126 protein-coding genes and 1 tRNA gene (2 of these 127 running past the window's edge) are annotated in these 107637 nt (G+C 65.0%); 75 read left to right on the top strand and 52 right to left on the bottom strand.

From position 1 onward, the window contains the following. Positions 1-711 carry the 5' portion of a sensor histidine kinase N-terminal domain-containing protein gene (locus ACFWP0_RS09725; RefSeq protein ID WP_377841863.1) on the bottom strand. 666 nt of this gene lie to the left of the window's left edge, so the window shows 711 of its 1377 coding nt (coding positions 1-711); its start codon is at positions 709-711; its stop codon lies beyond the left edge, outside the window. 115 nt (positions 712-826) lie between these two features. After that, positions 827-1516, bottom strand: a complete 690-nt coding sequence (locus ACFWP0_RS09720) for a response regulator transcription factor (RefSeq protein ID WP_006218337.1) — start codon at positions 1514-1516, stop codon at positions 827-829. A gap of 362 nt (positions 1517-1878) precedes the next feature. On the opposite strand from ACFWP0_RS09720, the gene recA reads away from it, so the two are divergent. Continuing rightward, positions 1879-2940, top strand: coding sequence for a recombinase RecA (recA, locus tag ACFWP0_RS09715; RefSeq protein WP_377841555.1), 1062 nt, complete (start codon positions 1879-1881; stop codon positions 2938-2940). 126 nt (positions 2941-3066) lie between these two features. After that, positions 3067-3756, top strand: coding sequence for a recombination regulator RecX (gene recX, locus ACFWP0_RS09710; RefSeq protein ID WP_377841554.1), 690 nt, complete (start codon positions 3067-3069; stop codon positions 3754-3756). Positions 3757-4034: 278 nt separating this feature from the next. Here recX and ACFWP0_RS09705 read toward each other — a convergent pair whose 3' ends face one another. Beyond that, positions 4035-4952, bottom strand: coding sequence for a LysR family transcriptional regulator (locus ACFWP0_RS09705; protein WP_171663286.1), 918 nt, complete (start codon positions 4950-4952; stop codon positions 4035-4037). A gap of 189 nt (positions 4953-5141) precedes the next feature. Here ACFWP0_RS09705 and metE point away from each other — a divergent pair, with 189 nt between their 5' ends. From metE to ppa, 12 genes are all read left to right on the top strand, one after another. Then, positions 5142-7439, top strand: a complete 2298-nt coding sequence (gene metE / locus ACFWP0_RS09700) for a 5-methyltetrahydropteroyltriglutamate--homocysteine S-methyltransferase (protein WP_377841552.1) — start codon at positions 5142-5144, stop codon at positions 7437-7439. Positions 7440-7670: 231 nt separating this feature from the next. Beyond that, positions 7671-8273 (top strand): DUF2889 domain-containing protein, encoded by a 603-nt coding sequence (locus ACFWP0_RS09695; protein ID WP_377841550.1) that lies wholly within the window; start codon positions 7671-7673, stop codon positions 8271-8273. Positions 8274-8283: 10 nt separating this feature from the next. Next, positions 8284-9444 carry an ADP-forming succinate--CoA ligase subunit beta gene (gene sucC / locus ACFWP0_RS09690; protein ID WP_377841548.1) on the top strand — a complete coding sequence of 387 codons (1161 nt, stop codon included), beginning with the start codon at positions 8284-8286 and terminating at the stop codon, positions 9442-9444. A 103-nt stretch (positions 9445-9547) separates the two neighbouring features. Then, complete coding sequence (gene sucD, locus ACFWP0_RS09685; protein ID WP_006225012.1) at positions 9548-10429, top strand: succinate--CoA ligase subunit alpha; 882 nt, start codon at positions 9548-9550, stop codon at positions 10427-10429. A 259-nt stretch (positions 10430-10688) separates the two neighbouring features. Further along, positions 10689-11387 (top strand): TerC family protein, encoded by a 699-nt coding sequence (locus ACFWP0_RS09680; protein ID WP_377841546.1) that lies wholly within the window; start codon positions 10689-10691, stop codon positions 11385-11387. A 111-nt stretch (positions 11388-11498) separates the two neighbouring features. Beyond that, on the top strand, positions 11499-12218 hold the full coding sequence (locus ACFWP0_RS09675) for a TerC family protein (RefSeq protein ID WP_377841545.1): 720 nt from the start codon (positions 11499-11501) through the stop codon (positions 12216-12218). After that, complete coding sequence (locus ACFWP0_RS09670; RefSeq protein WP_006218348.1) at positions 12205-12327, top strand: hypothetical protein; 123 nt, start codon at positions 12205-12207, stop codon at positions 12325-12327. The genes ACFWP0_RS09675 and ACFWP0_RS09670 overlap by 14 nt, the downstream gene beginning before the upstream one ends. 9 nt (positions 12328-12336) lie before the next feature. Beyond that, complete coding sequence (gene hemC / locus ACFWP0_RS09665; protein WP_377841543.1) at positions 12337-13281, top strand: hydroxymethylbilane synthase; 945 nt, start codon at positions 12337-12339, stop codon at positions 13279-13281. Next, positions 13281-14099 (top strand): uroporphyrinogen-III synthase, encoded by an 819-nt coding sequence (locus ACFWP0_RS09660; protein WP_377841542.1) that lies wholly within the window; start codon positions 13281-13283, stop codon positions 14097-14099. The genes hemC and ACFWP0_RS09660 overlap by 1 nt, the downstream gene beginning before the upstream one ends. A 37-nt stretch (positions 14100-14136) precedes the next feature. Further along, entirely contained in the window at positions 14137-15327 is a 1191-nt protein-coding gene (locus ACFWP0_RS09655; RefSeq protein WP_377841540.1) for a uroporphyrinogen-III C-methyltransferase, read from the top strand. A 5-nt stretch (positions 15328-15332) separates the two neighbouring features. Then, positions 15333-16952 (top strand): heme biosynthesis HemY N-terminal domain-containing protein, encoded by a 1620-nt coding sequence (locus tag ACFWP0_RS09650; RefSeq protein WP_377841538.1) that lies wholly within the window; start codon positions 15333-15335, stop codon positions 16950-16952. A 32-nt stretch (positions 16953-16984) separates the two neighbouring features. Then, positions 16985-17515, top strand: a complete 531-nt coding sequence (gene ppa / locus ACFWP0_RS09645; RefSeq protein ID WP_377841536.1) for an inorganic diphosphatase — start codon at positions 16985-16987, stop codon at positions 17513-17515. Here the strand turns inward: ppa and ACFWP0_RS09640 are convergent, their stop codons facing one another. From ACFWP0_RS09640 to ACFWP0_RS09625, 4 genes are all read right to left on the bottom strand, one after another. Further along, positions 17516-18352: an IclR family transcriptional regulator gene (locus tag ACFWP0_RS09640; RefSeq protein WP_377841534.1), complete on the bottom strand. Its 837-nt coding sequence runs from the start codon at positions 18350-18352 to the stop codon at positions 17516-17518. 15 nt (positions 18353-18367) lie between these two features. Beyond that, positions 18368-19132, bottom strand: a complete 765-nt coding sequence (locus tag ACFWP0_RS09635) for an SDR family oxidoreductase (RefSeq protein WP_377841532.1) — start codon at positions 19130-19132, stop codon at positions 18368-18370. Further along, complete coding sequence (locus ACFWP0_RS09630; protein ID WP_377841530.1) at positions 19129-20340, bottom strand: ABC transporter substrate-binding protein; 1212 nt, start codon at positions 20338-20340, stop codon at positions 19129-19131. The genes ACFWP0_RS09635 and ACFWP0_RS09630 overlap by 4 nt, the downstream gene beginning before the upstream one ends. Before the next feature lie 78 nt (positions 20341-20418). After that, positions 20419-20817: a cupin domain-containing protein gene (locus tag ACFWP0_RS09625; RefSeq protein ID WP_171663272.1), complete on the bottom strand. Its 399-nt coding sequence runs from the start codon at positions 20815-20817 to the stop codon at positions 20419-20421. Positions 20818-20991: 174 nt separating this feature from the next. Between ACFWP0_RS09625 and ACFWP0_RS09620 the strand changes: the two genes are divergently transcribed. The 7 genes from ACFWP0_RS09620 to ACFWP0_RS09590 all read left to right on the top strand — a co-directional run bounded on the left by ACFWP0_RS09620 (position 20992) and on the right by ACFWP0_RS09590 (position 26390). Further along, a complete protein-coding gene (locus ACFWP0_RS09620; protein ID WP_377841528.1) occupies positions 20992-21771 on the top strand; it encodes an SDR family NAD(P)-dependent oxidoreductase in 780 nt (259 codons plus the stop codon). Positions 21772-21781: 10 nt separating this feature from the next. Further along, positions 21782-22543 (top strand): ABC transporter ATP-binding protein, encoded by a 762-nt coding sequence (locus tag ACFWP0_RS09615; RefSeq protein ID WP_377841527.1) that lies wholly within the window; start codon positions 21782-21784, stop codon positions 22541-22543. Position 22544: 1 nt separating this feature from the next. After that, a complete protein-coding gene (locus ACFWP0_RS09610; RefSeq protein WP_377841525.1) occupies positions 22545-23237 on the top strand; it encodes an ABC transporter ATP-binding protein in 693 nt (230 codons plus the stop codon). Positions 23238-23249: 12 nt separating this feature from the next. Further along, on the top strand, positions 23250-25127 hold the full coding sequence (locus ACFWP0_RS09605) for an ABC transporter permease (RefSeq protein WP_377841523.1): 1878 nt from the start codon (positions 23250-23252) through the stop codon (positions 25125-25127). Then, positions 25127-25429 (top strand): Dabb family protein, encoded by a 303-nt coding sequence (locus ACFWP0_RS09600; RefSeq protein ID WP_377841522.1) that lies wholly within the window; start codon positions 25127-25129, stop codon positions 25427-25429. Before ACFWP0_RS09605 ends, ACFWP0_RS09600 begins: the two co-directional genes overlap by 1 nt. Positions 25430-25522: 93 nt before the next feature. Continuing rightward, a complete protein-coding gene (locus ACFWP0_RS09595; RefSeq protein WP_377841520.1) occupies positions 25523-26218 on the top strand; it encodes a fumarylacetoacetate hydrolase family protein in 696 nt (231 codons plus the stop codon). 40 nt (positions 26219-26258) lie between these two features. Beyond that, positions 26259-26390, top strand: coding sequence for an entericidin A/B family lipoprotein (locus ACFWP0_RS09590; RefSeq protein ID WP_008164311.1), 132 nt, complete (start codon positions 26259-26261; stop codon positions 26388-26390). Positions 26391-26462: 72 nt separating this feature from the next. Here ACFWP0_RS09590 and ACFWP0_RS09585 read toward each other — a convergent pair whose 3' ends face one another. From ACFWP0_RS09585 to ACFWP0_RS09575, 3 genes are read right to left on the bottom strand one after another with little or no spacing between them, the layout of a single operon-like run. Further along, a complete protein-coding gene (locus tag ACFWP0_RS09585) occupies positions 26463-28172 on the bottom strand; it encodes a PhoH family protein (protein WP_377841518.1) in 1710 nt (569 codons plus the stop codon). Between the two features lie 56 nt (positions 28173-28228). After that, on the bottom strand, positions 28229-28693 hold the full coding sequence (locus ACFWP0_RS09580; protein ID WP_377841517.1) for a peroxiredoxin: 465 nt from the start codon (positions 28691-28693) through the stop codon (positions 28229-28231). Beyond that, complete coding sequence (locus ACFWP0_RS09575; RefSeq protein ID WP_377841516.1) at positions 28690-29151, bottom strand: Mth938-like domain-containing protein; 462 nt, start codon at positions 29149-29151, stop codon at positions 28690-28692. Before ACFWP0_RS09575 ends, ACFWP0_RS09580 begins: the two co-directional genes overlap by 4 nt. Before the next feature lie 282 nt (positions 29152-29433). Here ACFWP0_RS09575 and alaC point away from each other — a divergent pair, with 282 nt between their 5' ends. The 4 genes from alaC (at position 29434) to ACFWP0_RS09555 (ending at position 33820) form a co-directional block, all read left to right on the top strand. Continuing rightward, a complete protein-coding gene (alaC, locus tag ACFWP0_RS09570; RefSeq protein ID WP_056567313.1) occupies positions 29434-30621 on the top strand; it encodes an alanine transaminase in 1188 nt (395 codons plus the stop codon). 47 nt (positions 30622-30668) lie between these two features. Next, positions 30669-31973, top strand: coding sequence for a homoserine dehydrogenase (locus ACFWP0_RS09565; protein ID WP_377841861.1), 1305 nt, complete (start codon positions 30669-30671; stop codon positions 31971-31973). A gap of 37 nt (positions 31974-32010) precedes the next feature. Beyond that, positions 32011-33420, top strand: a complete 1410-nt coding sequence (thrC, locus tag ACFWP0_RS09560; protein WP_377841514.1) for a threonine synthase — start codon at positions 32011-32013, stop codon at positions 33418-33420. 178 nt (positions 33421-33598) lie between these two features. Next, entirely contained in the window at positions 33599-33820 is a 222-nt protein-coding gene (locus ACFWP0_RS09555; protein WP_377841513.1) for a YgdI/YgdR family lipoprotein, read from the top strand. A 70-nt stretch (positions 33821-33890) separates the two neighbouring features. Here the strand turns inward: ACFWP0_RS09555 and ACFWP0_RS09550 are convergent, their stop codons facing one another. After that, entirely contained in the window at positions 33891-34910 is a 1020-nt protein-coding gene (locus tag ACFWP0_RS09550; RefSeq protein WP_377841512.1) for a class 1 fructose-bisphosphatase, read from the bottom strand. A 10-nt stretch (positions 34911-34920) separates the two neighbouring features. Further along, positions 34921-37626, bottom strand: a complete 2706-nt coding sequence (gene pepN / locus ACFWP0_RS09545; protein WP_377841510.1) for an aminopeptidase N — start codon at positions 37624-37626, stop codon at positions 34921-34923. A gap of 149 nt (positions 37627-37775) precedes the next feature. On the opposite strand from pepN, the gene ACFWP0_RS09540 reads away from it, so the two are divergent. After that, complete coding sequence (locus ACFWP0_RS09540; RefSeq protein WP_377841509.1) at positions 37776-38411, top strand: DUF4136 domain-containing protein; 636 nt, start codon at positions 37776-37778, stop codon at positions 38409-38411. An 88-nt stretch (positions 38412-38499) separates the two neighbouring features. Here ACFWP0_RS09540 and ACFWP0_RS09535 read toward each other — a convergent pair whose 3' ends face one another. After that, on the bottom strand, positions 38500-38883 hold the full coding sequence (locus ACFWP0_RS09535; protein WP_377841508.1) for an H-NS family nucleoid-associated regulatory protein: 384 nt from the start codon (positions 38881-38883) through the stop codon (positions 38500-38502). A 750-nt stretch (positions 38884-39633) separates the two neighbouring features. Here ACFWP0_RS09535 and tldD point away from each other — a divergent pair. From tldD to glcF, 10 genes are all read left to right on the top strand, one after another. Continuing rightward, positions 39634-41094: a metalloprotease TldD gene (tldD, locus tag ACFWP0_RS09530; RefSeq protein WP_377841506.1), complete on the top strand. Its 1461-nt coding sequence runs from the start codon at positions 39634-39636 to the stop codon at positions 41092-41094. A 266-nt stretch (positions 41095-41360) separates the two neighbouring features. Further along, on the top strand, positions 41361-42434 hold the full coding sequence (gene aroG, locus ACFWP0_RS09525; RefSeq protein WP_377841505.1) for a 3-deoxy-7-phosphoheptulonate synthase AroG: 1074 nt from the start codon (positions 41361-41363) through the stop codon (positions 42432-42434). Between the two features lie 101 nt (positions 42435-42535). Beyond that, the gene (locus tag ACFWP0_RS09520) at positions 42536-43945 is read left to right on the top strand and encodes an FAD-binding oxidoreductase (protein ID WP_377841503.1); all 1410 of its coding nucleotides are present in this window, start codon (positions 42536-42538) and stop codon (positions 43943-43945) included. Between the two features lie 252 nt (positions 43946-44197). Further along, positions 44198-45169 (top strand): Bug family tripartite tricarboxylate transporter substrate binding protein, encoded by a 972-nt coding sequence (locus tag ACFWP0_RS09515; RefSeq protein ID WP_377841501.1) that lies wholly within the window; start codon positions 44198-44200, stop codon positions 45167-45169. Between the two features lie 42 nt (positions 45170-45211). Continuing rightward, entirely contained in the window at positions 45212-45730 is a 519-nt protein-coding gene (locus ACFWP0_RS09510) for a 2,4'-dihydroxyacetophenone dioxygenase family protein (RefSeq protein WP_377841500.1), read from the top strand. A gap of 27 nt (positions 45731-45757) precedes the next feature. Continuing rightward, positions 45758-46474, top strand: a complete 717-nt coding sequence (locus ACFWP0_RS09505) for an SDR family NAD(P)-dependent oxidoreductase (RefSeq protein ID WP_377841498.1) — start codon at positions 45758-45760, stop codon at positions 46472-46474. A gap of 45 nt (positions 46475-46519) precedes the next feature. Beyond that, positions 46520-47350, top strand: a complete 831-nt coding sequence (locus ACFWP0_RS09500) for an IclR family transcriptional regulator (protein WP_377841496.1) — start codon at positions 46520-46522, stop codon at positions 47348-47350. A gap of 151 nt (positions 47351-47501) precedes the next feature. Then, the gene (locus tag ACFWP0_RS09495; protein ID WP_377841494.1) at positions 47502-49001 is read left to right on the top strand and encodes an FAD-linked oxidase C-terminal domain-containing protein; all 1500 of its coding nucleotides are present in this window, start codon (positions 47502-47504) and stop codon (positions 48999-49001) included. Positions 49002-49013: 12 nt separating this feature from the next. Continuing rightward, the gene (gene glcE / locus ACFWP0_RS09490; protein WP_377841492.1) at positions 49014-50120 is read left to right on the top strand and encodes a glycolate oxidase subunit GlcE; all 1107 of its coding nucleotides are present in this window, start codon (positions 49014-49016) and stop codon (positions 50118-50120) included. A gap of 6 nt (positions 50121-50126) precedes the next feature. After that, complete coding sequence (glcF, locus tag ACFWP0_RS09485) at positions 50127-51362, top strand: glycolate oxidase subunit GlcF (RefSeq protein WP_377841490.1); 1236 nt, start codon at positions 50127-50129, stop codon at positions 51360-51362. Between the two features lie 93 nt (positions 51363-51455). Here glcF and ACFWP0_RS09480 read toward each other — a convergent pair whose 3' ends face one another. From ACFWP0_RS09480 to ACFWP0_RS09460, 5 genes are all read right to left on the bottom strand, one after another. Further along, complete coding sequence (locus tag ACFWP0_RS09480) at positions 51456-52895, bottom strand: NAD(P)(+) transhydrogenase (Re/Si-specific) subunit beta (protein WP_377841488.1); 1440 nt, start codon at positions 52893-52895, stop codon at positions 51456-51458. After that, positions 52892-53209, bottom strand: a complete 318-nt coding sequence (locus ACFWP0_RS09475; protein WP_006224972.1) for an NAD(P) transhydrogenase subunit alpha — start codon at positions 53207-53209, stop codon at positions 52892-52894. The genes ACFWP0_RS09480 and ACFWP0_RS09475 overlap by 4 nt, the downstream gene beginning before the upstream one ends. A 2-nt stretch (positions 53210-53211) precedes the next feature. After that, a complete protein-coding gene (locus ACFWP0_RS09470; protein ID WP_377841487.1) occupies positions 53212-54330 on the bottom strand; it encodes a Re/Si-specific NAD(P)(+) transhydrogenase subunit alpha in 1119 nt (372 codons plus the stop codon). Between the two features lie 205 nt (positions 54331-54535). After that, entirely contained in the window at positions 54536-55411 is an 876-nt protein-coding gene (locus tag ACFWP0_RS09465) for an N-formylglutamate amidohydrolase (protein ID WP_377841485.1), read from the bottom strand. A 67-nt stretch (positions 55412-55478) separates the two neighbouring features. After that, positions 55479-56468 (bottom strand): Bug family tripartite tricarboxylate transporter substrate binding protein, encoded by a 990-nt coding sequence (locus ACFWP0_RS09460; RefSeq protein ID WP_377841484.1) that lies wholly within the window; start codon positions 56466-56468, stop codon positions 55479-55481. A 237-nt stretch (positions 56469-56705) separates the two neighbouring features. Between ACFWP0_RS09460 and gcvA the strand changes: the two genes are divergently transcribed. From gcvA to ACFWP0_RS09445, 3 genes are all read left to right on the top strand, one after another. Then, complete coding sequence (gcvA, locus tag ACFWP0_RS09455) at positions 56706-57632, top strand: transcriptional regulator GcvA (RefSeq protein WP_377841482.1); 927 nt, start codon at positions 56706-56708, stop codon at positions 57630-57632. 7 nt (positions 57633-57639) lie between these two features. Then, complete coding sequence (gene mnmA, locus ACFWP0_RS09450; protein ID WP_377841481.1) at positions 57640-58758, top strand: tRNA 2-thiouridine(34) synthase MnmA; 1119 nt, start codon at positions 57640-57642, stop codon at positions 58756-58758. Between the two features lie 85 nt (positions 58759-58843). Continuing rightward, on the top strand, positions 58844-59662 hold the full coding sequence (locus ACFWP0_RS09445) for a sulfite exporter TauE/SafE family protein (RefSeq protein WP_377841479.1): 819 nt from the start codon (positions 58844-58846) through the stop codon (positions 59660-59662). A gap of 75 nt (positions 59663-59737) precedes the next feature. Here the strand turns inward: ACFWP0_RS09445 and ACFWP0_RS09440 are convergent, their stop codons facing one another. Further along, a complete protein-coding gene (locus ACFWP0_RS09440) occupies positions 59738-60349 on the bottom strand; it encodes a glutathione S-transferase (RefSeq protein ID WP_377841478.1) in 612 nt (203 codons plus the stop codon). A gap of 160 nt (positions 60350-60509) precedes the next feature. Here ACFWP0_RS09440 and purB point away from each other — a divergent pair, with 160 nt between their 5' ends. Both purB and ACFWP0_RS09430 read left to right on the top strand, forming a co-directional pair. Continuing rightward, positions 60510-61886, top strand: coding sequence for an adenylosuccinate lyase (gene purB / locus ACFWP0_RS09435; RefSeq protein WP_377841476.1), 1377 nt, complete (start codon positions 60510-60512; stop codon positions 61884-61886). A gap of 58 nt (positions 61887-61944) precedes the next feature. After that, on the top strand, positions 61945-62403 hold the full coding sequence (locus ACFWP0_RS09430) for a c-type cytochrome (protein ID WP_377841474.1): 459 nt from the start codon (positions 61945-61947) through the stop codon (positions 62401-62403). A gap of 151 nt (positions 62404-62554) precedes the next feature. Here the strand turns inward: ACFWP0_RS09430 and ACFWP0_RS09425 are convergent, their stop codons facing one another. The 3 genes from ACFWP0_RS09425 to ACFWP0_RS09415 form a co-directional block, all read right to left on the bottom strand. Then, positions 62555-63247 carry a cytochrome b/b6 domain-containing protein gene (locus ACFWP0_RS09425; RefSeq protein ID WP_377841472.1) on the bottom strand — a complete coding sequence of 231 codons (693 nt, stop codon included), beginning with the start codon at positions 63245-63247 and terminating at the stop codon, positions 62555-62557. Between the two features lie 87 nt (positions 63248-63334). Continuing rightward, positions 63335-63616 (bottom strand): hypothetical protein, encoded by a 282-nt coding sequence (locus ACFWP0_RS09420; RefSeq protein WP_377841470.1) that lies wholly within the window; start codon positions 63614-63616, stop codon positions 63335-63337. Between the two features lie 666 nt (positions 63617-64282). Next, positions 64283-64642: a hypothetical protein gene (locus ACFWP0_RS09415; protein ID WP_377841469.1), complete on the bottom strand. Its 360-nt coding sequence runs from the start codon at positions 64640-64642 to the stop codon at positions 64283-64285. 269 nt (positions 64643-64911) lie between these two features. Between ACFWP0_RS09415 and ACFWP0_RS09410 the strand changes: the two genes are divergently transcribed. From ACFWP0_RS09410 to ACFWP0_RS09400, 3 genes are all read left to right on the top strand, one after another. After that, positions 64912-65625, top strand: coding sequence for a DUF3053 family protein (locus tag ACFWP0_RS09410; RefSeq protein WP_377841467.1), 714 nt, complete (start codon positions 64912-64914; stop codon positions 65623-65625). A gap of 91 nt (positions 65626-65716) precedes the next feature. Further along, positions 65717-66808 carry an AI-2E family transporter gene (locus tag ACFWP0_RS09405; protein WP_377841465.1) on the top strand — a complete coding sequence of 364 codons (1092 nt, stop codon included), beginning with the start codon at positions 65717-65719 and terminating at the stop codon, positions 66806-66808. Positions 66809-66938: 130 nt separating this feature from the next. Then, on the top strand, positions 66939-67160 hold the full coding sequence (locus ACFWP0_RS09400) for a hypothetical protein (RefSeq protein ID WP_377841463.1): 222 nt from the start codon (positions 66939-66941) through the stop codon (positions 67158-67160). 46 nt (positions 67161-67206) lie between these two features. Here ACFWP0_RS09400 and ACFWP0_RS09395 read toward each other — a convergent pair whose 3' ends face one another. Then, positions 67207-69036: a DUF4153 domain-containing protein gene (locus ACFWP0_RS09395; protein WP_377841462.1), complete on the bottom strand. Its 1830-nt coding sequence runs from the start codon at positions 69034-69036 to the stop codon at positions 67207-67209. Positions 69037-69250: 214 nt separating this feature from the next. Here ACFWP0_RS09395 and ACFWP0_RS09390 point away from each other — a divergent pair, with 214 nt between their 5' ends. Next, on the top strand, positions 69251-70825 hold the full coding sequence (locus tag ACFWP0_RS09390; RefSeq protein WP_377841460.1) for a diguanylate cyclase: 1575 nt from the start codon (positions 69251-69253) through the stop codon (positions 70823-70825). A 28-nt stretch (positions 70826-70853) separates the two neighbouring features. Here the strand turns inward: ACFWP0_RS09390 and ACFWP0_RS09385 are convergent, their stop codons facing one another. Further along, positions 70854-71096, bottom strand: coding sequence for a 6-phosphofructokinase (locus ACFWP0_RS09385; protein ID WP_377841458.1), 243 nt, complete (start codon positions 71094-71096; stop codon positions 70854-70856). 167 nt (positions 71097-71263) lie between these two features. Between ACFWP0_RS09385 and yddG the strand changes: the two genes are divergently transcribed. Then, positions 71264-72172, top strand: a complete 909-nt coding sequence (yddG, locus tag ACFWP0_RS09380) for an aromatic amino acid DMT transporter YddG (RefSeq protein ID WP_377841457.1) — start codon at positions 71264-71266, stop codon at positions 72170-72172. A gap of 26 nt (positions 72173-72198) precedes the next feature. Here the strand turns inward: yddG and ACFWP0_RS09375 are convergent, their stop codons facing one another. Then, positions 72199-72390 (bottom strand): hypothetical protein, encoded by a 192-nt coding sequence (locus tag ACFWP0_RS09375; protein WP_377841455.1) that lies wholly within the window; start codon positions 72388-72390, stop codon positions 72199-72201. Between the two features lie 258 nt (positions 72391-72648). On the opposite strand from ACFWP0_RS09375, the gene ACFWP0_RS09370 reads away from it, so the two are divergent. From ACFWP0_RS09370 to ACFWP0_RS09360, 3 genes are all read left to right on the top strand, one after another. Then, positions 72649-72900 carry a hypothetical protein gene (locus tag ACFWP0_RS09370; RefSeq protein ID WP_377841454.1) on the top strand — a complete coding sequence of 84 codons (252 nt, stop codon included), beginning with the start codon at positions 72649-72651 and terminating at the stop codon, positions 72898-72900. A 122-nt stretch (positions 72901-73022) separates the two neighbouring features. Beyond that, positions 73023-73217 carry a hypothetical protein gene (locus ACFWP0_RS09365; protein ID WP_377841452.1) on the top strand — a complete coding sequence of 65 codons (195 nt, stop codon included), beginning with the start codon at positions 73023-73025 and terminating at the stop codon, positions 73215-73217. Positions 73218-73400: 183 nt separating this feature from the next. Then, entirely contained in the window at positions 73401-74312 is a 912-nt protein-coding gene (locus ACFWP0_RS09360) for a hypothetical protein (protein WP_377841449.1), read from the top strand. A gap of 113 nt (positions 74313-74425) precedes the next feature. Here ACFWP0_RS09360 and ACFWP0_RS09355 read toward each other — a convergent pair. From ACFWP0_RS09355 to ACFWP0_RS09245, 23 genes are all read right to left on the bottom strand, one after another. Further along, positions 74426-74502, bottom strand: a tRNA-Met gene (locus ACFWP0_RS09355). Positions 74503-74592: 90 nt separating this feature from the next. Next, the gene (locus ACFWP0_RS09350) at positions 74593-75675 is read right to left on the bottom strand and encodes a tyrosine-type recombinase/integrase (RefSeq protein ID WP_377841447.1); all 1083 of its coding nucleotides are present in this window, start codon (positions 75673-75675) and stop codon (positions 74593-74595) included. Further along, entirely contained in the window at positions 75650-75973 is a 324-nt protein-coding gene (locus ACFWP0_RS09345) for a hypothetical protein (RefSeq protein WP_377841445.1), read from the bottom strand. Before ACFWP0_RS09345 ends, ACFWP0_RS09350 begins: the two co-directional genes overlap by 26 nt. Beyond that, a complete protein-coding gene (locus ACFWP0_RS09340; RefSeq protein ID WP_377841444.1) occupies positions 75974-76291 on the bottom strand; it encodes a Lar family restriction alleviation protein in 318 nt (105 codons plus the stop codon). It lies immediately after the preceding gene. Further along, positions 76284-76709, bottom strand: a complete 426-nt coding sequence (locus tag ACFWP0_RS09335) for a hypothetical protein (protein ID WP_377841442.1) — start codon at positions 76707-76709, stop codon at positions 76284-76286. Before ACFWP0_RS09335 ends, ACFWP0_RS09340 begins: the two co-directional genes overlap by 8 nt. Continuing rightward, positions 76702-77508: a hypothetical protein gene (locus tag ACFWP0_RS09330; RefSeq protein WP_377841440.1), complete on the bottom strand. Its 807-nt coding sequence runs from the start codon at positions 77506-77508 to the stop codon at positions 76702-76704. The genes ACFWP0_RS09335 and ACFWP0_RS09330 overlap by 8 nt, the downstream gene beginning before the upstream one ends. A gap of 4 nt (positions 77509-77512) precedes the next feature. After that, positions 77513-77764 carry a hypothetical protein gene (locus ACFWP0_RS09325; protein WP_377841438.1) on the bottom strand — a complete coding sequence of 84 codons (252 nt, stop codon included), beginning with the start codon at positions 77762-77764 and terminating at the stop codon, positions 77513-77515. Continuing rightward, positions 77745-78392, bottom strand: a complete 648-nt coding sequence (locus ACFWP0_RS09320; protein ID WP_377841436.1) for an HNH endonuclease — start codon at positions 78390-78392, stop codon at positions 77745-77747. Before ACFWP0_RS09320 ends, ACFWP0_RS09325 begins: the two co-directional genes overlap by 20 nt. Continuing rightward, positions 78392-78919, bottom strand: coding sequence for a hypothetical protein (locus ACFWP0_RS09315; protein ID WP_377841434.1), 528 nt, complete (start codon positions 78917-78919; stop codon positions 78392-78394). The genes ACFWP0_RS09320 and ACFWP0_RS09315 overlap by 1 nt, the downstream gene beginning before the upstream one ends. 1 nt (position 78920) lies before the next feature. Further along, positions 78921-79067 carry a hypothetical protein gene (locus ACFWP0_RS09310; RefSeq protein ID WP_377841432.1) on the bottom strand — a complete coding sequence of 49 codons (147 nt, stop codon included), beginning with the start codon at positions 79065-79067 and terminating at the stop codon, positions 78921-78923. After that, entirely contained in the window at positions 79064-80176 is a 1113-nt protein-coding gene (locus tag ACFWP0_RS09305) for an RNA-directed DNA polymerase (RefSeq protein WP_377841431.1), read from the bottom strand. The genes ACFWP0_RS09310 and ACFWP0_RS09305 overlap by 4 nt, the downstream gene beginning before the upstream one ends. Positions 80177-80432: 256 nt before the next feature. Next, on the bottom strand, positions 80433-80822 hold the full coding sequence (locus tag ACFWP0_RS09300; protein WP_377841428.1) for a four helix bundle protein: 390 nt from the start codon (positions 80820-80822) through the stop codon (positions 80433-80435). A gap of 37 nt (positions 80823-80859) precedes the next feature. Next, complete coding sequence (locus tag ACFWP0_RS09295; RefSeq protein WP_377841426.1) at positions 80860-81264, bottom strand: DUF1566 domain-containing protein; 405 nt, start codon at positions 81262-81264, stop codon at positions 80860-80862. Between the two features lie 42 nt (positions 81265-81306). After that, positions 81307-81876, bottom strand: coding sequence for a DUF1566 domain-containing protein (locus tag ACFWP0_RS09290; protein ID WP_377841425.1), 570 nt, complete (start codon positions 81874-81876; stop codon positions 81307-81309). Positions 81877-81962: 86 nt separating this feature from the next. Next, on the bottom strand, positions 81963-82451 hold the full coding sequence (gene ssb / locus ACFWP0_RS09285; protein WP_377841423.1) for a single-stranded DNA-binding protein: 489 nt from the start codon (positions 82449-82451) through the stop codon (positions 81963-81965). Beyond that, positions 82451-83122: a hypothetical protein gene (locus ACFWP0_RS09280; RefSeq protein ID WP_377841421.1), complete on the bottom strand. Its 672-nt coding sequence runs from the start codon at positions 83120-83122 to the stop codon at positions 82451-82453. Before ACFWP0_RS09280 ends, ssb begins: the two co-directional genes overlap by 1 nt. Then, positions 83115-83864 carry an ERF family protein gene (locus tag ACFWP0_RS09275; protein WP_377841419.1) on the bottom strand — a complete coding sequence of 250 codons (750 nt, stop codon included), beginning with the start codon at positions 83862-83864 and terminating at the stop codon, positions 83115-83117. Before ACFWP0_RS09275 ends, ACFWP0_RS09280 begins: the two co-directional genes overlap by 8 nt. 7 nt (positions 83865-83871) lie before the next feature. Beyond that, positions 83872-84969: a hypothetical protein gene (locus ACFWP0_RS09270; RefSeq protein WP_377841418.1), complete on the bottom strand. Its 1098-nt coding sequence runs from the start codon at positions 84967-84969 to the stop codon at positions 83872-83874. Between the two features lies 1 nt (position 84970). Beyond that, positions 84971-85126, bottom strand: coding sequence for a hypothetical protein (locus ACFWP0_RS09265; protein WP_377841416.1), 156 nt, complete (start codon positions 85124-85126; stop codon positions 84971-84973). Continuing rightward, entirely contained in the window at positions 85123-85635 is a 513-nt protein-coding gene (locus tag ACFWP0_RS09260; RefSeq protein WP_377841414.1) for a hypothetical protein, read from the bottom strand. Before ACFWP0_RS09260 ends, ACFWP0_RS09265 begins: the two co-directional genes overlap by 4 nt. Before the next feature lie 159 nt (positions 85636-85794). Next, entirely contained in the window at positions 85795-86172 is a 378-nt protein-coding gene (locus tag ACFWP0_RS09255; protein ID WP_377841412.1) for a hypothetical protein, read from the bottom strand. A 1-nt stretch (position 86173) separates the two neighbouring features. Then, positions 86174-86566 (bottom strand): hypothetical protein, encoded by a 393-nt coding sequence (locus tag ACFWP0_RS09250; protein ID WP_377841411.1) that lies wholly within the window; start codon positions 86564-86566, stop codon positions 86174-86176. A gap of 111 nt (positions 86567-86677) precedes the next feature. Then, positions 86678-87130 carry a DUF1566 domain-containing protein gene (locus ACFWP0_RS09245; RefSeq protein WP_377841409.1) on the bottom strand — a complete coding sequence of 151 codons (453 nt, stop codon included), beginning with the start codon at positions 87128-87130 and terminating at the stop codon, positions 86678-86680. Positions 87131-87640: 510 nt separating this feature from the next. Here ACFWP0_RS09245 and ACFWP0_RS09240 point away from each other — a divergent pair. After that, positions 87641-88165 (top strand): zinc-ribbon domain-containing protein, encoded by a 525-nt coding sequence (locus ACFWP0_RS09240; RefSeq protein WP_377841408.1) that lies wholly within the window; start codon positions 87641-87643, stop codon positions 88163-88165. A gap of 70 nt (positions 88166-88235) precedes the next feature. Here the strand turns inward: ACFWP0_RS09240 and ACFWP0_RS09235 are convergent, their stop codons facing one another. From ACFWP0_RS09235 to ACFWP0_RS09225, 3 genes are read right to left on the bottom strand one after another with little or no spacing between them, the layout of a single operon-like run. Beyond that, a complete protein-coding gene (locus ACFWP0_RS09235; protein ID WP_377841406.1) occupies positions 88236-88562 on the bottom strand; it encodes a hypothetical protein in 327 nt (108 codons plus the stop codon). Next, on the bottom strand, positions 88559-88897 hold the full coding sequence (locus tag ACFWP0_RS09230; protein WP_377841405.1) for a hypothetical protein: 339 nt from the start codon (positions 88895-88897) through the stop codon (positions 88559-88561). Before ACFWP0_RS09230 ends, ACFWP0_RS09235 begins: the two co-directional genes overlap by 4 nt. A 44-nt stretch (positions 88898-88941) precedes the next feature. Continuing rightward, a complete protein-coding gene (locus tag ACFWP0_RS09225) occupies positions 88942-90042 on the bottom strand; it encodes a helix-turn-helix transcriptional regulator (RefSeq protein ID WP_377841403.1) in 1101 nt (366 codons plus the stop codon). Between the two features lie 82 nt (positions 90043-90124). Between ACFWP0_RS09225 and ACFWP0_RS09220 the strand changes: the two genes are divergently transcribed. Then, positions 90125-90379 carry a YdaS family helix-turn-helix protein gene (locus tag ACFWP0_RS09220; protein WP_377841402.1) on the top strand — a complete coding sequence of 85 codons (255 nt, stop codon included), beginning with the start codon at positions 90125-90127 and terminating at the stop codon, positions 90377-90379. 2 nt (positions 90380-90381) lie between these two features. On the opposite strand, the gene ACFWP0_RS09215 is transcribed toward ACFWP0_RS09220, so the two are convergent. Beyond that, positions 90382-90546 (bottom strand): hypothetical protein, encoded by a 165-nt coding sequence (locus ACFWP0_RS09215; protein ID WP_239212298.1) that lies wholly within the window; start codon positions 90544-90546, stop codon positions 90382-90384. Between the two features lie 38 nt (positions 90547-90584). On the opposite strand from ACFWP0_RS09215, the gene ACFWP0_RS09210 reads away from it, so the two are divergent. The 24 genes from ACFWP0_RS09210 to ACFWP0_RS09095 all read left to right on the top strand — a co-directional run. Further along, positions 90585-90902 carry a CII family transcriptional regulator gene (locus ACFWP0_RS09210; RefSeq protein ID WP_377841400.1) on the top strand — a complete coding sequence of 106 codons (318 nt, stop codon included), beginning with the start codon at positions 90585-90587 and terminating at the stop codon, positions 90900-90902. A 1-nt stretch (position 90903) separates the two neighbouring features. Then, a complete protein-coding gene (locus ACFWP0_RS09205; RefSeq protein WP_377841399.1) occupies positions 90904-91425 on the top strand; it encodes a DUF1367 family protein in 522 nt (173 codons plus the stop codon). Continuing rightward, the gene (locus ACFWP0_RS09200; protein ID WP_377841397.1) at positions 91422-91781 is read left to right on the top strand and encodes a Ref family recombination enhancement nuclease; all 360 of its coding nucleotides are present in this window, start codon (positions 91422-91424) and stop codon (positions 91779-91781) included. Before ACFWP0_RS09205 ends, ACFWP0_RS09200 begins: the two co-directional genes overlap by 4 nt. Continuing rightward, positions 91778-92611, top strand: a complete 834-nt coding sequence (locus ACFWP0_RS09195; protein WP_377841395.1) for a YdaU family protein — start codon at positions 91778-91780, stop codon at positions 92609-92611. Before ACFWP0_RS09200 ends, ACFWP0_RS09195 begins: the two co-directional genes overlap by 4 nt. A gap of 37 nt (positions 92612-92648) precedes the next feature. Beyond that, complete coding sequence (locus ACFWP0_RS09190; protein ID WP_377841394.1) at positions 92649-93281, top strand: hypothetical protein; 633 nt, start codon at positions 92649-92651, stop codon at positions 93279-93281. Then, positions 93278-93619 carry a DUF1064 domain-containing protein gene (locus tag ACFWP0_RS09185; protein WP_377841392.1) on the top strand — a complete coding sequence of 114 codons (342 nt, stop codon included), beginning with the start codon at positions 93278-93280 and terminating at the stop codon, positions 93617-93619. The genes ACFWP0_RS09190 and ACFWP0_RS09185 overlap by 4 nt, the downstream gene beginning before the upstream one ends. Next, complete coding sequence (locus ACFWP0_RS09180) at positions 93619-93819, top strand: hypothetical protein (RefSeq protein ID WP_377841391.1); 201 nt, start codon at positions 93619-93621, stop codon at positions 93817-93819. The genes ACFWP0_RS09185 and ACFWP0_RS09180 overlap by 1 nt, the downstream gene beginning before the upstream one ends. Beyond that, positions 93812-94168, top strand: coding sequence for a hypothetical protein (locus tag ACFWP0_RS09175; RefSeq protein ID WP_377841389.1), 357 nt, complete (start codon positions 93812-93814; stop codon positions 94166-94168). The genes ACFWP0_RS09180 and ACFWP0_RS09175 overlap by 8 nt, the downstream gene beginning before the upstream one ends. Positions 94169-94842: 674 nt before the next feature. After that, positions 94843-95502 carry a hypothetical protein gene (locus ACFWP0_RS09170; protein WP_377841388.1) on the top strand — a complete coding sequence of 220 codons (660 nt, stop codon included), beginning with the start codon at positions 94843-94845 and terminating at the stop codon, positions 95500-95502. Further along, entirely contained in the window at positions 95474-96811 is a 1338-nt protein-coding gene (locus ACFWP0_RS09165; RefSeq protein WP_377841386.1) for a PBSX family phage terminase large subunit, read from the top strand. The genes ACFWP0_RS09170 and ACFWP0_RS09165 overlap by 29 nt, the downstream gene beginning before the upstream one ends. Next, complete coding sequence (locus ACFWP0_RS09160; protein WP_377841385.1) at positions 96808-98322, top strand: DUF1073 domain-containing protein; 1515 nt, start codon at positions 96808-96810, stop codon at positions 98320-98322. The genes ACFWP0_RS09165 and ACFWP0_RS09160 overlap by 4 nt, the downstream gene beginning before the upstream one ends. Further along, positions 98222-99094 carry a minor capsid protein gene (locus ACFWP0_RS09155; protein ID WP_377841383.1) on the top strand — a complete coding sequence of 291 codons (873 nt, stop codon included), beginning with the start codon at positions 98222-98224 and terminating at the stop codon, positions 99092-99094. The genes ACFWP0_RS09160 and ACFWP0_RS09155 overlap by 101 nt, the downstream gene beginning before the upstream one ends. Then, the gene (locus ACFWP0_RS09150; RefSeq protein ID WP_377841380.1) at positions 99075-100328 is read left to right on the top strand and encodes a DUF2213 domain-containing protein; all 1254 of its coding nucleotides are present in this window, start codon (positions 99075-99077) and stop codon (positions 100326-100328) included. Before ACFWP0_RS09155 ends, ACFWP0_RS09150 begins: the two co-directional genes overlap by 20 nt. Continuing rightward, on the top strand, positions 100325-100804 hold the full coding sequence (locus tag ACFWP0_RS09145; RefSeq protein WP_377841379.1) for a hypothetical protein: 480 nt from the start codon (positions 100325-100327) through the stop codon (positions 100802-100804). The genes ACFWP0_RS09150 and ACFWP0_RS09145 overlap by 4 nt, the downstream gene beginning before the upstream one ends. Positions 100805-100824: 20 nt before the next feature. After that, positions 100825-101907 (top strand): major capsid family protein, encoded by a 1083-nt coding sequence (locus ACFWP0_RS09140; RefSeq protein WP_377841377.1) that lies wholly within the window; start codon positions 100825-100827, stop codon positions 101905-101907. Between the two features lie 59 nt (positions 101908-101966). Then, positions 101967-102317, top strand: coding sequence for a hypothetical protein (locus tag ACFWP0_RS09135; protein ID WP_377841376.1), 351 nt, complete (start codon positions 101967-101969; stop codon positions 102315-102317). A gap of 1 nt (position 102318) precedes the next feature. After that, positions 102319-102747: a DUF4054 domain-containing protein gene (locus tag ACFWP0_RS09130; protein WP_377841374.1), complete on the top strand. Its 429-nt coding sequence runs from the start codon at positions 102319-102321 to the stop codon at positions 102745-102747. Beyond that, positions 102744-103220: a hypothetical protein gene (locus tag ACFWP0_RS09125; RefSeq protein ID WP_377841372.1), complete on the top strand. Its 477-nt coding sequence runs from the start codon at positions 102744-102746 to the stop codon at positions 103218-103220. The genes ACFWP0_RS09130 and ACFWP0_RS09125 overlap by 4 nt, the downstream gene beginning before the upstream one ends. Then, on the top strand, positions 103217-103585 hold the full coding sequence (locus tag ACFWP0_RS09120) for a phage collar protein (protein ID WP_377841370.1): 369 nt from the start codon (positions 103217-103219) through the stop codon (positions 103583-103585). The genes ACFWP0_RS09125 and ACFWP0_RS09120 overlap by 4 nt, the downstream gene beginning before the upstream one ends. Next, complete coding sequence (locus ACFWP0_RS09115) at positions 103582-104109, top strand: phage gateway protein (protein ID WP_377841368.1); 528 nt, start codon at positions 103582-103584, stop codon at positions 104107-104109. The genes ACFWP0_RS09120 and ACFWP0_RS09115 overlap by 4 nt, the downstream gene beginning before the upstream one ends. Before the next feature lie 10 nt (positions 104110-104119). After that, complete coding sequence (locus ACFWP0_RS09110) at positions 104120-105628, top strand: DUF3383 domain-containing protein (RefSeq protein ID WP_377841367.1); 1509 nt, start codon at positions 104120-104122, stop codon at positions 105626-105628. Positions 105629-105685: 57 nt separating this feature from the next. Continuing rightward, positions 105686-106135 carry a phage tail fiber protein gene (locus ACFWP0_RS09105; protein ID WP_377841365.1) on the top strand — a complete coding sequence of 150 codons (450 nt, stop codon included), beginning with the start codon at positions 105686-105688 and terminating at the stop codon, positions 106133-106135. Positions 106136-106144: 9 nt separating this feature from the next. Then, complete coding sequence (locus ACFWP0_RS09100) at positions 106145-106597, top strand: hypothetical protein (RefSeq protein WP_377841363.1); 453 nt, start codon at positions 106145-106147, stop codon at positions 106595-106597. A gap of 93 nt (positions 106598-106690) precedes the next feature. Further along, positions 106691-107637, top strand: partial view of a phage tail tape measure protein gene (locus tag ACFWP0_RS09095; RefSeq protein WP_377841362.1) — the 5' portion only. 670 nt of this gene lie beyond the right edge of the window; only the first 947 of its 1617 coding nucleotides appear in the window; the start codon lies at positions 106691-106693; its stop codon lies beyond the right edge, outside the window.

The raw sequence follows: 107637 nt of genomic DNA, 5'->3' as shown, positions 1-107637 counted from the left end.
CTGATGCGCCGCGTCCGCCACGAAGCGGCGCTGCGCCTGGACGTTGGCGGACAGGCGGTCCAACAGGTCGTTCATGGCCGCCACCAGCGGGGCGATCTCGGAGGGGGCTGCGCGCTCGTCGATGGGGGAGAGGTCGTCGGGCCGGCGGGCCCGCAGCCGTTGCTGCAGCGCGTTCAGGGGCGCCACGCCGCGCGACAGGCCGAACCACACGAGCAGCACGGCGATGGGCAGCACCACGAACTGCGGAATGATCACGCCCTTGATGATGTCGTTGGCCAGCTGCGTGCGCTTTTCCACGGTCTCGGCCACGATCAGCAAGGCGGGCTGGGTGTCGGGCAGGTTCAGGTCGACCCAGGTGAACGCCAGCCGGATTCCGAAGCCGCGCAGGGTGTCGTCCTCGTATTGGACCTCGCCGGGCCTGGGCTGGCCCACGGTGGCGGGAAGGGGCAGGGCGCGGTCGCCGCCCAGGTATTCGCCGCGGCTGCCCAGGGCCAGCCAGAAGACGCTGTCGGTTTCATCGGCGCGCAGCACGTCGCGCGCGGCGTCGGTCATCTTCAGGACGGCGCGGCCGTCCTGGGCGTGGACCTGCCGCGTCAGCACATGGAGATTGTTGGCAAGCGCCCGGTCGTAGGGAACGTTGGCGATGTTCTGCGCGACCACGTAGGTGATGGCCACGCTCATCGGCCACAAGAGGAAGAGCGGCGCGAGCATCCAGTCCAGGATCTCGCCCAGCAGGGAACGCTGGGGCGGCGCGAAGCTCGGGCCCTTGGACCCGGCTTGCATGACATCCAGCGCTTCCTGGTTGAGCGGCTCTGGAGGCGCAGGCTCAGCTTGCGAGGTACGCCGCACCCTGGTCCCGCTCAAGACAGTAGCCCAGGCCGCGCACGGTCACGATCTTCACGCCGCTGGGTTCGAGCTTCTTGCGCAGGCGATGCACATAGACCTCGATGGCGTTGGTGCTGACTTCCTCGCCCCATTCGCAGAGGTGGTCGACGAGCTGCGTCTTGCTGACCATGCGCCCGCTGCGGGTCAGGAGGATTTCGAGCAGGCTGACTTCGCGGGCGGACAAATCCAGCGTCTGATCGTCCACGATGGCCACGCGGCCGGTCTGGTCGAACAGCAGCCGGCCATGCTTGAGCATCGTGGCGCCGCCGCCGGCGCCGCGCCGGGTCAGCGCCCGCACGCGGGCTTCGAGTTCGGACAGCGCGAAGGGCTTGGCCATATAGTCGTCGGCGCCCAGGTCCAGGCCCTTGACGCGCTGTTCGATGCTGTCGGCCGCGGTCAGGATGAGCACGGGCAGGGCGGAATTGCGGGCGCGCAGGCGGCGCAGCACTTCCAGCCCCGCCAGTTGGGGCAAACCGAGGTCGAGGATGAGCAGGTCGAATGCCTGGGCGGCCAGCGCGGAATCGGCCGCGAGCCCGTCGCGTACGGCATCCACGGCGTAGCCGTTGTGGCGCAACGACCGGGACAGGCCGTCGGCCAGGATGCTGTCGTCTTCGGCAATCAGAATACGCATGGGCTGCTGCAAATAGGGAACCCCACGCCGCGCGCGCTTGCCGCCTCTTGGGCGCTTTCCGCCTTGGAGCGGCCCGGCGGCGGAAAAGGGGCAAAATACCGGGATTGCTTTCGATTCTGTCATATGCCGCAATGCTTGCCCACTCAGGGTATACGTGCAAAAGACTGGCACACTGGGTTTTTGTACAGTACAATCCGATGCCATAATCTGATCCGTAGCTCAAAGCATCCGCCGGCCCTCTGACAGATCCGCGCCAAACCCGCGCCAAACCCGCGCCAAACCCGCGCCAGGTCCGTAGCCAGACCCATAGCCAGACCCGTAATCCCCTTCGACACCCAGATACGTTACAGACAGGACTCTACATGGACGACAAAACCACCAAGGCCGCCGCATCGGAAAAGGCCAAGGCGCTTGCCGCCGCGCTTTCGCAGATCGAAAAGCAGTTCGGCAAGGGCTCGATCATGCGCTACGGCGACAACGAGGTCTCGCATGACATCCAGGTGGTTTCCACGGGATCGCTGGGTCTGGACATCGCGCTGGGCGTCGGCGGCCTGCCGCGCGGCCGCGTGGTCGAAATCTACGGTCCGGAATCGTCGGGCAAGACCACGCTGACGCTGCAAGTCATCGCCGAAATGCAAAAAACCGGCGGCACCTGCGCCTTCGTCGACGCGGAACACGCGCTCGACGTGCAGTACGCCAACAAGCTGGGCGTCAACCTGACCGACCTGCTGATCTCGCAGCCGGACACGGGCGAGCAGGCGCTGGAAATCACCGATGCGCTGGTGCGTTCGGGCTCCGTCGACCTGATCGTCATCGACTCGGTGGCCGCGCTGGTGCCCAAGGCCGAAATCGAAGGCGAAATGGGCGATTCGCTGCCCGGCCTGCAAGCCCGCCTCATGAGCCAGGCGTTGCGCAAGCTGACCGCCACGATCAAGCGCACCAACTGCATGGTCATCTTCATCAACCAGATCCGCATGAAGATCGGCGTGATGTTCGGCAACCCCGAAACCACCACCGGCGGCAACGCGCTCAAGTTCTACGCCTCCGTGCGCCTGGATATCCGCCGCATCGGCTCCATCAAGAAGGGCGACGAGGTGGTCGGCAACGAAACCCGCGTCAAGGTCGTAAAGAACAAGGTCGCGCCGCCGTTCAAGCAGGCCGAGTTCGACATCATGTACGGCGCCGGCATCTCGCGCGAAGGCGAAATCATCGACCTGGGCGTGGCCGCCAACGTGGTGGACAAGTCCGGTGCGTGGTACAGCTACAACGGCAATCGCATCGGACAGGGCAAGGACAACGTCCGCGAGTACCTGAAAGAGCACAAGGCAATCGCCATCGAGATCGAGAACCGCGTCCGCGAGAACCAGGGCATCGTCAGCCGCGCCGCTGAATTCGTGCCGACGGCGGAAGACACCGCCGAATAATCGAAACGATCCACCGGTCGCAGGCGGTTCCTCGCCTGCGGCCCATGCATCGCACCGGGCTCCGCCCGGCAAATTGCGGCAGGCGCCTTGACGGGCCTGCCGTTGTGCATGGCAAGCAGGAAACGCATGAGCTGGAAACCGACTCCCGCGTCAGCCGACCGCCTTCGAGCCAAGTTGGATGACGAATTCGAAACCGTCGCCAAGCCGCAGGGCTTGCGCCGCACGTCGGACGCGCGCGCCGGGCAGGAAGCCGCCGCGCCTGCTGGGCAAGCCGATCAATGGCAGCGCAGCTCCGAACAGCGCGGCGCGGCGCGCGGCCGCCGCGCGGCCGCCGGCGGCGATGAATCCCCTTCCGATGACGGCAAGCAGGCTCGCAAAGGGCCGTCGCTGAAAATGCGCGCGGTGGGTTATCTGTCGCGGCGCGAACATGCGCGTGAAGAACTGGCGCGCAAGCTGGCCGCCTATGCCGAAGACGCCGCCGAAGTCGACGCGGTGCTGGATGCCCTGGAGAAAGAAGGGTGGCTGTCCACCAAGCGCTTTGCGCAAAGCCTGGTGCACCGGCGCGCATCGCGCCAGGGCGCGGCGCGCATCGTGCAGGAATTACGCCAGCATGGGGTCGACGACAACCAGGTCGCCGAACTGCGCGACCAGCTGCGGGCCACCGAATACGACCGCGCGCTGGAAGTCTGGAAGAAACGCTTCGACGCCAGGCCGGACGACCGCGCCGCCTACGCCAAGCAGGCGCGATTCCTGGCCAGCCGCGGTTTCGCGCACGACGTGATCCGCCGCATCCTGGGCGAGGGCGAAGAGGACTGAGGCCGCCGTGCGGCGTGGGGGCCTTTTTGCCGCCGGGCCGCCCCAAGGCAAAAACGCCCCCTCGGGGGGCAGCAAGCACGCGAAGCGCGCGCGGCGTGGGGGCCTTTTTGTCCGCCGGGCCGCCCCAAGGCAAAAACTCCCCCTCGGGGGGCAGCAAGCACGCGAAGCGCGCGCGGCGTGGGGGCCTTTTTTGTCCGCCGGGCCGCCCCAAGGCAAAAACGCCCCCTCGGGGGGCAGCAAGCACGCGAAGCGTGCGCAGCGTGGGGGCCTCTTTCCCCTTATTTCGCCGACTTGATCCCCGACAACGTCTTGAAGCAGACATCGCGGGTGATGGTCAGGAACTCGTCGATGTACGAGGCGTCCGTGTCCTCGCTGCGCACGGTGGCGTACAGCGTGCGCCATACGCCTTGGGGGCCAAGCCGGCAGAGCCGCAGCCATCCCTGGTTCATGTATTCCGTCAGCGCCCAGTTGGGCAGCGCCGCCACGCCCCGGTTGCTGGCGACGAGCTGCGCGATGATGGGCGTCAGTTCCGCCTTGCGGATGGCGGCGGGTTCCACGTCGGCGGGGTCGAGGAACGCCGTGAAGATGTCCAGGCGCTGCTTGTCCACCGGATAGGTGATGAGCGTCTGGTCGGCCAACTGGTCCGGCATGATGAATTTGCTGCCGGCCAGCGGATTCGATTCCGATACGGCCAGCACCAGTTCGTACTTGAACAGCGGCAGGTATTCCACGGCGTCCAGCGGCTGGGGGTCTGAGGTGATGACCAGATCCAGGTCGCCGCGCACCAGCGCGGGCAGGGGAGCGAACGAGAATGCCGCCGACAGGTCCAGCGCCACATCCGGCCATTGCACGCGGAAGGCGTCCAGAGCCGGCATCAGCCATTGAAAGCAGGAATGGCAATCGATCGCCAGGTGCAGCCGTCCGGTGCGTCCGGCCGCCAGGCGCTGCAGATCCCGTTCCGTCGCGCGGATGCGGGGCAGGACCTCGTCGGCCAGGGCCAGCACGCGCAGGCCGGCGGTGGTGAGGCGGGCCGGGCGGGTGCGGCGGTTCAGCAGGGGCGTGCCCAGACGGGTTTCCAGGTCGCGCAACTGGTGCGAGAGGGCGGATTGAGTCAGGTGCAGGCGCTCGGCGGCTTCCTGCAGGCTGCCGCCTTCCCGGATGGCGGTCAGCGTTTCAAGGTGGCGGATTTCTAGCATGTGCGTGGGAAAGGCATGGCGAACCCGCGCCGGCGCGGGATTCCGGCTCCGAACCCCCGAGGGCCGGAATGAGCTTATATTGTATGAGGGTTTCTCATTTTATGAATGTAGACATTGATTTTGATTCATTTTGGTTTGGCCTCAGAATAGCCTTCACTTGAACAAATTTTGTCTAACGGCGGTGTTGTCATGACTACTATTCATAATTTGGGATTCCCCCGCATTGGCGCCCAGCGCGAATTGAAGCGCGCTGTCGAGGCCTATTGGGCCGGCAAGCAGACTGCAGAAGCGCTGGAAGAAACCGGCCGCGAACTGCGCGCCAAACATTGGAAGCTGCAAGCCGAGGCCGGCCTGAAGTTCGTGCCGGTCGGCGACTTCGCCTGGTACGACCAGATCCTGGAATGGACCACGCTGCTGGGCGCGGTGCCCGCCCGCTTCGGCCAGAAGGACAATGAGCCGGTTGCGCTGGACACGCTGTTCCGCATGGGCCGCGGCCGCGCGCCGACCGGCAAGCCCGCCGCCGCTTGCGAAATGACCAAGTGGTTCGATACCAACTACCACTACATCGTGCCGGAACTGGTTCCGGGCCAGACTTTCCGCATCGCCCGCGAATCCCTGTTCGAGCAGATTCAGGAAGCGCAGGAACTGGGCCTGGCCGTCAAGCCGGTGATTCCCGGTCCGCTGACCTGGTTGTACCAGGGTAAGGGCGATGCCTTTGCCGACGGCGCCGCCGATGCGGGCAAGCTGCAGCTGCTGGCCTCGCTGCTGCCGGTGTACGAAGAAGTGCTGGCCCGCTTTGCGAAGCTGGGCGTGCAGTGGGTGCAGATCGATGAGCCCATCCTGGCGCTGGATCTGCCGCAAGCCTGGCGCGATGCTTTCCGGCAGGTCTACGCCACGCTGTCCGCAAGCTCGGTCAAGCTGCTGGTCGCGACCTATTTCGACGGCCTGAAGGACAACCTGCCCACCGCGCTGGCGCTGCCCGTGGCCGGCCTGCACGTGGATCTGGTCCGCGCGCCGGAGCAACTGGCCGAAGTGGTTGCCGGCCTGGGCGCCGAGCAGGTGCTATCCGCCGGCGTCATCAACGGCCGCAACATCTGGCGCACCGACCTGGACGCCGCCATTGCCACCCTGGCTCCGGTCAAGCAGCAGCTGGGCGACCGCCTGTGGCTGGCGCCGTCGTGCTCGCTCTTGCACGTGCCGGTGGACCTGGCCAACGAGACCGAACTGGACGCCGAGTTGAAGAGCTGGCTGTCGTTCGCCGCGCAGAAGCTGGAGGAACTGAGCCTGTTGGGCCGCGCGCTGGATAGCGCGACGGAGGCCTCGGTGCAAGACGGACTGGTCAAGCAACGCGCCGCGCTCGCCGCGCGCCGCGCCTCGCCCCGCATCCACAACCCTGTCGTCGGCCAGCGCATGGCGGCTGCCGCCAGCGTGTCGCGCGACCGCGCGCCGTTCGCCGGCCGCATCGCCCGCCAGCAAGAGGAGCTGGGCCTGCCCGCCTACCCGACCACGACGATCGGCTCCTTCCCGCAGACGGCCGAAATCCGCGCCCTGCGCCGCGACTGGAAGTCGGGCGCGCTGACGGACTCCGCCTACGAGACCGCCATCCGCAAGGAAATCGAGGAAGTCATCCGCTTCCAGGAAAAGGTGGGCCTGGACGTGCTGGTCCATGGCGAACCCGAGCGCAACGACATGGTGGAGTATTTTGGCGAGCTGCTGGCCGGCTTTGCCTTCACCAAGAACGGCTGGGTGCAGAGCTACGGTTCGCGTTGCGTCAAGCCGCCGATCATCTTCGGCGACGTGGCCCGTCCCGCGCCGATGACGGTGGGCTGGTCGTCCTACGCGCAGTCGCTGACCGACAAGCCGGTCAAGGGCATGCTGACCGGTCCAGTCACCATCCTGCAATGGTCGTTCGTGCGCGACGACCAGCCGCGCGAGCAAACCTGCCGGCAACTGGCGCTGGCCCTGCGCGACGAAGTGGTGGACCTGGAAACCGCCGGCATCAGCGTGATCCAGATCGACGAGCCGGCCATCCGCGAAGGCCTGCCGCTGCGCCGCGCCGACTGGCAGGCCTACCTGGACTGGGCCGTGGACTGCTTCCGCCTGTCGACCGCCGGCGTGCGCGACGAGACGCAGATCCACACGCACATGTGCTATTCGGAGTTCAACGACATCATCGAATCCATCGCGGCCATGGACGCGGACGTGATCACGATCGAAACCTCGCGCTCCAACATGGAACTGCTCAAGGCGTTCGAAGACTTCCGCTATCCGAACGACATCGGTCCGGGCGTGTATGACATCCACTCGCCCAACGTTCCCGAGGTGGACTGGATGGTGGACCTGATGAACAAGGCCGCCGCCCGCCTGCCGAAGGAGCGTCTCTGGGTAAACCCTGATTGCGGTCTGAAGACGCGTGCCTGGCCGGAAACGGAAGCCGCGCTGATCGGCATGGTCCAAGCCGCGCGCGCCCTGCGCGAGTCGGCCTAAGCAGGCCGCCCGGAGGCTGCCTCTCCGGGCATCGTCCAAAGGCTATGAAACCCGGTTTGCGCCGCAGACGCGCAAGCCGGGTTTTTTGCCGCCAGGCCGCCCCAGGCGAAAAATGCCCCCTCGGAGGCAGCGGCCAAGAATACGGTTGATCGCAGGCCGCCTGCGCTATACTTTGAAGGTTTTGTTGCCGCGCACCATGCGCAGGCCATCTTCGCCCCGCAGGCCCCCAGCATGCCCTTGCCACCGCCCGATTGTCCTCGCCAACCACTGCACACGCGTTCCATACGTGTGCAGTCGTATGCGCGCGATGACGGGAACTGGGATCTGGAAGCCGAGCTGATCGACGTCAAGGCGTACGATTTCCCCAAGCGCGACGGCGAGATGTTCAAGGCCGGGCAGCCTATCCACCATATGCATCTGCGCATCACCATCGACGAGAATTTCTCGATCGTGGGGGCTCAGGCCGTCTATGACGCAGCGCCTTACGGCGGGCATTGCATGGCCATCGAGCCGGCTTACACTGATCTGATCGGAATGAATCTCCTCAAGGGGTTCCGCCGCCAGGTCAAGGAGCGGTTCGGGCATGTGGAGGGCTGTACGCACATGACCGAGCTGTCGCAGGTGCTTCCCACTGCGGCGGTCCAGACCATGGCCAACCGCCGGCGGCAGGAAATCAACCCGGATCTGCGTCCATTCCAATTGGACGGCTGCCATGCGCTAAGCACTCGCGGCCCGGTGGTGGCTGAGCACTATCCCAAGTGGTACACCGGGGGCAGCGCTGAGGCATCGGCCGATTCGTCCTCCGATTCACCTTCTTTTTCTCATACGTCCTGACAGGTAACACATGAAAATCCACGAGTATCAAGGCAAGGAACTGCTGAAGCAATTTGGCGTCCCGGTGCCGCGCGGGATCCCCGCTCTTTCCGTCGACGAGGCCGTGGCTGCCGCTGAAAAGCTGGGTGGACCGGTTTGGGTCGTCAAGGCACAAATCCACGCGGGCGGCCGCGGCAAGGGCGGCGGCGTCAAGCTGGCGCGCTCGCTGGACGACGTTCGCAAGCTGGCCTCGGAAATCCTGGGCATGCAGCTGATCACGCACCAGACCGGCCCGGAAGGCCAGAAGGTCCGCCGCCTGTACATCGAAGACGGCGCCGACATCCAGAAGGAATACTACGTTTCGCTGGTCACTGACCGCGCAACGCAGAAGGTCGCCTTCATCGCCTCCAGCGAAGGCGGCATGGACATCGAGGAAGTGGCTCACTCCACTCCCGAGAAGATCATCACCGAATACATCGACCCGCTGACCGGCCTGTCCGTCGAGCAAGCCACCAAGATCGCCAACGCGATCGGCCTGCCCGCCGACTCGACCGCCCAAGCCGTGGACGTGTTCCAGAAGCTCTACAAGTGCTACATGGACACCGACGCTTCGCTGGTCGAAATCAACCCGCTGAACCGCGACAGCAAGGGCAACATCATCGCCCTGGACGCCAAGTTCAACTTCGATCCCAACGCCTTGTTCCGTCACCCGGAACTCGTCGCCTACCGCGACCTGGACGAAGAAGATCCCGCTGAAATCGAAGCCAGCAAGTTCGACCTCGCCTACATCCAGCTCGATGGCAACATCGGCTGCCTGGTGAACGGCGCCGGTCTGGCCATGGCCACCATGGACACCATTAAGCTGTTCGGCGGCGAGCCGGCCAACTTCCTGGACGTCGGCGGCGGCGCCACGGCCGAGAAGGTCACCGAAGCATTCAAGATCATGCTCAAGAACAAGAGCGTGAAGGCCATTCTGGTCAACATCTTCGGCGGCATCATGCGCTGCGACGTCATCGCCGAAGGCGTGATCGCCGCGTGCAAGGCCGTCAACCTGAGCGTGCCGCTGGTCGTCCGCATGAAGGGCACCAACGAAGAACTCGGCAAGAAGATGCTGGCCGACTCGGGTCTGCCGATCATCAGCGCCGACACGATGGCCGAAGCGGCCACCCGCGTCGTAGCCGCCGTCAAGTAAATATGCCCCCTCGCCGCGCCCCTTCGGGGCTTGCTGCCCCCCAAGGGGGCGCTTTCCACCTTGGGGCGGCCCGGCGGTAAAAGAAATTGCCAAGGATTCACAAATGTCGATTCTGATCAACAAGGACACCAAAGTCATCACCCAGGGCATCACGGGTAAGACGGGCCAGTTCCACACCCGTATGTGCCGTGAGTACGCCAATGGTAAAGCCGCCTTTGTGGCTGGCGTGAACCCCAAGAAGGCGGGTGAAGACTTCGAAGGCGTGCCGATTTTCGCTTCGGTGAAAGACGCCAAGGCCGACACCGGCGCCACCGTGTCCGTCATCTACGTGCCGCCCGCCGGCGCCGCCGCCGCCATCTGGGAAGCTGTCGAAGCCGAACTGGACCTGGTGATCTGCATTACCGAAGGCATCCCGGTCCGCGACATGCTGGAAGTCAAGAACCGCATGAAGGCCAAGGGCAGCAAGACGCTGCTGCTGGGCCCGAACTGCCCGGGTCTGATTACCCCCGACGAAATCAAGATCGGCATCATGCCGGGCCACATCCATCGCAAGGGCCGCATCGGCATCGTCAGCCGTTCGGGCACCCTGACGTACGAAGCCGTGGCGCAAGTCACCGAGCTGGGCCTGGGTCAGTCCAGCGCCGTCGGCATCGGCGGCGATCCCATCAACGGCCTGAAGCACGTCGACGTGCTCAAGCTGTTCAATGACGATCCCGACACCGACGCCGTCATCATGATCGGCGAAATCGGCGGTCCGGATGAAGTCAACGCCGCGGAATGGGCCAAGGACAACATGAAGAAGCCGGTCGTCGGCTTCATCGCTGGCGTCACGGCTCCCGCCGGCAAGCGCATGGGCCACGCCGGCGCCCTGATCTCCGGCGGCGCCGACACGGCCGACGCCAAGCTGGAAGTCATGGAAGCTTGCGGCATCCGCACGACGCGCAACCCCTCCGAAATGGGCAAGCTGCTCAAGTCGGTGCTGTAAGTCTCGGCATTGCGCTGCAAAAGCCCGCTTCGGCGGGCTTTTTTTCGTCCGCTTTCTGTCGTTTCCTAGGGTAATCCCGCGTCCATGATGCGGCCGGGCAAATCAAACGGAAAGCTGAACGAAACTATAATGAAAGAAATTTCGCGCGTACCCAGCAAGAATGCCGTCATGCTCGCACCAAGACGGTCAGTACGTTTTTGTCTTCACTCATCCATTAATTTGGTTTGTCCTAGGGGGATCACACCTAGGAAAGAGAGGTATGGAACTCAGTTCAGCGGCATTCTGGATAGCATTGCTCCAGATCATTTGGGTCAACATTCTGCTATCGGGCGACAACGCCGTGGTCATTGCGCTGGCGGCGCGTTCACTGCCTCCGGCCCAACAGAAGAAAGCGATCGTGGTCGGCTCCGCTGCCGCGATCATCATGCGTATCGTGCTGACGCTCGTGGCGGCCAAGTTGCTGCTGTTGCCGTGGCTCAAGCTCATCGGCGCGCTGCTCCTGGTCTACATCGGCGTGACGCTGCTGTTGCCGGAAGGCGAGGAAGACGGTTCGGGCAAGACGCAGGGTAATTTGTTGACTGCAATTCGGACTATTATGATTGCCGACCTGGTCATGAGCCTGGACAATGTGGTAGCTGTCGCTGCCGCGGCGATGGGCGACACGACCTTGCTGGTGCTGGGTTTGGCGATCAGCATCCCCTTGGTCATCTTTGGCAGTACGTTGCTCCTGAAGGTCATCGAGCGCTTTCCGCTCATCGTCTGGGTGGGTGCGGCATTGCTGGGTTTCATCGCAGGTGAATTGCTGGTGGGCGATCCCGCCCTGCAGGAGCCGGTGGCGCGTATTGATGCGGCATTGGGCGTAACGCAGCACAGCTTTGCGCTGATGACTGGCGTGCTTGGCGCGGTGCTGGTCCTGGCGATTGGTAAAGTTTTGCTGATGCGCCAGAAAGCTGACTGAAAGCTGAATTACAATAATCAGTTGTTTTGAATTCACTTGCCGCGCGGTGCGCGGCAAGTGGGCCGGCTCGGGGCCGGCCATTCTTTTCATAAATGCCTTCGGGGGTTCATAGTGCTTGAGTTTTTCCAGACGCTGAGTTGGGCAGCGGTATTCCAGATCATCCTCATCGACATCCTGCTCGGCGGCGACAATGCCGTCGTGATCGCGCTGGCTTGTCGCAACCTGGCGCCCAAACAGCGCATGCAGGGCATCCTCTGGGGCACTGCGGGCGCCATCATCCTGCGTGTCGTGCTGATTGCTTTCGCACTGACGCTCCTGTCCATCCCCTTCCTGAAGGTCGTGGGCGGCGTTCTGCTCCTCTGGATCGGCGTCAAGCTCCTGATTCCCGAAGACGATGCGCACGGCAACGTCAAGGGCGGCACATCCATCGCCGCCGCCATCAAGACCATCATCATCGCTGACTTCGTGATGAGCCTGGACAACGTGATCGCCATCGCCGGCGCGGCCCAGAACGCTCACGCCGACCATCAGATCGGGCTGGTCGCCTTCGGCCTGATCGTCAGTGTGCCGATCATCATCTGGGGCAGCACGCTGGTTCTGAAGCTGATCGACCGCTATCCGCTGGTTGTTACGTTTGGCGCGGCTCTGCTCGGCTGGATCGCCGGCGGCATGCTGATCACCGACGTTATTGTCGAGCGTCAATTCGGCGTTCAGCCGACTACGGTTAAAATCGCTGCAGAAATTATCGGCGCCTTGCTCGTTGTTGTCCTTGGACGGTGGCTGGCAAGCCGCAAAACCGCTTCCAAGGAATCAGCACATGAGTCTGCGTAGATCCGTCGATCCCCAGCAATCCGAATCAGGCCTGAGCCTTCTTCAGGGCCTGTTCGTGCTGGCCATCCTCGGGGTAGTCGCGACGGTCATCGTCTCCAACTTTGTTTGATGACGTCTCGTGTCTCTTCCGCAACGCCTGGTCATCGCGACCCGCGCCAGCCGGCTTGCCCTGTGGCAAGCCGAGCATGTGCGCGACCGGCTGCGCACGCTGTACCCGGCGTGCGCGGTTGAGCTTCTTACCCTGACGACCCGAGGCGACCAGATCCTCGACCGCACGCTCTCCAAGGTGGGCGGGAAGGGACTGTTCGTCAAGGAACTCGAAAACGCGCTGCTCGACGGGCGGGCCGATCTCGCCGTGCACTCCTTGAAGGACGTGCCGGTGGATCTGCAGGCCCCGTTCGAGCTTTGCGCCGTCCTTGATCGCGCGGATCCGCGCGATGCCTTCGTGTCCAACCGCTACGCGTCGCTGGCAGACCTGCCGGCGGGCGCTGTCGTCGGCACGTCCAGCCTGCGCCGCGAGTCCCAGATCCGCGCGCGCTATCCCGAACTCGTTGTAAAGCCCCTGCGCGGCAACCTGGACACGCGTCTGGGCAAGCTGGACAAGGGCGACTACGACGCCATCGTGCTGGCCGCCGCCGGCCTGGAACGCCTGGGCCTGGGGGCGCGCGTCAGCAGCATGCTCGATCCCGCCGACAGCCTGCCGGCTGCCGGGCAGGGCGCGCTGGGCATCGAAATTCGCGATGATCGCGATGACATGCGCGCCTGGCTGGCGCCGCTTGTCAGCGCGGACACGACGTCCTGTGTCCTGGCCGAGCGCGCCGTATCCCGCAAGCTGGGCGGGTCCTGCCAGGTTCCCCTGGCGGCATTTGCCCAGATCGACGGCGACACCCTGTCGCTGCGGGCGCTGGTGGCGTCGCCCGACGGCGCGCGCATGGTCCGCACGGTCCGCAGCGGTCCCGTGAGCGAGGCCGAAGCCATCGGCGAAGCCGCCGCGAGCGAACTGCTGGATGCGGGCGCCGAGGCCATTCTTCGCGAATTGTTGCAAGAACCCCGGCCAGACTGATGTCCAAGGCGTCCGCAGCCGCCGAGAGGCCGCGCGTCGCTGTCCTGACGCGGCCCGCGGGCCGCAATGAGGCGCTGGCCGGCCGTCTGCGCGACGCCGGCTGGTCGTCCTGCATCCTGCCTGCCCTGGAAATCCATCCCCTGCAGATTGACGCCGCGAATCTGCCGCGGCCGTCCGGCTACGACATGGTCGTGTTCGTCAGCGGCAATGCCGCCCGGCAATACCTGGACCAATTGGCCAGCGTGGACGGCCCGGCGGCGTGGCCGACGGGCGTGATCGCGGCCACCGTGGGCCCGGCCAGCGCGCAGGCGCTGCGCGAAATGACGAGTTTTGGCGCGAATACAACAGTCCTGCATCCCGGCGAATCGGCTCCCAGCCACGACTCCGAGGCGCTCTGGCGCGTGCTCCAGGACCTGCCCCGGCTGCCCGCCCGCGTACTGCTGGTGCGCGGCACGCAGGGCAGGGACTGGCTGGGCGACACGCTCGAGGCCCGCGGCGTGGCCGTGACGCGCCACGCCGCCTATCTCCGGCGGCCGGCCCGATGGAGCGCCGGACAACTTGCCGAACTGCGGCGCTGGGCGGACGGCGGCGTCCACGCCACCTGGCTGATCACCAGCGGCGAAGGGGCGGATGCCGCGCGCGCCTGCCTGGAGGCGGCAGGCCTTGCGGACTGGTGGGAGCGCTGCGGCTTCGTGCTGACCCATCCCGCCCTTGCGCGCCGCGTGCCGCAGGCCGCGCATGGCGCGCCCGGCCTGGCAATGGTAAAAATCTGCTTGCCCAACGACGAGTCGATATTCCAGGCTTTTGTTGCTGCTTGATTCGTTGCTTCGGACTGACACCGAATACAATCGCGTCATGACAGACAAGACTCCCGCTACCGATCCGGCTGTTCATTCGGCCGCCCCGGGCGCAAGCGCGCCCGCATCGGCCCCGGCCGATTCCGTCAAGGCCCGTCCGGCCAAGCGCGGCAGTGGCCCATTGGTCACTGCCCTGATAATCGTTATCCTCCTGGCCGTCGGGCTGGGTTACGCCCTGTGGAAGCAGCGCACGCAGTTCGTGTCCGCCGGGCGCGAAGTCGCCTCGCGCATCGATACGCTTAGCGCCGACGTTGCGCAGGCCCGCAAGGACACGCGCGAGGCCCTCGCGCTGGCGCAGGCCCAGGCCGGCCGCGTGGGCGAACTGGAAGACACCGTTCGCGAGACGCAAAGCCAGTACAACGCCCTGCAATTGGCCTGGCAGAATTTCAACGACAGCGCCAGCGACGAACTGCTGGCCAACGACGTCGAACGCCTCCTGACGATCGCCAACCAGCAACTGCGCCTGGCCGGCAATGTTTCCAACGCCATCGTCGCCCTGGAAACCGCGCAATCGCGCCTGGCGCGCGCTGACCGGCCGCGTTTCTCCAGCCTGCAGCAGGCGATCAACGGCGATCTGGACCGGCTGCGCGCCGTGTCCACGGTGGACATCCCCGCCCAGTCGGCCCGTATTGAACGCCTGGTCTCGCTGATCGGCAGGGCGCCCCTGCTGGTGCCCGATTCCGCCGCCCCGGGCGTCGCGCCCGCCGGGCAGTCTCAGCCGGCCGCTCCGGCGCCCACGGTGGATCCTCTGGCCGGCCTGCCCGCCGACGCGCCCTGGTGGCAGCGCTGGCGCGCGGAAGTGGCCTCGTGGCCCGGCCGCGCCGGTTCCGCCCTGGCGCAGGAGCTGGGCGGTCTGATCACCATTCAGCGCGTGGACGAACCCGCCGCGCTGCTGCTGTCGCCCGAACAGGCCGATCAGGTCCGCGGCACGCTGCGCCAGCGCCTCCTGACCGCGCAACTGGCGATGCTGATGCGCCAGTCCTCGGTCTGGAAAAGCGAGCTCGACAACGTCGGCGTAACGCTCTCCAAGTATTTCGACAACCGTTCCCCCGATACCGTCGCCGCCCAGACGCTGGCGCGCGAACTGGCTCAGACCGACATCGCCGTGCGCATGCCGGACGTGGCGGACAGCCTGAACGCCGTCGCTGCGCTGCGCGCCGCGGGCTTCAAGACCAGCGGGCAGGACTAAGGCTTATGCGTACCTGGTTCTGGACACTGCTGCTCGCCGTCGTCGCCGTCGCCCTGGCGGTGGTGCTGCGCTCGCATTCCGGCAACGTGCTGTTGCTGGTGTGGCCGTGGCGCATCGGGATGTCGCTGACGCTCGCCGTCTTGCTGATCGTGGCGGCCTTCATCATCTTGTACGTGGGCCTGCGCCTGCTGGCCTGGCTGCTGGCCATCCCCGACCGCGTGCGCGCCTGGCGCGGCAAGCGCGCGCAGGCGCGCGATCACGAATTGCTCGAGCGCGGCTGGATCGGCCTTCTGGAAGGCCGCTACACGCACGCCGAAAAAGACCTGACCAAGCTGCTCGAGCAGACCAAGGTGCAGATGCGCCGCGTCCTGGCGGCCCTGTCCGCCGCGCGCGCGGCGCACGGCCTGGGCGAATTCGACCGGCGCGACCGCCTGCTGGCCAACGCGCAGGAACAGGCGGGCACCGATCCCGGCCTGACGGAAGCCACCGCCACGGTCTCCGCCGACATGCTGCTGGACCAGGGACGCGCCGAACGGGCGCTGGCGGTGCTGGCGCCGCTGGCCGACGGCGGCGCGCGCCATCTGCACACGATGCGCCTGCTGCTGCGCGCGCATACGGCGCTGAATCACCAGGACCAGGTCTTCACGCTGGCGCGCGGCCTCGTGCGCCGCAATGCGCTGGCGCGCCCCGAAGCGGACCTGCTGGTCGACGCCTCCGGCTCGGCGCGCTTGCGCGTGGCCGCCGGCAGCGACGCCTGGCGATCGATCTGGAAGGACCTGAAGGCGGAAGAGCGCCTGCTGCCCGAGATCGCGCTGGCTGGCGCGGCCGCCTTCGAGGCCGCCGGCGAAGCCAACGAAGCCGCCCGGGTGCTGGAATCGGCCATCGCCGTGAAGTTCAATCCGACCCTCGTTGCGGCGTACGCGCGCTGCGAAGCCGACCAGGTGTCGCGCCGCCTGGCCAAGGCCGAGACCTGGCTGCAGCAGCGCCCGACCGATCCCGACCTGCTGACCGCGCTGGGCATGCTTTGCCTGAACGGCCAGCTTTGGGGGCAGGCTGAACGCTATCTGTTGCGCAGCCTCAGCCGCCGCAGCGACGCGCAGACGCATGCCTTGCTGGGCAGCCTGTATGACCGCCTGGACCGTCCCGCCGATGCCGTGCGCCACTGGCGCCTGGCGACGGCGGCCAGCATGGCGCTGCCGGTGCTGGCCGTGGACGCGGCCCTGCCGCCGGCCGATACCGGCTCCGACCCGTACCACGTGGACGCCGAAGGCGGCTACGCGGTGGGCCTGTCGGACACGGACAGCGACGCCGATATCGGCGGCGACTATCCGGCCCTGCCGCCGGCGGTGGCGGCCTCGGCCGCCGACTATGTGCTGGACCCGGATGCGCGCGTCAGCAATGAACAGCGCGACCGCGCGCTGGCGCCCGAAGATGCGCCGCTGGCCGGCGGAACCTCCGACATCGACGAGTACTTCGACAGCGCCCCGATACCGGCGGCGGCATTCGATGAACCCGTGCCCACGTACGCGCCGGCGCCTCCAGCGGGGCCCAAGCCCGCGCCGGCGGCGGCGCCCGCGCCGGTGCCGACCACCAAGCCGCCGTTCAAGGACGACGGCTCGATTTGAATATTTCTTCAGACACACAACAAGGTTGAATCATGAGTCTTGATCGCGTCTCCCCTGGCAAGAAGCTGCCGGAAGACTTCAACGTCATCATCGAAATCCCCATGAACGCCGACCCGGTGAAGTACGAGGTCGACAAGGACTCGGGCGCGATTTTCGTTGACCGCTTCATGCTGACTGCCATGCACTACCCGTGCAACTACGGCTACATCCCGCAAACCCTGTCCGAAGACGGCGACCCCGCCGACGTGCTGGTGCTGACGCCGTTCCCGATCCAGATCGGCGCCGTCGTGCGCTGCCGCGCCATCGGCGTGCTGGAAATGGACGACGAATCGGGCGGCGACGCCAAGCTGCTGGCCGTGCCGATCGAAAAGCTGTACCCCCCGTACCGCAACATCAAGTCCTACGAAGATCTGCCGGGCGAAGACATCGCCCGCATCCAGCATTTCTTCGAGCACTACAAGGACCTGGAAAAGGGCAAGTGGGTCAAGGTCAAGGGCTGGAAGGGCGTCGACGCCGCGCACGAGGAAATCGTGCGCAGCGCCGAGCGCTACAACCAGGCCTGATCAGCCTTTGGGCCGCGCCGGTGCTGCACCGGCCGGCGCCCTGATGCGGCGCGGCCGCGACGGCATGATGCCGATCGCCGCCGCGCCGTTGCTTTGCGGCGCCTGCAAATTCTGCGACACCTCCGCCGCCGCGACCTGGATGCGCGCTTGCAGGACGTCCAGGCGCTGCGCCGAGGTATGCGCTTCGGCGGCGATGAAGACCAGGCTGCCGACCACCTTCTGCTCGGGGCTGAAGATCGCCGCGCCGATCCCCATCAGCCCGCGGTCGACCTCTCCATGCGAGACGCACACGCCGGCGGCGCGCAAGCGCTTCAGATTCGCGCGGAATTCATCCCAGTCTTCGCCCAGTCCCGCTTCGCGGATTTCGGTCGCGTGCCAGAGCATCAGGTTGCGCAACTGGTAGGGCGGCAGGTTGGCCAGGATGGGCTTGGCGGTCGCGCCGCGGAACATGGGGAAGGGGCGGCCGCGCGCGTAGCTGGATTCGATGGAGTTGTCCGTCCAGTAGCGGTCCACGCACATGACCTTGTCGCCGTAGTAGCTGCACAGCATCAGGTTGGCGTGCAGCTCGTCGCCCGTGGCGCGCATGACGTCGCGCGCGGCGCGCATCAGCGGATCGTGCTGGCGCAGATGGCGGTCCAGTTCGATGATGCGGGACCCGAGCACATACGCGCCGCCGGCGGTGGGCGCCAGCAGCCCGCTTTCGGTCAGCGACTTGAGATAGCGGTAGGCGGTGGCGCGCGAGCACTCCAGATGCGCCATGACGTCTTCCTGGAACGCGGCGGTGGTGTCGTCGCGAAAGAGGTCGAGGATGGACAGCATGCGATCGGGGGTGCTCATTGCTTCGGGACGCGCCTAGTGAATGTGGAAGCCGCCGTTGACGTCGACCACGATGCCGGTTGAGTAAGAGGACAGGTCCGAGGCCAGGAAAAGAATGGCTTGCGCGACTTCGGCTGGCGAGCCGAAGCGTTGCAGCGGAATGCCCTGTTTGAGTTCTTGTTCCCAATTTTCGCCGAATTTGCCCAGCGTCATGTCGGTTTCGATAATGCCGGGCGCCACGCAGTTGGCGCGCACGCCCCGGGGACCCAGCTCACGCGCCAGGGCCTTGGTGAAACTGATGACGCCGCCTTTGGACGCCGCGTAGTGAGACCCTCCCAGCAGTCCGCCGCCGCGCAAGGCGGCCGTGGAGCCCAGGCTCACGATCGCCGGCTGCCGCGTGCTTTCCAGCAGGGCCGGAAGCGCCGCATGCGTGACGTTGTAGGTGCCGGTCAGGTTCACCTCGATCATGCGGCGGAACTCGTCCTCGGGCAGGTCCCAGATGCGCGTGGCGGCAACGATGCCGGCATTGTTGACCAGCACATCGATGCCCCCGAGCGCCTGCCTGGCGCGCGCCAGGGCCGCCTCGCAGGACTCGGCCCGCGACACGTCGCAATGGATGTCCACGCGGCCGTGGGCAAGCGAAGCCGGCGCGCCGTCGGGATAGGCGTGGTCCAGCACCGCGACGCTGGCGCCCTGCGCCAGGAACAGTTCGACGACGGCGGCGCCGATGCCGCGGGGGTTGGCGCCCCCCGTGACAACGGCGCGCTTGCCCGCCAGGAGTTCAAGCGCGCCGCCCGTCACGATTTCACCAGCGCGCAGCCGCCATCCTTCAGCGGACGGAAGGCCTCTTCGGCGGGAATCTTGCGGACCAGGTTGTAGTAGTCCCAGTCGCGCTTGGACTCCGCCGGCTTTTTGACCTGGAACAGGTAGAGGTCGCGCATGACGCGGCCGTCTTCGCGGATGCGGCCGTTTTCGGTCATGAAGTCGTTGATGGGAGTCTCGTGCATCTTCTTGAGCACCGCGTCGGCCCCATCCGTGCCTGCGGCCTTGATCGCGTTCAGATAGTGCATGGCGGCGCTGTAGTTGCTGGCCTGCACCATGGAGGGCATGCGGCCGGTGCGCTTGAAGTAGCGTTCGGACCACTGGCGCGCCTTGTCGTCCTGGTCCCAGTAGAAGGGCTCGACCAGGTTCAGCCCCTGCGCATACTCCAGCCCGACGCTGCGCACGTCCACGATGCTCATGAAGAGCGCGGCCACGCGCTGCTTGCTGCCCATGATCCCGAATTCGAACGCCTGCTTGATGCTGTTGATGGTGTCGCCGCTGCCGTTGGCCAGGCCGATCACCTGCGCCTTGGAGGCCTGGGCCTGCAACAGGAACGACGAGAAGTCCGAGCTTGCGATGGGATGGCGAACGCTGCCGACCACCTGTCCGCCCTTGGCCTTCACGACCGCCATCGCGTCGCGTTCCAGCGAATGGCCGAACGCGTAGTCGGATGTGATGAAGTACCAGCTCTTGCCGCCGTCTTCCATCACGCCGTTGGCCACGCCGGTCGCGTAGGCGTAGGTGTCGTAGGTCCAGTGCATGCCGTTGGGCGAGCAGGCCTTGCCCGTCAGGTCCGCCGAGCCCGCGCTGGTGAAAATCACGACGCGCTTCATCTGCCGGGTCAGGTCCTGCACCGCCAGCGCGATAGCCGAGTTGGGCACGTCCAGGATCAGGTCCACCTTGTCGTTCTCGTACCAGCGGCGCGCCACCGACACGCCGATGTCCACCTTGTTCTGGTGGTCGGCCGAGATGACTTCGATGGGCTTGCCCAGCACTGAGCCGCCGAAATCCTCGACGGCCATCTTCACGGCTTCCACGCCGAACTTGCCGGACAGGTCCGCCATCATGCCGGACTGGTCGCCCAGCACGCCGATCTTCACGACGTCATCCGACACCTGCGCCTGGGCGGACAGGGACAGGGCGCCCAGCGCGCAGGCAGCAAGGCTGTTCTTGATAAGGGTCTTCATGGGTGTCTCCTCGGGGGCTTGGTTCTTTGCGCGCCGCCCTGTGCCGGGCGGTCTTGCGGGGTCATGCGGGCGCGGCCTTTATTCCAGCGTCTGGCCGGCGTAGGCGTCGATGAACAGATTGGGTTTCAGGAAGAAGCTGAGCACCAGCGCGCCGTTGGGCGCGCGCGCCACGTGGCGGTTGCCGCGCGGGCGCCAGACGTAGTCGCCCGCGCACACCTCGCCTTCGGCGTCCACGATGGACCCCTCCAGCACGAAGGTCTGTTCGACTTCCACGTGTTCATGCAGCGGCAGTTCGGTGCCGGGCTGCCAGCGGAAAAGGGCGGTAAGCAGGCCGGACTCCTTGTCCTGCATCAGCACCTTCATGTCTATGCCTTCCACCTGCGTGGGCTTCCAGGGCAGATCGGCAACTTTCAGGAAGCGCGACGCCAGGGGCGGCAGCGCATTGGCGGCCGGACAGCCGGGGGTTTCGAGGGCCATGATTGTCTCCTAGCCATTACTCGTTATAGAAGATAAAGCAAAAATCTTGTTATTGAGTGTTTAAAAATAGTCGCGTATATTGAGATTGATGTCAACTTTGTTTTTGCATCCCCGAAACAAGGACGACACAGGCCGGACCCAGAGATCCGGTGCATATAAGACAAGGAGACAGGCTTGAAACACGACTATCTGGACCAGACGTTCGGTCTGGCAGGGCGCGTCGCGCTGGTGACGGGAGCGGCCCGGGGACTGGGCTATGCCATTGCGGCGGGCCTGGGCAGGGCCGGCGCGCAGGTGGTGGTCAACGATCTTTCGCGCGAGGCCTGCGAGGCCGCCTGCGCGAGCCTTGCCGAAGCGGGCATCAAGGCTCATGCGGCGCCCTTCGACGTGGCCGATGGCGCGGCGGTGGCGGATGCCGTCGCCCAGCTGGAGGCCGCGGGCCTGGCCATCGACGTGCTGGTCAGCAACGCCGGCAACCAGAACCGCAAGCCCGTGGTGGAGATGACGCCCGCCGAGTGGCAGGCGCTGCAGAACGTGCACGTCAACGGCGCCTTCCATTGCGCCCGCGCCGTCCTGCCCGGCATGGGCAAGCGCGGATTTGGCCGCATCGTCCTGATGTCTTCGGTGGCCGGGCAAGCCACGATGCCGAACATCGCCGCCTACGCCACCGCCAAGGGCGCGATCGCCGCATTCGCGCGCGCGCTGGCGGTGGAGTACGGCGCCAGCGGCGTCACCTGCAATGCGCTCGCGCCGGGCTTCGTGCGCACGGACTTCACGCAGGGCCTGCAGGACAACCCGCAATTCCAGTCGTTCCTGTCGTCCGCGGTGCCGGCCGGGCGCTGGGCAGCGCCGGAAGACATTGCGCCGGCGGTGGTCTACCTGGCCTCGCCGGGCGCGTCGTTCGTCAACGGGCATGTCCTGGCGATCGACGGCGGCCTGCTGGCCCGCATGTAGGAGCGCCGCCATGAGCACCCAAGCGGTTCTGTCCGCCCAGGGCCTGGTCAAGCGGTTTGGCGGCTTCAATGCCGTCGACGGCGTGACCCTCGCCCTGCAAGAAGGCTCCATCCACGCGCTGATCGGCCCCAACGGCGCCGGCAAGACCACCTGCTTCAATCTGCTGACCAAATTCCTCACGCCCGACGAGGGCGTCATCCACTATCGCGGGCGCGACATTACCGCGCTGGCGCCGGAACAGATCGCGCGGCTCGGCATCGTGCGCTCGTTCCAGATATCCGCCGTGTTCCTCGGGCTGACCGTGCTTCAAAACATGCGCGTGGCGCTGATGCGCCAGCATGGCGACGGGCTGCGGTTCTGGCGCAGCCGGCGCAGCGTGGACCGCCTGAACGGGCGCGCGATGGAACTGCTGGACGCGGTGGGCCTGGCGAATCTGGCGGACACGACCGCCGCGCTGCTGCCCTATGGCCGCAAGCGCGCGCTGGAGATCGCAATGACGCTGGCGCTGGAGCCGGAAATCATGCTGCTCGACGAGCCCATGGCGGGACTGGGCCAGGAAGACGTGGCCCGCATCGCCGCCCTCATCCGGCGCGTCTCGGTGAACCGCAGCATCCTGATGGTCGAGCACAACCTGTCCGTGGTGGCTGACCTGTCCGACACCATCACCGTGCTGGCGCGCGGCGCGGTGCTGGCGCAAGGCGACTACGCGGCCGTGTCGCGCGACGAGCGGGTCATCACGGCGTACATGGGCTCGGACGAGGAGGCGCACTGAGATGCTGTCGATCAAGGACCTCAACGCCTGGTATGGCGAGTCCCACGTCCTGCACGGCGTGGACATCGACGTGAGCCGCGGCGAACTCGTCACCATCCTGGGCCGCAACGGCGCGGGCAAGACGACGACGCTGCGCGCCATCATGGGCATTCTGGAAAAGCGGCGCGGCTCCATCCGGCTGAACGGGCAGGAGACCGTGGGCATGGCGCCGCATCGCATTCCCCGCCTGGGCGTGGTGTATTGCCCGGAGGAGCGCGCGGTGTTCCGCAGCCTGAGCGTGACCGAAAACCTGATGCTGCCGCCGCGCCTGGCGCAAGGCGGCATGTCCCTGGACGAGATCTACACGCTGTTTCCCAACCTGCGCGAACGCAGCGCGAGCTCCGGCGGCAACCTGTCCGGCGGCGAGCAGCAGATGCTGGCCATCGCGCGCATCCTGCGCACGGGCGCCCAGCTGATCCTGCTGGATGAGCCCACCGAGGGACTGGCGCCCGTCATCGTGCAGCAAATCGGGCACGCCATACGCACCCTGAAAGAGCGGGGATTCACCATCGTGCTGGTTGAGCAGAACTTCCGCTTCGCGACCAAGGTGGCCGACCGCCATTACGTCATGGAGCACGGTTGCGTGGTCGACCAATTGTCGGCGGACGAAGCGCGCCGCGATCCCGCCCGGATCGCGCGCCGCCTGGGTGTCTGAGAGGAGAAGCCCGTGTTCGAAATCTTCGGTGTGCCGTCCACGGCACTGTTCGGCCAGCTTCTGCTCGGCCTGATCAACGGTTCGTTCTATGCGCTGCTCTCGATCGGGCTGGCGGTGATCTTCGGCCTGTTGAACATCATCAACTTCGCCCATGGCGCGCAGTACACCGCGGGGGCCTTCCTCGCGTGGATGCTGCTGAACTACCTGGGCGTGAACTATTGGGCGGCGCTGGTGCTGGTGCCCCTCATCATGGCGGCATTCGCCATGCTGGTGGAGCGTCTGCTGATTTCGCGCACCTACCGCATGGATCACCTGTACGGGCTCCTGCTCACCTTCGGCATCGCCTTGCTGATCGAGGGCGGCCTGCGCCAGGCCTATGGCGTGTCGGGGCTGCCCTACACCATCCCCAAGGCCCTGAGCGGCGGGGTCAATCTGGGCTTCATGTTCCTGCCCTGGTACCGCGGCTGGGCCGTGGCGGTGTCGCTGGTGCTGTGCCTGGCGGTCTGGGTGCTGATCGAAAAGACCCGCGTGGGCGCCATGCTTCGCGCGGCCACCGAGAATCCCACGATCGTGCGCTCGTTCGGCATCAACGTGCCGCTGCTGATCACGCTGACCTACGCGCTGGGCGTGGCGCTGGCCTCGGTGGCGGGCGTGATCGCGGCGCCCATCTACCAGGTCAGCCCGATGATGGGCTCGAATCTGGTGGTGGTTGTGTTCGCGGTGGTGGTCATCGGTGGCATGGGGTCCATCATGGGCGCCATCATCAGCGGCTTCGGCCTGGGCATCATCGAAGGCCTGACCAAGGTGTTCTATCCCGAGGCCGCCAACCTGGCGATCTTCATCATCATGGTGCTGGTGCTGCTGTGCAAGCCGGCGGGCCTCTTCGGCAAGCCCCTGCAGGTGCAGAACGTGCTGGCCGCGGAAGCCACGCGCCAGCCCGTGCAGCTGAGCCGCCGCGCGATGCGCGTATCCATGGCGGCGCTCGCCGTGGCCGCCCTGGTCGCGCCGTGGTTCGTCTACCCCACGTTCCTGATGAAGGTGCTGTGCTTCGCCCTGTTCGCGGCGGCGTTCAACCTGCTGGTGGGCTATGTGGGCCTGCTGTCGTTCGGCCACGCGGCGTTCTTCGGCGCGGCGGCATACGCCACCGGCATCGTCATGAAGCTGCTGGGCGCCACGCCCGAGCTGGGCCTGCTGGCCGGCATGCTGACGGGCGGGCTACTGGGACTGCTGTTCGGCGCCATTGCCATCAGGCGCCAGGGCATCTACTTCGCGATGATCACGCTGGCGCTGTCGCAGCTGGTCTACTTCGTGGCGGTGCAGGCGGGTTTCACGGGCGGAGAGGACGGACTGCAAAGCGTGCCGCGCGGCAAGCTGTTCGGCATCTTCGACCTGGAAAGCGTGATGCCGATGTACTACTTCACGCTGGCGGTCTTCGCGCTGGGCTACGCCTTCGTGCTGCGCGTGCTGAATTCGCCCTTCGGCGAAGTGATCCGCTCGGTCCGCGACAACGAGCAGCGCGCCCGTTCGCTCGGATACTCCACGTCGCGCTACAAGCTGCTGGCGTTCACGCTGTCGGCGTCCGTGGCCGGGCTGGCGGGCGGCTTGAAGGTGCTGGTGTTCGGCGTCGCCTCGCTGACGGACGTGCACTGGCACGCCAACGGGGAAGTGGTGCTGATGGCGCTCCTGGGCGGCATCGGCACGGTATTCGGCCCGCTCGCGGGGGCGTTCGCCTTCGTGTCCCTGCAGAATTACCTGGCGCCCCTGGGCTCCTGGGTGCTGATTGTCCAGGGCGCGATTTTCGTCTTGTGCGTGCTGCTGTTGCGAGACGGCATCATGGGGTTGGTGTCGCGCGCCTGGCTTGCCGCGACCCGCGTGAAAAAGGAGTCCTGATGTTCCTGCACGTCGTGATGTTGCAACTGTCGGCGGCCGCCGATGCGCGGTTCCACGCGCGCGTCCAGGGCTATTGCGACCGGATCCTCGCCGAATGCGACGGGGTGGCGGGGTACGCGTTCCGGCCCAATCAGGCCAGCCGCTCGGACGCGCTGACCCACGCGGTGGTCGCGGCCTTCGTGGACGGCCCCGCGCACGACCGCTACCAGGTGTCCGCGGCGCACCAGGAGATGAAAGCGTACATGGCGGACTTCATCGAGCGCCTGGTGGTGTTCGATGGGGATATCCCCACGTTTTCCTGAATGCGCCAGGGCGCGCCTTGAGCGCGGGAAAGCGATAAACTCGCGAATGTTTTCCCGGTTTCCGGTCACGTATTTGTCATAGGTTGATAGCTCATGGACTACGTTCTACCTCCCCAGCCGCCCGTCGCGGTTCCCGTTGCCGGCAGCGCCGCGCTGTTCCCGGTGCGCCGCGTCTATTGCGTCGGCCGCAACTACGCCGAGCATGCCAAGGAAATGGGCTTCACCGGCCGTGAAGATCCGTTCTTCTTCTGCAAGCCCGCGGACGCGGTGCTGAGCGTGGCCGACGGCGAAACCGGCAAGATGCCTTATCCGCCCAAGACCTCCAATCTGCACTACGAGATGGAACTGGTCGTGGTGCTGGGCAAGGGCGGCCGCGACATCCCGGTGGAAGAGGCCAACGAATGCGTCTGGGGCTATGCGCTGGGTCTGGACATGACCCGCCGCGACCTGCAAGGCGAAATGAAGAAGCAGGGCCGCCCCTGGGAAATCGGCAAGGCGTTCGACCAGTCGGCCCCGCTGGGCCCGATCCACCCGCGCAGCGTGGTCGGCACCCTGGACAAGGGCGCCATCTGGCTCGACGTGAACGGCCAGCGCAAGCAGTCCAGCGATATCTCGCAGATGCTGTGGAACGTGCCCGAGAGCATCGCGTACCTGTCCGGCCTGTTCGAATTGCAGCCCGGCGACCTCATCTATACCGGCACGCCCGAGGGCGTGGGCGCGGTGGTGCAGGGCGACGTGATCACCGGCGGCGTGGAAGGCCTGGGCGAACTGCGCGTGCAGATCGTCTAAGCTGCGAGACTTTCGTTTTCATCAGACCAGGAGTTCCAGCATGCGCGGGAAGATCGTGCTGACAGCTTTCGTCGTGTTCGGGTTCGTGCTGGCCGGTTGCAATACCGTGGCCGGCATGGGCAAGGACATGTCGCGGGCCGGCAATGCCATCACCAACGCCGCCGACAAATAATCGGCGCGACGTCGGACGTAAAAAAGCCCCTTGATCGCTCAAGGGGCTTTTTCTTTGCGGCGACAACGGGGGTTACAGCACGTCCCCCGCGTAGTCGGCCAGGCGGGAGCGTTCGCCGCGCTGCAGGGTGACGTGTCCGGAGTGCGGCCAGCCCTTGAAGCGGTCGACGACGAATGTCAGGCCGGAGCTGCCTTCCGTCAGGTACGGCGTATCGATCTGGGCGACGTTGCCCAGGCAGATCACCTTGGTGCCGGGGCCCGCGCGGGTCACCAGCGTCTTCATCTGCTTGGGCGTCAGGTTCTGCGCTTCGTCGATGATGAGGTACTTGTTCAGGAAGGTGCGGCCGCGCATGAAGTTCAGGGACTTGACCTTGATGCGCGAGCGGATCAGGTCCATGGTGGCGGCGCGCCCCCAGTCCCCGTTGCCTTCGCCGTCGCCCATGTTCAGCACGTCCAGGTTGTCTTCCAGCGCGCCCATCCAGGGCAGCATCTTTTCTTCTTCCGTGCCGGGCAGAAAGCCGATGTCTTCACCGACGGGCACCGTGACGCGCGTCATGATGATCTCGGTGTAGCGCTTGGTTTCCAGCACCTGCGTGATGCCCGCGGCCAGCGCCAGCAGCGTCTTGCCGGTGCCGGCCTGGCCCAGCAGCGACACGAAGTCGCACTCCGGGTTCATCAGCAGGTTCATGGCGAAGTTCTGCTCGCGGTTGCGCGCCGTGATGCCCCAGACATTGTTCTTGCCGTGGGTGTAGTCGCGCAGGGTGGCCAGCACCGCCATCTTGCCGCTGACCTCGCGCACCTGCGCGTACAGCGGCATCTGGCCTTCGAAGTAGACGAACTGGTTGACCACGAACTGCGAGCATAGCGGGCCGTGGATGCGGTAGAACGTGGTGCCTCCCTGTTGCCAGGACTCGACGTCCTTGCCGTGCTTGTTCCAGAAGTCCTCGGGCAGCTGCATCACGCCCGAGTACATCAGGTCCGAGTCTTCCAGGACGTGGTCGTTGAAGTAGTCTTCCGCGGCCATGCCCAGCGCGCGCGCCTTCAGGCGCATGTTGATGTCCTTGGACACCAGCACCACTTCGCGTTGGGGGTATTTTTCCTGCAGCGCCCGGACGACGCCCAGGATCTGGTTGTCGGCCTTGCCCATGGGCAGGTCGGAGGGCAGGGTGCTATGGATGGCGGTGGTCTGGAACATCAGGCGCCCGGTGGCGTCCTTGTTGCCCAGCTTCGCCAGTTCCAGGCCTTCGTCCAGGTGCGTCGCATCCTGCACCAGCGCATCCAGCGAGCGGCTGACCTGGCGCGCGTTGCGCGCCACTTCCGACATGCCCTTCTTTTGATGGTCCAGCTCTTCGAGCGTCATCATCGGCAGGAAGATGTCGTGCTCTTCGAACCGGAACAGCGAGCTGGGATCGTGCAGCAGCACGTTCGTGTCCAGCACAAACAGCTTGTGCGGGGCGTTCTGGGCGCGCGCCTTGCTGCGCTTGGAAGCCGCCGGGGCGGGCTTGGCCTGCTGGCGCGTTTCAGTGCGAACGGCCGGGGCGGCCGGGGGCGGCGGCGGCACCTGGCGGGCGGGCGCGGGAATCTGCGCCTTGCGGACCGGAGCTGCCATGCCTTCGAGCTGAGGCTGGACAAGCAGCTCGCCCTCTTCGTCTTCGGCGAGGGCGGCTTGGGTGTTGGACCGCGCAGCGGCAGTCGTGGTCGTGCGGGCCTGCGCCCGGGCGGATTCGCCCGAGGGGAAGGTCAGGATGGCTGCGGGGCGGGTAGGCAACTTCGGAAGCGGCATATGCGTCACTCTCCTGTGTGGGCCGGCTATAGCGCCTGACGGGTGTTCCTGTGCGGCTAACCGATGCTTTTTGCGGCCTGCAGGACTTCCTTGGCGTGGCCCGGGACCTTCACCCCGCGCCACTCCTGCACCAGCACGCCATAGGCATCGATCAAAAAGGTGCTGCGTTCGATGCCGCGCACCTGCTTTCCATACATGTTCTTCTGCTTGATGACGCCGAACTGGTTGCAGACGGTTTCGTCGGCGTCGGAGATGAGAGGGAAAGGAAGTTCGTACTTGGCCTTGAAATTCTCATGCGACTTCAGCGAGTCGCGCGAGATGCCGATCACGATCGCGCTGGCCGCCAGGAACTCGGCGTGCAGGTCGCGGAAATCCTGGCTTTCGGTGGTGCAGCCAGGCGTGTTGTCCTTGGGGTAGAAGTACAGAACCACGGCCCGGCCCTGGCACTGTTCCAGGCTGATCGGGCCTATGGTGCTCTCGGCGGTGAACAGCGGGGCGGGCTTGCCTATGCTCGGCGTCATTTCTGGGATGCTCCATTGGGAGGGATGAGGGCGACGACCACGCGCCGGCCCTCCGCCATCAGGATGTTGTAGGTGCGCGAGGCGGCATGAGTGTCCATGATTTCCACGCCGATGCCCGCCGCCAGCAGGGGGCGCAGCACTTCGGGACGCAGGAACTGTTGCCGGGCGCCCGTGCCCACGAGCAGCACTTCGGGCGCATTGGCCGGACGGCTGGGGGCGGCTTCCGGTTCGTCCAGGAAAGCCATCGGGTCGCGGACGGGCTCGGACAAGCCGGCCGCCTGGAGCAACAGGGATGAGGTGATGTCGGCCGGCGACTCGACGGGCCAGCGGGTAACTTCGCCTTCGGGGCCAAAAGCGACCGAGGAGGAAAAACGTACCTGGTTGACCTCGATATAGCCATCACCGTAGGCGGTGACAGTGTTCAGAGCGGCCGTCGCAGGATCGGTATGCAGCTTCAATAAAAACTCCGGCTTTATGTGCTTGATAATAGCGCATCAGGATGCACAGATGTTGCAGTGAAATGCGGGGCTTCGCGCTTCATCCGACGCCGCGGAAAAAACCTCATCTTTTCAACGGCGAAACGGCCCTGTTTTTGTTCCATTTGCCGCCTAGGCGTCGTTGCGCTAGATTACAGGGTTTTGCTGCGCTGCAAACGTGTGCTGGCGCGGCTCTGAGCCCATTTCCCCTTCGCGCGACCGCGCCCTGGTTTTTTTGCCTTTTCGCCCCTAAGGATTCCCATCATGAGGAAGTTCTCTCGCATTGAGCGTTTGCCCCCGTACGTTTTCAACATTACCGGCGAGCTCAAGATGGCGGCGCGTAGGCGTGGCGAAGACATCATCGACATGTCGATGGGCAATCCGGACGGCGCGACCCCCAAGCACATCGTCGACAAGATGGTGGAGGCCACCTCGCGCCCGACGACGCACGGCTATTCCGTGTCCAAGGGCATTCCGCGCCTGCGCAAGGCGATCTGCGACTGGTACCAGCGCCGCTACGCGGTCGAGTTCGATCCGGACTCCGAAGCCATCGTCACCATCGGCTCCAAGGAAGGCCTGGCCCACTTGATGCTGGCCACCCTGGACCGCGGCGACACGGTGCTCGTGCCCAATCCGAGCTACCCCATCCATATCTATGGCGCCGTCATCGCCGGCGCCAATATCCGTTCCGTGCGCATGACGCCGGGCGTGGACTTCTTCGAGGAACTGGAGCGCGCCGTGCGCGAATCCATCCCGAAGCCCAAGATGATGGTGCTGGGCTTTCCCAGCAACCCCACGGCCCAGTGCGTGGACCTGTCGTTCTTCGAACGCGTGGTGGCGCTGGCCAAGGAGCACGACATCCTCGTCGTGCATGACCTGGCCTACGCCGACATCACCTTCGACGGCTACGTGGCCCCGTCCATCATGCAGGTGCCCGGCGCGCGCGATGTCGCCGTCGAGTTCTTCACGATGAGCAAGAGCTACAACATGGCGGGCTGGCGCATCGGCTACATGGTCGGCAACCGCGAGCTGGTCAATGCGCTCGCGCGCATCAAGAGCTATCACGACTACGGCACGTTCACGCCGATCCAGGTGGCGTCCATCGCCGCGCTGGACGGCCCGCAGGATTGCGTGAACGAGATCGTGGCGCAGTATCAAAGCCGCCGCGACGTGCTCGTGCGCGGCCTGCACGAAGCAGGTTGGAATGTGGAGATTCCCAAGGCGTCCATGTACATCTGGGCGCAGATCCCCGAACCCTACAGGGCTATGGGCTCTTTGGAATTTGCCAAGCGTGTCCTGTCGGATGCGAAAGTGGCCGTGTCCCCCGGGATCGGCTTCGGCGAGTATGGCGACGAATACGTACGCTTCGCTCTTATCGAAAACGAGCAGCGCACCCGCCAGGCGGTGCGCGGCATCAAAGATATGTTCCGCAAGGACGGATTGCTGAAATGAATACCCCTGAACGCTCACCTGTCGCGCAAGGCCCCGAGGGCGGCGCGATGAATCCCATGAAGGTGGGCCTGCTTGGTCTTGGCGTGGTTGGCGGCGGCACGTGGACCGTGCTGTCGCGCAACGCCGAGGAAATCGCGCGCCGCGCGGGCCGCCGCATTGAAGTGACCCGCGCCGCCGTGCGCGACGTGGCCAAGGCGCGCTCCCGCGTGGGCGACTCGATCCAGGTCGACACCGATGTGCACGGCCTGGTGCGAGATCCCGAAATCGACATCGTCGTCGAGCTGATCGGCGGCGACACGCTGGCGCTTGAACTGGTGCTGGAAGCCATCGCCAACGGCAAGCATGTGGTGACCGCCAACAAGGCGCTGCTGGCCAAGCATGGCAACGAGATCTTTGCCGCGGCGTCCGAACGCGGCGTGATGGTGACGTTCGAGGCCGCCGTCGCCGGCGGCATCCCCATCATCAAGGCGATCCGCGAAGGCCTGACGGCCAACCGCATCCAGTGGGTGGCCGGCATCATCAATGGCACCACCAACTTCATCCTGTCCGAAATGCGCTCGCGCGGCCTGCCGTTCGCCGAAGTGCTGGCCGAAGCCCAGCGCCTGGGCTACGCCGAAGCCGACCCCACGTTCGACGTGGAAGGCGTGGACGCCGCGCACAAGCTGACCCTGCTGGCTTCGCTGGCTTTCGGCGTGCCGGTGCAATTCGACCGCGCCTACATCGAAGGCATCTCGCAGCTCGCCGCCGAAGACATCGAGCACGCCGAGCGCCTGGGCTACCGCATCAAGCTGCTGGGCATCACCAAGCGCCGCCCCGACGGCATCGAGCTGCGCGTGCATCCGGCGCTGGTGCCTTCCGAGCGCCTGCTGGCCAATGTCGAGGGCGCGATGAACGCCGTGCTGGTCAAGGGCGACGCCGTAGGCCCGACGCTGTACTACGGCCAGGGCGCGGGCGAAGAGCCTACCGCCTCGGCGGTCGTGGCCGACCTGGTCGACGTGACGCGCCTGCATACCGCGGATCCGGGCAACCGCGTGCCGCACCTGGCCTTCCAGCCGGACGCCATGTCGGACACGCCCATCCTGCCGATCGAACTGGTCAGCACCTCGTACTATCTGCGCCTGCGCGTGGACGACCAGCCCGGCGTGCTGGCGGACATCGCCCGCATCCTGGCCGACCGCTCCATTTCCATCGGCTCGATGATCCAGCAGCCGTCGCATATCGGCGGCGCCGACATCATCTTCCTGACGCATGAAGCAGTGGAAGGCAACGTCAACCAAGCCATCGAGCGCATCGAGTCCTTGCCCTTCGTCCGGTCCAAGGTAACGCGCCTGCGCGTGGAAAACCTGCTGTGAGGACCCACGCGGCGCGGCGCATCGCGGAGCAATCGACATGAAATACATCTCTACCCGCGGCGGCATGGCCGCCCAGACATTCTCCGACATCCTGCTCGAAGGGCTGGCGCCCGACGGCGGCCTGGCCGTGCCGGAAACGCTGCCCCAGGTGTCCGAGCAGATGCTCGAATCCTGGCGCGGCCTGCCGTACGCGGACCTGGCGTTCGAAGTGCTGTCGCTATTCGCCACCGACATTCCCGCGGACGACCTGCGCCGCCTGACCCGCGCGGCCTACACGCACGAGACGTTCAACAGCGAAGACATCGTTCCGCTTCGCCCGCTGGGCGGGGGGCTGTCGCTGCTGGGCCTGTCCGAGGGGCCGACGCTGGCCTTCAAGGACATGGCCATGCAGTTCCTGGGCCAGGTGTTCGAATACGTGCTGACGAAGCGCGGCACCACGCTCAACATCGTGGGCGCCACCTCCGGCGACACGGGTTCGGCCGCGGAATACGCCTTGCGCGGCAAGCAGGGCGTCGCGGTGTTCATGCTGTCGCCCCACGGCCGCATGAGCGCGTTCCAGCGCGCGCAGATGTACTCCCTGCAGGACGAGAACATCCACAACATCGCCGTGCACGGCGTGTTCGATGAAGCGCAGGACATCGTCAAGGCCCTGGCCGGCGACCTGGCCTTCAAGACCAAGTACCGCCTGGGCGCGGTGAACTCCATCAACTGGGCGCGCATCGCCGCCCAGGTGGTGTATTACTTCCACGGCTGGCTGCGCGCCACCGAGAAGCCGGGCCAGCAGGTCTCGTTCGCCGTGCCCTCGGGCAACTTCGGCAACATCCTGTCGGGCCACATCGCCCGCAGCATGGGCCTGCCCATCCGCCGCCTGGTGCTGGCCACGAACGAGAACAACGTGCTGGAAGAATTCTTCCGCACCGGCGTCTACCGTCCGCGTCCCGCCGAGCAGACCTACGCGACCTCCAGCCCGTCGATGGACATCTCGCGCGCCTCCAACTTCGAGCGCTTCGTGTTCGATCTGGTGGGCCGCGACGCCGACCGCGTCAAGGAACTGTGGGCGGCCCTGGCGCGCGACGGGTCTTTCGACCTGTCCGACCTGAAGCCGCAATTCGAAGACCGCTACGGCTTCGTGTCGGGCGCCAGTTCGCACGAAGACCGCCTGGCGACGATCCGCTCGGTCTACGAAGAGACCGGCGTGCTGGTGGACCCGCACACGGCCGACGGCGTGAAAGTCGCGCGCGAATTCGTCGAGCCGGGCGTGCCCATGCTGGTGCTGGAGACGGCCTTGCCCGCCAAGTTCTCCGAGACCATCGAGGAAGCGCTGGGCCGTCCCGCCACGCCGCCGGGCAACCTGGCCAACCTGGAATCCCTGCCGCAGCGCGTGGAAGTCATGGATTGCGACGAGGCGGCCGTACGCCGTTTCATCGAGGCCAACGCCAAGGTGTAAAGGCCGCTTGCGGCTTGTGTAAGGTTGCAACCCCTCGCCGGCGCGTCCCGCGAGGGGTTTTTCATAAATGGGGGCGGGACGGATTACGTTCTCACGCATTTTGACCACAACCCGACACGTATTCGGGGCCAGGTTCAGATACAGTGAATTCACTTATTCACACTCGGAGAACACGCCCATGAATCTGAAGACCATGACGTTGGCCCTGGTGGTGACCGGAGTCGGGGTGCTGGCCGGATGCTCGTCGCCCTCGGTCGTTCAGCACCGGGATGGAAGCTCGACCGTAACGCCCGATGAGCCGGAGTACGACAAGAAGTCGGGCATGTACGAATACGACAAGGACGGCAAGAAGGTTCAGATCAACAAGGACGACGTGAAGTCCATCGAAGAGGTCAAGTAGGCACGCAACCTGTCTGAACCAAAAAAAGCCCCGGCGCCAGTGCCGGGGCTTTTGCGTTGGGGCGCGGGATTTACTTGCCCGCGTCTTCCGCATGATAGCGGCCGACGCGCTCGACCTCGTTCTTCGAGCCCAGGATCACGCTGACGCGCTGGTGCAGCTTGTCGGGCTGGATGTCCATGATGCGCTCCACGCCGTTGATGGCCGCGCCGCCGGCCTGCTCGACCAGGAAGCTCATCGGGTTGGCTTCGTACATCAGGCGCAGCTTGCCGGCCTTGGCCGGCTCGCGCGCGTCCCAGGGGTACATGAAGATGCCGCCGCGGGTCAGGATGCGATGCACGTCCGCCACCATCGAGGCGATCCAGCGCATGTTGAAGTCCTTGCCCAGTGGGCCGGTCGAACCGGCCAGGCAGTCGTCGATGTAGCGCTTGACCGGGGCAGCCCAGTGGCGCATGTTCGACATGTTGATGGCGAATTCCTTGGTGTCTTCCGGCACCCGGATGTTCTCGTGCGTAAGCACCCACGAGCCCATTTCGCGATCCAGCGTGAAGCCCACCACGCCGTTGCCGATAGTCAGCACCAGCATGGTTTGCGGGCCGTAGACGGCGTAGCCGGCCACGACCTGCTTGTTGCCCGGCTGCAGGAAATCGTCTTCGCAGACGGGCGCGCCCGACACATTGTGCGGCGCCTGCAGCACCGAGAAGATGGTGCCGATGGAGACGTTCACGTCGATGTTCGACGAGCCGTCCAGGGGATCGAACAGCAGCAGGTATTCGCCCTTGGGGTAGCGGTTCGGGATCAGATGGATGGTTTCCATCTCTTCCGAGGCCATGGCAGCCAGGTGGCCGCCCCATTCGTTGGCTTCCAGCAGGATTTCGTTGGACAGCACGTCCAGCTTCTTCTGGACTTCGCCCTGGACGTTTTCGCTTTCCAGGCTGCCCAGGACGCCGCCGAGCGCGCCTTTGCTGACTGCATGGCTGATGGCCTTGCAGGCGCGCGCCACCACTTCGATGAGCAGCCGCACTTCCGGGGCAAGGGCTTGGGCGGAGCGTTGTTGCTCCACCAGGTACTGAGTGAGTGTTTTACGTTTCAAAAGGGTCTCCCTATGCTGCGAATTCTAAAGCCTTGGATACGATTTCCTGTACGTTGCGCGACAGGCCCTCGTGCGCGCGCACCTGCTGCAGGGCAGCCTGCATCGGCGTGCGCAGCGCGGGTACGAAGCGCGACCAGTTGTCCAGCGCGCGCGCCAGGCGAGCGGCGATTTCCGGATTCAGCGCGTCCAGCGCCAGCACCTGCTCGGCCCAGAAAGCGTAGCCCGAACCATCCGGGTGGTGCATGCCGCGGGCGTTGTTCAGGCAGAACTGGAAGATCAGCGCGCGGGCGCGATTGGGGTTGCGCAAGGTGAAGGCCGGGTGCGACATCAGTTCGCGCGCGGTCTGCACGGTGGTCGAGCGGGCGGCGGCCTGAAGGGCGAACCATTTGTCCACCACCAGCGGATTGTCCTTCCACCTGGCGTAGAACGCCCCCAGCGCTTCCTGCGGGAATTCGCCCTGGCCGTAGTTGATCAGGGCGGACAGCGCGGCCATGCTGTCGGTCATGTTGCCGGCCTTGCCGTACTGCTGTTCCGCCAGGCGCTGGGCTTCCTGTTCGCCGGCCGCCATCAGGTGGCTGAGCGCCAGGTTTTTCAGCGCGCGCTTGCCCGCGGGCACCGGGGCGGGGCTGTACTCGCCCGGCGTCTGGTTGTCGTCGAAAGCGTGGCGGAACTCGGCTTCGAGCTGACGTCCGAGCTCGGCGCGCAGGAAGTCCCGGGCCACGGCCAGCGCGGGCGGGTCCACCTGCTGCATGCGCTCGGCCAGGGTTTTTTCCGAAGGCAGCGCCAGAGCGCGGGCGCGATAGGCGGCGTCGAGCGCCGGGTCGGCAAGGAGCGCGCGCCAGGCCTCGATGAAGGCGGCGTCGGCGTGCAGCGTGCGGCCGGCCTGCCGGGCTTCGGCCAGCGCCAGGATCTGGCGGGTGGCAAGTTCCTGGCCGGCTTCCCAGCGCGCGAACGGGTTGCTGTCGTGGGCGGACAGCAGCGCCAGTTCCTCGTCCGTCCAGTCATAGCCCACGATGACGGGGGCGGAGAAGTCGCGCAGCAGCGACGGCACGGGGCGGTCGGCGATGCTGTCGAATATCCATTGCTGGCTTTGCGTCGTCAGTTCCAGCAGGGCCGTTTCGGTGACGATGCCCTCGTGGTTTAGCGGGAGGCCGCGGCCGTCGCTATCCAGCAGCCCGATGGCGAAGGGGATGTGGTACGGCGCCTTGACGTAGTCGGCGCCGGCCTTTCGTTCCACGCCCACGGGCTGGCATTCCTGGGTCAGCGTCACCGTGCAGCGGCGCGCGGCGGCATCGTGATCCAGCTTGACCGTGACGCGCGGCGTGCCCGCCTGGCGGTACCAGCGGCGGAACACCGACAGGTCGCGGCCGGGGTGCTGGCGCACATAGACCGATTCCATGGCGGCGACGAAGTCGTCGCACGTCACGGCCTGGCCATCGTGGCGGCGGAAATACTCGTCCATGCCGGCGCGAAAGCCTTCCTCGCCCAGCAGCGTGTGCTGCATGCGGATGACTTCGGCGCCTTTTTCGTACACGGTGGCCGTATAGAAGTTGCCGATCTCCTGGTAGCTCTCCGGGCGGATGGGGTGGGCCATGGGGCCGGCATCCTCTGGGAACTGGGCGGCGCGCAGCGCCACCACGTCGTCGATGCGCTTGACGGCGCGCGCGCTGGCCGCGGCGGCGGCGTCCATGCCGTGCGCCATCATGTCGGCGCTGAACTCCTGGTCGCGGAAGACGGTCAGGCCTTCCTTCAGGCTCAGCTGGAACCAGTCGCGGCAGGTGACGCGGTTGCCCGTCCAGTTGTGGAAGTACTCGTGTCCGATGACGGATTCGATGCCTTCGTAGTTGGCGTCGGTGGCGGTGTCCGCGTCGGCCAGCACGTAGGCGGCGTTGAAAATATTCAGGCCCTTGTTTTCCATGGCGCCCATGTTGAAGTCATGGACGGCCACGATCATGAAGCGGTCCAGGTCCAACTCCAGGCCAAAGCGGCTTTCGTCCCAGCGCAGCGCGCGCACGAGCGAATCCAGCGCCCATTCGGTCTTGGTTTCGGACCCCGGGTCGCTGTAGACCTGCAGCAGCACGTCGCGGCCGCTTGCGGTCTTGACCGTGGTTTCGCGGTGGGTCAGGTTGCCGGCCACCAGCGCGAACAGATAGCAGGGCTTGGGGAACGGGTCTTCCCATTCGACTTCGTTGCGGCCGTCGGGCAGTTGGCGCGAGCCGATCAGGTTGCCGTTGGACAGCAGCACGGGGTATTCCGGCTGCGCGCGCAGGGTGACACGGTAGCGCGACATGACGTCGGGCCGGTCGGCGAACCAGGTGATGCGGCGAAAGCCTTCGGCTTCGCATTGCGTGAAGAAGTTGCCCCCCGACACGTACAGGCCCATCAGCGTTGAGTTTGCGGACGGCTTGCAGCGGCTGACGATTTCGATCGTGGCGTCGGCGGGCAGGCCATGCAGCGCAAGGCTGTGGTCGGACAGGCGGTAGCGGTCGGCGGGCAGCGCCGCGCCATTCACGCCCACCGAGACGAGTTCCAGCTCTTCTCCATCCAGGACCAGCGCCGCGTCGGCGCTGGCTCCGGGCTTGCGCAGCACGTGCATGGTGCAGCGCACTTCGGTCGCGTCGGGCGCGAGATCGAAGGCGAGGGCGACTTCAGGAATATCGTAGGGGTAGGGCTGGTAATCCTTGCGGTATACGGTAACGGGCGTGTCGGTGCGCATGGGATCGCAGTCCTGTATGAACGAGGGGTCTATTGTAGTGGCTGGCCGCGGGGCGCACCCTTGGGCTTACGGGCTAGCCGTAAACTTTTGGCAAGCGGAGATGTCAAAGCTCAGTATGATGGGCGCCGTCGCGCAAGAGGAGTCGCAAAATGTCCAGATCGTCTTTGTTCAGCAGTGTAGGCCGTTGGGCCGGCATATTGGCCGTGCTTGGGGCGCTGACGTTGACGGGATGCGCCGCGCCCTCCGTGTCGGCCAGGGTAACGTCCTTTCAGCAATGGCCGACTGGCGTCGAGGGCCAGACTTACCAGTTCGTTCCGGCGGATCCTTCGCAAATCAATAATCTGGAATACCAGTCCTTCCAGGACATGGTGCGCGCCGGTATCGGCGCGACCGGCCTGATCGAGGCCAAGCCAGGCGCCAAAGGCCGCTTCGATGTGTCGTTCCGCTATGGAACTTCGCAGACCCAGGTGATGGTGCGCCGTCCCTACGACCCGTATTTCTACGGCGGCTATGGCGGTTTCTACGGCCCGCGGCCCTGGGGCATGGGGGCCGGCTTCTGGGGGCCGGATTGGGTGGACGTGCCCATGGTGGTTCAGCGCAACTCCCTGTCCCTGCTGATCCGCGATACCCAGCAGGGCGGCGCGGAGGTATACCGTTCCACGGCCTTCATATTGAGCGAGCGTGATGATTTCATTCGCACCATGCCCTTTCTTGTCCGCGCAATCTTTGACAATTTCCCGGGAAATAATGGCGCCGAGCGCGAGATCGAGTTCCCGCTTCAGTAAGCCGGATGGGTGCGAAGACCGCCTTTCCTAAATAAAATCGGCGCACCATCATGGTGCGCCGATTTTATTTCTTACTACAGAATAGGTTTTATTCTTTGATAAGAAAACTCTCGCGCGCTGCGCCCGCGGCTTCTTCAGCGGCGAGCCAGCGGGGCGCCTTGCCACGGCCGCTCCAGGTATCCCCGGTTTGAGGATGGCGGTACTTTGGCGCAACGGCGCGTTTGGCGGCGTTGGCGGGGCGGGCAGGGGCGCCGGCCTTGCGGCGGCCGGCGGTAGCGGCGCGGGCGGGCTTGCCGGCGCCATAGGCTGCGATGATCTCTTCGGGCGTGATGTCGTATTCGCGCATCGAGGTGATGATCGAGGTGATCACGGGCTTGCGGCGCTTCGTCTGTAGGACTTCAGCCTTCTTTTGGAGCTTGTTGATTTCCTTTTCGATCTTTGCTTGCAGAGCTGCGTATGTTTCTCGGGCCATGGTTTATTCCTGATTATGGAACTGCTTTAATCGCCGGCGAAGTTATGTTTATTTTGTTGTGCTTCGCATAATACAGAAATTACGCCGCGACTTCCCGGTTTTCGGACTAATTACTTTGTATCAAAAGAGTCGCAATGTCCTTGGCTTGCGGGTCTGCGCAATAGCCAAGTATTGGGAAGGATATTCTCAAATTTGGGACAAGTTGAAACATGTACTGATTTGGTCCACGGGGTGGGCAAATAGGCGTTCCATAGTGGCTGTCGCCCCTCTTTTTGTTTCGTGTAGCGAGCAAATACGCGGGCTTTCGGCATGTCGCAACATGCGCCGGGCGCGGCTGATATCCGATACTGGGGCTTATCCTATTGCGGCTGGCCGTAAGCCGGACTGATTAGACGAGTTTGCCCTGCCCAGAGCTTGCATGCATTTTGACGTTCTCATCCCTCGGGAATGATATGGACGAGCAACCGGGTCGTGCAACCGGCAATTTCATTTTCATGTCAGGTTGTATGATGAGTGCGGCATTGCGCAGCGGACGCTTTGAATGCGGGCCGTAATGCTTAACTTGATATCCAATATTCCGTCCCCATCTATTTGCCTGAGCATAATCCGGCCATTTAGCCGCAGCCCTTCCGGCAGCCCCCGACGCATCATTTGGCGACGCGCGGGACGCCGGGACCATGTCGGCGTTACGATACGGTCTTGAGCGTCATCGCACGCGAGCGCGGCCGCGCCGCCCCTGAAATAGAGCCTATGAAAATCATCGATCCCGCTATTGCCTCCCTGGCCACCGCCAAATCCCTGCTGCTCGACCCCTGGGGGCTGACCGAAGCGGACATGGCGCGGGCGCTGGGTGAAATCTTCACCCACAAGGTCGACTACGCCGACCTGTATTTCCAATACACGCGCAGCGAAGGCTGGAGCCTGGAAGAAGGGATCGTCAAGACGGGCAGCTTCTCCATCAGCCAGGGCGTCGGCGTGCGCGCGGTGAGCGGCGAGAAAACCGCATTTGCCTATTCCGATTCCTTGTCGCCCGAGGCGCTGCTGTCGTCCGCGCATGCAGTGCGCGGCATCGCGCGCCGCGGCGCCGGAAAGGTAAAGGTTGCCGCGCAGGTCGAGGCCGAGATCGGCCGCAGCCTGTATGCCGATATTGATCCCGTGGCCACGCTGAGCGCGCCCGAGAAAGTGGCGCTGCTGGAACGCGTGGAGCGCATGGCGCGCGCCCGCGATCCGCATGTGATCCAGGTGATGGCGGGCTTGGGCGCCGAATATGACGTGGTCCTGGTTGCCGGCAGCGATGGCCGCCTTGCCGCCGACGTGCGTCCGCTGGTGCGGCTGTCGCTTACCGTGATCGCAGAGCGCGATGGCCGCCGCGAGATGGGCCATGCGGGCGGAGGCGGACGCCTGGGACTGGCGTACTTCACGGATGAAATGCTGCAAGGCTATGTCGAGCGCGCCGTGCATGAAGCCATGGTCAACCTGGAAGCGCGTCCCGCGCCGGCAGGCGAAATGACCGTGGTGCTGGGTTCGGGCTGGCCCGGCATCCTGCTGCACGAAGCCGTCGGCCACGGACTGGAAGGCGACTTCAACCGCAAGGGTTCCAGCGTGTTTTCCGGCCGGATCGGCGAACGCGTCGCCTCCAAGGGCGTCACGGTGGTGGATGACGGCACGCTCCCCGACCGCCGCGGTTCGCTCAATATCGACGACGAAGGCAATGCCACGCAGCGCAACGTGCTGATCGAAGACGGCATCCTGCGCGGATACATGCAGGACACCTTGAACGCCCGCCTGATGAAGACCGCCGCCACGGGCAATGGCCGCCGCGAATCCTTCGCGCACCTGCCCATGCCGCGCATGACCAACACGTACATGCTGGCCGGCGACAAGCCCGCCGAGGAAATCGTGGCCTCCGTCAAGCGCGGGCTGTACGCCGTCAATTTCGGCGGCGGGCAGGTCGATATCACGAACGGCAAGTTCGTGTTCTCGGCTTCCGAGGCCTACATGATCGAAGACGGCAAGGTGACCTACCCGGTCAAGGGCGCCACCCTGATCGGCAACGGCCCCGACGCCATGAACCGCGTCACCATGATCGGCAACGACCTGCAGCTGGATTCCGGCGTGGGCACCTGCGGCAAGGATGGCCAGAGCGTGCCGGTCGGCGTGGGCATGCCGACGGTCCGCATGGAAGGCCTGACGGTCGGCGGAACGGCCTGAGGCCGGTCCCGGGCCGTCGCCGCCTTTTCAAGAAACAGGCGTGACGGCCCAAAAAAACTGTGCTAGAGTCAATCCCCATGAAATTCGCGTCCCCCGCCTTTTACTTTTATTTTTATGGTTTTCTGAAGCCGCTGGCGGAGGAAGGGACGCGCTCAATCTGAAGTTTGGAAAGAATCCCCCCAAAAAAGCCGCCAGCGAACTGGCGGCTTTTTTTGTGCCGTCGGTTAGGGGTAGAACCCCATGGCGGGCAACCCAGGAGCAGTACCGTGTCACACAATACCGACGACCTTCGCATTCGAGAAATCAAGGAACTGAACCCGCCCGCGCATGTGATGCGCGAGTTCGCGTGCACCAAGGAGGCGTCCGACACCGTGTTCGCCGCCCGCCAGGGCATGCACCGCATCCTGCACGGCATGGATGACCGCATGATCGTCGTGATCGGCCCTTGCTCGATCCATGACACGCGCGCCGCCATCGAATACGCCAAGCGTCTGAAGCCCGTGCGCGACCGGCTCAGCGCCGACCTGGAAATCGTGATGCGCGTGTACTTCGAGAAGCCGCGCACCACGGTGGGCTGGAAGGGCCTGATCAACGATCCGGACCTGGACGGCAGCTTCGACATCAACAAGGGCGTGCGCGTGGCCCGCGAACTGCTGCTGGACATCAACAGCCTGGGGCTGCCGGCGGGTTGCGAGTTCCTGGACATGATTACGCCGCAATACATCGCGGATCTGGTCTCCTGGGGGGCGATCGGGGCACGGACGACGGAGAGCCAGGTGCACCGCGAGCTGGCCTCGGGCCTGTCGTGTCCGGTGGGGTTCAAGAACGGAACGGACGGCAATGTGAAGATCGCGGTGGACGCGATCAAGGCGGCGTCGCAGCCGCACCATTTCCTGTCGGTGACCAAGGGCGGGCATTCCGCCATCGTTTCCACGGCCGGCAACGAGGATTGCCACGTCATCCTGCGCGGCGGCAAGACGCCGAACTACGATGCGGCCAGCGTGGAGGCGGCCTGCCAGGACGTGTCCAAGGCCGGGCTGGCGCAGCGCATCATGGTCGACGCCAGCCACGCCAACAGCAGCAAGAAGCCCGAGAACCAGCCCATGGTCATCGAGGACGTGGCGCGCCAGATGGAAGCCGGCGATACCCGCCTGGTGGGCGTCATGGTGGAAAGTCACTTGCTGGGCGGCCGCCAGGACATGGTGCCGGGCCAGCCGCTGGTCTACGGCCAGAGCATCACCGACGGCTGCATCGATTGGGATGCGTCGGTGGCCGTGCTTGAGCGCCTGGCCCATGCCGTACGCGAACGCCGCCGGGTGGCCCTGACCTCCGGCAAGTGAGCGGGGCTTGCGCCGCGAATCGCCTGCCTGGGGCGGTTTGCGGTGCAGCATGCGTGGCGGCGTAGAATATTCGGATTACCGAACCCGAGACCACGCTGATCATGAACGCTCCCTTGCACGCTGAAACGTTGCGCCGCCCGGTGCCGGCCGCCTGTCTGGATGCCTTGCGCGCGCGCTTTGGCGACCGCCTGTCCGAGTCTTCCGCCGTGCGCGAGCATCATGGCCGCGACGAGTCGCCGTACCCGCCCATGCTGCCCGACGCCGTCGTCTTCGCGCACACCACCGAAGAAGTGGCCGCGATAGCAAAGGTCTGCAATGAGCACCGCGTTCCCTTGATTCCCTACGGCGCGGGTTCGTCGCTGGAAGGCCACATTCTTGCGATCCAGGGCGGCATCAGCCTCGACCTGTCGCAGATGAACAAGGTCCTGGCCATCAACGCCGAAGACCTGACCGCCACCGTTCAGGCGGGCGTGCTGCGCAAGCAGCTCAACGAAGAAATCCGCAGCACCGGCCTGTTCTTCCCGATCGATCCGGGCGCCGACGCCAGCCTGGGCGGCATGGCCGCGACGCGGGCCTCGGGCACCAATGCCGTGCGCTACGGCACGATGCGCGAAAACGTCATGTCGTTGACCGTCGTCACGGCGGACGGCCGCATCATCCGCACCGCCGGCCGCGCGCGCAAATCGTCGGCGGGCTACGACCTGACGCGAATCTTCGTGGGCAGCGAAGGCACGCTGGGCATCATCACCGAAGTGACGGTGCGACTGTACCCGCAGCCCGAAGCCGTGTCGGCCGCGGTCTGCAATTTCCCCACGCTGGATTCGGCCGTGCAGAGCGTGATCGAGATCATCCAGATGGGCGTGCCCATTGCGCGCGTCGAATTCATGGACGCGGCCAGCGTACGGGCCGTGAACCTGCACAGCAAGCTGAGCCTGCGCGAAACCCCGCTGCTGGTGTTTGAATTCCACGGCAGCCCGGCGGGCGTGCAGGAGCAGGCGGAAACCGTTCAAGCCATCACGGCCGAGCACGGCGGCATGGACTTCGAATGGGCCGAACGCCCCGAAGACCGCAGCCGGCTCTGGACCGCCCGCCACAACGCCTATTTCGCGGGCCTGCAATTGCGTCCGGGCTGCCGCGCCAGCACCACAGACGTCTGCGTGCCCATCTCGCGCCTGGCCGATTGCGTGCGCGACACCGTGGAAGAGCTGGACCGCGCAAGCTTTCCCTACACGATCGTGGGCCACGTGGGCGACGGCAATTTCCACGTGCTGATGCTGCTGGACGCCGACAGCGCCCAGGAATGGCAGGAATCGGAAGCCATCAACCACAACCTGGTGCGTCGCGCCATTGCGGCCGACGGCACCTGCACGGGCGAGCACGGCATCGGCCTGCACAAGATGCAGTTCATGGCCGAGGAGCACGGCGAAGACGCCCTGGACCTGATGCGCAGCCTGAAGCATGCGTTTGATCCGAACAACATCCTGAACCCGGGCAAGATCGTGTCCTGGTAAACCGCAAGCGGCCCTGGCGCCGCGCGCATCCGAAGCCGACGGCCTTGTCCGTCGGTTTTTTTTTGCCCGCGCGGCGCCGGGCAGGGTGCGGCCCATCGCAAATTTTCCAGTGACAGCGCGGGGCAAATCCTTTACTCTGATTTTTCGTAGACAAATGTCCACATTGTGGATATTGGTGCAAAGCCCGGTCTACCGCCAAAAGAATGGAACGTGTTTCTACAGAAAACCACGTCCTCGACAAAGGAGACAAGGATGTTGATGAGACAACGCTTGATGGTGGCCGGCCTGGCATTTGCCAGCCTGGCGGCATCGTTGCCGGCGCAGGCGCTGGCCGCGGACAACAACTACCCGAACCAGCCGGTGACGCTGGTGGTGCCGTTCCAGCCGGGCGGGGGCACCGACGCCGTGGCGCGCACGTTCGCCAAGGTGTCGGCCCAGTATTTCCCCAAGGGCATGGTGGTGCTCAACAAGTCCGGCGCGGGCGGCGCGGTGGGCTGGAACTATGTGCTGAACAACAAGAACGACGGCCATACGCTGACCGTGGTTACGGCGGAATTCGTCATCCTGCCGCTGCTGGGCCTGTTCGACCACACCTACAAGGACTACACGCCGCTGGTGCAGCTGAACGCCGATCCGGCCGCGATCGTGGTGCCCGCCAACTCGCCGTACAAGAACATCGAGGACTTCATGGCCGCGGCCAGGAAGTCGCCGGCGACGATGAATGTCGGCACCTCGGGCACCGGCTCCATCTATGACGTCGCGCTGAGCGCGTTCGAGGTCAAGTCGGACACCAGGTTCACGCACATTCCGTTTCCGGGCTCCGGGCCCGCCTTGTTGAACCTGCTTGGCGGCCAGCTTGACGCGGTGGCGACCAGCCCGGCCGAAGCGTCCGAGTATGTGCGCGCCGGCAAGATGCGCCTGCTGGTCCTGATGAGCGACAAGCGCGTGCCCGAATTCGCGGATGTGCCCACGGCCAAGGAAAAGGGCATCGACGTGGCCTACGGCACCTGGCGCGGAATCGCCGGTCCGAAGGGCATGCCGCCCGCCGCGGTGGCCAAGCTGAAGGAGGTCTTCGAGAAGGTGGGGCAGGATCCGCAACTGATATCGGCGATCAAGGCGCAGAACCTCGGCTATGTGTACGCCGACGGCGAGGCCTTCGAGAAAAAGATGGCCGCCGAGACCGCCGACTACGCCGAGATCCTGAAGACCTTGAACATCAAGTAATCCTCCCGCGCCGCTTTCCCCAACTCAGCCAGCTGGACCGCCATGACACAGACGAACGCCGTGCCCACGCCTTACCGCTACCCCAATCCGAAGGAAGCGCTGCCCGACATCGTGGTGCCGCAAGCGATACCGGACGACGAACGCGTGTGGGTGCCGCAGGCCGAGAACGTCTGGTTCAGGCCGCTCTGCCTGAACGTGTCCCAGGGATACTGGATGAACCTGCTGCGCGTGCGCAGGTCGGGCGTGCTGAGTTGCCACCGGCATCCGCAGGCGGTGCATGGCTACGTTATCAAGGGGTCGTGGCGCTATCTGGAACACGATTGGGTCGCCCGCGAAGGCAGCTATGTCTTCGAGCCGCCGGGCGAAACGCACACGCTGTACGTGCCGGAGGATGTCGAGGAAATGATCACCATGTTCCAGGTCAACGGGGTCATGTACTACTGCGACAGCGAAGGCCGGCACACGGGCTACGAGGACGTGTTCACGAAGCTCGACATGTGCAGAAAGCACTACGAAGGCGTGGGGCTGGGTTCGGACTACGTCGATCAGTTCGTCCGCTGAGCCGCCGCGCCACACCAGGGAGCCGATATGAGTTTTCAAGCAGGGCTGTTCAATGGCAAGGTCGCCGTGGTCACGGGCGGCACGCAGGGGGTAGGGCGCGGCGTCGCCGACGCGCTCGCGCGCCTGGGCGCGCGCGTTCATGCCGTCGGATTGACGGCGGCCGAGGCGCCGCCGGAGGGCGTCGAACTCGTGGAGCTGGACGTCACGCAGGCGGACGCCGTGGCGCGCTTTGCGGCCGGGCTCGAGCGCGCGGACATCCTGGTCAACTGCGCGGGCGTCATCTTCCGCCAGGAGGAATTCAAGCTGCCGGTGTTCGAGCGCGTGCTGGACATCAACCTGACCGGCACCATGCGCCTGTGCGAGGCGCTTCAGCCGTTGCTGGCGCGGTCCGCGGGCTGCATCGTCAATACGGCGTCGATGCTCAGCTTCTTCGGGGGAGGACTGGTGCCGGCCTACAGCGCAAGCAAGGGCGGCGTGGCGCAGCTGACCAAGTCGCTTGCGATCGCCTATGCCGATGACGGAATCCGGGTGAACGCGGTGGCGCCGGGATGGATCGCCACGAAGCTCACCGAGGCCTTGCAGAACGACCCGGCGCGCGCCTCGCGCATTCTTGAACGCACGCCGCTCAAGCGCTGGGGCACGCCCGCCGACGTGGCGCAGGCGGTGGTGTTCCTGTGCTCTCCGGCCGCGGCTTTCATGACCGGTGTCGTCATGCCGGTCGACGGCGGCTATATGGTAACGTGACCGTCGCGCCGGCCCGCCGGCACGCATCGCCACGGATACCGGTCAATGAAAGTCACCCGCGCCACAAGAACAACGACGCAGCCCCCGGCGCATGCCGCCAAACCTGTTGCAGGGACCGCGTCGTTCTCCAAGTTCATGCGGGTGCTGGACACCATTGCGCTGGGCGGCGACACCGCGTGGACCGTGAACGAACTCAGCGTCAAGCTGGGATATCCGCGCCCGACGATCTATCGGATCGTCGAGGCGCTCGTGGCCGAGCAGCTCATCGTCCAGAAGCGCAACGGACCGTCCTTCGGGCTGGGTCCGCGCCTGGTCAGCCTGGCGAGCCGCGCGCTTGAAAGCTCGGATATCCGCCAGCTCTGCAAGGAGCATCTGTTCGACCTGAAGGAGCGGACCCAGGAAACCGTCCACCTGGCGGTGCCCGACCGTTCCGAGATGACGTATATCGACAAGCTCGAAAGCCCCAAGGCCGTGCGCATGAATTCGCGGCTGGGCAGCCGCGTCACGATGTACTCCAGTTCGGTGGGCAAGGCCTACCTGGCGAAGCTGGAGCCGGCCGCGCGCGACGCGCTGATCGCCACGCTGGACTTCAAGGCCTTCACGGACGCCACGCTGCGCACGCCGCAAGCGCTGCGGAAGGAGCTCCAGCAGATCCAGCGGCAGGGCTACGCGGAAGATCGCGAGGAAAACGAGAAGGACATTTTCTGCTTTGGCTGCGCCATCACCGACAAGCAGGGCCGGCCCGTCGCCTGCGTCAGCCTGAGCATTCCCGCGTTCCGGATGAGCGCGAACCGGACCGACAGTTATATCAAGCCGCTGGTCGACACCTGCGCGGCAATATCGAAAACCCTGGCGCTGCTGGATTATTCCGGCTGACTACAAGTGACCGCGGGACGGAAACTGCTGTTTTTCAACGACATCGGCGCACGGGTTTTACGGCTGGTTACTAATGCGCAGCCCGCAAAACCGTTGGGTGCGGGTAAATCCCGGCCTGCTTATCGCGGGCGCTCGCGCTATTGTTGCGCTCATGAATTCACTGGTCGAAACTGGCCTGGCACAAGTGCAGGCGCCTTACTCGTTGCAGCAACTCATCGAGGCGTTGTCGGCCGCGTTGCCCGCGCACTGCGTGTTGTTCCGCGAAGAGGATACCCGCCCCTACGAGTGCGATGGCCTATCCCTTTACCGCGTCCTGCCTGCGGTCGTTGCCCTGCCCGAAACCGAAGAGCAGGTGCGCGCCGTCATGCGCATCTGCAAGCGCCTGAACACGCCCATCGTCGCGCGCGGCGCGGGCACGGGGCTGTCGGGCGGCGCCATGCCGCACAGCCAGGGCGTGCTGCTCGGCCTGTCCAAGTTCAACCGCATCAAGCATATCGACCTGGCCAGCGCCACGGCCATCGTCGAACCAGGCGTGCGCAACCTGGCGATTTCCGAGGCCGCGTCGCCCTATGGGCTGTATTACGCGCCGGATCCGTCTAGCCAGATCGCCTGCTCCATCGGCGGCAACGTGGCGGAAAACTCCGGCGGCGTGCATTGCCTGAAGTACGGGCTGACGGTGCACAACGTGCTGCGCGTGCGCGTGGTCACGATCGACGGCGACGTGGTCGAACTGGGTTCCGAGGCGCCGGATGCGCCCGGACTGGATTTGCTGTCCGTCTTCATCGGTTCCGAGGGCATGCTGGGCGTGGTCACGGAAGTGACCGTCAAGCTGATCCCGAAGCCGGCGTGCGCGCAGGTCGTCATGGCCAGCTTTTCCAGCGTCGAGGCGGCCGGCAATGCGGTCACGCAGGTCATCGCCGCGGGCATGATCCCGGCCGGCCTGGAGATGATGGACCGCCGCGCCACGCACATGGTGGAGCCCTTCGTGCGCGCGGGCTACGACATGGACGCACAAGCCATATTGCTGTGCGAATCGGACGGCACGCCGGAAGAAGTGGCGCACGAGATCGCACGCATGGAGGCGGTGTTCCGCGAGGCCGGCGCCACGCGCTGCCAGGTCTCCACGTCCGAGGCCGAGCGCCTGAAGTTCTGGGCGGGGCGCAAGAATGCGTTCCCGGCCGCCGGGCGCGTATCGCCCGATTATTACTGCATGGACGGCACGATACCGCGCCGTCATCTGGCGCGCGTGCTGGGCGCCATCGAGCAAATGGAAGACGAGTTCGGCCTGCGTTGCGCCAACGTCTTCCACGCGGGCGACGGCAACCTGCACCCGCTGATCCTGTTCGATTCGAATAAGCCGGACGAGGTGGAGCGCGCCGAGAAATTCGGCGCGGCCATTCTTGAGCTGTGCGTGCAAGTGGGAGGGACCGTGACCGGAGAGCACGGTGTGGGAATGGAGAAAATAAATCAAATGTGCGTGCAATTCTCTCGCGAAGAACTCGACGCGTTCCTGGCGGTAAAGCGGGCCTTCGATCCGCCTTGCCTGCTCAATCCTGAAAAGGTCATTCCCACGCTGGCCCGCTGCGCCGAATACGGCAAGATGCATGTCCATGCGGGAGAGTTGCGCTTCCCCGATCTCGCCCGTTTCTAGGACCTGTCCCTTATGGATTTTGTCCTGTCGGAATTGTGCGACCAGGTCATGACGGCGCGTGCCGGCCACAAGCCCTTGTTCGTGATGGGCGGCGGCAGCAAGGGTTTCTATGGCAACTACCGGCCGGTAAGGCCGCAGGACGGCCATTGCCTGCTGGACATGACGCCTTATCGCGGCATCGTCAGCTACCACCCGTCGGAGCTGGTGGCGACGGTGCGCGCCGGCACCCCGCTGGCGGAGCTTGAAGCCGCGCTCGCCGAAAACGGCCAGATGCTGGCGTTCGAGCCGCCGCATTTCGCGGCCTCCGCCACGGTGGGCGGATGCGTGGCCGCGGGCCTGTCGGGCCCGCGCCGAATGAGCGCCGGCGCCTTGAAGGATTTTGTCCTGGGCGCGCGGCTGCTGGATTCCGAAGGGCGCATCCTGTCCTTCGGCGGAGAGGTCATGAAGAACGTGGCGGGGTACGACGTGTCCCGTTTGCTGGCGGGTTCGCACGGCATCTTCGGCGCCATTCTTGAGGTGTCGCTCAAAGTCGTGCCCCGGCCGATGGACGAGCTGACGCTCACCATGCCGGCCACGCAAGCGCAGGCGCTGACCAGCTTCGCCTTGTGGCGGGGCAAGCCCCTGCCCATCTCCGCCACCAGCTGGACGGGCGCCGATGAACGCGGCGAAGGCATGACGAGCGTGCGCCTGTCGGGCGCGCCGCCCGCGCTTGCCAGCGCCCGCCGGGTGATCGGCGGCGATCCGCTCGCGCCCGAAGCGGCCGAGGCGTGGTGGCGGTCGCTGCGCGAGCAGACCCATGCATTCTTTGCGCCGGACCAGCCCCTGTGGCGGCTTGCATTGCCGCCCACGGCGCCCGGGCTCGGGTTGGGGCCGACCTTGCTGGAATGGGGCGGAGGGCAGCGCTGGCTGTCCGGCCCCCGCGACGCCGCCGAACTGCGCGAGATCGCCGCAGGGCTGGGCGGGCATGCGACGCTCTTTCGCGCCGCGCACACGACGCCTCCGGCCGATGGGGTTTTTCATCCGCTGACGCCCGGCGTCGGCTCGATCACGCGCCGGCTCAAGCAGGAGCTCGATCCGGCCGGCCTGTTCAATCCTGGCCGCCTGGTCCTGGAGCTATAGCGCATCATGCAAACCAACCTGGCATCCTGGGCACGCGATACCGATCTGGGCAAAGAGGCCGACGCCATCCTGCGCCGCTGCGTGCACTGCGGCTTTTGCACGGCCACCTGTCCGACCTATCAGGTCCTGGGCGATGAACTCGACAGCCCGCGGGGGCGCATCTACCTGATCAAGCAGGTGCTGGAAGGCAAGGAGCCCACGCAGTCCACGCAACAGCACCTGGATCGCTGCCTGACCTGCCGCAATTGCGAAACCACATGCCCGTCCGGCGTGGAGTACGGGCATCTGGTGGATATCGGCCGCAAGATCGTGGACGAGCGCGTGCAGCGCTCCTGGGCGGACAAGACCAAGCGCACCCTGTTGCGGCGGGCGATGCTGTCGCCGCTGTTCGCGCCCGCCATGCGGCTGGGGCAGAGCATGCGCGGAATGCTGCCGGAATCGCTCAGGCGCAAGGTCCCCGAACGCCGCGACGCGGGCGTGCTGCCGCAAGTCGGCGGCCATGCGCGCCAGGTTCTGATGCTGGCCGGCTGCGTGCAGCCGGCCATGATGCCTACGATCGACGCCGCCACGATCCGCGTGCTGGATGCCGTCGGCATCGGCGCGCGCATCGCGCCGGGCGCCGGTTGCTGCGGAGCCGTCAGCTTCCACCTGGATGCGCAGGACGAGGCCGTGGCGCAGATGCGCGCCAACGTCGATGCCTGGTGGCCGCTGGTGCAGGACGGGAAGGTCGAGGCCATCGTCATGAACGCATCGGGCTGCGGCGCCATGGTCAAGGAGTACGCGCACCACCTGCGGCATGATCCCGCCTATGCCCAAAAGGCGGCGGACATCGTGGCGCTGGTCAAGGACGTCGCCGAAATCGTGGCGCCGCATGCCGACCGGCTGCGCGCGCGCTTGCCCGCGGGCACGCGGGCCGCGTTCCATCCGCCCTGCACCCTGCAGCATTGGCAGGGGCTGCGGCCCTTGTCGGAGCAACTGCTGGCGGACCTGGGCTTTGAATTGCAGCCGTTCGCCGACAAGCATCTGTGCTGCGGATCGGCGGGCGCGTATTCGGTGCTGAATCCGGAGATCGCGCTGGAGCTTCGAGACCGCAAGCTTGGCGCCATCGCCGCGGGTAGTCCCGATGTGATCCTGTCGGCCAACATCGGCTGCATCGGCCACCTGCAAAGCGGCACCGATACGCCGGTGCGGCATTGGGTCGAGGTGGTGGACGAGCAGTTGCGGCAGCCCCCGCCGGGCTAGCGCGGCGGCATTTTTGCCGCCGGGCCGCCCCAAGGCAAAAAAGCCCCCCTGGGGGGGCAGCAAGCCCACGTAGTGGGCGCGGCGTGGGGGCTTCTACTCCACTGCTTTGACCATGTCTTCCAGGACCTTCTTGGCGTCGCCGAAGACCATCATCGTGCGGTCCATGTAGAACAGTTCGTTGTCCAGGCCGGCGTAGCCCGAGGCCATGGAGCGCTTGTTCACAATCACGGTGCGCGCCTTGTAGGCTTCCAGGATGGGCATGCCGGCAATCGGCGACTTCGGGTCGTTCTTGGCGGCGGGGTTGACCACGTCGTTTGCGCCCAGCACCAGCACCACGTCGGTCTGGCCGAACTCGCTGTTGATGTCTTCCATTTCGAAGACCTGGTCGTAGGGCACTTCGGCCTCGGCCAGCAGCACGTTCATGTGGCCCGGCATGCGGCCAGCGACCGGGTGGATCGCGTACTTGACCGTCACGCCGCGCGCGTGGAGTTTTTCGGCCAGTTCCTTCAATGCATGCTGCGCGCGCGCCACCGCCAGGCCGTAGCCCGGCACGATGGTCACGCTTTCGGCATTGGTCATCAGGAAGGCCGCATCGTCGGGGCTGCCCGACTTGACGCTGCGCTGCTGCCCGTCGCCGGCCGCCGCGCCGCCTCCGGCCTGTCCGCCAAAGCCGCCCAGGATCACGTTGAAGAACGACCGGTTCATCGCCTTGCACATGATGTAGGACAGGATGGCGCCCGACGAACCCACCAGCGAACCGGCGATGATCAGCATCGGGTTGTTCAGCGAAAAGCCGATGCCCGCCGCCGCCCAGCCCGAATAGCTGTTCAGCATCGACACCACGACCGGCATGTCCGCGCCGCCGATCGGGATGATGATCAGCACGCCCAGCACGAAGGCGATGGCGGTCATGATGATGAAGGGCGTCCATTCCTGCGTGAGCATGAACCAGATGCCGCAGGCGAGCATCAGCAGCGCCAGCGCCAGGTTCAGCATGTGCTGGCCGGGGAACACGACGGGCGCGCCCTGGAACAGCCGGAACTTGTACTTGCCCGACAGCTTGCCGAAGGCGATGACGGAGCCCGAGAACGTGATGGCGCCCACGAAGGTGCCGATGAACAGCTCGAAGCGGTTGCCGGTGGGGATGGCCATGCCCGCCGGCACGATGCCGAAGGCATGCGGTTCGGCCACGACGGCCACCGCGATGGCGACGGCAGCCAGGCCGATCATGCTGTGCATGAAGGCGACCAGCTCGGGCATCTTCGTCATTTCGACGCGCTTGGCCATCAGCGTGCCGACGGAACCGCCCACCAGCAGGCCCAACAGCACCCAGCCCAGTCCGATCGTGGCCGTGCCGCTGCGCGCCAGGGCCACGATGAGCGCGGCCGTGGTCAGCACGGCGATCGCCATGCCGGCCATGCCGAAGGCATTGCCCAGGCGCGAGGTGGTGGGGTGGGACAATCCCTTGAGCGCCTGGATGAAGCAGACCGAGGCGACCAGATACAGCAGGGTGACGAGGTTCAGCGAGATCATTTCGCCTCCTCCTTGCCCGGCTTCCTGTCCTTTTTCTTGAACATCTCAAGCATGCGCCGCGTCACGAGGAAACCGCCAAACACGTTCACGGCGGCCAGCGCCACGGCGAACACGCCCATGCCGCGGGCGAGTCCGCCTTCGGTCAGCGCGGCCGCCAGCATCGCGCCCACGATGATGATGGCGGAAATGGCGTTGGTCACGGCCATCAGCGGCGTGTGCAGCGCGGGGGTGACGTTCCACACCACGTGATAGCCGACATAGATGGCCAGCACGAAGATGATGAGGTTCATCAGGGTGGGGTTGATCGCTTCCATGTTCAGGTCCTCCGCGTCACGTTGCCGCCTTCGCACACCAGGCAGGCCGCCACGATTTCATCGTCGCGCTGGATCGCCAGCGCGCCGTCCGCATTGATGATGAGCTTCAGGAAATCCAGGATGTTGCGCGCGTAGAGCGCCGAGGCATCGGTGGCGACCAGGCCGGGCAGGTTGGTGAGCCCGATGATCGTCACGTCGTGCTTATCAACGATCTTGCCTTTCTCGGACAGCGGGCAGTTGCCGCCGCGTTCGACCGCAAGGTCCACCAGCACGGAGCCCGGCTTCATGGCCGCGACCGTTTCCGCCGAAACCAGCGTGGGGGCGGGCCGCCCGGGGATCAGCGCGGTCGCGATGACGATGTCGGCCTGCTTGCAGCGTTCGGACACCAGCGCCGCCTGTCGGGCCATCCAGGCGGGCGGCATGGGCCGGGCGTAGCCGCCCGTGCCTTGCGCGATTTCGCGTTCTTCGTCGGTCTCGAAGGGAACGTCGATGAACTTGGCCCCCAGCGATTCGACCTGTTCGCGGGCGGCGGGGCGCACGTCCGAGGCCTCGACCACCGCGCCCAGCCGCTTGGCCGTGGCGATGGCCTGCAGGCCGGCCACGCCGGTGCCGAGCACGACGGCGCGCGCGGCCTTGAGGGTGCCGGCGGCGGTCATCATCATGGGGATGAGCCGGCCATAGTGATGGGCGGCCAGCAGCACGGCCTTGTAGCCGGCCAGGTTGGCCTGCGACGACAGCACGTCCAGGCTTTGGGCGCGGGTGATGCGGGGGGCGGCCTCCAGCGCGAATCCGACCAGTCCTGCGCCGGCCATCTGCGCAAGGCCCTCGGCGTCGAACGGATCGAGCATGCCGACCACGACGGCGCCCGCCTTCATGTGCGGCAATTCCGCGGTGTCGGGCGCGCGAACCTTCATGACCAGTTCGGCGCCCAGGGCATCCTGGGCGGAACCGAGCGTGGCGCCCGCTGCTTCATAGGCGTCGTCGAGATAGCGGGCCGCGCTGCCTGCCCCGCGTTCCACGACGACCGTGTGTTTGCCGCCTACATACTTCTTGACGGTCTCTGGTGTTGCTGCGACACGGGTTTCCCCGTCTCGGGTTTCTTTTGGTATCCCGATGTGCATCGACGCCTCTCCTCAGAAGGTTCGCCGTAGTTATACACGGAATGTCTGCCCCAGGCTGCACTCGCTTCGCCCGCGTGCCGCCCCGGGTGCGGCGGCCAGGCAAAAAAAGCCCCATGGCGAACCATGGGGCTCGGGTTTCGCAACCCACTTGCTCCGGCCAGACTTACCACGTCGCTGGCCGGCACCAGCACGCAAACGTCCGGCGTCAGGCCGTTTGCGCGCGAGTCCAGAGGATCAGCGCGGCGGTAAGGTCGCGCAGATCGGCCTTCAGGCGGCCATAGTTTTCGGTGGGACGCAGTGTGGCTTCGTCCATGTAGAGCTTGCGGTTGATCTCGATCTGCAGGCTGTGGCGGCCCTCTTCGGGGCGGCCGAAGGCGCGCACCAGCTCCACGCCCTTGTAGGGATCGTTCACGGTGACATCGTAGCCGCGCTCGCGCAGCCAGGCCGCGATGAATTCGCGGAAGGCCGGATCGCTGGTGCTGCCGTCGCGGTCGCCCAGCACGAAGTCGGGGTGGACCAGGCCGGGGCGATCGGTGGCGAAGGCGCCGGCGACGCTGGGCATGGAGTGGCAGTTGATGTGCCAGACCTTACCGAACTTCTGGTGGGCGTTGTCCAGCACCTCGCCCAGCGCCGCGTGATAGGGCTTCCAGCAGGCGTTGATGCGATGGCGGACTTCTTCGACCGTGAGCTTGCGGTTGTACAGCGGCGTGCCGTCATCGAGCATGCGCCAGATCAGGCCCTTGCCCAGCCTGACCTTCGGCGAGGCATTGATGGCGTCGGGCCACGCTGCATCCAGCAGCAGTTCGTCGATCTCGTCGGGCGCGCGGTTGGCGTCGATGTAGGCGCGCGGAAACGCGGCGGCGATCATCGGCACGCCCATTTCAATGGCGTCGCCCCACAGGTCGTCAACCCAGGTGTCCTCGGCAGTGCGCAATGCGCCAAAGTCCACCGCGGCCGCGAAATCGGGGGGGTAGGCGGTGCCGCTGTGCGGAGAGTCCAGCACAAGCGGAGCCGAGGATTCCGAATTCGGATATTGCTGCGGAAGGTCGAGCCGGTAAGACAGGGGTTGGGTAATTCGCATATAGGGGTATTGCGTTCGTGAATCGGAGGTCCTCGCGCGCCGACGGCGCGCGAGGACCGAAGACCGCTTAGTCGATCTTCACGTTGGCTTCTTTGGCGATGCGCTTGTTCTTGGCGATTTCAGCCGAGATCTGCGCGCCGAATTCGGCCGAGGTGTTGGCGGCCGGCGCGGCGCCCAGGGCTTCCAGGCGCGCCTTGACGTCGGCTTCGGCGCTGACCTTCTGAACGGCGGCGTTGAGCTTGGCCAGGACGGGGGCGGGCAGCTTGGCCGGGGCGACCAGGCCGAACCAGGATGCGTCGTTCACGGCGGGCAGGCCGGCTTCGGCGAACGTGGGCACGTCGGGCAGCGAGGCCACGCGCTTGGGCGCGGCGACGGCCATGGCGATCAGGCGGCCGGACTGCACGTGCGGCAAGGTGGAGGGCAGGTTGTCATACATGACGTCGACCTGGCCGGCCAGCGCGTCGTTCAGCGCCGGGCCCACGCCACGGTAGGGCACGTGCATCAGGTCGGTGCCCGAAGCCATCTTGAACAGTTCGCCCATCATGTGCGAGACCGAACCGTTGCCGGCCGACGCATACGTCAGCTTGCCCGGCTGGCTCTTGGCCAGCGTGATGAACTCGGCGATATTCTTGGCCTGGACCTTCGGGTTGATGGTCATGATGTTGGGCACGGCGGCCAGGTTCGAGACGGGCGTGAAGTCCTTCTCGCCATCGAACGGCAGGTTCGGGTAGATGGCCGGGTTGATGCCGTGCGTGCTGACGGTGGCGATGCCCAGGACGTAGCCGTCCGGCGCGCTGCTGGCGACGAATGCGCTGCCGATCGAGCCGCCCGCGCCGCCCCGGTTTTCCACCACGACGGTCTGGCCCAGTTCCTTGCTCAGCTTGTCCGCGAACAGGCGGCCGACGATGTCGGTGGTGCCGCCGGGCGGGAAGGGAACGATCAGGCGGATGGGCTTGGTCGGATACGCGTCTTCAGCGTGCGCGATACCCGAGGTCAGCGGCATGGCCAGGGTCGCGGCGGCGACACACAGGCCCAGTACTACGTTACGGCGTTGCATGGATTCCCCTAATAGATTGGAAAGCGGATGCGCAAAGGCAGACGCAAACGCAACGATTCTTTCCTGGCGGCCCGGTTTGCGCAAACGAAAGTTTCTCCGTAAGCTATGACTTTTTTTCATACCTCTTTTTGGCCGATGCCGATCGGACGTTACTTTTGTGTAACGTTTTCCGCCGCGCCGAGCCAGGATAAAGCCCCTCTGGGGCAGGGAGCCCCACGGCGAGCGTGGGGGCTACAGATGCGGCGTTTCTGTCCCTCTTTAACGGATCTTCAGGCGTTCGAAGTTGCTGCGCGGCACAGCAGTTTCACCCGCGCCGCCCAGGAATTGTGCGTGACGCAGGGGGCGGTTAGTAAACAGGTGAAACATTTGGAGGAGTTCGTCGGCGTCGAACTATTCCTGCGGATCAGGCAAGGCCTGGTCCTGACCGAAGCCGGCCGCAGCTACCTGACCAAGATCCAGGCGGGCCTGGGGCAGATCGAGGCCGCCACCGTCGAACTGATCGCGCACCAGGGGCAGGGCGGCACGCTGAACCTGACCTGCATGCCGACCTTCGGCGCTCGCTGGCTGATCCCGCGCCTGACCGCCTTCATGCGCCTGCGCCCCGACATCCATGTGGAGTTCCTGCCGCACCGCCAGGGCTATGACTTTTCCACGCCCGAGCTGGACGCCGCCGTGCGATTTGGCGAGGGCCTCTGGCCCGGTAGCGGCGCGGACTATATCGTCGGCCGCGAGATCCTGCCCGTATGCAGCCCCAGGCTGATCCCGGAAGGCTGCGCGTCGCCCGAGGACCTGCTGGCCTATCCGCTGCTGCACCACACCTCCGCGCTGGACGGCTGGCGCGACTGGTTCGAGCAGGCCGGCTGCGATACCCGGCGCAGCCTGGAGGGGGCGCGCTTTGACCAGTACGCGCTGCTTTCGCAGGCCGCGGCGGCGGGCTTCGGCGTGGCGCTGATACCCCGTTGCCTGATCGAGGATGAGCTGCGCGACGGCAAGCTGGCCGTCGCCATCAGGCTGCCCATCCGCGCCCGCATGGGCTACTACCTGTGCTATCCCGAGCAGAAGGCCAACCTCCCTACGTTGCAGGCGTTCCGCGCCTGGCTGATGGAAGTGTCGCGGGCCGCCGAGCCCCGGCCGCGGGAAGCCGCCCTGTCCGATCTAAAATAGTCCCATCATGAGTGAAACATCCACCAAGAAAGGCCGCGTTGTCGTCGGCATGTCCGGCGGGGTCGATTCTTCGGTCACCGCCTGGCTGCTCAAGCAGCAAGGCTACGAGGTCGTCGGCCTGTTCATGAAGAACTGGGAAGACGACGACGATTCCGAATACTGCTCCACCCGCCAGGACCTGCTGGACGCGGCCAGCGTGGCCGACCTGGTCGGCGTGGAGTTCGAGTTCGTCAACTTCGCCGCCGAATACAAGGACCGCGTGTTCGCGGAGTTCCTGCGCGAGTACTCCGCCGGCCGCACGCCCAATCCTGACGTGCTGTGCAACGCCGAGATCAAGTTCAAGGCGTTCCTCGACCACGCCATGGCGCTGGGCGCCGAGCACATTGCCACGGGCCACTATGCGCGCGTGCGCGAGGTCCCGGCCGAGGGTGGCGGCACGCAGTTCCAGCTCCTCAAGGCGCTGGACGCCTCCAAGGACCAGAGCTACTTCCTGCATCGCCTGAACCAGGCGCAACTGTCGCGCACCCTGTTTCCGCTGGGCGAGATCCACAAGACGGAGGTCCGGCGCATTGCGCACGAGATCGGCCTGCACAACGCCGCCAAGAAGGATTCCACGGGGATCTGCTTCATCGGCGAGCGGCCGTTCCGCGAATTCCTGAACCGCTACCTGCCGACCGAGCCCGGCCCGATCATGACCCCCGAGGGGCAGATGGTCGGCCGTCACGAGGGCCTGTCGTTCTACACGCTGGGCCAGCGCAAGGGGCTGGGCGTGGGCGGCGTGAAGGGCCGGCAGCGCGAAGACGGCACGGCCGAGGCCTGGTACGTGGCGCGCAAGGACCTGGAGCGCAATGTGCTCTACGTGGTGCAGGGGCATGACCATCCCTGGCTGCTGTCGGCCAGCCTGCAGGCGCAGGACGCGAGCTGGGTCGTCGGCCATCCGCCGCCCGCGGGCGGCTACGGCGCCAAGACGCGCTATCGCCAGGCCGATGCCGCATGCCGGCTGGACCGCGCCGCGGACGGCGTTTTCGCGCTGGATTTCACCGAGCCGCAATGGGCGGTCACGCCCGGGCAGTCGGCGGTGCTATACGATGGCGAGGTTTGCCTGGGCGGCGGCATCATCGTGTAGGCAATGCCGTGCTGCCCGCAATCAAGGCCCCCCGGTGCAACACCCGAGGGGCCTTGTTCATGACAACTAAAAAGAGGAGACCGTTGTGGATGTAACGATGTTGATTTGCCTGCTGGTGCTGGGCGCCGTGGTGGGATTTGCTGCAGGGCTGCTGGGCATCGGGGGCGGGATGCTGCTGGTGCCGTTCCTGACGATGCTGTTTGCCTGGCAGGGCATGCCGCCCGAACTGGTGGTGCACGCCGCGATCGCGACATCGATGACGTCGATTCTCTTTACCTCCGTTTCCAGCATCCGGGCTCACCAGCAGCGCGGCACGATCAAATGGGGCATCGTGGCGGCCATGGCGCCGGGCATCATCGTCGGCGGCCTGGTGTCGGGCGGCGCGGTCTTCGCCGCCCTCAGCACCTTGTGGCTGTCGCTGTTCTTTGCGCTGTTCGTGGGCTATTCCGGCTGGAGCATGCTGCGCAACAAGAAGCCCAAGCCTTCCCGCCAGATGCCGGGCATCGCGGGCACCAGCGCGGCGGGGGCCGGCATCGGCTTCCTGTCGGGGCTGGTCGGCGCGGGCGGCGGCTTCCTGTCCGTGCCCTTCATGGTCTGGTGCAACGTGGCGCTGCTCAACGCGGTGTCGACCTCGGCCGCGCTGGGCTTTCCCATTGCGCTGGCCAACAGCGTGGGCTATGTGGTGTCGGGCCTGAACGAGAGCGTGTCGCGTCCCGGCATGCTGGGCTACATCTATTGGCCGGCTCTGATCGCGCTGGTGTGCACCAGCGTGCTGACGGCCCCGCTGGGCGCGCGCGTGGCGCATCGCATGCCGATGCAGACCTTGAAGCGGGTGTTTGCGTGCCTGTTGTTTGCCCTGGCCGCGTACATGCTGTTCAAGGCCTGGCAGACCTTTTCGGCTTGATCGGGAGAGGGAATCCGGCCGCGGAGCGCGGCCGGCGCAGGCGCCCAGGCAAGCCGGGCGCCCGTCCAGGAACCGTCAGGCGGTCTTGGGGATGGTGTCGATGAACGACTGCCGCTGGGACAGCTTTTCGTGCAGGCGAGCCAGGTTGGGCTGGCCGGCGCGCCAGTCCAGCGAGGCAAAGCGCAGGTCCAGGTAGCCCAGCGCGCAGCCGACGGCGATATCGGCCAGGCTGTAGTTGATGCCCATGCAGTGGGCGTTGTCGCCCAGGCTCTTGTTCATGGCGTCGAGGCTGGCGTGGATCTTGCTGTACTGGCGTTCGATCCATTCGGGGCTGCGTTGGGCCTCGGGGCGCTGGTTTTCCTTGACGATGGCCACGCAGGCGTCCAGGAGGCCATCGGCGATGGCTTCCCAGCATTTGACGGCTGCACGGTCTCGCCCCGGCTGAGGGATCAGGCGGGCGACGGGCGACAAGGTGTCCAGGTACTCGACGATGACGCGCGAATCAAACAAAGCGCCGCCATCTTCCATGACCAGGCAGGGCACCTTGCCCAGCGGGTTGTACGTTTGGATCTGCGTGTCGGCGGACCAGACGTTTTCGAGTTCGAGCCGGTAATCCAGCTTTTTCTCGGCCATGACGATACGCACTTTGCGCACGTATGGACTGGTAAGCGAGCCGATCAGTTTCATGGAGTCACAAGCGGAGTCGGAAAGCGGCCGAAGTATAGCAGGCCGCATGACGGTCAATTGTCCGCCGGGCGGAATCTTCGCCAGTTTGCCACAATGTTGCGCGCCCTCGGGTGATAAAATCGCCGGGTTTTCCCATCCGTAGCTTTTTCTTTCCCAGACCATGCAAATCGCCGATCAATTGAGCCAACTTAATGCCCTTTCGCCATTGGATGGCCGGTACGCTTCCCGGGGCGACGCGCTGCGCGGTCTGCTCTCCGAGGCCGGCTTCATGGCGCACCGCGTCGAAGTCGAAGTGGCCTGGCTGATTGCCCTGTCCGACGCCGGCCTGCCGGAACTGCCCGCGTTCTCCGAGGGCGCCCGCGCCCGCCTGGGGCAGCTCGTGCAGGATTTCTCCGAGGCGGATGCTGGCCGCATCAAGGATATCGAACGCGTCACGAACCACGACGTGAAGGCCGTCGAATACTGGCTGAAGGAAAAAGTGGCCGATGACGCCGAACTGGCCCGCGCCGCCGAATTCATCCACTTCGCCTGCACCTCCGAGGACATCAACAACACCTCGCACGCGCTGATGCTGTCGCGCGCCCGCGACCTGGTGGTGGTGCCGCGCCTGCGCGAGGTCGCCGCCAAGCTGAACGAAATGGCCGTCGCCCAGGCTGACCAGCCCATGCTGTCGCGCACGCACGGCCAGCCCGCCAGCCCGACGACGCTGGGCAAGGAATTCGCCAACGTGGCGGCGCGCCTGAATCGCGCCATCGCCGCCGTGGAGGCGGTCGAGCCCCTGGCCAAGCTCAACGGCGCGACGGGCAACTACAACGCCCACCTGTCCGCCTATCCCGAAATCGACTGGCCGGCGTTCAGCCAGCGCGTGCTGGCCGGACTGGGCCTGACCCAGAACCGCCACACCATCCAGATCGAGCCGCATGACTGGATGTCTGCCCTGTTCGACGCCATCACCCGCGCGAACATCATCGTGCTGGACCTGGACCGCGACATCTGGGGCTACGTGGCCCTCGGCTACTTCAAGCAGCGCCTGAAGGAGGGCGAGGTGGGCTCGTCGACCATGCCGCACAAAGTCAACCCGATCGACTTCGAAAACTCGGAAGGCAACCTGGGCCTGGCCAACGCCGTGCTGCGCCACCTGGCCGACAAGCTGCCCGTCTCGCGCTGGCAGCGCGACCTGACCGATTCCACCGTGCTGCGCAACCTGGGCGTGGGCCTGGGCTACTGCCTGGTCGCCTGGGATGCCTGCATGCGCGGCCTGGGCAAGCTGGAAGTGAACGTGGCCGCCATCGACGCCGATATCGACGCGTGCTGGGAAGTGCTGGCCGAGCCCGTGCAAACCGTGATGCGCCGCTATGGCCTGCCGCAGCCCTACGAACAACTGAAAGCCTTGACGCGCGGCAAGGGCATTACCGAAGAGGCTCTGCGAGAATTCATCCAGGGCCTGGCGCTGCCTGAAGAGCCGAAGGCCCGCCTGCTGGCGATGACGCCGCGCTCTTATATCGGACTGGCTGCCGAGCTGGCCCGGGCGGTATAGTCGCCGTGCCGCGCGCGTCATGCGCGCGGCTTTCACGTTGTACCTACGGGAGAATGCAATGAAGAAGTTGTCCACGCTTGTCGCGCTGGCCTGTATGACGGTGGGCCCGCTGCTGGCGACGTCCGCCTCCGCGCAATTCGCCAAGCCCGAAGACGCGGTCAAGTACCGCCAGTCGGCGCTGTCGCTGATGGGCTCGCACTTCGGGCGCATGGCGCCGGTGGTCAAGGGCCAGGCGCCCTACGACGCCGCGCAGATCAAGGCCAACGTCGAAGTGCTGAAGACGCTGTCGGCACTGCCGTGGACGGCTTTCGGCCCGGGTACGGAAGGCGGCGACGCCCGTCCGGAAATCTGGAGCGACGCCGCCGGCTTCAAGCAGAAGCAGCAGGCCTTCCAGGACAACATCGTCAAGCTGTCGGCCGCGGCCGATGCCGGCGACCTGGACAAGCTGCGCGCGGCCTTTGGCGATGTGGGCGCAAGCTGCAAGGCCTGCCACGACGCCTACCGCAAGAAAAAGTAAGGTCCCGGCGGCCGTCCTCGGATGGCGATCGGCGTCAAAGGAAAAGCCCCTCGCTGAACTGACCCCCGAAAGTTGGACGAAATCCAACCTTCGGGGGGGGGGCAGTTCACGCAGGGGTTTTTTTAATGCGGGGCGGTTCTATCGGGCGAGGTCATGAAAAAGACATGTCCGACATGACTTCCAGGGACCGTATCCACAGCACCAGACCGGTCACGCAAGCGCCCAGGAGTAGGGCGCGCAGCCAGACGGCAACGCCGTCCTGCGCGGGCGGCGTGCCGGGCGGCACGTCCTTGGCGTCGACATTGCCCGTGATGATGGCGCGCACCAGGCGCTTGCGGCGCACCACGGCATACCAGGCCACGGCCAGCAGATGCAGGGCGATCAGGCCGATGATGACCCATTCATTGAGCTTGTGCCAGGACGTCAGGGCGCTGGCGGTGGCCTCGCCCACGTGGCCGAACAGCGGGCCCTGCGTCATGATGTCGTCGGTGGTGAACAGGCCGCTGACCGCCTGGAAGCCCACGACAAGCAACAGGGCCATGACCGACAGCGCGCCCAGAGGATTGTGGCCGGCGGGAGCGGCCGCGCCCTTGAGGTATCTGGCCACCGCCGAAGGGCCGCGCACGAACTGCGCGAATCGGGCGTAGCGCGGGCCGAGGAAGCCCCACAGCAGGCGAAAGAGGATCAGGCCCAGGGCCGTGCAGCCGAAACGCACGTGCCAGTCCATGTACAGCCCGCCGAGCTTGACGCTGACGAACGCGCCGACGATACAGGCGACGAGCGCCCAGTGGAATATGCGGGTGGGGAGGTCCCAGATGCGGACCGCGCGACGATTGTTCTGCATGGGGATATCGCCAAGGCAAGGTTTGCCGGGACTTTATCACGCGCAAAGAAAACCGCCGCGTACGAAACGCGGCGGTTTTGAGCTGGATCAGCGAGTGGCGCGGCGCACCGGTTCGATGCGATGCACGTGCTCGTGGCGAAAGCGGATGCGCTGGCCGGGAGCCTTTTGCGCAGGCGCGCCGCAAGGCACGACTTCGGTCGTATAGGTGGTCGTGCCGTTGATCGGCGCATTGAAAATGACCGTCGCGCGAATTTCCGGGCCGTTGGCCGGCTTGAGGTAAACGATGTCGCCGATGTGGATCGGCATGTTGTCCAGCTTGGTGTGAGCCGGACGGCGGATCAGATCCGAGGTAGTGAAACGAGTATTCATGGTGTGTGATCTCTTAAGTTCTAGTTATTTGAAAAGCTGCGTTTTGCCATGTTGCGCAGGATCGGGGCGCCAACAACGCCGCGCATCCTTGCCGCTTGCCTGGTCCAGCCGGGTTGAATTGGACAGGCCTTTCATGACACTAACGCATAACTGCCGCCGTCCCATTGCGCATTCTCATGTTTTTGCGCGCGCGGGTTGCCGGCGCGATGCCCTTTGTTCAGTCCGGGAGGGCATCGGTTCAGGCCGTGTGGCGTGCGCGTGCAAGACTTGCTTGGCGCGTGCGCTCTCGCGGCCTGAGGGGTTGCTCAGAGCGGGTGGGCCCTGGCGCTTGCGGCGTTTGCGTTTGCCGCTGTATGTGTAGTTGCTGTGTCGTTGCTTCTTGCCAAGCCGGACTGGCGGTTTGGTGAAGGCGTTTTATTCCAGACCAGGACCCGGGTTTGCGTTTTTCGCGTTGTATTTCGCAAATTCCGTGGGGCCCGGTTGGCTTGGTGGTCGCAGTTGCGGTCAAGCCCTGGGGTATGGCTGGTGCTTCCGAAACCCTTGATGCGGCACCGTTTATTTTCAAATAAGGTGGTGCGTGCGCAGATCTCAACCAACGATAGTATCGCTAGTCGATCCGTTTGGCAAGTACTTTTTTAGGCGGGCAGGCCAGCCCCGCGCCGATGGTCAGTGCGCGACCGGGCGCGCCTGGCGCTGGGCTTCGATGATCAGGCCTTCAAGGCGAGGCGACATGCGCAGCGCCACCTGAGCGCCGCTCGTGCCGTCGGGCTGCTGCACCGTTTCAAGCGCGAGTTCGATGCGTTCGTCATTGAAGGCTTCGGGGGCCGCCTGGATCTCGACATAGCGGTCCAGCAACGCGTCGACAGCCTTTTGCGCATCGGCCAGGGCCTCGTCGGACAACTGGCCGTTGCCGAGGTACTGGTTGACCACCTGGGCGAGGTCATTCATGAAAAACAGCAAGGCGGCCGCGCCGCGGCAATCGGGATGGGCGAAGCCCCAGGTGTGGGAGGAAGCGTTCTGAGTCATGTCGTGAGGCCAAGCCAGTGTTGCGGACGGCCGCAAGCGGCCGGAACCGCTATTTTAGGGGATGACGCGGCGGGGCCCCAGCGCGGCCGCGCGTTGGTGCATACTTCTGGCCCAATGGCCGGCCCGCGCTGTGTCAACTCGCTTCGATGGCAACAAAATCCGCCCGTCGGCGGCAGCGGGTTGGCGCTACCGGATAATCTGCCGGAAGGCGCCCGCCGCAATCGCGCGGCTGCGGCTTTTCGCAAACCTGCATGCATGGGAGGATGCGCATGACCCTGTTTCGCGCGTGCCTGACGGGCTTGGCGATGGCTTCGATGCTGGTCCTGGCAGCCTGCGTCAACAAGGAGCCCCAGGAGCGCATTGCGTTCATACAGTTGCTGCAAACTCGGATGGGCAGCGGCGCGCTGGTGCCCATCGGGACGCTGAGCAAGCCCGAAAAAGAGGCTGTGGGCGATTACGCCGACGCCTATGAGGTGATCACGGATTTCCAGGAATCCATGGCGAAGGCGGCCAGGCCGCTGCGCGATGTGCTGGCGATGGAGACGATACGCTCGGTCGGCGACATCGTGGAGCGCACGGACGGGTTCGAGGCCGCGCGCAAGACCCTGGCGCAAAGCGCGGCGGAACTTCAGGATGCCCGCGCCAAGGCGGACAAGGCCCGGGCCGCCCTGAGCCTGCCCCCCGATCTGGCGCCCGTCTATGATGGCGTGTATGACGAGGCGGTGACCGCGCCTGCCGCCGAACTGATGGATGCGGCTTCACGAATGGACTCTGCGGCCCGCGACGCCCTGGGCGTGGCGGACTTCGTGGCGGCCCATGCCGCGGACATCCAGCTGGTGAACGGGCAGACACTTGTGGCCAAGCCGACGATCCAGCAGGAGCTGAATCTGCGGCTGCAGGGCCTGAACGCGCAATCCGAAGGGCTGGAGCAGGCCCGCGCGACCTTGTCGCGGGCCGCGGACCGCGGCGCGGCCGCTCCCTAGGCCCATGCCTCGCGAGCCGGGCGCCCAGCGCTGCCCGGCGTCGCTTTGTACAATGCGGCTCTCGCGGCGCTCGCCGCGCCTTGGACGGAATATGAGTCAATCTTCCAGCTTGCACCACAAAACCTTTCTGCTCCTGCTTGTGGTGGTCACCATCGCGTTCGGCTGGTTGTTGTGGCCTTTCTACGGCGCCGTTTTCTGGGGCGCCATCCTCGCCATCCTTTTTGCTCCGTTGCAGCGCCGCCTGGTGCCGCGCATCGGGGGGCGGCGCAATCTTGCCGCGCTGATCACCTTGCTGCTGGTGCTGCTGCTGGTGATCCTGCCGCTGGTCGTGATCAGCGGATCGCTGGTGCGCGAAGGCGCGAACCTCTACCAGAGCATCAAGTCCGGGCAGATCAACTTCGGCGCCTACTTCCAGCAGGCCATGGCGGCCTTGCCTCCGTCGGTGCACGACATGCTGTCGCGCTTCGACCTGGCCGACATTCCCAGCCTGCAGGAAAAGCTCAGCGTGGGCGCGATGCAGGCCAGCCAGTTCCTGGCCACGCAGGCCCTGAGCATCGGACAGGACACGTTCCAGTTCGTGATCAGCTTTGCCATCATGCTGTACCTGCTGTTCTTCCTGTTGCGGGACGGTCCGCAGCTGTCGGCGCGTCTCAAGCGCGCGATGCCGCTGAGCGATGCGCACAAGCAGCATCTGTTTCGCAAGTTCACCACCGTCGTGCGCGCCACCGTCAAGGGCAACGTCGCGGTGGCGGCGGCGCAGGGCGCGCTGGGCGGCATCATCTTCTCTATCCTGTCTATCCAGGGCGCGCTGCTGTGGGGCGTGATCATGGGCTTTCTGTCGCTGCTGCCGGCGGTGGGCGCCGGCCTGATCTGGGCGCCGGTGGCCATCTATTTCCTGCTGACGGGCGCCACGATGAAGGGCGTTGCGCTGATCGCCTTCGGCGTGCTTGTCATCGGCATGGTCGACAACGTGCTGCGTCCCATCCTGGTGGGCAAGGACACCAAGATGCCGGACTACGTGGTGCTGATCTCCACGCTGGGCGGCATGGCCCTGTTCGGCCTGAACGGCTTCGTGATCGGTCCGCTGATCGCCGCCTTGTTCATGGCAAGCTGGGATCTGTTCTCGCCCGCATCCGGCGTGGCGGCCCCTCGCGCCGAAGACCGCCAGTCCGAGGGCAAGTAGCGATACCGGCGCGGGGCGCGGATGGCTCGTCGTCATCCGCCCGCGTCTTGGCGGGTGTATGGTGTAGCAGCGCCGGCGCCTGTTGGGCCGGCCTTTCGTGTCAACTTCGCCAATCAGGAGCGCGTTGCATATGGAATGGAAACTGCATCGATCAGGCTGGATCGAAGAACGCAACTTCGACATCGAATTTGCCGAGACCCCCGAGGGGTATCACACCCGGGTCAGGGTCTTCGGATTTCCGGTGCTTGAAGACACCAGGCACGTGTTCCCGAACGAGGCTCTGGCCGAGAAGGGGGCGCTGACCCTGCTCAAGAGCCAATTCACCGGCACGCCGGACCTGGAAGACCAGTAGCGCGCAGGCGCGGGCCGGTATACGCCCGCCCGCGCTTTCTCTTGCGTCATTTCAGGCGCAGGCGGCCGTCGCCGATGATCAGGTCGCGGTCTTCGCGGGGCGCCGTGCGGACCAGGCCCTGCCGGATGGCGGCCAGCACGTCCATGTCGCCGGACTCGTCCGCACCCGGTTCGGGTTGCAGCCGGCCCAGCAAGCGCCAGGTTCCGGCGGGCCCGATGTTGTAGGCGAAGAACCCGAATCGGCTCCAGCCCTGGTCGCCCAGCCGGGGCACGTACAGGATGACGTCATCCTCGCCGTCGCCGGAGATATCGGCAAGGATCAGTTGGCACGCAGGGGCGGGCGCGTGGTCCGGCGCCGCCTGTCCGGATGCCGGCAAGCAGTCGGCGACGATGTGCGGATAGGCCTCGGCAACATAGGCCCACCATGCCTGCGGGACGTCGCGACCGTGTGGATAGGTCGAGAACGCAGGCATGGCTTGCGCGCGCGGCGCCCTTGCCGGCCCGTCCCAGGAGTAGTAGCGATGTTCAAGAGCGTCCGCGGCGGCTAGTGCGATCCGGGGATCCTGGGCGTTGGCCGCCCCGTCCGCCAGCCGCTGCAGCGCGGTCCGGCCCCACTGTCCGTGGCTGTCCTTCATATCCACATAGCGGAACCGGTCGGGCTCGACGCGGCCCTCCATCAAGCGCGATACCTGGCTTTGGACGGCAAGCCGCTGCGGGCTGGCCCACGACGAGGCGATCGCCGCAAGCAGCGCCAGCGTGGCGCCGGCGGCGATCAGGTTGGTCGCGCCCAGCGTGGCGTAGTAGCGCCTGGGACGCAGGGCCGCGCAGGCATAGCCCAGGCCGTACAGGCCGGCGAGCGCGCAGGCGTAGGCGGCCCAGACGCGGCTGATCGTCCAGCCGTATTGGCCGACGCGCACCGCGATGCCATAGGCCGCGACCGCGGCCAGGGGCAGCAGGCAGACCATGCCCAGGCGCAACAGCCGGCGCAGCCGCGGCCCGAACGGCGCCGCCTCTTCGCTGTCCTGCCAGGCGGCGTTGATCAGCTTGATCCACAACAGCGAGAACGCGATGAGCGCGCCGGCCGAGAGCGTGACGGCTTGCAGATCCAGCGCCAGGCGGGCGGCCAGCGCGATAGTGAAGGCCACCCCGACCAGGGTCACCAGCGGCAGCAGCCAGGCGTTGAGCGTCAGCCAGGACCGCTGCAGCATTTCCGCCAGTTGCGGGCGGCGTCGCGCGCCCACCAGGCTGGCGGCAAGAATCATCGGCCAGAGGGCGATCTTGAAGGGCAGGGCGGCAACGATGTCGTGCACGACGGGGATGCCGATCATGCGGAACATCGCGCCCGCCGCCCACAGCAACAGGCAGACCGCCAGCGTCAGGCAGCCCGCCATCCCCAGATGCACGGCGTTGCGCCACGCGGCGCGAAACACCGCGGGATAGTTCCACTGGAGTTTGCTTGCGTCCAGCGCCTGGATCAGCGGCAGCAGGATGAACCCGCCTGCGCCTGTCAGCAGCACGGCGAAGAACAGGTCCGAGGTATTGGGCAGGCCGTTCGCTTCATGGGGCGGCACTTCCCCGCCCAGGCAGAGCCCATAGGCGGACAGGGCGGGCAGAACCAGCCCGTAGGCGGCCAGGGCAATCAGCCAGCGCCGGCCGCCGCGCATGCCTGCCAGCATGGCGCCCGCCAGCGCGGGGAGCCACGCGAATTGCAGCAGGAAGGTCAGGACATACAGGTTGCCCAGAGGCCAAAGCCGCCGCGTCGCCAGGAAGTACAAGATCAGGCCAAGCACCGCGGCGATGGCGCCGTAGGTCAGCACCGCCTTGTCGGCCGGTTCGAGGCGGCGGGGGAGCGAGGTGTTGCCGGGTGGATTATTCATGGCCGGCATAGTAGCAACCTGCCACCCCGGCCGGACCATTTGGGAGTAAATTGGGGACGCGATATTTTCACCACATCGGCAAGGCGCCCGGAGGCCTTGCCGATCCATCCCCAGACCACGGGTCGGGAAGGACGTATCGGGAGGCGCATGGTGCCAGGGCTCTCATTTCGGCGGGATGTCGGCGCTGCGCGCGCCTTGGCGGGCGAGCCTGCCCATGGCTGACGGCGAAAGCCCGGCCGGCGTGCGCCGGCGGCGCCAGCACCGGTACTCCATGCGGACCGGGTTGCTGGCCCTGGTCTTTGTCTGCATTACGCCTGCGCTGATCGTGGCGTCCGTGGCGGTCTACGAAAGCTACGTCATCCAGAGAGAGCGGATATTCCGCGACACGATTTTCCTGGCGCGCAACCTCACCGCCATCCTGGATCGCGAGCTGACCGGCGTCGAGGCCGGGCTGCAGATGCTGGCCACGTCCCCCGATCTGGCCGGCGGAGATCTGGCCGGATTCCACCAGCGGGCGCGCGATGCGGTGCGGTTCCAGATCGTGGACAGCTACGTCCTGACCAACAAGGATGGGCGGCAAGTCGTCAACACCCTGGTTCCGTTCGGAACCGCCTTGCCGACCAGCGGCGCGGCCGAGGAACTGGCCCGTGTTTTCCAGTCGCGCATGCCGGTGCTCACGAGCTTGTTTACCGGCGGCGTCAGCCGCGATCCCACCATTGCGCTGGGCGTGCCCGTGGTGCGAGGCGATGAGGTGGTCTACAGCCTGAACGTGGGGCTGTCTCCAGAGCGCATCGGCAACGTGCTGGGCCGCCGCGCCCTGCCCGAGGGTTGGGTGGCCGCCGTGCTGGACAGGTCCGGAACGATCGTCGCGCGCACCCGCGACACGTCGAGGTTCGTGGGGCAGAAGGCGGTGCCGGCGCTGGCCCGCGCCGTGCAGCAGGAAGGCGAAGGGTCGCTGGAGACCGTCACCAAGGAAGGCACGCCCGTCTACACGGCGTTCAGCCGTTCGGCGCTGTCCGGCTGGACGGTCGCCGCCGGCGCGCCGATGAGCCTCTTGACCTCGGATCTCTACCGGTCCATTGCCTGGATCGGCCTGGGCACGCTGTTCGCCTTCGGGATGGGCCTGTGGCTGGCGCTGCGGCTGGCGAGCCGGCTGACCTCGGCCGTGCAGGGGCTGGTTGCGCCGGCGCTGGCGCTGGGCGAGGGCCGCACGGTCGAACTGCCGGCCACGCGCATCAAGGAAGCCCAGGAAGTGGGCACGGCCATGCTGCAGGCCTCCCGCATGCTGGCGCACGCCCAGCACCTGGCGCACTACGATCCGCTGACTGGCTTGTGCAACCGGGTGCTGTTCGGCGAGCTGGTGCTGCGCGAGCTGGCCGTCGCGCAGCGCAGCGGGGATACATTCTCCATCCTGGCGATCGACCTGGATGGCTTCAAGGCCGTCAACGACATGCATGGCCATGCCGCGGGCGACACGGTTCTGAAGGAAGCGGCCGAGCGGATGGCGCGGGCGATCCGGGTGTCGGATGTGGCCGCGAGGCTGGGAGGGGACGAGTTCGCGGTGCTACTGATGGGGGCCGATCAGGAGAGCGCGCGGCAAGTCGCCGAAGCGCTGGTCGAGAGCCTGTCCGTGCCGTATCCCAATGTTCGCGTTGCGGTGTCGGCGAGCGTGGGCATTGCGGTCTTTCCGCAGTCCGGCGTGACGATGCTGCAGTTGCTTGAGCGCGCCGACGTGGCGCTCTACAAGGCCAAGGGGCAGGGCAAGCGGAGGGTGGCAATGGACCAGTGAGTCCCGCCGCTTGCGGTGGCGTCCGCCGTCAGCTTTCCTGGCGCGGCGGCGGCAGGGCCGTCAGGACCTCGCCCGACTTCAGCCGGTAGCGCTTGTCGCCCAGCGGAACCACGCGCTCTCCGTCAGTGGTGCGGAGTATGTAGCGCGTGTCGACGGGCGGGGGCGTGGCGGGCCCCGGATCATCCGCCTGCAAGAACACCTCTATTCGATAGAGCCGACCCGACTCCGTGCTTGCCAGCACGTCGCTCAACCTGCGTATTGAAATGGCCATGCAGCTTTTTCTCCCTCTTGCGTCTGAGTGGGTATGTCGCTTCTTGGCATCGGTTCCCGTATGCCGATGGGTTGCTACAGCCTGCCCGGGTTTTCGCTAAACTTCCCGCCTTGGCGTCGGGCCCGTCCAGGGCGTGCGGCGCGGACAGCGGGCAATCGGAAACGGTAATGCAATTTACTCCCGGCCGGAATACGGCCACCCTCCTGGGTTTGCTGGCGGTACTGCTGTGGGGCACGGTCGTCGGCCTGATCCGCGGCGTCAGCGAGAGCTTCGGTCCGATCGGCGGCGCCGCCCTGATCTACACGGTGGGCTCCCTGTTCCTGGTGTTGTTGCTGGGCGTTCCCAAACTGCGGACTTTTCCCCGTTCCTACCTCATCGTGGGCAGCATCCTGTTCGTCGCCTATGAAATATGCCTGTCGCTGTCGCTGGGATTTGCCGCCGATCGCGGGCAGGCAATCGAGCTGGGCATCGTGAATTACCTGTGGCCATGTTTTACGGTGATTCTTGCCATGGTCATCAACGGCCAGCGGGCCGGCGCGCTGGTGGCGCCGGGCATTCTGTTGTCGATATTCGGCATCGTCTGGGTGGTCGGCGGACCGGGCGGGCTTTCCTGGGAACGCACGGCGGCCAACATATCGGGCAACCCCCTGAGTTATGGACTGGCTTTCAGCGGCGCCATCATCTGGGCCGTCTATTGCAACGTCACAAAGCGCTTTGCCGACGGTAAGAATGGCGTTGCCTTGTTTTTCATGCTGACCGCCGCCGCCCTGTGGATCAAGTATTTCGTCAGCGCGGAGCCGGCGTTTGCGTTTACGGCACCCGCCACGCTTGAACTGCTCCTGACCGGCAGCGCCATGGCGGCCGGTTATGCGTTCTGGAACGTGGGGATACTGCGGGGCAATCTGACCTTGCTGGCTACCGCGTCCTATTTCACTCCGGTATTTTCCACCTTCTTTGCAGCGGTATGGCTGTCGACCCCGCTCACGATGTCGTTCTGGCAGGGCGTGGCCATGGTCACCGGCGGTTCGTTGCTGTGCTGGGCGGCAACGCGCGGCAGGCCAGCCCGGGGCGGGTAGCCCCGCAAGCATGGCCACCAGCGGAATCACTCGATGAGCATGGTCTGGGCGACCGCGTATCCCAGGGGAATCAACAAGAGGGACGCAAAGGTGGAACTGACAATCGCCGCCGATATTTTCAGCCAGGGCTCGGGGCCCGCGCTTTTTATCGTTTGAATCACCAACGCGACGATACCCACAACCATCAAACAGCTGATAACCACTGCCACATAAGTCATGTTGTCTCCGTCCTCGCCTGATTAAAGGGATGCGGCGCCGCTGAGCGGTCTAGATGTTTGTGTTGATTGTGCGCCTGTATTGCAGGACTGCGCCCTAGGGTTTTCCTGGCGGAATGGGCGCTTTGTGGCATTTTTGCCGCGAGGGGCGCAGCATGGAATCATGTGCGCGTGCAGCATTTTTTTCGAGTGCAACGCTTCCCCTCCGGCGGGTGGGATTGCGCTACGATGGCAGCATCAAAACACTCGTAAGGCTGCCAGATGTCGCAATTACTGCGCCCCGGCACGCGCGCCACCCTGCAAGTCCGTCAGCTGCTGCCCGGCGAGTTCGCATGGATCATCACCCTGCTCGATCCCGAATCCGGCAATGTGCGCAGCACCAATTACTCGGAAAAGCGCTACGGCAGCATGGATGAGGCCTCGACCGCCGGCAAGGCCGCCGTCGTGGCATTTCTGGACAACGATGGCGAGGACGGCCGCGAATCGCCCGTGGACGGCAGGCCCAAGCCCTGACCGGCGCCTGTCAACACCTTGAAAGCCCTCGCAAGAGGGCTTTTTCGCATTCAGGGACTTTGGGAATGCGGTTTGCTGATGGGAGGCGAGGCGCGCTTGGCGCCGTTTGAGGAGAAGACATCATGTCTCAATCACCGCATCGCGACCCCGGCCAGCCGGACGGCCTGCCGCCGGACGATCCCCCGCTGCCCGGCAATCTGCCGCCGGATGATCCGCGGCCCGATCCGAACCGCCCGCCCGACAATCCCGACGCGCCCGACCCCGATCCTTCGCCGCCGCCGGACCCCCGCGCGCCGGGCACGATAGACCTGGCCTGACCGCCGCCCGCCGCGTCAGGCGGCAAAGACATCCAAGGAGGTTTCTATGCGTTCCATTCTGCTGTGGCTGATTGGCGTGCCCATCCCGATCATCATCCTGCTGGCGCTGTTCTGGCACTGATGCACGTCCCGCTTCGGCGCCGCGCGTGCGCGGCCGCGAAAAACAAGGAATAAGGATTGACCATGGAAAACGCATCTTCATTAAGCCAGCCCTACGCCGACGGTGTGCCGCCACGCGAATCGGCGATCTCGGCGGTGTCGTGGGCGGCGGTGTTTGCCGGCGCGGTGATCGCCGCCGCGCTGTCGCTGGCGTTGTTTGCCGGCGGCACCGGCCTGGGCTTCCTGTCGGTTTCGCCGTGGGGCGATGAAGGCATGTCGGCGCCTGCGATCGGCATCGGCATCATCGCCTGGATGCTGTTCACCCAGATCGTCGCCTACGGCATTGGCGGCTACGTGGCCGGCAGGCTGCGGACCAAATGGGTGGACGTGCATTCGGATGAAATCTACTTCCGCGATACGGCGCACGGCTTTCTGGTGTGGGCGCTGAGCGCGGTGGTCAGCGCGGCGCTGGTCGGTTCAGCCATTGCATCCCTGGCCTCGGGCGCCGCAAAGGCCGGCGCATCGGTGGTGGCGGGTGCAGGCACCGCCGTGACGGCCACGGCCGCCGCGGGCGCAAGCGGCGGCGGGATGGAGCAGGCCACCGACTACTTCACCGATACCCTGCTGCGCGCTGAGCAGCCCGACTTCGACGACGACCCCGACGCGGCTCGCGCGGAAGTCGGCCGCATCGTGGCGATGAGCCTGACGCGGGGCGACATGACGCAGGAAGATCGCGACTATGTCGTGAAGGTGGTCGCGGCCCAAACCGGCCTGGAACCCGCCGTGGCGCAGCGCCGCGTCGAACAGGCAATCCAGAACGCAAAGAAGGCGGCCGAGGACGCCAAGCAAAAGGCCAAGGAAGCAGCCGACACGGCCAGAAAGGCTGCCGCCGCATTCGCCTTGTGGGGATTCGCCTCGATGCTGATTGGCGCGTTCGTGGCAAGCCTGGCCGCAACCTGGGGCGGCAGGAGCCGCGATACCCTGCGCAAGCTGTAGATTCTTGCGGGCCTATTGTTGCAGGCCTATTCTTGCAGGCCTCGTTTTCCCGCCGCCGCAAAGCAAAAGGCCCTCACCGAGGTGAGGGCCTTTTAAATTGCTTCCTAAATTCTTGGTGGCGCATCCCTGATTCGAACAGGGGACCTGCGGATTATGATTCCGGTGTCCGAACGGGCCGGAAACCCGCGCCAAATATAGAAATCCCCTCCCGATCTGTCCAATATTTCCACACCCTGCGCACTGCTACGGGCCGCGTCTTTGCTGGCTCGTTCGCTCGATATTAGACGGCTGGAATGGCTGTTTTGTTGGGGGTGACGGTCCCCCGCCAACGCGCCTTGACGTAGATCTCCGTGGTGCGCACGGACTCGTGGCCGCACAGCACCTGTATCTGTGTCAGCGGCACGTGGTCCAGCCACATATCGGTCGCGCCCTTGCCCTTCAGGTCATAGAAGCCGAAGGGCTCCGACAGCTTTCCGTCTTTGACGGCCTTGTACACGCGGCGGCGCAACATCGCCGAAATTCCGTCGTAGGTGTACGGCTCTCCCTTGCGCGTGCGCACCAGCGGCAGGCCCGGGCCAAGAATCGCGTCTGCGGGCGCCGCACTGGCCAGGATCGCCTCGATCTGCGGCGTGACTCGGATGTCCACCACTTGCCCGGTCTTCGCCTGCCGGTTGCGAATCACGCGCTGTACCGTGCCATCGGCCTCCCGCTTGTTGACGAGGTTGGCCGCCGTCCAGGTGATGATGTCCTCTGGGCGCTGCAGCGTCCGGTAGATCAGCTCCATCAGGATCCGCTCCGGCTTGGAAGCTTTGCCGAAGATGAGGGCATATTCGTCGTGGTCGACGTACCGGTCGCGCTTTTGTTCGGGGTTTCTGGCAATGCCAAAGCAGGGATTGCTGCTGACGCCGGTCTCCGGCCGCCGCATCATCCAGCTGAAAGCAGCGGATAGGCAGGCCTTCTCCCTATTTGCCCGGACTGCCCGGTCCGCCTGCGCTCCCGCGTCCAGGTATTGGGCCACGTGGTAGCCCTGGACCTGGTGTGGCAGCATCTTGCCGAAAAACACCGTCAGCGGCGAGGCGGCGTCCTCATAATCGTCATACGTGCGCTGGGCGATGCCGCGGCGAGACTTCGGCAGGCCGATGCGCTTCTTGCAATCCGCGATGAACATGCCCAGCCAGTAGGCCACGGAACCGTATTCGCCGGCGGGGTCGTTGTACAAATTACCGCGGCGCTTGGCCTCGGCGAGGTCGGTACCGATCCGTTCCCACTTTCCGCTGCCGGGGTGGACGTAGTAGAAGGCGCCGTGCTTCATGTAGACGCGCGGCGGCAATCCCTGGTCAGCCGATTTTCGCTTGCGTCCCATGCTTCCGTTTCTTGGTGAAAAGTTGTTGTAGTGCGGTGTGGTCTGGTTGCGTGCCCACTTCCGGCGAAGTCGATTCGTTGGCTGCCTCAGGTGCCGCGCCAGCCATGACACGATCAAAGGCGGCGCGACCGACAAGCGCGCGCCCGTTTGGCTTGCGGCTGACCGCGACTCCCAAACTGCGAAGATAACGAATCTGCGCGTGCGGCTGCGTCAGCGGATCGCAGATTTCGTTGACCTCCTCATCTGAAAGGTAGGGCTTCAGCGCGGCCGGTGCGTGGTGTTGGGCTGCGTCTGCCATTCAGCTCTCCTTCTTCAATTCATCCAGCAGCGCCATAGCGTCGGCATAGGCCCGGCTGGCGCGCATTTCGTCGATCTGGTCGGCTCCCAGGGTCTCGGCGCACTCGCGAAGCTGGGCGGCCAGGTGGGCGTCAGGGGAGCGGCGGTTCCATGCGTTGACGGCACTTTCCTCGCTGTAGTGGCCGACCACTCTGCTGCCCATCTGCGCGCCGCAGCGTTCCCGGCAATGCACCGAATGCCGGCGTATATCGTCGTCGCCGGTCTTGAAGGTGGCGAAAGCTTCGGAGCCGCAGAACGGGCAAGGTTTCAGGTCAGGCATCCGCGCCTCCGTCGTTGTGCTGCTTGGGGTGGGCGCCGATTTCAGCGGCAGCTCGGACGATGGCGCGGCGGGTGGCGGCGTATGGATCGTTGGCATGCTTTTCAACGTCTTCCCGTGATTCCTTTCCCATGTCGGTCGACCAGTAGGGCCTGCAAAGCGCCTGCCCGAGAGCAGGGTGAAACACGGTTGTGAGATTCAGCTTCACCGCCAGCCGCAGCGCGTCGCCGTCGTCGGTGAGCGGGTTCCAGAAGATGAACCGAAACCGAGGATTTCCAACCGGCGATTGGCTCGGATCGATTTTGTAAATGCCCGCGCCTCTCGGTCCATCGTTTGACCAATTCCACCCGTCAAGGTAGCGCCCGAGGTTCATCCCGGCCGCCTTTGCAGCCAGTTCCAGCAATTCGCGATCACTACGCATCGCCACCTCCCGTCTTCTGCGCTCCCGGTTGCGCGGACAGGGCGGCGCGGTTTGCGCGACCGAGCGCTGCGAAGTCCACGCCAGCCACGACGCCGCCATACTGGTCCACGATCCGGTCGCAGACGGCCTGCCATGCCTCAAGTTTCTCGATCAGCACCTTGGCATCGCGCGCCGCCTCGCTGGCCTGGGGCGCGGCACACGGGGCCATCGAAAGAACATGCCTCGCGATCAGGTCGCCGATAGGCTCTTCCTCTGCGATCCAGTTCGTGCCACGGATGAAGCCCGCGACTTCCTTCAATACGGAATCCCGGCTTACCGCCTCCCCGGCTACAGGGGCGCTTGCCAGGGCGGCGCAATCGCAGTTGTTGCGGGGGATGTTGCAGCAAATGCAGATGTATTCCGGGGCAGGCTTGGGCGGCATTGGCTGCATCCCGCGAACCGCCCACTTGAAAGCATCGCGGTCTGGTTGCGGGCGGCCCTTGTGGTTGCCGAGGCCCTTGATGCGGGCGTCCATTTCCCAATAGGCGCGTTCAAGCTCGTCCTCGAAATGGCTCTCCGCCGCCCGCTCATCTGCTACAGCGGCGCGCAGATTGGACAGCAGGGCGGTTCCGTTCACGGCTTCCAGAATCAGGTCGCGCACCTCAGCGCTCATGGCGCAGCCGTAGAAGACTTCCTCGCCGTCGGCATCGTTGAAGAACCACATGTCCGCGCCTTCGAACAGGTCGGCCTTGTCGGCAGGCAGGGCGGTCCAGGGGAGCGGGTGTGCTTCCGGGTTAGCGGCGTTGTTTTTGTCGGTCATGGGATTACCCTACGAGGCGATGGCGCGTTACCCCGGTGATTCCGGGCGGCAGGTTGTCGTTGCCCACGGCGTCGATGAAGCTGCTTTCGCCGCCGTTATTGGCCCGGATGTAATCGACCTCCACCTTGGCGCTGTTGATGATGACTTGGCCGATTTCGCTCACGGCTTTGGCTTGCTCGATGGTGATCTTTCCTTCCTTGAGCGCCGTCATCGTCTCGAACATGGCGTCTCGCAGGTCATTGATGGTTTTCGACATGGTTGATTCTCCGATTTAGGACGGCGCGGGCGCGGATGGCGTCGGTAATGTGCTTGGGATAACGGTGCAGGGTGTTGCGCCGCATGTTGTCGGCGAAGCTGATGCACTCGACCTTGTCCACGGTGATGAGGTCAACATCGGCCGTGCGCATGCCGGGCTTGAAGACAACGATGTGGCCGGCAGGCACGGGGCCGTTGCACTCGATCCAGACCAGTTCATGCACGCCGCGCCAGCGCTTGCTGTTGCTGCCTGGCGCGTCGCTGATCTTTCGCTGCAACGTGCCATCCTTGGTGATGCGGTAGCTTCCTACTGGCTGCCATGTGTGCGGGCGGCTTCCGGGTTTGAAGCGTGTTTCCACGCTCTTGCCGCCAGGCTGGAACGACGTCCCCTTGTTCCATGGTTCATGCCCCTTGGGAAACCTGCAGGCCTCCCCCCGCGTTCCGTCGAATCGCCCCGCCTCCGGGCTGGAGAGATAGGTGTCGGACTTCCTCAGCCCCAGACGCTGCGCGAGCTGGTACACCGATGATTCCGAGCGCCCCACGGCGGCAGCAATGACCTTGGTCGGGGCGTTCGCGTAGAACTTGCGCACCGCTGCCTCCTGGGCTTCCGTCCATTTCTTGCCGCCCATCACGCCTCTCCCTGCTGCGGGACCTGGGCGGCGAGGGCGGCGTCGACCGTGGCACCAAGGGGCGAGCACGCCTTGTCGGGGTTCAGGTACAGCATTTCCAGGAACAGCACAGACTCGGACGTCGTAAGGTTGTCGAACTGCGCCGACAACCAGCGCCACCGCGCCGCGTCCTGCACATCCCCGGGCCCTGCAGCGGCTGGCGTGCAGGCCGGGCACGGCTCGGCGGTCAGGATGTTGCCGACCGTGCCCTGGTCGTTGCAGGTCGGGCAGGGAGCCGCGGGCATGGGTTGCCAGTGAGAAGGATTGACCGGCCAGCAATTTGGCACGTCATCCGCTTCGACGGCTGTCTCAAACCATCCGGCCTCGACATCGTCCGGTTCTTCCCATTCCTGGCCGATGTATTCCGCAGACATCCACTGACCGCGTACGGTGCGCCACTTGCCATGGGAATTCCAGTAGCCAAGCAACAGGGTGCGACCCGTCTTGGGCGCCGATTCGATAGGCTTCCATTGGTTCTTTTCAGACATTTCAGGCTCCAAAGATGAGGGACACGATTCGGTCGGCGACGCAGAAGCAGGCGGCGCCGGCGACGGCCATGAGGATCGCCACGCCGGTCGGGCCGAGATACAGGAGGAGGTCGGCGACAGGGTCGTCTTCGGGGTCGCGGCGGTTCATGGCTGCTCTCCTTGTGCCTGGGGCAGGCGGTAAGCTTTTTTCAGGGAAGCGCTCACCGAATGCCCGCGCTTGCGCATGGCGTTGGCGATCAAGGCGCTGTCGTGTCGACCATCGGTGTGTCGCAGCAGGCCGAGGTAGCTATTGCCCGTTTCGAACACCTTCTCTTGCGGCAGGGACTCAATCCGCTGCAGCGCGGTGCGGACGGAGCGCCGGCGAACCTCGCGGCGCCACGGCTTGATGACGTGGCCGGCGAAGTCGACACCGCGGTCGACTGGCTGGATGATGGTTTTGCGCGGGTTCAGCGCCAGGCCAAGATTCGGCAGGTAGGCGTTGACCGAGGCCAGCGCCTGCGTCAGCCACTGCGCGGACGGATGCAGGAGGACGAAGTCATCGACGTACCGCACGTAGTGACGCCCTCGCAGGCGGTGCTTCACGTGCTTGTCCAGCCCATCCAGCAGGATGTTGGCGAAGAACTGAGACGACAGATTGCCGATGGGCAGGCCGCAGTAGTCGGGCGCTTCGCCAAGCCGCTTGTGCCTGGGAACCAGCGCCAGGGTGGAGAGGTTGCCGCGCACCTCGACGTCCGGCCTGGGGTCATGGAATAGGATCTGGGCGGCCAGGCTGCGCCACCAGTTCTCGGGAATCTTGCCGCCAACTCGAAGCCAGAGATAGCGCTTGTCGATGCTGACGAAGAAGTTGGCCAGATCCGCTTTCAGGTACATGGCGGGTCGGGACCAGTTCTGCGTAACGCTGCGCACCTTTGCCTCCAGGCGCTGGGCGGCGTAGAGCGTGCCGCGACCGGGGATGCAGGCGCAGGAGTCAGCGACGAACCCTGCCAGGAAGCGGGGGGCGATCTTGTTGTAGAGCAGGTGGTGAACCACCCGGTCTCGGAAGTCGGCCGCCCAGACTTCGCGCGGCTTGGGATGTGTGATCACAAAGCAGATGGAGCGGCCGGGGCGGTATGCGCCGCTCCGGAGCTCATCGTCCAGCTTGGCCAGGTTGCGCTCCAGGTTCATTTCAAAGCGCAGGGCGCTGGCCGTATTCCTTTTGAGCCGGCGGCAGTCAAAATATGCCTGCACCAGCTCCGCGAACGAATGGCTTGAATCCATAGAAACTCCGAGCATGATTTGCGGACGGGACGAACCCGGAACTCGTTGTTGCGGTTCCAGTTGTTGACGTCGCCGTTCTCGAAATTCACCGCCCAGGCGTTGTAGGAGCCGTAGGGCGAGACATCACGCTATCCACGTCGCCCCGCCGAAGGCTTGCCGGATCAGCGGGGAAACTGCGCGGGACCTGGCCGGCCTAAGCCGTCGGTTTCCTCTGATGCGCATATCGGTGGCCTTGTGGGCCAGCGGCGTGACCAGATCAATAAGCGCGTTGGCCCGGGCGCCGTGACGACGGGGCAGCAAGCGCGTTCTCGGAGTGTTTCAGCCATCCAGTGGCTTGGCGTCCGATGCTGTCGGTGAGCGCGATCGCCTCGCCGTATTGCCCGCGAGAGATCAGCCGAAGATCGGCTGCCAGCCGCAGCGACAGGTTCGCCGCCTCTACGCCTTCCCGAAGGATGCGAATAATTGGCGGCCTGTCCGATGCCGAATTGGCCCGATACACGAGCATGACCAGGCCGAAGCACTGCTTGCGCAGGTCGGCCCCAAAGTCCGCCTTGTAATTCCGGGGCATGTTGGCGACCAGCTTTGTTACCAACAGGCTCAGGTCATAGGTAACCTTGAAAATCTTGGTGTCAGTGTGCAGGGCCATGGCATCGGCGGGCTACGCCCGCAAAGGGATAAATTGGTTAAGCGATGATGCTGCGGACGGGACGAACCCGGAACTCGTTGCTGCGGTCCCAGTTGCTGACGCCGCCGTTCTCGAAAAGCACCGCCCAGGCGTCGTAGGAGCCGTAGGGCTTGTTCGTCCAGTACCAGTCGTCCTTGTCGAAGAGGTCCGGGACGTTGATGTAGGCCAGCATTATGTCTTCCTGATCGGGCGCTCGCCAATCGGAATGGCCGTTCACTTCGCCGCGCTCGTCGATGGCTGCGGCCAGATGATCGAACTCCACATCAGCCAGATCGAATTCCTTGCCGCCGGGGATGATCACGTGGTGTACGGCGCCATCAACCAGACGGGAGCCGATGAAAATTCCGCCCTGTTCGGGCCATTCTTGCCCGATGGCGGGCACGGTCATTGCGGTAGCGGTCATGCAAGTCTCCTGCGGGCTGCGCCCGCTTAAGGGGTAAAGGGATCAATAGGTGAATCTGCGGACGGGACGAACCCGGAACTCGTTGTCGCGGTTCCAGTTGTCGACGTCGCCGTCCTCGAAACTCACCGCCCAGGCGCCGTAGGAGCCGGAGGGCGTCGAGGTCCAGTAGGGTTTCGGCTGGAACAGGTGAGGCAGGTTGGCCCCGATGATCTGGAGTTCGCGCTTGGCCGGTAGGTAGAAATCGGCATGCCCATCCGCGCTGTAGGCCTTGGCTGCGCGTGCCGCGGCGTGAGTGCCGTTGTGGCGCAGCAGGTCGTTCGTGTTGACCAGGCCATCCCAGTTGCTTGCCTGGCGCTCGCCGTCTTCCGGCCCCCAGGCGTATGTGCCGTCCAGGTCTTCACTGGCGACAACAAGGCCGTAGACGACTCCGTCATCGCCCAGGATGTCGCCGGCATAGACGCCGCCCTGGCCGGGCAGGTATTCGCCGATCTTGGCTTGGTGGACCGGCGCCGCCGGCCGAGAGGACAGGTAGCTACTCAGGGCGTTGAGCAGGGTGGAAGCAGGGATTTCCAGGCGCAAACCGCCCGGATCCAACGGGATCATGTTGTTCATGGTCTTCCTTGGGGATTTGCCGCGATCGCGGCGAGGGGGGCTACATGGGGCGCAGGAAGCCTTTCGGCGTTCTAGTTCCTGCGCCCTCAATCAAAAGGGATGTCGTCGTCCATGTCTGCCAGGTTGCTGGCAGGAGCCGACTGTTGTTGGGCGGGGCGCTGCTGAGGCGTCGAGCGCTGGGCCGGAGCGGCGCGCTGCTGGCGCGGTGCGTCGTCGTAACCACCGCCACCGCCCTCATCGCGGCCGCCCAGCATTTGCATCTGATCAGCGACGACTTCGGTGCTGTAGCGGTCGGCGCCGGTGTCCTTGTCCTGCCACTTGCGCGTCTTGAGGCGGCCTTCTATGTAGACCGAGCGGCCCTTCTTCAGGTATTCGCCGGCGATTTCAGCCAGGCGGTTGTACATGACGACACGGTGCCATTCCGTTTCTTCGCGCTTTTCGCCGCTGGCCTTGTCCTTCCAGCTCGACGTCGTGGCCAGGGAAATGTTGCAGACGGCCGCGCCGTCGGGGCTGTAGCGGACGTCGGGGTCGCGACCCAGGTTGCCCACCAAAATGACTTTGTTCACGCTGGCCATTACGCGGCTTCCTTGAGCAGTTGGGGGTGGATCTGGTCGAAGTCCTGAATGACTTCGGAAAAGTACTCGCGCGCGGCCTTGACCTTGGCGACCATCTCGCGCTCCTTGTCGAAGTCTCGCTCGATGATCCAGGACGTCAGGCGATGATGCTCGGGGATGTGAGACACGATGTGCATCTGCAGCGGCTCGAAGCCGATCAGGCGTTCCGGCGTGTCTACCAGGGCATAGTTCACCTCCCATTCGTCGGCATCCCACAGCATCATGTAGCCGCGCATCTGCCACTCGTAGCCGCTGTCGATCGCGTCGACCAGCCAGCCGGGGAACGTCTTCGCCGACCACGACGACTTCAGGTCGTGACCGCGCCGGCGCTCTTCGTCGTAGAGATCGCATTCCCCCGTTAGCCATTCGTTGGTGCGGCGTTCGGCGTTCTTCACCAAGGACAGGCCGCGGACGCGGTTCAACAGCCCGATGGAGTCCGGCTCAACCTCCTTGCCTTTCTCCATTTCCTTTCCGGATATCTCGAAGTCGATACCCAAGATCTCCTGCTGGGCCAGTTCGCGGATGTAGGTCTTGGCGCCGACCGACAACACCTCGCCGGCCTTAATCGCCGCCGCAGTGGGAGACGTCATCAGCTTGCCTATGCTGGAGCAGCGGAATTTGATGTCACGCATATTTAACCCCTTGAATTTCGGCGGCGCGCGCCTGGACGAGCGTGGAAAAATCTCGGAAGCCGACCTGATCCCGCTTCGAGTTGAAGATCTTCTGGCCTTCTCGACTCAAGGCGCGGAGATCTTGTTCTGAGTTCGCGGTTTGGAGCTTTTCGGCCCACTCATCCAGTAGGGCGTTCCGGTACGCTCCGGCCCCATCTGTATCGTCGTTCTGCTCAGAAAGTCCGGTGATAGCCTTGAGCGTGTAGCGCTCCAGATAGGTCTTGGTGCTGGCTCGAGCCTGAATGGCATTCTTGGCGCCGCCGGCGTCAGGCGGGCCGCCCATGGACACGCTTTCCTCGTGGCCTCCGACATGCCGCAAATAGCACGTCACTTCCATCCAGTCCTTCTCGTCCCGAGTGAGCTTCCAGGAAGAGGACAGGCCGTGCTTCGAGAGGGCGGGCGTGACAGCGTTCACAACGTCGTGCAGCTCGGCGTAGGACTTCCCCTTGAGGGGACCGTCTGTCACATCCTTACCCTTGATGATCTTGACCGCTTCAGCTTTAAAGGCGGCGAAGGCGGTGTCATATGCCTTCTTGGCTTCCCCCTTCTGCCAGCGGTCCTGCAGATCCATCATCTTTTCGATCTGCTCGAGCTGGGCGCCCTGATTTAGCGCCGCCAGCATCATGCCCATCGGGGAGTTGGCGGCCGGGCCGGCCATGGGTGCGGCGACTTCGCGCGCCGGTGCTTCGATAACGTCGTTCATGGCGTCCTCAGTAGGTGATACGGATGTTGGGGATCAGGCCCTTGGCGATCAGCGTGACCGCCTGCTTGGCGCAGGCCTCGGGCATGCCGCCGGCGGCGAAGGCTTCCAGGGCGGTGCGGTTGATGCTTGCCTTGTGCGCCTTGTCGGCCTCGCGGCGCCTGGCCTCGGCTGCTTCGGCGGCCTGTTCGTCGGCGATGCGCTTGCGTTCCGCCGCGGCGGCTTGCTCGGCAGCCTGGGCCCGGTCCTTCTCGGCCTGCTCAGCTGCCACGCGCTCACGCTCCGCGGCGGCTAGGCGATCAATCTCAGCCTGCTTTTCTGCGGCGACGCGGCGCTCATCGGCAAGCTGGGCGTTCAGGCGGGCTGTTTCGGCTGCCGCCAGCGCTTCAGCTTCGCGGCGCGCGGCGGCGTCGCGCTCGGCCTGGGCCCGCTCGTCGGCTTTGCGCTGCGCCTCCGCGGCCGCTTGGCGGGCGATGCGCTCTTCGCGGTCCTTCTGCTCGCGCGCCGCGGCGTCCGCTCGCAGGCGGTCCAATTCCGCCTGTTCTGCGTCGTACTTCACGCGGGCGGCGAGGCGATCGCGCAGGCTGGTCAATGCCTTGTCCTTCGTCCGGGCGGCTTCCGGCTCGAACTCTTCCCACTCGGGACCGATGGCGACGGCCTCGACCGCTGCGAGGGCGGCGCGGATAGATTCCGCCGGTTCGCCACTGTCCACGACCAGAGCGACGATGCCCTCAATGGCGTCCTTATGCCGCTGCACGCGATCGTCCTCGGCCTGCTCCCAGGCGGTGAGCGGCGCGCGGACCTCTTCTTTCAACGCATCCAGCAGATCCCGCATTCGCTTGCGCTCCGCGTCGATCTTCTTGGGGACCTCCTTCAGCTCGGCAACCAGCTCTTTGCCGATATCGTCCAGCGCGACTTTGGCCTTGCCGACCTTGTGGGCCCGGCTGGCGATCGCGTCGCGGCCTTTCTTGGTCTTCAGGTCCGGCACGTGGCCGGTCACCTCAGCGCGGATCTTGTCCAGCCAGGGATCCAGGCCGCCGGCCTTGGAATAGACGTCCAGGGCGGTTTCCGCCGGCGGCAGCTCGGCAAGTTGGGTTGCTTCGGTCATGTCAGTCCTTCGCGGCGACTGCGGTCTTGCCGCAGCCTTCGCAGGCAGTGAGGGTGGGGGCCGGCTCGTCCAACATGCCGGCGAGGGAGAAGGCCAAGGTCATCAGCAGGGCCATGACGACGCCTTCCCAGTGGGCGCGCAGGAGGCGGCGGATCATTGGGCACCTCGGGCTTTACGGATCACGGCGCGGGCGCGCATCGCCGGGTGGTCGGGCAGCACCCTATCCAGCAGCCGCATGCAGGCCTCTTTGGCTTCCTCGGCGGTGTCGAATTTCTCGAACCACAGGGAGCCGTCGTATGTGCAGTAGGCAGACCACTTGGTACCGGGCCAGACGATGCATTCATGCTGGCCGTGGAACTCAATTCGGCTCGTGCCATCCACACCACTGAAGTCGTAGAACTCGCTGAAAATCACGGTGGGGTCGAACTGCACCTGGTGCGAATCCTCGATCCAGGCCAGGTCAACCGCCTCTTCCAGCGCCTCCAGCAGCTCCGGCGCGGCGGCGATCAGATGCTTGTTGGCCTGCGTAACTGGCCCGGAGTACCAGCCTGTGGCACCGCCTACGTCCATATTCATGACATCGCATACGGCGACGCCCGTCTGGTCAGCTTGCTGCACATACTCGCCGTCGATTTCCCACGGCCCGGGCGTGTGTGTCGTCGTCATTCGTCTCTCCAGCAGCGCGCCATCAAGGCGTCGCCGATCAGGGCAATTGCGTAAAGGGCGGCCACGCCCCAGATGGCGTACGCGGTCATCATTTGCGCGACCTCCAGGCGTCGGCGATGGCCTGCACCAGCAGGACAAAGCCCAGGATTAGGAAGCCGATCATTTGCGACGCCCGAAAGTCACGCGCTGGCCGTCGTCGCACAGGTCGACCAGGTCCGAAACCAGATGGCCCTGGGCCAGCAGCACCCACTGGCGGAAGTGCGCGCCGACCACGGCGAGGTCATCGCCGCGCACCGACGACGCCACGGCCATAGCGAATGCCGTCTCAGCGTTCTGCTGTCCAATGGTGGCCGTGTACAGCGCCTCTGCTGCGCGCTGGCCGGGCTCGTACTGGCGCAGCACCGTCATGTCCCGCACCAGGGCGGCATGCACATCAGCATCCATTTCGCGCAGAGCCGCCATGCGGCGCTGAGCTTGAGTCCTTGCCGGGATGATCGTGGCGGTGCCGCACGGGGTGGCGTAGGCGAGGTTGGCCATGTCAGTTCCGCCCTTCGTTGTCGTAAGTCGCAGCCAGGACACCGGCGCGGGGCGCGGCGGGCATGCGGCGGGCCGCCAGCAGGCGGACGAAGTAATCCGGGATGAGCGCCGCGCGCAGCGCCATGAAGTCCGTGCCCACGTCACACGCGACGCGCAGTGCGGCCCGAGCGGCAGGACTGACCGGGCCGCTGAAGCGGTCACCGAACCAGAACCGACGCTCCTTGAACAGCGCGTCCTGTGCACGCTGGCGGTTTGCCGGGTTCACGCGATAGACCGGATGGCGGTCCCGCGAGTAGTCGCGCACCACGGCGCGCAGCTTCGAGACGTTCAGCAGGTATTCCTGGCCAACTGCGCCGATACGCGCGGCGCGGCGTTTGATGCGGCTTTCGTTCATGGAAGTCTCCAGGCCCCGAATCCCGAGGCGCGCGGGCGCTTAACGTGCGCCGGACTGAATAAGCTCTTGGGGAATTTCGCCCCGGCAAGCCGGGGCAAAGGGATGAAGGGGTTAAGCGATGATGCTGCGGACGGGACGAACCCGGAACTCGTCGTAGCGGGTCCAGTGGTAGACGTAGCCGTACTCGAAATGCACCGCCCAGGCGTCGTCGGAGCCGTAGGGCGTCGAAGTCCACACATCGCTTGCGTCTTCGTTGAAGCCTTCCACCGCGACCACCTGCAGCAGTTCGCGGTGGGACGGCAGGTAGAAGTCAGCCAGACCGTCAGCGGTGTATTCGGATGCGGCTTCGGCAGCTGGGTGGGCGCCGCGCAGCAGAAGCTTGCGGGTGTTCTCGGCGCCATCCAGATCCGAATAGCCCTCCAGCTTGTCGCCGTAGCCGCCGAATTCGAATCCGCCATCCAGTGGCGCGGCGGCGGCGAACAGGTGGCGCCCTTGCGCGGTCTTGCCGATGTAGATGCCGCCTTGACCTTCTGCGTATTGCCCGACCACGAATGCGTTGCTCATTGGTTTCTCCAAGTTCATGAAAAGCCCAGCACTCGGTGAATGGGGCTTCAGATGAAATCTGGGGCAACGCTCCCCTGGCTACTCCCGCTCATCGCGGCTCCAGGTGGGGCGCTGCCCTATCAATCGTCCGCAGGCAAAACAGCTCACTGCTCGCCGCGCCTGGGTCGTTGATGTCCTCGTCGATCTTCTTTCCGGGGCGGAGGGTGAGCCCGGGGCCTAGCCGCGCTGTCGCGCCATTGGCCTGTTCTATCTCTGTGCTGGTTGTTAAAGAGCGGTGGCGCTTCGTCGCGGTGCCGGGCTTAGCCACAAAGCGGTGCGTTGCTGCGTTAGGTGAATATTAGGCGTCGCCTAATGTTCTGTCAATAGGCGACGCCTAATAATTTTCGGGCTGGCGAAGAAAAGCCCGCGCTAGGCGGGCATGTGATTTGGGTGGGAAACCGGAGCCGGCCGGAGAGAGGCTTAGACCGTATGGGCTATCATGCTGAATCGTCTAATTACAAGGTGTAGTAGATGGCTCTCATCACTTGCAAGGAATGCGGGAAAGAGGTCAGCGACAAGGCCAAGGCATGCGCGAGCTGTGGCGCGCCCGTCAAGATATCAATTCCCAAAAAGAAAGCGCACCCGGTGCTGATCGGGGTCGTCACCCTCGGCATCCTTTATTTTGTGCTTGGCGGGGATAAAGGTGATGCTGCCAAGCCAGGTGCGTCCGCCTCCAAAACCGAGGCTTCTTCCTGCAACGCTACGGATCTCACATGCTTGGGCAATGCCGGTGTTGTATCGGCCAGCGTGTACTGCGCTCGAGAAGTCGAGAAGCTGGCAAAGCATGACGTCAAGTGGACGGACAGCTTCCTGGAATCCAAGTTTGACCGATTCCGCTGGAAGGACAAACAGTCCGGAGTGATCACGTATCTGGGTGACAAGGCGCAGTTCCAAAATGGCTTCGGCGCATTCACCACCGTGACCTACGAGTGCGACTTGGCAAAAGACAACAAGACGGTGCTGGCCGTGCGGGCGAAAGAAGGGCGCCTCGATTAAGCCTGCAATGCAGATGCCAGCGCCCAACAAAAAAGCCACCCGAAGGTGGCTGATCGCGCGCGGTGTCCCTTCAGGAAAACCAGCCGAAGCCTTTAGCCATCAGGGCTGCGAGGCCGAGAGCGACCGTAATGAGCGCTCCAAACAGCATTCTGAAATCGTTCCTCGCGTCCGAGCGTAAGCCCCGAACCTCCGTTTTAAGGTCGGAAATTTCGCGTTGGATGAAGTCCGCAGCGGCTTCGAGTTTGGCTACCCGTGCTTCCATTCCGCCATTATCCCCGGGGTCGCGGCCACCTGCAACGGGGATATTAGGGGGGCCACCCCCGCCTTGCAAGGAAGGTTGCGCCTTCAGGCGATCTAAAAGTTGCCTTGTCTCGCGTACGTCCTCGGACTCGATCATAAGCCCTCCCCATCCGGGCCTGGAGTGGAGCGGAGGGTTTCGGCCAAAAGACGCTTGATCAACGTCGCAAGCACGTCGGCCGGAATTGATTTTGAATCGGACTTTACTGCTGCTTCGAGCATAGGCACGACCGCGCTGCCAAACTCAACCACCGCCTCCCGAAGCCTTATGTAATCTTTCGAGATTGCTCGGTAATCGGTGATGAACGTTTGAATGCCCTCGAGAGTCGATGCTATTTGGGCATGTTGATGGGGGGAGAGGCTAGGATCCTCTGCCAAAGCGCGCAAACGTTCGGCCTCGTCGTTCGCGAACGGTTTCGAACTGTTGTTCTGCATAGGAGGTTTGTCCGTCATCCAAATTTGACCGCCTCAATGGAATCTTATCGAGCGCGCACCCACTGCCCGGCCTCGTCGTCCCGCAGCCTGGCGCCCGCCCAGACTACCTGGCCGAGAACCCGCACCGGCGTGCCGTTCTCCAGGGGAATGTCGGAGTAGGCCGGGTTGAACGACCGTGCAACCCAACGCCCGGTCAGCTTGTCTCGTGTCACGGTCTTTACAAGCATCTTGCCGTCATAGTTGATGGCGTAAACACCGCCGGTAGCCACGTCCTGCAGCGTCAGGTTCTCGTTGGGGACGACGAGCAGGGCTGCGCCGTCTCGAATAACCGGCTCCATGCTGTCGCCTTTTGCATACACCACTCGGGCTTTCCCGTTGTCCGCGCCTACCGCCTTGAGGAACGAGCGCCGGAATTGGATCATGCCGGTCTGGTCTTCGCTGTGGTTCTCGATGCCATCGCCCGCCGCCAGGCGCACCTCGGCCAACTCGGGGACCTTCTCAAACCTGTCATTGGCCGCATGCGGCTCGCCGGGCCCCGCATTCGCAACCACGCCGGTCTGGGTGCTGATCCTGATTTTCGGGTTTCGTTCGGCCTGATATGTGGTGTTCCCACCCTCCCAGGGCGCCGGCGGCAAACCCGCGATGCGCATAGGGAACGGGTCGTCGGCGTGATCCATGTCGACCAGACCGCCAGGCTTGTGAGAACGCAAGGGAATGACGTTGGCCGCGGGAGCCGCGGGCGGCGGCGACACCTGAATCCCTAGCTTCATCTGGGCGATCGCGAGCGCTATGGCGCCTTCGAGCGCATTGCGCTGCGACTCTGGTAGGTCGTGAATCTGGTCCTCAGGGATCGTCTTGAAAGGCCACGGCTTGTGCGCAGGCGCCGGCTCCAGAGCTGCTGGCGCTCCCATATCCGGCCAGGACTTCAGGCCCCAATGTTCCGGGCCCACAACGTCCGAAAAATACCGCCACATCTCCGGCAACTTGTCTTTGGAGATGGACCCCTTCTTGATCCAGTCATGGATTGAGGGTGGCCTGACATTGAAATGACGTGCGATCGCCGCCTGCGAGGGCGCGGCCCCGCTGGCGATCTTCTTTTCAATGGCTGCCTTAATGGCAGCTCCGAGGTCAGTTCCATTAAGCATTGCCTAACTTTCGCCTTGTAGAGCCGCATTAGGCAATTCCTATTGACAAGCATTAGGCGACGCCTAATAATGCGGCATGGACATGAAAAAACGACACGAATCCCTAGCCCGAGCATGCGATATCGCGGGCGGCCAGGCCGCCCTTGCTCGCATCCTCAAGGTGACGCCTGTCAGCGTTCATGAATGGGTCAACCTCAAGCGGCCGCTCCCCTCCGAGCATTGCCCGCTGATTGAAGAGGCCACTGGCGTGCGCTGCGAAGAACTGTTGCCCAGCTTCCGATGGGACGTGCTTCGCAAGCCGAAGCGGCAGCGACGAGTAGAGGCGACTGCGTCATGAGGTCAATGCACCGTGGCGCTCTCTCTGCCGTCCGTCGCCCACGCCATGCGATCACGCTCGGCGCACAGCTCCTGAAACAAATCCATGACGGCTTTCTCGCTCGGGTCTTCAAAGATCCGGCGGGCCAAGTCCTGGGCACTGATCAACAACTTTTCCGTTTCGGTCACGAAACACACCTCGCTCTTTGTTCATAAGGAAGTACTCGATGAGCACCACCCAACCAGTATCCGGCGATAGACAGGAAAGCACCCGCAAGACCGGCGCAAGGTATTTGGCCGAGGTCTTGCAGCGACTTGCAACGACGACGCAGGATCGTGCAGCAGCTTGCATGGGCATGGATGCCAGCACGCTCAGTCGCTTCAAGGCCGAGCATCTGGAACGCGCTTGCCAGTTGTTAGCCGCCGTGGGACTGCAGGTCGCGCCTGCGGACGCCGTAGTGGTGAGCCGGGACGATCTGCAGGCGTTGAAGCGCATGGCCTACAAGTACCTGCAAGCCGAAATCGAATCAGAGGAGCGGCACTGACATGGCCGACATCACCCTGGTCCGCCAGCAGTCTGGCGACGCGTCCGAGCAGGAGAAGGAAGCCGCCCGCCGGATGATCTTCGGCATGGTCGATGGCCTGGGTGAGCGCGGTCGCAAGCAATGGCGCCGCCTGTGGAACCAGATCGTTCGGCTGGAGCCGGGCGAGATGATGTCTATCACGACGCACAAAGAGCGCACCGGCTGGTACCACCGGAAGCACATGGCACTGGAGTCTGCCCTGTTCGAGGCTCAAGAGCGTTTCGAGGAATTCGAAGCGTTCCGCGCCTGGCTCAAGACGGGCAGCGGCTTCGTGGACTGGTACCCGGGTCCGAAGGGCGGCGTTATTCCGGTGCCGCGGTCGATCAGCTACGCGAAGCTGGAGCAGGCCGACATGGAGCAGTTCCATGATGACGCCGTTGCCTTCCTGCGCACCGCGCACGCTCAGAAAACCATGTGGCCGCATCTGCCGCCGGCGCGCGCCAGCGAGATGCTGGAGCTGGTCTTGCAAGGATTCGGCGAATGAAAGGCCGCAACCCCACCGCAGAGCAAAAGCGCTTCTGGGACATGCTCGCCTCGAACATTGGCTGCGTCGCGTCGCGCATGGATGGCTTCTTCGATAGCCAATGCTCGATCCATCACATCGACGGTCGCACTAAGCCGGACGCGCACTGGCTCGTCCTGCCGCTATCGGCCGGCAATCACCAGGATGGCACTGGCGCGCCTGGCCGCATCGCTGTGCATCCCTGGAAGGCGCGCTTCGAGACCCGCTACGGCCGCCAGCGGGATCTGCTGGTCTGGTGCATCGAACAACTGCAGGACCAAGGATTGGAAGTTCCTGATGGCGCGTTGCGCGCCGCGGGGATGCTGGAGCACGCATGAATTACTACAGCCACAACATCGGCGACTACGCCCAGGCCACGATGCACCTGAGCCTGGTTGAAGACGCCATCTACAGCCGCCTGCTGCGCCGGTACTACGCCGAAGAGGCGCCCATCGTTGACGACCTGCAGCAGGTATGCCGCTGGGTCGGCGCGCGCACCGAGGAAGAGCGAGAAGCCGTCACACAGGTCCTGACGGAATTCTTCACCCTGGCTGAGGGGCATTGGCACAACAAGCGAGCGGACGTGGAAATCGCTGCGTATCACGTCAAGGCGGACACCGCGAAAGCGAACGGTAAGCGGGGAGGGCGCCCCAGGAAGGAATCCGGAAACCCAGAAAAACCCAGCGGGTTTTCCGTAGGTTCCGAAACCGAACCGAACCCTAACCCAGAAGAAACCGGATCGAAAGCTAACCAAGAACCAAGAACCAAGAACCAAGAAACAGAAGAACACCCCCCTACCCCCCGCAAGCGGGGGAACGGATTCGACGCATCCGCCATCGACCTGCCCGACTGGCTCGACCGTGAAGACTGGCAAAGCTGGGTTGCTGACCGAAAGGACCGCAAGAAGCCGGTGACGGAGGAGGGCGCCAAGCGCCAGCTGCAGCAGCTTGCCGACTACCGGGCCGAAGGTCACCCGCCGCGCGCCGTGATCGCCAACAGCATCGCCGGCGGATACCAGGGGCTCTTCCCGCCGAGGGCGCAGGCGCGAGCCAGCCCGCCTACCGCGGCACAGCGGCGGGCCGCGTGGTCGTCTGAGTTGCGAGATGTGCTGGCCGAGGGCCAGGAACGAAGGGAAATTGACATGGGGGTGATCGATGCAAGTAGCTAACGCTCAGACCGGTTTGGGCGCCCTCGTGGTGAACGAGATGCACCTGCTGTACGGCGCCAAGTTCGCCCAGCAGTGGGAAGGCCTCACGCCGCGCGAGTTGAAGGATTCGTGGAATCAGAAGCTGGCCGGCCTGGATGAGGCTCAGGTTCGACGTGGGTTGGTTGCCTGCCTGACCCGCGAATGGCCGCCCACGCTGCCCGAGTTCGTCAAGCTGTGCTGCCCCTGGATGGCGCCCGAGGTGGCTTATCACGAGGCGGTGCGCGGGATGTCCGCCCGTAAGCGGGGCGAGATCGGCATCTGGTCGCACCCGGCAGTGTACTGGGCCGCCGTCGGCGTCAGTACTGTGGATCTGCTATCCAGCACGTATGGCGCGATCAAGGCTCGCTGGGAGAAGACCTTGAGCGACGAGCTGGCGAAGGGCGCGTGGCCGGACATCCCCGAGCCGCGCCAGGCGCTGCCCGCTCCGGGCCAAACCCTGGCGACCAAGGCGGAAGCCGCGGCCGCGCTGAAGAAGATGGGAGCGGACAAGGCTCTGGACCAGTCCGGCCGCAACGCACGTCGCTGGATCGAAAAGTGGGACGAACGCATCGCCAAGGGCGAGCAGCCCACACCCGCCATTGCAGCAATGCTCAAGCGTGCGAAGGGCGAGATCGGCGAGGTGATGGCATGAATCGCGCATTTGCCTTGGGTCGCCTGAAAACAGGCCAGCTCAACAAGACCGAACAGGCCTATGCCAACTACCTGGGCCAGCTGCAGGCGGTGGGCGGGATCCTCTGGCACAAGTTCGAGGGGATGAAGTTCCGCTTGGCGGACAACACGTTCTACACCCCCGACTTCGCAGTGATGGCGCCTGACGGCCAAATCGAACTCCACGAGGTGAAGGGCTTCTGGCAAGACGACGCACGCGCCAAGATCAAGATCGCGGCCGACATGTACCCGTTCAAGTTCATCGCTGTAAAGGCACGCGCCAAGAAGGACGGCGGCGGCTGGTCCGTGGAGGAATTCTGATGGTTGATCTGTGCAAATGGCAGATGCGCGACCCGATGCTGGTTCTGATGAGCAAGCAGCAAGCGGCAATCAACCGGTCCTGCGATGGCTGCTCAAACGCCAAGCCGGTCCTGACGCCGTTCGGCGACACGATGATGCGCTGCCTGAAGGGCAAGCCCTATGGGAAGAAATGCAAACAGTACGAGGTGGCCGATGAGTAGGCTGACGGGGGATGACTATTTGTGGAACTGGGCGCGGTGGACCTGGTCCGGCGCCACGGTGGGCAACATGGAGGCCTATGTGTCCTGGGAAGACGATCCCAGGCCGATTCTTCACGACCACGCCCTGGTGGTGGAGGCCATGCACGCGGCGCTCCCGTGGCATGAGCGCATGATCGTCATCGCCGAGTACCCGCAGAAGAACGCCATGTTCGGCGGCCTGGACCCGAAGGCCCGGCGCAAGGCGGCGCGCGCATGGATCGCCGGCACAACCGGTGTGGCTCTGACCGAGACCGAATACAAGCTGTACCTGGGCCTGTTCCGCGGCCAGGTCGAAAGGAGGCTGGCGTGAAGTACGCGCACGAGGTGATGGATCTGATGGCAGCTTACCCGGAGCGCCGATTCAAGATGCGGCAGATTATCAACCACGTTGCCCCGCGGGCAGACCAGCGTCAAAGGGCGGTGGTGCGGACTGGGGTGTGGCGCGTCTTGCTCACGCTAGAGGAAACGGGGCACATCGCCAGTTCACGCGAGGAGGTGGCCAACGGCGCTCACGCGGAGTATTGGTGGAAAAGCATAACATCGGCTCCTGGAAAAGCATCTCAGAAACCATCACAATACGTCCGGGCTCTTGCGCCCTGAAGAACTGAAGCCCCGGCCACGCGCTGGGGCTTTTGCATTGGAGCCGCCATGTTCTATCGCTGCACCCATGCAGACGGCCGAGTCGTCCTCACCGACGAGATCGAAGGCCATAGCGCCTCTCCCGTCCCTGGCAGCACATGGCAGGAGGCCCGCGACCGAATTGACATGGGCCGGCTCTCCTACGTTCCCGGCCACGGCTGGTACTGGGACACCTGCCTCACGAAACAGTAATACCCCCATGAGTCGCCGCAGCCGGCCCGGCGTCCGCGCAGGGGCAAATGCGCGGGACACTTCTACCGGTCTTGTCGCCGGCGGCCGGCATGACGAGAACCGCGGCGCCCAGCTCGCCAAGCGAGTAGCCGGATGGGGGCAATCGAGAATTCCATGACTGAAGCAAAGAAGAAGCCTGACTGGGAGCGGATCGAATCCGACTATCGCGCCGGCCTGCTGTCCGTGCGCGAGATCGCCGCGTCGCAAGGCGTGTCCCATGTGGCCATTGCCAAGCGCGCGAAGAAGGAAGGCTGGGAGCGAGACCTAAACGTCAAGATTAAGGCGAAGGCTGACGCGCTGGTTACCAGCCGCACGGTTACCAAGGAAGTTACCAGCGAGCAGGCGGTAACCGACCGGGCGATCGTCGAGGCCAACGCCGAGGTCATCGCCAATATCCGGCTGGGTCACCGCAGCGACATCCGACGCGCCCGGACCCTCTGCATGTCCCTGCTCGACGAGCTGGAAGCGGAGACCGGCGACATCGCCCTGTTCCGCGAGCTGGGGGACATCCTCCGCAGCGAGGACGACAAGGGTCAGGACAAGCGGAACGACGTTTACCAGAAGGTGATCTCCAGCGCGGGCCGAATCGACAGCATGAAGAAGCTGGCCGAGACGCTGAAGAACCTGGTCGGCATTGAGCGGGAAGCCTACGGAATCGTCGAGGCCACCAAGCTGGAACTGAGCAACCCGGACGGAAGCCTCGCGCAAAAGGGGCGAAGCCTCGCGGACTTCTACAGGGATAGCGGTGTTCCAACTCAACCCGGCGCTGAATGACTTCTGGCGCACGCCAAAGCCGTACAAGCTGCTGAAGGGTGGCCGGTTCTCATCCAAGACCCAGGACGCCGGCGGCATGGCTGCGTTCCTGGCGCGCAACTACTCGGTGCGGTTTCTGTGCCTGCGCCAGTTGCAGAACCGGATTGCCGACTCCGTCTATACGGTCGTCAAGGAAAAGATCGAAGCGGCCGGCTGGCGCGACGAGTTCGACATCGGCGTGTCCACCATCCGGCACAAGCTGACCGGGTCGGAGTTTCTGTTCTACGGCCTGGCCCGGAACATCGAGGAAATCAAGGGTACGGAAGGCGTCGACGTCTGTTGGATCGAGGAAGGCGAGGGCCTGACCGAGGAGCAGTGGTCAATCATTGACCCGACCATCCGGAAGGAGGGCGCCGAGGTCTGGGTGCTGTGGAATCCGCACCTTATCACTGACTTCGTTCAGGCCAAGCTGCCGGCGCTGCTGGGCGATGACTGCATCATCAGGCACATCAACTACCCGGACAACCCGTTCCTGTCGGCGACTGCCAGAAGGAAGGCGGAGCGGCTGAAAGAGGCGGATCCGGATGCATACCGGCATATCTACCTTGGGCAGCCACTTTCTAGCGACGATGCCTCGGTCATCAAGTTCCATTGGATCGAGGCCGCGGTTGATGCGCACCAGAAGCTCGGGATTGAGCTTGGCGGCGCGCGGACGGTCGGCTATGACGTGGCCGACTCCGGCGCCGACAAGAACGCCTGCTCGGTGTTCGACGGCGCCATCTGCTGCGAGCTTGACGAGTGGGCGGCACCCGAGGACGAACTGAATCAGTCGACGAAGCGCGCCTGGGCACACGTCCGAAACGGCATCCTGGTGTACGACTCCATCGGTGTTGGCGCCCACGTCGGCTCAACGCTGGCGGATGCCGGGATCAGGGCGGGCTATCACAAGTTCAATGCCGGCGGCGCGGTCATCAGCCCCGACAGGGAGTACGCGCCGAAGATCAAGAACAAAGAAAAGTTCGAGAACCTGAAGGCGCAGGCTTGGCAGGACGTCGCCGACCGGTTGCGGAACACCTACAACGCGGTGACGAAGGGGATGGTGTTCCCCCCTAGCGAGCTAATCAGCATCAGCAGCGGCATCGCCAAGCTCGAGCAGCTGAAGATTGAACTGTCGGCGCCGCGCAAGCGGTACAGCAAACGCGGTCTGGACATGATCGAGACCAAGGAAGAGATGGCCCGGCGCGGCATTCCGTCGCCCAACCTGGCCGACTCTTTCATCATGGGCGCCTGCCCGCACCTAATTGAGCGCAAGCGCGGATTCTTCGGATGAATTTCTTTCGCAAACTGTTCGGGCCGCGTCAGGAGGCAGCGCCGGCGTTGAAGCCGCGCGGCCTTTTTTCCACGCATCGGCATCCGCTGGGCGACAAGGTCGAAGCGCGTTTCGAGATGCCTGCCTTCGAGCAGCCCACGGGCGCGCCCACGGTCGCGTCCGACAACGGCTACATCGGCGAGCGCCCGACGCCCAAGACTGCCAGCTTCACGCCGGTCAACGAGGCGCAGCTGGGCTTCTACGCGGCGGGCAGCATCTTCATCGGCTACCAGGCCTGCGCGATGCTGGCGACGAACTGGCTGATCGACAAGGCGTGCAACATGCCGGCGCGCGATGCGGTGCGCAATGGCTACCTGTTGACGTGTGGGTCGGACGCTGTCTCGGCCCGCCTGATGGCCGGCGACAAGAAGTACGCGGTCAAGCGCCACCTGCGCGAGCTGGTGCACTTCGGGCGCGTGTATGGCGGCCGCATCGTGCTGTTCGATGTCGAGGCGGCCAACCCCGAGGAGTATTACAAGGCGCCGTTCAACCTGGACGGCGTGCAGGCCGGCACGTACCGGGGCATGTCCCAAATCGATCCGAACTGGGTCACACCGGTGCTGACAGAGGACAACCTGAACGACCCGGCCAGCCAGAGCTATTACGAGCCGACGTTCTGGAAGATCAAGGATCGGGTCTATCACAAGTCCCACCTTCGGATCTTCGTGCCGTACCCGGTGCCGGACTACCTGAAGCCGCATTACCGCTACCTGGGCGTGAGCGTGCCTCAGCGCATGATGGAGCGGGCCTACGCGGCGGAGCGCGCCGCCAACGAGGGGCCGCAACTGCTCATGACCAAGCGGCTGACGTCGCTGAATGTTGGCGATGCCGCCCTGACCAACCGCGAGGCGCTGGAGAAGAACTTGGCGGAGTGGGTGGCCTTCCGTGACAACTACGGCGTGCGCGTCGGTGGAGCGGAAGAGACGATCCAGCAGTTCGACACCGCGCTGGGTGACGTGGACACGGTCATCATGACCCAGTACCAGCTGGCGGCGTCCGTGGCGAATGTCCCCGCGACGAAGCTGCTGGGAACTCAGCCCAAGGGCTTCAACGCCACCGGCGACTACGAGCAGTCGGTGTACCGGGAAGACCTGGAGAGCATCCAGTCCAACGACATGACGCCTCTGCTGGAGACGCATTACCGGCTGCTGGCCAAGTCCGAGGGCATCGCGCTTCCGGCCGAAATAGCCATCCAGTGGATGCCGGTGGACAGCCCGACCGCCAAGGAATGGGCCGAGATCGACAAGATCAAGGCAGACCGCGACGCCGCGCTGTTCAACACGGGCGCGATCGATGCGGAGGACATCCGCGACCGCCTGCGCGAAGACCGCGAGGGCGATTACCACAACCTTGAAGACGCCGAGTTCGTAGATGCCGAAGAAAATGGTCACGAAGCGGCGCCAGGCGTGGGGGCAGCAACAACAGGCCAGCCAGTTCAAGGGCGCGGCGCTGGCGTACCCGGTCGCCGTTGAGGGCCGGTACCGGGCCAGCATGGAGTCGCTGATTGACGGCATGCTGGCTGAGTACGACAAGGCACTGCGCGCGCTGTACCGCTCGAATCCCGAGATCACCCAGGACGAGAGCGTCACGACCCAGGCGCGGCGCATCCTGGGCGAGCTGGGGCGGAAGTGGAGCAAGGCCTTTGCCGAGAAGGCTGGCCCGCTCGCGAACCGCACGATCGGCCAGGTCGACCGATTCTCCAAACAGAACCTGGGCGCGTCGCTGCGGGATATGTCGGGCGGCCTGACCATCAAGACGTTCCAGATGCCTGCCGGCCTGTACGACAAGGTCCTAGCCAGCACCGCGGAGAACGTCGGGCTGATCAAGAGCATCCCGGCGCAGTTCCAGGACCGGATCCATGGCATCGTCATGCGTTCGATCCAGTCAGGCGGACAGGGATCGAGCCAGATCTTCGACGAGATCAAGAGCCTGAACCAGGTCACGCGCAACCGCGCCAAGCTGATCGCGGTGGACCAGACGCGCAAGATCACGTCTGCCATGAACGAGGAGCGGATGAAGGCCGCCGGCGTCAAGCAGTTCGAGTGGATACACAGTGGCGGTGGCGCGGAGCCCCGCTCACTGCACGTCCAATACAACGGGCAGACGTTCAGCATGGACAACCCGCCCGTCATCGACAAACGGACGGGGCAGCGCGGCTTCCCTGGCGAGCTGATCAACTGCCGGTGCCGCATGCGCCCGGTCATCGACTTTACCGAGTACCTCGATGAGCAAGCGACAAACTGACGTCAACGGCTACCTGCTGGTGCGCGACAACCCGATCACGAAGGTCGGGGTTTTTCCGTACCTGGGCCGGGAGATCGGCGGGCCGGACGCTGACCGGATCTACCAGGTTTATCGGCCCCAGGAAGAGCTGGAGAACCCGGAGACGATCGCCTCGGCCAACCTGGTGCCCTGGATCGACGAACACGAGTTCCTGGGCGTGGAAGGGACGCCGGCTGAAAAGAAGGGCGTGCAGGGCACCACGGGCGAGACGGCGCGCTTCGAGTACCCGTACCTGCGCAACAGCATCCGGGCCTACTCGGATTTCATGAAGAACCTGATCGACCGCGGCAAGGTGGAGCTTTCGCCCAGCTATCGCTGTCGATACGAATTCAGCGAAGGCGTGTTCGATGGCCAACGGTACGACGCCATCCAGCGCGACATTCGCTTCAATCATCTGGCATCCGTGAAAGAGGGCAGGACGGGGCCGGACGTGGCTGTACAGGACTGCCTCACCATCACCTACGACTCAGCGGAGTTCATCAATATGGAAATCACCCCCGAAATGGAACAAGCATTCCGGGCGTTGATCGAGAAAATCTTGGCGGAAAAAGCTGCCGCTGTCTCGGACAACGACCCGAATAAGGAGGCTGTCACGGACGCGGAAGCGCCGGCGGCCCCCGGCGCCGTCACGACGGAAGAAAAGGACGCCGTCGAGGAAACCGCCGCGGCTGCCGAGCAGGCAACCAGCGCCGTCGAGACGGCCACGGCCGCGATCGAAGAGGTCACGGCTGCCCTGGAGGAAGTCGAGGCTGCTGCCGAAGCAGTGAAGGCCGCGCCGACCGCCGACAGTCGCAAAGCGCTGGACGCCGCCATGGCCAAGCTGGGCGCCGCCAAGAATAAGATCGCCGCGCGCGCTGCGGACGCCCAGGTCATGGGCATGATTGGCACGCTGCGCACCGAGATCAAGGCCAATGACGCCGCCGCGGTGATCAAGCGGATTGCCGACCGCGACGCTCTGGTCAAACGCGTGACCCCGTTCATCGGCGCCTTCGACAGCGCGATGCTGACGTCGGAGGATCAGGTCGCTCGCTACGCCGTCAAGAAGCTGGGCCTGAAGGCGCAGGACGGTGCCGAGCTCGCGGTGCTGCAGGGCTACCTGCAAGCCGCCAAATCCGACGCCGAGAAGATCGTCGGCGATTCCAAAACCGTGCGCGCCGAAGACACGGCCGCCAAAGTCTGGGGCGAAAAGCAATGATCCCGAACACCGCACGAACCTACCTGCTGTCCGGCATCCCGGGCAATATCAGCCATGACGGCCCGACCCGCGCCGCCTCGGCCGTGATCGACTCGGCAACCGAGGCGAACAACATCTTCGGCCGCGCCTTCACGTACAAGGCCGGCACGGACGACGTCGAGGTCGGCGGCGCTGGCGCCTTCGCCGGCATCCTGATCAACCCGAAGGCGTATGCGATCGACACCGACTACGCCCGCAACGCCACTGTCGGTGAATTCCTGACCATGGGCGAGGTCTACGTCCAGCTGGGCAACGACGGCAACATCGGCGACCCGGTGTCGTTCAACACGACCACCGGTGTGATCTCCGCCGGCGAGACCGGCACCGTCATCCCCGGCGCGCACATCGCCCGCCACGAACCCAGCGCCGAGACCCCGCGTCTGGCGGTGATCGCCCTCAATGGCCTGGTGGTCCTGCCCACCCCGGCCGGCGCCTGATCGGAAAGGAACCAGAAATCATGGCAAAAACTCAATCCAAGGTGCACATGCACATGAGCGGCCGCTTGGCCCTCTCGCGCGGCGCCGTCAAGCTGGGCAGCGATGCCAAGATCGGCTTCGAAGACCTGGAGAACCTGGGCGTCGGCGTGCGCGCGATGGACTCGGCCCTGACCGGCCCGGCCGTCACGAACGGCGCGATGCTCGCGCACATGCTCCAGACCTGGCTGCCCGGCACGCTGCGCGTCGTGACGCAGGTGCGCAACATCGACGAGATCGCGGGCATCACGACGGTCGGTCGCTGGGAAGACGAGCTGATCAGCCTGCGCGTTGCCGAGCCGGCCGCCAAGGCTGAGCTGTACGGTGACTCGACCAACATCCCGCTGGCCGACTACCGCCAGTCCATCGAATCGCGCGGCATCGTGCGCTTCGAACAGGGCTTCCAGGTGGGCAAGCTGGAAGACGCCCGCCAGGCCGCCATCGGCTACCAGACGGCGGACGAGAAGCGCCGCGCCGCCACCGAGTCGCTGGACATCAGCCGCAACCAGGTGGGCTTCTACGGCTTCAACCAGCCCGACACCAACGTGTACGGCCTGCTGAACGACCCGAGCCTGCCGGCTTTCGTGTCCGCGACCACGCCCTGGCTGACCGCGAACTTCGACCAACTGGTCGCCGAGTTCACGGGCATGTATAACCAGCTCGAAACCCAGATGGGCGGCGAGCTCAAGGACACGGCGCGCCTGGTCCTGGTGCTGCCGACCGGCTACCGCTCGATCTTCAGCGTGTACAGCCCCGCGGCCTCGGGCATGACGTTCCGCCAATGGCTGAACGAGAACTTCCCGAACGTGCGTGTGGTGACGACCGCCGAGTTCAAGGACGCCAACGGCGGCCTGGACGTGGCCTATCTGTTTGTCGAGAACGCCGCGGATCAGGACGAGTCGGACATCACCGGCGCCAGCCTGATCCAGGCCGTTCCGGTGCGCTACCAAGTCCTGGGCAGCGAGAACCGCATCAAGGGCTACATCGAAGACGCCATCAACGCCACGGCGGGGATTTTCATCCTGCGCCCCTGGGCGTTCGCGCGCCGGACCATCAGCGCGTCCTGATCGTCGCGTACTGAACAGAGGGCCGGGGAAACCCGGCTCTTTTCATTTCTGGAGTCGAAATGTCTCGCATCTATATCTACAGCACGCTCAGCAACGACCAGCGCTACCAGCTCAAGAACGGTCGTTCGGTCCTGATCGCTGGCAAGGCCAACGTGGCCAACAAGCAGTTGGTGACGCCCAAGGGCATGGCCACCGCCATCACCGAAGACGAGTTCAACCTGCTGCAGGAGAACATCGTGTTCAAGGCTCACTTCAAGAACGGCTTCGTGGCGGCCAGCCGCGACAAGTCGGACGCGGAAGCGTTCGCCGCGCGCGAGCTGGCGCCCATGGACAAGTCCGCCCAGGACACCCCGGAAACGGCCAAGAAGCGCAACGCCGGCGGCGCCAAGGTCAAAGACGCCGAGGCCTGACATGGACTTCCCGCTGGCGAAGTTCCGGATCCTGTTCCCCATGTTCATCGCCGTCCCCGATGAGGTGGTGCTGGCCGTGGCGGAATGGGCGCAGTGCTACACCAGCGGGCGCGGCTGTCAGTGCAACGAGCAGCTGTGGATGCTGATCACCGCCCACCTGCTGCAGCTGCGGCTGAATGCCGAGGCGGGCAACGGCGGCGCGCCAGGCGCGCTAGCCTCGGCCACCATCGACAAAGTGAGCGTGTCGTTCCAGGCGCCGCCGGCGACCGACTCTTGGTCGCATTGGCTGAACCTGACGCCCTATGGCCAGCAGTTCCTGGCGCTGTCCAAGAGCTGCGCGGCCGGCGGGCTATATGTCGGCGGCCTGCCCGAGCGCGCGGCGTTTCGCAACGTGGGCGGCCTGTCCATCCGCGGGGGAAGGTTCCGATGAAGGTGGTGCGCAAGGGGGGAACGGAGAAGCTGAAGGCCACGCTCGCAGATGTGAGCAGCAAGCAGATTCGAACCGGGATTTTCCCGGAATCCGTGTATCCCGACGGCACTCCGGTTGCATACGTACTCGCCATTCAGGAATGGGGTTACCCGCAAGGAAACATCCCCGCGCGCCCCGTCATGCGACCGACGGCTGAGCAGAAGAAGGCGGAATGGGGCCGGCAGATCGCCGGTGCTGTGCGCGGCGCCATCGATGGGAAGGTCAGAATCGATCAGGCATTTGATGCATTGGGAGCCCGGGCAGCCGGGGACATAGCCAGAGCGATCTCGTTACTGACCACGCCTCCGCTCAAACCGTCGACGCTCGCCGCACGCCAGTCAAGAAAGAAGACCCCTGGGGTATCCAAGAAGCCCCTGGTCGACACCGGCCAGATGATCCAGTCCGTCAGCCACGTCGTGGAGGATAAATCGTGATTCCAGGAATCAACCTGCTTGGCCTGGCGGCCGGCGTTATCTCGCAACAGTCGCCGGCGTGGCTCAAGTTCAAGGGACGCACCGAGAACGCGCGCGGGCAGTGGGTCAACGAGTACGAGCTGCCCCAGCCGATCCAGGGTTCCTGGCAGCCGGTGAGCGAGTCGACGATCCGCGACCTGGGGCTGGACACCGCCAAGCGCTACTTCAACCTGTACACGTCCCACCCCGTGGAGAACGTGCAGCGCGGCGCGGCGCCGGACCAGCTGATCTATGGCGGGCGCCGGCATGACGTGGTGGGCGGTGCCGACTGGTACACCCAGGACGGCTGGCGCGGCATCCTTTGCGTCGACGTGGGGCCAGCATGAAACAGAAGCAGCTTGAAGCCACCGTCCGGGCCGCGCTGCTGCAGCTGCTGGCCGAGCAGGGCATCAGCCTGCCGGTGCTGGCGGCGTTTCAGCCGACCAAGCAGGGCCGAGTCGACGACGGCATCTACTTTTTTCCGGTCGGCCGGGGTAAGCGCGGCTGGCAGTCGCGCAAGTACCGCGATGACGGCGGCGCGCTAACGGCGACGGAATCCCAAATTAACGAGTCGATGTACCAGTTCCAGGCCTTCGTCGAGGACGACCTGAACGCACCGGAGCAGCTTCTGGCCTCCGACGTCCTGTCGGTGGTACGCGGCGTGCTGCAGTCCATGAAGTTCACGCAGGCAATGACTGCCGCCGGGATTGGCGTGCAGCGTGCGACGGACATCGTGACGCCGTCGTTCGTGAACGACCGGGACAACTTCGACTTCAACCCGAACTTCACCGTCATCTTCACCCACCACCGCAACATCACCCAGGCCACGGCACACATTCAACAGGTTGCGCCGGGCATCCATCGCATTTGAGGAAAAAGACATGTCCATCAAGATGACTCGCTACGTCCGGATCATCAGTGCGGTGATCGGCGCCAATGCCGTCGCCCAGCAGCAACTGACCGGCCGGCGCTTCACCACTGACCCGCGCGTGCCTGTCGGCCAGATCGTCTCGGTGCGCCCGGGTGGTGCGGACGATTATTTCGGCTCGGACTCGCCCGAGGCGGCGTTCGCCCGCCAGTATTTCTCCTACGTCAGCCCGGCCCCTGCCTCGCAGGCGCCCGAGCTGCAGTTTGCTGCGTTCCCGGACGTCGCTCGTCCCGGCCGCGTGTACGGCTACCGGATCTCGGCCAGCCTGGCCGACTTCCAGGCGGTCACGGCCGGCGCCATGAACATCAAGGTCGGCGAGTTCTCCTACGCGCTCACCGGCGTCAACCTGTCGACGACCACAAGCCTGACGAATGTGGCGCAGCTGGTCACGGCCGCGATCGCCACGGCGGCCACCGCCCAGACCGGAACCGCGGCGACGGTAACCTATGACGCGATCGCGGGATCGTTCACGGTCGCGTCCGCTGCGACGGGCCCGGGTGCTGTTGTCGTGTCGCCGGCCACCGGCAGCGATATCGGCGCGATGCTGGCGCTGCAGGGTGCCCAGGCCATCAGTTCGCCCGGCTCCGTTGCCATGACGCCGCTCGAGGCCTTCCGCGCGGCTGAGAACGTCACGGATTCGTTCGGCTCGGCGTCCTTCGGCGCCGCAGTGGACCTGGAAGACGCGATCCCGCTGGCGGAGTACGTCTCCGGCGAGAACGTGAAGTATCAGATGTACTGGTCTGTCGACTCGGTGACGGCCGACGCCTGGAACGCGGCCATGATTGGCACCGCCTCCAACGGCTTGGTCCTGAACGGCACGGCGGGCGAGTACAAAGAGGCGCTGCCGATGGCCGTGATGGCAGCGACGGACTACGACCGCACCAACGCCACCATCAACTACATGTTCCGCCAGTCGGGCGTAACGCTGACGGCGGACGTGTCGGACGACCAGATGGCGGATTTCTACGACGCCCGCCGCGTGAACTACTACGGACAGACGGCCAGCGCTGGCCAGCGCATCGCATTCTTTCAGCGCGGCTACCTGATGGGCGGCGCGACGGCGCCCCTGGACATGTCCGTGCATGCCAACGAGCAATGGCTCAAGGCTTACATGACGGCCCAGCTGATGAGCCTGCTGCTCACCACGAACAAGATCCCGGCCAACAACGACGGCCGCGGCATGGTCATGGCGATCATCCAGGGCGGGGTCAACAAGGCGCTGACCAACGGCACGATCCTGATCGGCAAGACGCTGACGGAGCTGCAGAAAGTTGCGGTCACCCAGCTGACCAACGATCCCCTGGCCTGGCACGACGTGCAGGACAACGGCTACTGGTGCAACGTCAGCATCGAGCAGGAGACGGGCGAGTCGGGCGTGACCGAGTACACGGCCAAGTACACGCTGGTCTATTCGAAGGGCGACATGGTCCGCAAGGTCGACGGCTCGCACAACCTGGTCTGACCGGGCAAGACAACATTTCGGGCGGCCTGCGGGCCGTCTTTCTTTTGAGGATCAGACATGTACGATACTTCCGCTATCGGCGTAGCCGTGCGCTGCGTGGCCAGCGAGTCCTTCCCGTCCGGATTCACCATCACCGCCTTTGCGGATGATGCCGATCCGTTCGACATCCCGGCGATCGACATCGCCACGCCAGCCATGAACGTCAACGGCGATCTGGTGGTCTTCAGCGCCCCGACGCCGATCACGATCACCCTGAACGTCATCCCGGGCAGCGAAGAGGACAACAACCTTGCCGTCATCTTCGAAGCGAACCGCGCCGCCAAGAACAAGCGGCATGCGCGCGACGAGATCACGCTGGTGGCGACCTACCCCGACGGCGCCAGCCTTTCCTTGAGCGAAGGCAAGATGACCAACGGCATGCCCGGCAACTCGCCGGCGTCCGCCGGCCGCATCAAGTCGAAGTCCTACACCTTCGCCTTCCAGAACCTCTCCCGCACTCGCGCGTAAGGCCAAGCCATGGCAGACCTGATCAAACCCCGTGTCGTCATGGTCAAGAACCGTGACGGCGTGGAGAAGGCATTCACCATTTCCCGCCTGCCGGCCACGGTGGCGCGGGAGGTGATCGCCAAGTACCCGCTGTCGAACATCCCCAAGCTGGGCGACTACCAGACCTCGGAAGAGGTCATGAAGAAGCTGATGAGCTATGTGGCGGTGGACCTTGACGGGCGCGAGCAGCGGTTGACCACAGCGGCCCTGATCGACAACCACGTCGACGACGGCATCCAGCTCATGAAGCTAGAGGTCGAGATGATCGAGGAGAACACCGGTTTTTTCGGACTCGGCGGGCAGCGCGGTTTCCTCGATTGCCTGCTGGAAAAGTGTCTCCACTCGATTATGCCAATGCTGACCCCTTTATTGGGTCAATTGTCAGCTCAGGACTCGCCCGACTCGTCGAGCTCAAAACCGTAATTGACCTGGAAGAGGCGATGGACCTTTGGGAAATCGCCACGACCAACAAGGTCAACGAAATCCGCGCGATGGAAGCGGAAAAGAGGAAGTGACATGGCCTTGCTGGACGCCCTGACGTACATCATCGACGCGGACAACTCCAAGCTGAACAAGGAGATCGACAAGTCCGAACAGAAGACCGACGAGTTCGGCAAGTCGATGCTGACCGCCGAGGGGCGCGCCGCCCTGATGGAGCAGAAGATCAAGGGGGCTTTTACCCGGATCGGCGCGGCCATCCTGGCTACCGTTGCCGCCTCCAAGGCCCTGGAGACCTTCAACAACCACGTGCAGACGGTCGAGCAGATCCGCAACACCAGCGATGCGCTGGGCGTGGCGATCGAGGACGTCGACGCGTTCGGCAAGGCCATCGAGCGGATGGGCGGAGACGCCCAGGGCGCGCGCGACTCCCTAACGGACATGGCCGAGTCCATCGGCGAAGCGCTGCAGGACGTGGAATCGGGGCGCGCCAAGACGTTCAAGGCGCTGGGCATCAGTCTCAAGGACGTGAACGGCCAGGCCAAGAATGCCGTGCAGGGCATGGTCGAGCTGGCCGGCGCTGTCGAGGGAATGGGCCGCGAGCAGGCGGTGTTCCGGATCAAGGAGCTCGGCATCACCGACAACCGGTCGGTCGAGTTGCTGCTGAAGGGGCGGCAGGAAGTCGAGCGCATGCTGCGCGTGCAGAAAGAGCAGGGCGTCGTAACCAAGGAGTCCGCCGAACGCGTGCGCGTTTACTCGGAAGCCTTGGCCAAGCTGCGGCAGAGCGCTGGCGTGGCGACGAGCGGAATCGTGGACTGGATCTTGCCGGCGATCACCTGGTTCATCGAAAAGCTGGATTCGGTGGTCACCTGGATGAACCGGCACGACACCTTCGTCAAAGGCTTCTTCATCGGGCTGACGACGATCCTGACGGCGATGTTCCTGCCGGCGGTGATTTCGGCCACCGCGGCGGTGTGGGCGCTGATCGCGCCGTTCCTGGCAGTGGCCGCGCCCATCGCCGCGGT

This window comes from Achromobacter sp. NPDC058515 (genome assembly GCF_042721735.1).
Classification (GTDB): Bacteria; Pseudomonadota; Gammaproteobacteria; order Burkholderiales; family Burkholderiaceae_B; genus Achromobacter.
This window is presented reverse-complemented; position numbering and strand designations above follow the sequence as displayed.

Bases quoted from the DNA above. Each gene is read 5' to 3' on its own strand.
- ACFWP0_RS09720 (WP_006218337.1), bottom strand. From the start codon at position 1,516: ATGCGTATTCTGATTGCCGAAGACGACAGCATCCTGGCCGACGGCCTG.
- recA (WP_377841555.1), top strand. From the start codon at position 1,879: ATGGACGACAAAACCACCAAGGCCGCCGCATCGGAAAAGGCCAAGGCG.
- recX (WP_377841554.1), top strand. From the start codon at position 3,067: ATGAGCTGGAAACCGACTCCCGCGTCAGCCGACCGCCTTCGAGCCAAG.
- ACFWP0_RS09705 (WP_171663286.1), bottom strand. From the start codon at position 4,952: ATGCTAGAAATCCGCCACCTTGAAACGCTGACCGCCATCCGGGAAGGC.
- metE (WP_377841552.1), top strand. From the start codon at position 5,142: ATGACTACTATTCATAATTTGGGATTCCCCCGCATTGGCGCCCAGCGC.
- ACFWP0_RS09695 (WP_377841550.1), top strand. From the start codon at position 7,671: ATGCCCTTGCCACCGCCCGATTGTCCTCGCCAACCACTGCACACGCGT.
- sucC (WP_377841548.1), top strand. From the start codon at position 8,284: ATGAAAATCCACGAGTATCAAGGCAAGGAACTGCTGAAGCAATTTGGC.
- sucD (WP_006225012.1), top strand. From the start codon at position 9,548: ATGTCGATTCTGATCAACAAGGACACCAAAGTCATCACCCAGGGCATC.
- ACFWP0_RS09680 (WP_377841546.1), top strand. From the start codon at position 10,689: ATGGAACTCAGTTCAGCGGCATTCTGGATAGCATTGCTCCAGATCATT.
- ACFWP0_RS09670 (WP_006218348.1), top strand. From the start codon at position 12,205: ATGAGTCTGCGTAGATCCGTCGATCCCCAGCAATCCGAATCAGGCCTG.
- ACFWP0_RS09660 (WP_377841542.1), top strand. From the start codon at position 13,281: ATGTCCAAGGCGTCCGCAGCCGCCGAGAGGCCGCGCGTCGCTGTCCTG.
- ACFWP0_RS09655 (WP_377841540.1), top strand. From the start codon at position 14,137: ATGACAGACAAGACTCCCGCTACCGATCCGGCTGTTCATTCGGCCGCC.
- ACFWP0_RS09650 (WP_377841538.1), top strand. From the start codon at position 15,333: ATGCGTACCTGGTTCTGGACACTGCTGCTCGCCGTCGTCGCCGTCGCC.
- ppa (WP_377841536.1), top strand. From the start codon at position 16,985: ATGAGTCTTGATCGCGTCTCCCCTGGCAAGAAGCTGCCGGAAGACTTC.
- ACFWP0_RS09640 (WP_377841534.1), bottom strand. From the start codon at position 18,352: ATGAGCACCCCCGATCGCATGCTGTCCATCCTCGACCTCTTTCGCGAC.
- ACFWP0_RS09630 (WP_377841530.1), bottom strand. From the start codon at position 20,340: ATGAAGACCCTTATCAAGAACAGCCTTGCTGCCTGCGCGCTGGGCGCC.
- ACFWP0_RS09625 (WP_171663272.1), bottom strand. From the start codon at position 20,817: ATGGCCCTCGAAACCCCCGGCTGTCCGGCCGCCAATGCGCTGCCGCCC.
- ACFWP0_RS09615 (WP_377841527.1), top strand. From the start codon at position 21,782: ATGAGCACCCAAGCGGTTCTGTCCGCCCAGGGCCTGGTCAAGCGGTTT.
- ACFWP0_RS09610 (WP_377841525.1), top strand. From the start codon at position 22,545: ATGCTGTCGATCAAGGACCTCAACGCCTGGTATGGCGAGTCCCACGTC.
- ACFWP0_RS09600 (WP_377841522.1), top strand. From the start codon at position 25,127: ATGTTCCTGCACGTCGTGATGTTGCAACTGTCGGCGGCCGCCGATGCG.
- ACFWP0_RS09595 (WP_377841520.1), top strand. From the start codon at position 25,523: ATGGACTACGTTCTACCTCCCCAGCCGCCCGTCGCGGTTCCCGTTGCC.
- ACFWP0_RS09590 (WP_008164311.1), top strand. From the start codon at position 26,259: ATGCGCGGGAAGATCGTGCTGACAGCTTTCGTCGTGTTCGGGTTCGTG.
- ACFWP0_RS09585 (WP_377841518.1), bottom strand. From the start codon at position 28,172: ATGCCGCTTCCGAAGTTGCCTACCCGCCCCGCAGCCATCCTGACCTTC.
- ACFWP0_RS09580 (WP_377841517.1), bottom strand. From the start codon at position 28,693: ATGACGCCGAGCATAGGCAAGCCCGCCCCGCTGTTCACCGCCGAGAGC.
- alaC (WP_056567313.1), top strand. From the start codon at position 29,434: ATGAGGAAGTTCTCTCGCATTGAGCGTTTGCCCCCGTACGTTTTCAAC.
- ACFWP0_RS09565 (WP_377841861.1), top strand. From the start codon at position 30,669: ATGAATCCCATGAAGGTGGGCCTGCTTGGTCTTGGCGTGGTTGGCGGC.
- thrC (WP_377841514.1), top strand. From the start codon at position 32,011: ATGAAATACATCTCTACCCGCGGCGGCATGGCCGCCCAGACATTCTCC.
- ACFWP0_RS09555 (WP_377841513.1), top strand. From the start codon at position 33,599: ATGAATCTGAAGACCATGACGTTGGCCCTGGTGGTGACCGGAGTCGGG.
- pepN (WP_377841510.1), bottom strand. From the start codon at position 37,626: ATGCGCACCGACACGCCCGTTACCGTATACCGCAAGGATTACCAGCCC.
- ACFWP0_RS09540 (WP_377841509.1), top strand. From the start codon at position 37,776: ATGTCCAGATCGTCTTTGTTCAGCAGTGTAGGCCGTTGGGCCGGCATA.
- ACFWP0_RS09535 (WP_377841508.1), bottom strand. From the start codon at position 38,883: ATGGCCCGAGAAACATACGCAGCTCTGCAAGCAAAGATCGAAAAGGAA.
- tldD (WP_377841506.1), top strand. From the start codon at position 39,634: ATGAAAATCATCGATCCCGCTATTGCCTCCCTGGCCACCGCCAAATCC.
- ACFWP0_RS09520 (WP_377841503.1), top strand. From the start codon at position 42,536: ATGAACGCTCCCTTGCACGCTGAAACGTTGCGCCGCCCGGTGCCGGCC.
- ACFWP0_RS09515 (WP_377841501.1), top strand. From the start codon at position 44,198: ATGTTGATGAGACAACGCTTGATGGTGGCCGGCCTGGCATTTGCCAGC.
- ACFWP0_RS09510 (WP_377841500.1), top strand. From the start codon at position 45,212: ATGACACAGACGAACGCCGTGCCCACGCCTTACCGCTACCCCAATCCG.
- ACFWP0_RS09505 (WP_377841498.1), top strand. From the start codon at position 45,758: ATGAGTTTTCAAGCAGGGCTGTTCAATGGCAAGGTCGCCGTGGTCACG.
- ACFWP0_RS09500 (WP_377841496.1), top strand. From the start codon at position 46,520: ATGAAAGTCACCCGCGCCACAAGAACAACGACGCAGCCCCCGGCGCAT.
- ACFWP0_RS09495 (WP_377841494.1), top strand. From the start codon at position 47,502: ATGAATTCACTGGTCGAAACTGGCCTGGCACAAGTGCAGGCGCCTTAC.
- glcE (WP_377841492.1), top strand. From the start codon at position 49,014: ATGGATTTTGTCCTGTCGGAATTGTGCGACCAGGTCATGACGGCGCGT.
- glcF (WP_377841490.1), top strand. From the start codon at position 50,127: ATGCAAACCAACCTGGCATCCTGGGCACGCGATACCGATCTGGGCAAA.
- ACFWP0_RS09480 (WP_377841488.1), bottom strand. From the start codon at position 52,895: ATGATCTCGCTGAACCTCGTCACCCTGCTGTATCTGGTCGCCTCGGTC.
- ACFWP0_RS09475 (WP_006224972.1), bottom strand. From the start codon at position 53,209: ATGGAAGCGATCAACCCCACCCTGATGAACCTCATCATCTTCGTGCTG.
- ACFWP0_RS09470 (WP_377841487.1), bottom strand. From the start codon at position 54,330: ATGCACATCGGGATACCAAAAGAAACCCGAGACGGGGAAACCCGTGTC.
- ACFWP0_RS09465 (WP_377841485.1), bottom strand. From the start codon at position 55,411: ATGCGAATTACCCAACCCCTGTCTTACCGGCTCGACCTTCCGCAGCAA.
- ACFWP0_RS09460 (WP_377841484.1), bottom strand. From the start codon at position 56,468: ATGCAACGCCGTAACGTAGTACTGGGCCTGTGTGTCGCCGCCGCGACC.
- gcvA (WP_377841482.1), top strand. From the start codon at position 56,706: ATGCGGCGTTTCTGTCCCTCTTTAACGGATCTTCAGGCGTTCGAAGTT.
- mnmA (WP_377841481.1), top strand. From the start codon at position 57,640: ATGAGTGAAACATCCACCAAGAAAGGCCGCGTTGTCGTCGGCATGTCC.
- ACFWP0_RS09440 (WP_377841478.1), bottom strand. From the start codon at position 60,349: ATGAAACTGATCGGCTCGCTTACCAGTCCATACGTGCGCAAAGTGCGT.
- purB (WP_377841476.1), top strand. From the start codon at position 60,510: ATGCAAATCGCCGATCAATTGAGCCAACTTAATGCCCTTTCGCCATTG.
- ACFWP0_RS09430 (WP_377841474.1), top strand. From the start codon at position 61,945: ATGAAGAAGTTGTCCACGCTTGTCGCGCTGGCCTGTATGACGGTGGGC.
- ACFWP0_RS09425 (WP_377841472.1), bottom strand. From the start codon at position 63,247: ATGCAGAACAATCGTCGCGCGGTCCGCATCTGGGACCTCCCCACCCGC.
- ACFWP0_RS09420 (WP_377841470.1), bottom strand. From the start codon at position 63,616: ATGAATACTCGTTTCACTACCTCGGATCTGATCCGCCGTCCGGCTCAC.
- ACFWP0_RS09415 (WP_377841469.1), bottom strand. From the start codon at position 64,642: ATGACTCAGAACGCTTCCTCCCACACCTGGGGCTTCGCCCATCCCGAT.
- ACFWP0_RS09410 (WP_377841467.1), top strand. From the start codon at position 64,912: ATGACCCTGTTTCGCGCGTGCCTGACGGGCTTGGCGATGGCTTCGATG.
- ACFWP0_RS09405 (WP_377841465.1), top strand. From the start codon at position 65,717: ATGAGTCAATCTTCCAGCTTGCACCACAAAACCTTTCTGCTCCTGCTT.
- ACFWP0_RS09400 (WP_377841463.1), top strand. From the start codon at position 66,939: ATGGAATGGAAACTGCATCGATCAGGCTGGATCGAAGAACGCAACTTC.
- ACFWP0_RS09395 (WP_377841462.1), bottom strand. From the start codon at position 69,036: ATGAATAATCCACCCGGCAACACCTCGCTCCCCCGCCGCCTCGAACCG.
- ACFWP0_RS09390 (WP_377841460.1), top strand. From the start codon at position 69,251: ATGGCTGACGGCGAAAGCCCGGCCGGCGTGCGCCGGCGGCGCCAGCAC.
- ACFWP0_RS09385 (WP_377841458.1), bottom strand. From the start codon at position 71,096: ATGGCCATTTCAATACGCAGGTTGAGCGACGTGCTGGCAAGCACGGAG.
- yddG (WP_377841457.1), top strand. From the start codon at position 71,264: ATGCAATTTACTCCCGGCCGGAATACGGCCACCCTCCTGGGTTTGCTG.
- ACFWP0_RS09375 (WP_377841455.1), bottom strand. From the start codon at position 72,390: ATGACTTATGTGGCAGTGGTTATCAGCTGTTTGATGGTTGTGGGTATC.
- ACFWP0_RS09370 (WP_377841454.1), top strand. From the start codon at position 72,649: ATGTCGCAATTACTGCGCCCCGGCACGCGCGCCACCCTGCAAGTCCGT.
- ACFWP0_RS09365 (WP_377841452.1), top strand. From the start codon at position 73,023: ATGTCTCAATCACCGCATCGCGACCCCGGCCAGCCGGACGGCCTGCCG.
- ACFWP0_RS09360 (WP_377841449.1), top strand. From the start codon at position 73,401: ATGGAAAACGCATCTTCATTAAGCCAGCCCTACGCCGACGGTGTGCCG.
- ACFWP0_RS09350 (WP_377841447.1), bottom strand. From the start codon at position 75,675: ATGGGACGCAAGCGAAAATCGGCTGACCAGGGATTGCCGCCGCGCGTC.
- ACFWP0_RS09345 (WP_377841445.1), bottom strand. From the start codon at position 75,973: ATGGCAGACGCAGCCCAACACCACGCACCGGCCGCGCTGAAGCCCTAC.
- ACFWP0_RS09340 (WP_377841444.1), bottom strand. From the start codon at position 76,291: ATGCCTGACCTGAAACCTTGCCCGTTCTGCGGCTCCGAAGCTTTCGCC.
- ACFWP0_RS09335 (WP_377841442.1), bottom strand. From the start codon at position 76,709: ATGCGTAGTGATCGCGAATTGCTGGAACTGGCTGCAAAGGCGGCCGGG.
- ACFWP0_RS09330 (WP_377841440.1), bottom strand. From the start codon at position 77,508: ATGACCGACAAAAACAACGCCGCTAACCCGGAAGCACACCCGCTCCCC.
- ACFWP0_RS09325 (WP_377841438.1), bottom strand. From the start codon at position 77,764: ATGTCGAAAACCATCAATGACCTGCGAGACGCCATGTTCGAGACGATG.
- ACFWP0_RS09320 (WP_377841436.1), bottom strand. From the start codon at position 78,392: ATGGGCGGCAAGAAATGGACGGAAGCCCAGGAGGCAGCGGTGCGCAAG.
- ACFWP0_RS09315 (WP_377841434.1), bottom strand. From the start codon at position 78,919: ATGTCTGAAAAGAACCAATGGAAGCCTATCGAATCGGCGCCCAAGACG.
- ACFWP0_RS09310 (WP_377841432.1), bottom strand. From the start codon at position 79,067: ATGAACCGCCGCGACCCCGAAGACGACCCTGTCGCCGACCTCCTCCTG.
- ACFWP0_RS09305 (WP_377841431.1), bottom strand. From the start codon at position 80,176: ATGGATTCAAGCCATTCGTTCGCGGAGCTGGTGCAGGCATATTTTGAC.
- ACFWP0_RS09300 (WP_377841428.1), bottom strand. From the start codon at position 80,822: ATGGCCCTGCACACTGACACCAAGATTTTCAAGGTTACCTATGACCTG.
- ACFWP0_RS09295 (WP_377841426.1), bottom strand. From the start codon at position 81,264: ATGACCGCTACCGCAATGACCGTGCCCGCCATCGGGCAAGAATGGCCC.
- ACFWP0_RS09290 (WP_377841425.1), bottom strand. From the start codon at position 81,876: ATGAACAACATGATCCCGTTGGATCCGGGCGGTTTGCGCCTGGAAATC.
- ssb (WP_377841423.1), bottom strand. From the start codon at position 82,451: ATGGCCAGCGTGAACAAAGTCATTTTGGTGGGCAACCTGGGTCGCGAC.
- ACFWP0_RS09280 (WP_377841421.1), bottom strand. From the start codon at position 83,122: ATGCGTGACATCAAATTCCGCTGCTCCAGCATAGGCAAGCTGATGACG.
- ACFWP0_RS09275 (WP_377841419.1), bottom strand. From the start codon at position 83,864: ATGAACGACGTTATCGAAGCACCGGCGCGCGAAGTCGCCGCACCCATG.
- ACFWP0_RS09270 (WP_377841418.1), bottom strand. From the start codon at position 84,969: ATGACCGAAGCAACCCAACTTGCCGAGCTGCCGCCGGCGGAAACCGCC.
- ACFWP0_RS09265 (WP_377841416.1), bottom strand. From the start codon at position 85,126: ATGATCCGCCGCCTCCTGCGCGCCCACTGGGAAGGCGTCGTCATGGCC.
- ACFWP0_RS09260 (WP_377841414.1), bottom strand. From the start codon at position 85,635: ATGACGACGACACACACGCCCGGGCCGTGGGAAATCGACGGCGAGTAT.
- ACFWP0_RS09255 (WP_377841412.1), bottom strand. From the start codon at position 86,172: ATGGCCAACCTCGCCTACGCCACCCCGTGCGGCACCGCCACGATCATC.
- ACFWP0_RS09250 (WP_377841411.1), bottom strand. From the start codon at position 86,566: ATGAACGAAAGCCGCATCAAACGCCGCGCCGCGCGTATCGGCGCAGTT.
- ACFWP0_RS09245 (WP_377841409.1), bottom strand. From the start codon at position 87,130: ATGAGCAACGCATTCGTGGTCGGGCAATACGCAGAAGGTCAAGGCGGC.
- ACFWP0_RS09240 (WP_377841408.1), top strand. From the start codon at position 87,641: ATGGCTCTCATCACTTGCAAGGAATGCGGGAAAGAGGTCAGCGACAAG.
- ACFWP0_RS09235 (WP_377841406.1), bottom strand. From the start codon at position 88,562: ATGATCGAGTCCGAGGACGTACGCGAGACAAGGCAACTTTTAGATCGC.
- ACFWP0_RS09230 (WP_377841405.1), bottom strand. From the start codon at position 88,897: ATGCAGAACAACAGTTCGAAACCGTTCGCGAACGACGAGGCCGAACGT.
- ACFWP0_RS09225 (WP_377841403.1), bottom strand. From the start codon at position 90,042: ATGCTTAATGGAACTGACCTCGGAGCTGCCATTAAGGCAGCCATTGAA.
- ACFWP0_RS09220 (WP_377841402.1), top strand. From the start codon at position 90,125: ATGAAAAAACGACACGAATCCCTAGCCCGAGCATGCGATATCGCGGGC.
- ACFWP0_RS09210 (WP_377841400.1), top strand. From the start codon at position 90,585: ATGAGCACCACCCAACCAGTATCCGGCGATAGACAGGAAAGCACCCGC.
- ACFWP0_RS09205 (WP_377841399.1), top strand. From the start codon at position 90,904: ATGGCCGACATCACCCTGGTCCGCCAGCAGTCTGGCGACGCGTCCGAG.
- ACFWP0_RS09200 (WP_377841397.1), top strand. From the start codon at position 91,422: ATGAAAGGCCGCAACCCCACCGCAGAGCAAAAGCGCTTCTGGGACATG.
- ACFWP0_RS09195 (WP_377841395.1), top strand. From the start codon at position 91,778: ATGAATTACTACAGCCACAACATCGGCGACTACGCCCAGGCCACGATG.
- ACFWP0_RS09190 (WP_377841394.1), top strand. From the start codon at position 92,649: ATGCACCTGCTGTACGGCGCCAAGTTCGCCCAGCAGTGGGAAGGCCTC.
- ACFWP0_RS09185 (WP_377841392.1), top strand. From the start codon at position 93,278: ATGAATCGCGCATTTGCCTTGGGTCGCCTGAAAACAGGCCAGCTCAAC.
- ACFWP0_RS09180 (WP_377841391.1), top strand. From the start codon at position 93,619: ATGGTTGATCTGTGCAAATGGCAGATGCGCGACCCGATGCTGGTTCTG.
- ACFWP0_RS09175 (WP_377841389.1), top strand. From the start codon at position 93,812: ATGAGTAGGCTGACGGGGGATGACTATTTGTGGAACTGGGCGCGGTGG.
- ACFWP0_RS09170 (WP_377841388.1), top strand. From the start codon at position 94,843: ATGACTGAAGCAAAGAAGAAGCCTGACTGGGAGCGGATCGAATCCGAC.
- ACFWP0_RS09160 (WP_377841385.1), top strand. From the start codon at position 96,808: ATGAATTTCTTTCGCAAACTGTTCGGGCCGCGTCAGGAGGCAGCGCCG.
- ACFWP0_RS09155 (WP_377841383.1), top strand. From the start codon at position 98,222: ATGCCGAAGAAAATGGTCACGAAGCGGCGCCAGGCGTGGGGGCAGCAA.
- ACFWP0_RS09150 (WP_377841380.1), top strand. From the start codon at position 99,075: ATGAGCAAGCGACAAACTGACGTCAACGGCTACCTGCTGGTGCGCGAC.
- ACFWP0_RS09145 (WP_377841379.1), top strand. From the start codon at position 100,325: ATGATCCCGAACACCGCACGAACCTACCTGCTGTCCGGCATCCCGGGC.
- ACFWP0_RS09140 (WP_377841377.1), top strand. From the start codon at position 100,825: ATGGCAAAAACTCAATCCAAGGTGCACATGCACATGAGCGGCCGCTTG.
- ACFWP0_RS09135 (WP_377841376.1), top strand. From the start codon at position 101,967: ATGTCTCGCATCTATATCTACAGCACGCTCAGCAACGACCAGCGCTAC.
- ACFWP0_RS09130 (WP_377841374.1), top strand. From the start codon at position 102,319: ATGGACTTCCCGCTGGCGAAGTTCCGGATCCTGTTCCCCATGTTCATC.
- ACFWP0_RS09125 (WP_377841372.1), top strand. From the start codon at position 102,744: ATGAAGGTGGTGCGCAAGGGGGGAACGGAGAAGCTGAAGGCCACGCTC.
- ACFWP0_RS09115 (WP_377841368.1), top strand. From the start codon at position 103,582: ATGAAACAGAAGCAGCTTGAAGCCACCGTCCGGGCCGCGCTGCTGCAG.
- ACFWP0_RS09110 (WP_377841367.1), top strand. From the start codon at position 104,120: ATGTCCATCAAGATGACTCGCTACGTCCGGATCATCAGTGCGGTGATC.
- ACFWP0_RS09105 (WP_377841365.1), top strand. From the start codon at position 105,686: ATGTACGATACTTCCGCTATCGGCGTAGCCGTGCGCTGCGTGGCCAGC.
- ACFWP0_RS09100 (WP_377841363.1), top strand. From the start codon at position 106,145: ATGGCAGACCTGATCAAACCCCGTGTCGTCATGGTCAAGAACCGTGAC.